Origin of the sequence: Pseudarthrobacter raffinosi (genome assembly GCF_023913835.1) — a bacterium.
GTDB classification, from domain to species: domain Bacteria; phylum Actinomycetota; class Actinomycetes; order Actinomycetales; family Micrococcaceae; genus Arthrobacter; species Arthrobacter raffinosi.
In genome coordinates this window covers 1-105,323 of the sequence record NZ_JAMXBG010000019.1, presented here as the reverse complement: position 1 = coordinate 105,323, position 105,323 = coordinate 1, and the positions used below count along the sequence as shown (strand labels likewise).

The 105,323-nt window shown below is 65.0% G+C and carries 103 protein-coding genes and 3 pseudogenes; 61 read left to right on the top strand and 45 right to left on the bottom strand.

Annotation, left to right across the window (positions count from 1 at the left end):
- Positions 1-106: 106 nt before the first annotated feature.
- Entirely contained in the window at positions 107-1,594 is a 1,488-nt protein-coding gene (locus NG697_RS17105; RefSeq protein ID WP_252602840.1) for a nucleobase:cation symporter-2 family protein, read from the bottom strand.
- A 165-nt stretch (positions 1,595-1,759) separates the two neighbouring features.
- On the bottom strand, positions 1,760-2,668 hold the full coding sequence (pucL, locus tag NG697_RS17100) for a factor-independent urate hydroxylase (RefSeq protein WP_252602841.1): 909 nt from the start codon (positions 2,666-2,668) through the stop codon (positions 1,760-1,762).
- Positions 2,669-3,031: 363 nt separating this feature from the next.
- Between pucL and NG697_RS17095 the strand changes: the two genes are divergently transcribed.
- Entirely contained in the window at positions 3,032-3,229 is a 198-nt protein-coding gene (locus NG697_RS17095) for a hypothetical protein (RefSeq protein WP_252602843.1), read from the top strand.
- Between the two features lie 104 nt (positions 3,230-3,333).
- Here NG697_RS17095 and ligD read toward each other — a convergent pair whose 3' ends face one another.
- Entirely contained in the window at positions 3,334-4,587 is a 1,254-nt protein-coding gene (ligD, locus tag NG697_RS17090; protein ID WP_252614755.1) for a non-homologous end-joining DNA ligase, read from the bottom strand.
- 130 nt (positions 4,588-4,717) lie between these two features.
- Positions 4,718-6,082 carry an 8-oxoguanine deaminase gene (locus NG697_RS17085; RefSeq protein ID WP_252614753.1) on the bottom strand — a complete coding sequence of 455 codons (1,365 nt, stop codon included), beginning with the start codon at positions 6,080-6,082 and terminating at the stop codon, positions 4,718-4,720.
- Positions 6,083-6,472: 390 nt separating this feature from the next.
- Here NG697_RS17085 and NG697_RS17080 point away from each other — a divergent pair, with 390 nt between their 5' ends.
- The 8 genes from NG697_RS17080 (at position 6,473) to NG697_RS17045 (ending at position 17,264) form a co-directional block, all read left to right on the top strand.
- Entirely contained in the window at positions 6,473-6,967 is a 495-nt protein-coding gene (locus NG697_RS17080; protein ID WP_252609626.1) for a nucleoside deaminase, read from the top strand.
- Between the two features lie 15 nt (positions 6,968-6,982).
- Positions 6,983-8,509 carry an NCS2 family permease gene (locus NG697_RS17075; protein ID WP_252609821.1) on the top strand — a complete coding sequence of 509 codons (1,527 nt, stop codon included), beginning with the start codon at positions 6,983-6,985 and terminating at the stop codon, positions 8,507-8,509.
- Between the two features lie 316 nt (positions 8,510-8,825).
- Entirely contained in the window at positions 8,826-10,112 is a 1,287-nt protein-coding gene (locus tag NG697_RS17070; RefSeq protein WP_252614751.1) for an XdhC family protein, read from the top strand.
- Positions 10,103-11,038: an FAD binding domain-containing protein gene (locus NG697_RS17065; RefSeq protein WP_252614749.1), complete on the top strand. Its 936-nt coding sequence runs from the start codon at positions 10,103-10,105 to the stop codon at positions 11,036-11,038. The genes NG697_RS17070 and NG697_RS17065 overlap by 10 nt, the downstream gene beginning before the upstream one ends.
- Before the next feature lie 2 nt (positions 11,039-11,040).
- Positions 11,041-13,851, top strand: coding sequence for a molybdopterin-dependent oxidoreductase (locus tag NG697_RS17060; protein ID WP_252614747.1), 2,811 nt, complete (start codon positions 11,041-11,043; stop codon positions 13,849-13,851).
- A 261-nt stretch (positions 13,852-14,112) separates the two neighbouring features.
- On the top strand, positions 14,113-15,681 hold the full coding sequence (locus tag NG697_RS17055; RefSeq protein WP_252602856.1) for an NCS1 family nucleobase:cation symporter-1: 1,569 nt from the start codon (positions 14,113-14,115) through the stop codon (positions 15,679-15,681).
- Positions 15,682-15,713: 32 nt separating this feature from the next.
- Positions 15,714-16,457 (top strand): aspartate/glutamate racemase family protein, encoded by a 744-nt coding sequence (locus tag NG697_RS17050; RefSeq protein WP_252614745.1) that lies wholly within the window; start codon positions 15,714-15,716, stop codon positions 16,455-16,457.
- Between the two features lie 27 nt (positions 16,458-16,484).
- The gene (locus NG697_RS17045; RefSeq protein WP_252614737.1) at positions 16,485-17,264 is read left to right on the top strand and encodes an SDR family oxidoreductase; all 780 of its coding nucleotides are present in this window, start codon (positions 16,485-16,487) and stop codon (positions 17,262-17,264) included.
- Positions 17,265-17,943: 679 nt separating this feature from the next.
- Here NG697_RS17045 and NG697_RS17040 read toward each other — a convergent pair.
- Together NG697_RS17040 and NG697_RS17035 are read right to left on the bottom strand one after the other, a co-directional pair.
- Positions 17,944-18,564 carry an RES family NAD+ phosphorylase gene (locus NG697_RS17040; protein WP_252609633.1) on the bottom strand — a complete coding sequence of 207 codons (621 nt, stop codon included), beginning with the start codon at positions 18,562-18,564 and terminating at the stop codon, positions 17,944-17,946.
- Entirely contained in the window at positions 18,561-19,193 is a 633-nt protein-coding gene (locus NG697_RS17035; RefSeq protein WP_252614735.1) for a hypothetical protein, read from the bottom strand. The genes NG697_RS17040 and NG697_RS17035 overlap by 4 nt, the downstream gene beginning before the upstream one ends.
- Before the next feature lie 371 nt (positions 19,194-19,564).
- Here NG697_RS17035 and NG697_RS17030 point away from each other — a divergent pair, with 371 nt between their 5' ends.
- Entirely contained in the window at positions 19,565-20,020 is a 456-nt protein-coding gene (locus NG697_RS17030) for a nucleoside deaminase (protein WP_252609636.1), read from the top strand.
- Between the two features lie 505 nt (positions 20,021-20,525).
- Here NG697_RS17030 and NG697_RS17025 read toward each other — a convergent pair.
- Entirely contained in the window at positions 20,526-21,065 is a 540-nt protein-coding gene (locus NG697_RS17025) for a recombinase family protein (protein ID WP_252614733.1), read from the bottom strand.
- Between the two features lie 448 nt (positions 21,066-21,513).
- Here NG697_RS17025 and NG697_RS21420 point away from each other — a divergent pair.
- Positions 21,514-21,975: pseudogene (locus NG697_RS21420) on the top strand (flavin-containing monooxygenase); the annotation flags it as partial.
- Positions 21,976-21,989: 14 nt separating this feature from the next.
- Here the strand turns inward: NG697_RS21420 and NG697_RS17015 are convergent.
- A pseudogene (locus NG697_RS17015) lies at positions 21,990-22,201 on the bottom strand (recombinase family protein); the annotation flags it as partial.
- Between the two features lie 119 nt (positions 22,202-22,320).
- On the opposite strand from NG697_RS17015, the gene NG697_RS17010 reads away from it, so the two are divergent.
- On the top strand, positions 22,321-23,013 hold the full coding sequence (locus tag NG697_RS17010; RefSeq protein ID WP_252614731.1) for a haloacid dehalogenase type II: 693 nt from the start codon (positions 22,321-22,323) through the stop codon (positions 23,011-23,013).
- A gap of 73 nt (positions 23,014-23,086) precedes the next feature.
- Here NG697_RS17010 and NG697_RS17005 read toward each other — a convergent pair whose 3' ends face one another.
- Complete coding sequence (locus NG697_RS17005) at positions 23,087-23,833, bottom strand: haloacid dehalogenase type II (protein WP_252614727.1); 747 nt, start codon at positions 23,831-23,833, stop codon at positions 23,087-23,089.
- A gap of 44 nt (positions 23,834-23,877) precedes the next feature.
- Here NG697_RS17005 and NG697_RS17000 point away from each other — a divergent pair, with 44 nt between their 5' ends.
- Positions 23,878-24,498, top strand: a complete 621-nt coding sequence (locus tag NG697_RS17000; protein WP_252602514.1) for a flavin reductase family protein — start codon at positions 23,878-23,880, stop codon at positions 24,496-24,498.
- Positions 24,499-24,562: 64 nt separating this feature from the next.
- Here the strand turns inward: NG697_RS17000 and NG697_RS16995 are convergent, their stop codons facing one another.
- Complete coding sequence (locus NG697_RS16995; RefSeq protein ID WP_252614726.1) at positions 24,563-25,951, bottom strand: SLC13 family permease; 1,389 nt, start codon at positions 25,949-25,951, stop codon at positions 24,563-24,565.
- Positions 25,952-25,963: 12 nt separating this feature from the next.
- Positions 25,964-26,782 carry a maleate cis-trans isomerase family protein gene (locus NG697_RS16990; RefSeq protein WP_305884355.1) on the bottom strand — a complete coding sequence of 273 codons (819 nt, stop codon included), beginning with the start codon at positions 26,780-26,782 and terminating at the stop codon, positions 25,964-25,966.
- A gap of 176 nt (positions 26,783-26,958) precedes the next feature.
- On the opposite strand from NG697_RS16990, the gene NG697_RS16985 reads away from it, so the two are divergent.
- From NG697_RS16985 to NG697_RS16910, 15 genes are all read left to right on the top strand, one after another.
- Positions 26,959-27,741 (top strand): IclR family transcriptional regulator, encoded by a 783-nt coding sequence (locus tag NG697_RS16985; RefSeq protein ID WP_252609640.1) that lies wholly within the window; start codon positions 26,959-26,961, stop codon positions 27,739-27,741.
- Positions 27,742-28,509: 768 nt separating this feature from the next.
- Positions 28,510-29,520: an ABC transporter substrate-binding protein gene (locus NG697_RS16975; RefSeq protein ID WP_252609641.1), complete on the top strand. Its 1,011-nt coding sequence runs from the start codon at positions 28,510-28,512 to the stop codon at positions 29,518-29,520.
- Positions 29,517-30,344, top strand: coding sequence for an ABC transporter ATP-binding protein (locus NG697_RS16970; RefSeq protein WP_252614724.1), 828 nt, complete (start codon positions 29,517-29,519; stop codon positions 30,342-30,344). The genes NG697_RS16975 and NG697_RS16970 overlap by 4 nt, the downstream gene beginning before the upstream one ends.
- Before the next feature lie 65 nt (positions 30,345-30,409).
- Positions 30,410-31,141, top strand: coding sequence for an ABC transporter permease (locus NG697_RS16965; protein WP_252614720.1), 732 nt, complete (start codon positions 30,410-30,412; stop codon positions 31,139-31,141).
- The gene (locus NG697_RS16960) at positions 31,138-31,938 is read left to right on the top strand and encodes an ABC transporter permease (protein WP_252614719.1); all 801 of its coding nucleotides are present in this window, start codon (positions 31,138-31,140) and stop codon (positions 31,936-31,938) included. Before NG697_RS16965 ends, NG697_RS16960 begins: the two co-directional genes overlap by 4 nt.
- A gap of 72 nt (positions 31,939-32,010) precedes the next feature.
- Positions 32,011-32,664 (top strand): N-carbamoylsarcosine amidohydrolase, encoded by a 654-nt coding sequence (locus tag NG697_RS16955; RefSeq protein WP_252609647.1) that lies wholly within the window; start codon positions 32,011-32,013, stop codon positions 32,662-32,664.
- Positions 32,665-32,756: 92 nt separating this feature from the next.
- Positions 32,757-33,986, top strand: a complete 1,230-nt coding sequence (locus NG697_RS16950) for an MFS transporter (RefSeq protein WP_252614718.1) — start codon at positions 32,757-32,759, stop codon at positions 33,984-33,986.
- Positions 33,983-34,843 (top strand): aldo/keto reductase, encoded by an 861-nt coding sequence (locus NG697_RS16945; RefSeq protein ID WP_252609650.1) that lies wholly within the window; start codon positions 33,983-33,985, stop codon positions 34,841-34,843. The genes NG697_RS16950 and NG697_RS16945 overlap by 4 nt, the downstream gene beginning before the upstream one ends.
- Before the next feature lie 159 nt (positions 34,844-35,002).
- Complete coding sequence (locus NG697_RS16940; protein ID WP_252609651.1) at positions 35,003-36,466, top strand: Rieske 2Fe-2S domain-containing protein; 1,464 nt, start codon at positions 35,003-35,005, stop codon at positions 36,464-36,466.
- A 2-nt stretch (positions 36,467-36,468) separates the two neighbouring features.
- The gene (locus NG697_RS16935) at positions 36,469-37,074 is read left to right on the top strand and encodes a 3-phenylpropionate/cinnamic acid dioxygenase subunit beta (RefSeq protein ID WP_252609652.1); all 606 of its coding nucleotides are present in this window, start codon (positions 36,469-36,471) and stop codon (positions 37,072-37,074) included.
- A complete protein-coding gene (locus NG697_RS16930) occupies positions 37,071-37,409 on the top strand; it encodes a hypothetical protein (protein WP_252609653.1) in 339 nt (112 codons plus the stop codon). Before NG697_RS16935 ends, NG697_RS16930 begins: the two co-directional genes overlap by 4 nt.
- Before the next feature lie 16 nt (positions 37,410-37,425).
- Positions 37,426-37,620, top strand: a complete 195-nt coding sequence (locus NG697_RS16925) for a ferredoxin (RefSeq protein WP_252609654.1) — start codon at positions 37,426-37,428, stop codon at positions 37,618-37,620.
- Positions 37,620-38,852 carry an NAD(P)/FAD-dependent oxidoreductase gene (locus tag NG697_RS16920; RefSeq protein ID WP_252609655.1) on the top strand — a complete coding sequence of 411 codons (1,233 nt, stop codon included), beginning with the start codon at positions 37,620-37,622 and terminating at the stop codon, positions 38,850-38,852. The genes NG697_RS16925 and NG697_RS16920 overlap by 1 nt, the downstream gene beginning before the upstream one ends.
- Positions 38,852-39,598 (top strand): 3,4-dihydroxyphthalate decarboxylase, encoded by a 747-nt coding sequence (gene phtC / locus NG697_RS16915; RefSeq protein ID WP_252609656.1) that lies wholly within the window; start codon positions 38,852-38,854, stop codon positions 39,596-39,598. Before NG697_RS16920 ends, phtC begins: the two co-directional genes overlap by 1 nt.
- Before the next feature lie 56 nt (positions 39,599-39,654).
- Positions 39,655-40,446 carry an IclR family transcriptional regulator gene (locus NG697_RS16910; protein WP_252609658.1) on the top strand — a complete coding sequence of 264 codons (792 nt, stop codon included), beginning with the start codon at positions 39,655-39,657 and terminating at the stop codon, positions 40,444-40,446.
- 381 nt (positions 40,447-40,827) lie between these two features.
- Here NG697_RS16910 and nboR read toward each other — a convergent pair whose 3' ends face one another.
- From nboR to NG697_RS16860, 10 genes are all read right to left on the bottom strand, one after another.
- A complete protein-coding gene (nboR, locus tag NG697_RS16905; RefSeq protein WP_252609660.1) occupies positions 40,828-41,436 on the bottom strand; it encodes a nicotine blue oxidoreductase in 609 nt (202 codons plus the stop codon).
- Between the two features lie 83 nt (positions 41,437-41,519).
- A complete protein-coding gene (gene aceE / locus NG697_RS16900) occupies positions 41,520-44,285 on the bottom strand; it encodes a pyruvate dehydrogenase (acetyl-transferring), homodimeric type (RefSeq protein WP_252614717.1) in 2,766 nt (921 codons plus the stop codon).
- Between the two features lie 209 nt (positions 44,286-44,494).
- Entirely contained in the window at positions 44,495-45,226 is a 732-nt protein-coding gene (locus NG697_RS16895; RefSeq protein ID WP_252614715.1) for a maleate cis-trans isomerase family protein, read from the bottom strand.
- 7 nt (positions 45,227-45,233) lie between these two features.
- A complete protein-coding gene (locus NG697_RS16890; protein ID WP_252609666.1) occupies positions 45,234-46,679 on the bottom strand; it encodes an amidohydrolase family protein in 1,446 nt (481 codons plus the stop codon).
- Between the two features lie 10 nt (positions 46,680-46,689).
- Entirely contained in the window at positions 46,690-47,496 is an 807-nt protein-coding gene (locus NG697_RS16885; RefSeq protein ID WP_252609667.1) for an aspartate/glutamate racemase family protein, read from the bottom strand.
- Positions 47,493-48,176 carry a GntR family transcriptional regulator gene (locus NG697_RS16880; protein ID WP_252609668.1) on the bottom strand — a complete coding sequence of 228 codons (684 nt, stop codon included), beginning with the start codon at positions 48,174-48,176 and terminating at the stop codon, positions 47,493-47,495. Before NG697_RS16880 ends, NG697_RS16885 begins: the two co-directional genes overlap by 4 nt.
- 102 nt (positions 48,177-48,278) lie before the next feature.
- A complete protein-coding gene (locus NG697_RS16875) occupies positions 48,279-49,628 on the bottom strand; it encodes an MFS transporter (RefSeq protein ID WP_252609669.1) in 1,350 nt (449 codons plus the stop codon).
- A 369-nt stretch (positions 49,629-49,997) separates the two neighbouring features.
- Positions 49,998-50,339: a hydroxyisourate hydrolase gene (uraH, locus tag NG697_RS16870; protein ID WP_252609670.1), complete on the bottom strand. Its 342-nt coding sequence runs from the start codon at positions 50,337-50,339 to the stop codon at positions 49,998-50,000.
- Entirely contained in the window at positions 50,336-50,833 is a 498-nt protein-coding gene (gene uraD / locus NG697_RS16865) for a 2-oxo-4-hydroxy-4-carboxy-5-ureidoimidazoline decarboxylase (protein ID WP_252609671.1), read from the bottom strand. The genes uraH and uraD overlap by 4 nt, the downstream gene beginning before the upstream one ends.
- Positions 50,834-51,113: 280 nt before the next feature.
- The gene (locus NG697_RS16860; protein ID WP_252602900.1) at positions 51,114-52,085 is read right to left on the bottom strand and encodes a matrixin family metalloprotease; all 972 of its coding nucleotides are present in this window, start codon (positions 52,083-52,085) and stop codon (positions 51,114-51,116) included.
- A gap of 208 nt (positions 52,086-52,293) precedes the next feature.
- On the opposite strand from NG697_RS16860, the gene NG697_RS16855 reads away from it, so the two are divergent.
- The 9 genes and pseudogenes from NG697_RS16855 to NG697_RS16815 all read left to right on the top strand — a co-directional run bounded on the left by NG697_RS16855 (position 52,294) and on the right by NG697_RS16815 (position 59,651).
- On the top strand, positions 52,294-53,067 hold the full coding sequence (locus tag NG697_RS16855; protein ID WP_252609672.1) for an oxygenase MpaB family protein: 774 nt from the start codon (positions 52,294-52,296) through the stop codon (positions 53,065-53,067).
- Positions 53,068-53,192: 125 nt separating this feature from the next.
- A complete protein-coding gene (locus tag NG697_RS16850; RefSeq protein WP_252609673.1) occupies positions 53,193-53,729 on the top strand; it encodes a PadR family transcriptional regulator in 537 nt (178 codons plus the stop codon).
- An 18-nt stretch (positions 53,730-53,747) separates the two neighbouring features.
- Positions 53,748-54,182, top strand: a pseudogene (locus NG697_RS21415) (ABC transporter ATP-binding protein); the annotation flags it as partial.
- 94 nt (positions 54,183-54,276) lie between these two features.
- Positions 54,277-55,296: an FtsX-like permease family protein gene (locus tag NG697_RS16840; protein WP_252609682.1), complete on the top strand. Its 1,020-nt coding sequence runs from the start codon at positions 54,277-54,279 to the stop codon at positions 55,294-55,296.
- An 18-nt stretch (positions 55,297-55,314) separates the two neighbouring features.
- Complete coding sequence (locus tag NG697_RS16835; RefSeq protein WP_252609683.1) at positions 55,315-56,613, top strand: ABC transporter permease; 1,299 nt, start codon at positions 55,315-55,317, stop codon at positions 56,611-56,613.
- A gap of 192 nt (positions 56,614-56,805) precedes the next feature.
- Positions 56,806-57,852: a metallophosphoesterase family protein gene (locus NG697_RS16830; RefSeq protein ID WP_252609684.1), complete on the top strand. Its 1,047-nt coding sequence runs from the start codon at positions 56,806-56,808 to the stop codon at positions 57,850-57,852.
- An 89-nt stretch (positions 57,853-57,941) separates the two neighbouring features.
- Positions 57,942-58,982, top strand: a complete 1,041-nt coding sequence (locus NG697_RS16825) for an LLM class flavin-dependent oxidoreductase (protein WP_252609685.1) — start codon at positions 57,942-57,944, stop codon at positions 58,980-58,982.
- 120 nt (positions 58,983-59,102) lie between these two features.
- Positions 59,103-59,282 carry a hypothetical protein gene (locus NG697_RS16820; protein ID WP_185261628.1) on the top strand — a complete coding sequence of 60 codons (180 nt, stop codon included), beginning with the start codon at positions 59,103-59,105 and terminating at the stop codon, positions 59,280-59,282.
- A 96-nt stretch (positions 59,283-59,378) separates the two neighbouring features.
- On the top strand, positions 59,379-59,651 hold the full coding sequence (locus NG697_RS16815; RefSeq protein WP_252609686.1) for a hypothetical protein: 273 nt from the start codon (positions 59,379-59,381) through the stop codon (positions 59,649-59,651).
- 69 nt (positions 59,652-59,720) lie between these two features.
- On the opposite strand, the gene NG697_RS16810 is transcribed toward NG697_RS16815, so the two are convergent.
- Together NG697_RS16810 and NG697_RS16805 are read right to left on the bottom strand one after the other, a co-directional pair.
- Positions 59,721-61,019 (bottom strand): Nramp family divalent metal transporter, encoded by a 1,299-nt coding sequence (locus tag NG697_RS16810; RefSeq protein WP_308293030.1) that lies wholly within the window; start codon positions 61,017-61,019, stop codon positions 59,721-59,723.
- Positions 61,020-61,134: 115 nt separating this feature from the next.
- Entirely contained in the window at positions 61,135-62,070 is a 936-nt protein-coding gene (locus tag NG697_RS16805; RefSeq protein WP_252609687.1) for a dihydrodipicolinate synthase family protein, read from the bottom strand.
- Between the two features lie 164 nt (positions 62,071-62,234).
- On the opposite strand from NG697_RS16805, the gene NG697_RS16800 reads away from it, so the two are divergent.
- Positions 62,235-63,275 (top strand): LacI family DNA-binding transcriptional regulator, encoded by a 1,041-nt coding sequence (locus tag NG697_RS16800; RefSeq protein WP_252609688.1) that lies wholly within the window; start codon positions 62,235-62,237, stop codon positions 63,273-63,275.
- A 114-nt stretch (positions 63,276-63,389) separates the two neighbouring features.
- Positions 63,390-64,073: a DNA alkylation repair protein gene (locus NG697_RS16795; RefSeq protein WP_252609689.1), complete on the top strand. Its 684-nt coding sequence runs from the start codon at positions 63,390-63,392 to the stop codon at positions 64,071-64,073.
- 84 nt (positions 64,074-64,157) lie between these two features.
- On the opposite strand, the gene NG697_RS16790 is transcribed toward NG697_RS16795, so the two are convergent.
- Both NG697_RS16790 and NG697_RS16785 read right to left on the bottom strand, forming a co-directional pair.
- Positions 64,158-64,355: a hypothetical protein gene (locus tag NG697_RS16790; protein WP_058931239.1), complete on the bottom strand. Its 198-nt coding sequence runs from the start codon at positions 64,353-64,355 to the stop codon at positions 64,158-64,160.
- Positions 64,356-64,540: 185 nt separating this feature from the next.
- Positions 64,541-65,083 carry a TspO/MBR family protein gene (locus NG697_RS16785; protein ID WP_252609690.1) on the bottom strand — a complete coding sequence of 181 codons (543 nt, stop codon included), beginning with the start codon at positions 65,081-65,083 and terminating at the stop codon, positions 64,541-64,543.
- A 183-nt stretch (positions 65,084-65,266) separates the two neighbouring features.
- Between NG697_RS16785 and NG697_RS16780 the strand changes: the two genes are divergently transcribed.
- Entirely contained in the window at positions 65,267-65,599 is a 333-nt protein-coding gene (locus NG697_RS16780; RefSeq protein WP_252609692.1) for an ArsR/SmtB family transcription factor, read from the top strand.
- Positions 65,600-65,611: 12 nt separating this feature from the next.
- Positions 65,612-66,109 carry an SRPBCC family protein gene (locus NG697_RS16775; protein ID WP_252614713.1) on the top strand — a complete coding sequence of 166 codons (498 nt, stop codon included), beginning with the start codon at positions 65,612-65,614 and terminating at the stop codon, positions 66,107-66,109.
- Between the two features lie 92 nt (positions 66,110-66,201).
- On the opposite strand, the gene NG697_RS16770 is transcribed toward NG697_RS16775, so the two are convergent.
- Positions 66,202-66,912: a molybdate ABC transporter substrate-binding protein gene (locus NG697_RS16770; RefSeq protein WP_252609696.1), complete on the bottom strand. Its 711-nt coding sequence runs from the start codon at positions 66,910-66,912 to the stop codon at positions 66,202-66,204.
- 150 nt (positions 66,913-67,062) lie between these two features.
- Here NG697_RS16770 and NG697_RS16765 point away from each other — a divergent pair, with 150 nt between their 5' ends.
- Both NG697_RS16765 and NG697_RS16760 read left to right on the top strand, forming a co-directional pair.
- Entirely contained in the window at positions 67,063-67,536 is a 474-nt protein-coding gene (locus NG697_RS16765) for a MarR family winged helix-turn-helix transcriptional regulator (protein WP_252600244.1), read from the top strand.
- Positions 67,537-67,618: 82 nt separating this feature from the next.
- The gene (locus tag NG697_RS16760; protein WP_252609698.1) at positions 67,619-69,094 is read left to right on the top strand and encodes an MFS transporter; all 1,476 of its coding nucleotides are present in this window, start codon (positions 67,619-67,621) and stop codon (positions 69,092-69,094) included.
- 129 nt (positions 69,095-69,223) lie between these two features.
- Here NG697_RS16760 and NG697_RS16755 read toward each other — a convergent pair whose 3' ends face one another.
- Together NG697_RS16755 and NG697_RS16750 are read right to left on the bottom strand one after the other, a co-directional pair.
- Positions 69,224-70,516, bottom strand: a complete 1,293-nt coding sequence (locus NG697_RS16755) for an MFS transporter (protein ID WP_252614712.1) — start codon at positions 70,514-70,516, stop codon at positions 69,224-69,226.
- 24 nt (positions 70,517-70,540) lie between these two features.
- Complete coding sequence (locus NG697_RS16750) at positions 70,541-71,761, bottom strand: M20 metallopeptidase family protein (RefSeq protein ID WP_252600246.1); 1,221 nt, start codon at positions 71,759-71,761, stop codon at positions 70,541-70,543.
- A gap of 144 nt (positions 71,762-71,905) precedes the next feature.
- Between NG697_RS16750 and NG697_RS16745 the strand changes: the two genes are divergently transcribed.
- Together NG697_RS16745 and NG697_RS16740 are read left to right on the top strand one after the other, a co-directional pair.
- Positions 71,906-72,943, top strand: coding sequence for an Lrp/AsnC family transcriptional regulator (locus NG697_RS16745; protein ID WP_252614710.1), 1,038 nt, complete (start codon positions 71,906-71,908; stop codon positions 72,941-72,943).
- Between the two features lie 97 nt (positions 72,944-73,040).
- Positions 73,041-73,634: a DnaJ family domain-containing protein gene (locus NG697_RS16740; protein WP_252614708.1), complete on the top strand. Its 594-nt coding sequence runs from the start codon at positions 73,041-73,043 to the stop codon at positions 73,632-73,634.
- A 72-nt stretch (positions 73,635-73,706) separates the two neighbouring features.
- Here NG697_RS16740 and NG697_RS16735 read toward each other — a convergent pair whose 3' ends face one another.
- On the bottom strand, positions 73,707-76,091 hold the full coding sequence (locus tag NG697_RS16735; protein WP_252614707.1) for a transglycosylase domain-containing protein: 2,385 nt from the start codon (positions 76,089-76,091) through the stop codon (positions 73,707-73,709).
- Positions 76,092-76,319: 228 nt separating this feature from the next.
- On the opposite strand from NG697_RS16735, the gene NG697_RS16730 reads away from it, so the two are divergent.
- Positions 76,320-76,961, top strand: coding sequence for a PadR family transcriptional regulator (locus NG697_RS16730; protein WP_252600250.1), 642 nt, complete (start codon positions 76,320-76,322; stop codon positions 76,959-76,961).
- A gap of 21 nt (positions 76,962-76,982) precedes the next feature.
- On the opposite strand, the gene NG697_RS16725 is transcribed toward NG697_RS16730, so the two are convergent.
- Entirely contained in the window at positions 76,983-78,284 is a 1,302-nt protein-coding gene (locus tag NG697_RS16725; protein ID WP_252600251.1) for an ammonium transporter, read from the bottom strand.
- A 370-nt stretch (positions 78,285-78,654) separates the two neighbouring features.
- Positions 78,655-79,449 carry a carbon-nitrogen hydrolase family protein gene (locus NG697_RS16720; RefSeq protein ID WP_252614706.1) on the bottom strand — a complete coding sequence of 265 codons (795 nt, stop codon included), beginning with the start codon at positions 79,447-79,449 and terminating at the stop codon, positions 78,655-78,657.
- A 32-nt stretch (positions 79,450-79,481) separates the two neighbouring features.
- On the opposite strand from NG697_RS16720, the gene NG697_RS16715 reads away from it, so the two are divergent.
- On the top strand, positions 79,482-80,138 hold the full coding sequence (locus tag NG697_RS16715) for a GntR family transcriptional regulator (RefSeq protein ID WP_252600253.1): 657 nt from the start codon (positions 79,482-79,484) through the stop codon (positions 80,136-80,138).
- A gap of 25 nt (positions 80,139-80,163) precedes the next feature.
- Here the strand turns inward: NG697_RS16715 and NG697_RS16710 are convergent, their stop codons facing one another.
- A complete protein-coding gene (locus NG697_RS16710) occupies positions 80,164-81,555 on the bottom strand; it encodes an MFS transporter (protein WP_252614704.1) in 1,392 nt (463 codons plus the stop codon).
- Between the two features lie 150 nt (positions 81,556-81,705).
- On the opposite strand from NG697_RS16710, the gene NG697_RS16705 reads away from it, so the two are divergent.
- Both NG697_RS16705 and NG697_RS16700 read left to right on the top strand, forming a co-directional pair.
- Complete coding sequence (locus tag NG697_RS16705; protein ID WP_252614703.1) at positions 81,706-82,392, top strand: DUF2848 domain-containing protein; 687 nt, start codon at positions 81,706-81,708, stop codon at positions 82,390-82,392.
- A gap of 54 nt (positions 82,393-82,446) precedes the next feature.
- Complete coding sequence (locus tag NG697_RS16700; protein WP_252614701.1) at positions 82,447-82,845, top strand: DUF3592 domain-containing protein; 399 nt, start codon at positions 82,447-82,449, stop codon at positions 82,843-82,845.
- A gap of 15 nt (positions 82,846-82,860) precedes the next feature.
- Here NG697_RS16700 and NG697_RS16695 read toward each other — a convergent pair whose 3' ends face one another.
- From NG697_RS16695 to NG697_RS16680, 4 genes are all read right to left on the bottom strand, one after another.
- Positions 82,861-83,202: a DUF202 domain-containing protein gene (locus NG697_RS16695; RefSeq protein WP_308293101.1), complete on the bottom strand. Its 342-nt coding sequence runs from the start codon at positions 83,200-83,202 to the stop codon at positions 82,861-82,863.
- Between the two features lie 4 nt (positions 83,203-83,206).
- Positions 83,207-83,578, bottom strand: coding sequence for a YidH family protein (locus NG697_RS16690; RefSeq protein WP_256473053.1), 372 nt, complete (start codon positions 83,576-83,578; stop codon positions 83,207-83,209).
- Positions 83,579-83,633: 55 nt separating this feature from the next.
- Positions 83,634-84,527: a hypothetical protein gene (locus tag NG697_RS16685; protein ID WP_252614700.1), complete on the bottom strand. Its 894-nt coding sequence runs from the start codon at positions 84,525-84,527 to the stop codon at positions 83,634-83,636.
- 103 nt (positions 84,528-84,630) lie between these two features.
- Positions 84,631-84,969 carry a YnfA family protein gene (locus NG697_RS16680; protein WP_252600348.1) on the bottom strand — a complete coding sequence of 113 codons (339 nt, stop codon included), beginning with the start codon at positions 84,967-84,969 and terminating at the stop codon, positions 84,631-84,633.
- Positions 84,970-85,044: 75 nt separating this feature from the next.
- On the opposite strand from NG697_RS16680, the gene NG697_RS16675 reads away from it, so the two are divergent.
- From NG697_RS16675 to NG697_RS16660, 4 genes are all read left to right on the top strand, one after another.
- The gene (locus NG697_RS16675; protein WP_252614699.1) at positions 85,045-86,061 is read left to right on the top strand and encodes an LLM class flavin-dependent oxidoreductase; all 1,017 of its coding nucleotides are present in this window, start codon (positions 85,045-85,047) and stop codon (positions 86,059-86,061) included.
- A gap of 120 nt (positions 86,062-86,181) precedes the next feature.
- Positions 86,182-86,385 carry a hypothetical protein gene (locus NG697_RS16670; RefSeq protein WP_252609718.1) on the top strand — a complete coding sequence of 68 codons (204 nt, stop codon included), beginning with the start codon at positions 86,182-86,184 and terminating at the stop codon, positions 86,383-86,385.
- A gap of 212 nt (positions 86,386-86,597) precedes the next feature.
- Positions 86,598-87,695: a ferredoxin reductase gene (locus tag NG697_RS16665; protein WP_252609720.1), complete on the top strand. Its 1,098-nt coding sequence runs from the start codon at positions 86,598-86,600 to the stop codon at positions 87,693-87,695.
- Between the two features lie 13 nt (positions 87,696-87,708).
- On the top strand, positions 87,709-88,896 hold the full coding sequence (locus tag NG697_RS16660; RefSeq protein ID WP_252609722.1) for a fatty acid desaturase family protein: 1,188 nt from the start codon (positions 87,709-87,711) through the stop codon (positions 88,894-88,896).
- 65 nt (positions 88,897-88,961) lie between these two features.
- Here the strand turns inward: NG697_RS16660 and NG697_RS16655 are convergent, their stop codons facing one another.
- From NG697_RS16655 to NG697_RS16635, 5 genes are all read right to left on the bottom strand, one after another.
- Positions 88,962-89,807 carry an alpha/beta fold hydrolase gene (locus tag NG697_RS16655; RefSeq protein ID WP_252614694.1) on the bottom strand — a complete coding sequence of 282 codons (846 nt, stop codon included), beginning with the start codon at positions 89,805-89,807 and terminating at the stop codon, positions 88,962-88,964.
- Positions 89,808-89,915: 108 nt separating this feature from the next.
- A complete protein-coding gene (locus tag NG697_RS16650; protein ID WP_058931260.1) occupies positions 89,916-90,113 on the bottom strand; it encodes a hypothetical protein in 198 nt (65 codons plus the stop codon).
- Positions 90,114-90,330: 217 nt separating this feature from the next.
- The gene (locus NG697_RS16645; RefSeq protein WP_252609726.1) at positions 90,331-91,917 is read right to left on the bottom strand and encodes a carbohydrate-binding domain-containing protein; all 1,587 of its coding nucleotides are present in this window, start codon (positions 91,915-91,917) and stop codon (positions 90,331-90,333) included.
- Between the two features lie 33 nt (positions 91,918-91,950).
- Complete coding sequence (locus NG697_RS16640; RefSeq protein ID WP_252609728.1) at positions 91,951-92,739, bottom strand: polyphosphate polymerase domain-containing protein; 789 nt, start codon at positions 92,737-92,739, stop codon at positions 91,951-91,953.
- Positions 92,736-93,461 carry a DUF4956 domain-containing protein gene (locus NG697_RS16635; RefSeq protein ID WP_252600267.1) on the bottom strand — a complete coding sequence of 242 codons (726 nt, stop codon included), beginning with the start codon at positions 93,459-93,461 and terminating at the stop codon, positions 92,736-92,738. Before NG697_RS16635 ends, NG697_RS16640 begins: the two co-directional genes overlap by 4 nt.
- Before the next feature lie 349 nt (positions 93,462-93,810).
- Between NG697_RS16635 and NG697_RS16630 the strand changes: the two genes are divergently transcribed.
- On the top strand, positions 93,811-94,392 hold the full coding sequence (locus tag NG697_RS16630; protein WP_308216184.1) for a lytic transglycosylase domain-containing protein: 582 nt from the start codon (positions 93,811-93,813) through the stop codon (positions 94,390-94,392).
- Between the two features lie 39 nt (positions 94,393-94,431).
- Here NG697_RS16630 and NG697_RS16625 read toward each other — a convergent pair whose 3' ends face one another.
- The 4 genes from NG697_RS16625 to NG697_RS16610 form a co-directional block, all read right to left on the bottom strand.
- Positions 94,432-95,532, bottom strand: a complete 1,101-nt coding sequence (locus NG697_RS16625) for a bifunctional glycosyltransferase family 2/GtrA family protein (protein ID WP_252600269.1) — start codon at positions 95,530-95,532, stop codon at positions 94,432-94,434.
- Positions 95,533-95,540: 8 nt separating this feature from the next.
- Positions 95,541-96,521, bottom strand: a complete 981-nt coding sequence (locus tag NG697_RS16620) for a phosphodiester glycosidase family protein (protein ID WP_252614692.1) — start codon at positions 96,519-96,521, stop codon at positions 95,541-95,543.
- Positions 96,518-97,015 (bottom strand): response regulator transcription factor, encoded by a 498-nt coding sequence (locus NG697_RS16615; protein WP_252600271.1) that lies wholly within the window; start codon positions 97,013-97,015, stop codon positions 96,518-96,520. Before NG697_RS16615 ends, NG697_RS16620 begins: the two co-directional genes overlap by 4 nt.
- A 133-nt stretch (positions 97,016-97,148) precedes the next feature.
- The gene (locus NG697_RS16610; RefSeq protein ID WP_252600349.1) at positions 97,149-97,892 is read right to left on the bottom strand and encodes an ANTAR domain-containing protein; all 744 of its coding nucleotides are present in this window, start codon (positions 97,890-97,892) and stop codon (positions 97,149-97,151) included.
- Positions 97,893-98,432: 540 nt separating this feature from the next.
- On the opposite strand from NG697_RS16610, the gene NG697_RS16605 reads away from it, so the two are divergent.
- The 7 genes from NG697_RS16605 (at position 98,433) to NG697_RS16575 (ending at position 105,281) form a co-directional block, all read left to right on the top strand.
- Complete coding sequence (locus NG697_RS16605) at positions 98,433-98,891, top strand: hypothetical protein (RefSeq protein WP_252609732.1); 459 nt, start codon at positions 98,433-98,435, stop codon at positions 98,889-98,891.
- Between the two features lie 93 nt (positions 98,892-98,984).
- The gene (locus NG697_RS16600; protein ID WP_252600273.1) at positions 98,985-99,827 is read left to right on the top strand and encodes a hypothetical protein; all 843 of its coding nucleotides are present in this window, start codon (positions 98,985-98,987) and stop codon (positions 99,825-99,827) included.
- 1 nt (position 99,828) lies between these two features.
- Positions 99,829-100,341: a hypothetical protein gene (locus NG697_RS16595; protein ID WP_252600274.1), complete on the top strand. Its 513-nt coding sequence runs from the start codon at positions 99,829-99,831 to the stop codon at positions 100,339-100,341.
- Complete coding sequence (locus NG697_RS16590; protein WP_252609734.1) at positions 100,338-101,645, top strand: Ig-like domain-containing protein; 1,308 nt, start codon at positions 100,338-100,340, stop codon at positions 101,643-101,645. Before NG697_RS16595 ends, NG697_RS16590 begins: the two co-directional genes overlap by 4 nt.
- A gap of 144 nt (positions 101,646-101,789) precedes the next feature.
- Complete coding sequence (locus NG697_RS16585) at positions 101,790-102,380, top strand: adenylate kinase (protein WP_252600276.1); 591 nt, start codon at positions 101,790-101,792, stop codon at positions 102,378-102,380.
- Positions 102,377-103,249: an NAD-dependent epimerase/dehydratase family protein gene (locus NG697_RS16580; RefSeq protein ID WP_252614691.1), complete on the top strand. Its 873-nt coding sequence runs from the start codon at positions 102,377-102,379 to the stop codon at positions 103,247-103,249. The genes NG697_RS16585 and NG697_RS16580 overlap by 4 nt, the downstream gene beginning before the upstream one ends.
- 190 nt (positions 103,250-103,439) lie before the next feature.
- Positions 103,440-105,281, top strand: a complete 1,842-nt coding sequence (locus tag NG697_RS16575) for a S8 family serine peptidase (protein WP_252614690.1) — start codon at positions 103,440-103,442, stop codon at positions 105,279-105,281.
- Positions 105,282-105,323: the final 42 nt, after the last annotated feature.

The following is a 105,323-nucleotide window of genomic DNA, read 5'->3' as shown; positions in this document are numbered from 1 at the left end:
AAATACCGGGCCAAAGGCCGTGCCATCGACCGCCGAACCTACCCCGCGACACTCACCACGAGAATCTTGACACCCGACCCAGACGACTAACCGAACGGCATTGGGGTTAGTGCTCCGCGGACGTCTTGAGCGGGACTTCCTTGCCCTCGGCGTCGATGAGCTTGCCGCCCTCGTAACGGTCGCCGTCGGCCAGGATCTTCAAGTCGGCTTCGGTGACCACCCGGGCGGTGCCGGCCACAAACACTGACTGGTTCTCCGAGTTGCCGGCCTTGAGGTGGTTGAAGAGCAGGTTCAGCAGGATGGCCATGACGGCGGCCGAGCTGATGCCCGAGTGGAAGATCGTGGAGAACCAGGACGGGAACTGGTCGTAGAACTTCGGGGCCGCAATCGGGATCATGCCAAAGCCGATGGAGGCGGCCACGATGACCAGGTTCATGTTGTTTTTGTACTCCACCTTTGCGAGCGTGCGGATGCCGCTGGCGGCCACCGTTCCAAAGAGTACGACGCCGGCGCCGCCCAGGACGGGGGTCGGAACCGCTGCGACCACACGGCCGAGGATGGGCAGCAGGCCCAGGATCACCAGGATGAGCCCGCCGGCGCTCACGACGAAGCGGCTCTTGATGCCCGTGATGGCCACGAGGCCAACGTTCTGGGCGAAGGCGCTCTGGGTGAAGGAGTTGAACAGGGGCGAGATGGCGCTTGAGAGCATGTCCGCCCGCAGGCCGTCGCCGATGCGGCGGGAGTCCACCTTGGTGTCCACGATCTCGCCGACGGCGATGATGTCCGCCGAGGTCTCGGTGAGCGTCACCAGGATGACAATCAGCATCGAAATGATCGCCGCAATCTCAAAGGTCGGCAGGCCAAAGGCGAACGGCGTAGGGAAGGCAACTACGTCGCCCTGGCCCACTTTGGAGAAATCCGCCATGCCCGTGAACAGCGCGATCACGGTGCCGATCACCATGGCCAGCAGGATGGACAGCCGGGAGATGGCGGCATTACCCACCTTGCTCAGCAGCAGGACGATGCCCATGGTGGCCGCGGCGAGGCCGATGTTGGCCACGCTCCCATAGTTCTCGGCCTTGGCGTTGCCGCCCATGGCCCAGTTGGCGGCGACCGGCATCAGCGTCAGGCCGATCGTGGTGATGACGGTGCCGGTGACCACGGGCGGGAAGAACTTGATGATTCTGGAGAAGAGCGGCGTGATGGCCAGGCCGATCAGGGACGCCACAATCACCGAGCCGAAGACGGCCTGGATGCCGCCGCCGCCCTGCACGATCGCCACCATGGTGGAGACGCCGGCGAACGAGACGCCCTGTACCAGGGGCAGTTGAGATCCAAAGAACGGGATGCCCACGGTCTGCAGGATGGTGGCGAGGCCGCCGACGAACAGGCAGGCCGCGATGAGCAGGCCGATGTCCGTGGCGGACATACCGGCCGCGGCTCCGATGATGAGCGGCGGGGCGATGATGCCGCCATACATGGTCAAAACGTGTTGGAAACCGTACGCGAACGTGCTTCCGATCGAGAGGCGCTTGTCCTCGGGGCGGGCCGCGGAACTAGTCGACGCGGGCCGGGACTTCTTCTTGCTGTTCATGGCAGACTTTCTTGGTTCATGGCAGACGCCTTCGTCTGGCTAACAATGTCTGGCTAACAATTTGGGGCTTTGGGGCCGGTTGATTTCGACAAGCTCAATCACCGTAGACGGGCCCAACCACCGGGTTTGGTCCGGTGGTCGAGCCCGTCGAGACCCGGTGGCAGATCAGCAGAAGCCGGCGATGCCGTTCCAGGCGGCGGGGGCCGTGCCTGAGTTTTCGCGCTGGACCGTGGCCTCGATCAGGCCGTAGGGGCGGTCCGCGGCGAAGAAGACCTCGTTGGGGTTGTCGAGCCCGAACGGGCTGAGGTCAACCAGGAAGTGGTGCTTGTTGGGCATCGAGAACTTGATCTCGTCCACTTCGCCGTGTGCTTCCAGGACCTTCTTGCCCATGTCGAACAGGGTCTGCTGCAGGGCGTGGGAGTAGTTCTCCGTGAAGCCCTCGAGCAGGAGGGCCTTGATGTCCTCGTAGCTCTTGTTGAAGTCCGTGGCCGTGTGGTCCAGGCCCGTGCTGTAGCGCCAGCGGGCGGAAACATCCGTGGCCAGGATGCGGTCCGTGGTCTCGGGCAGGGTGGTGTACTTATCTCGCGGGTAGCCGACAAAGCCGGACTGGGTGGTCTTCAGGACGGTCAGGTCCTTGAGCCCGGAGATCAGGTGCGTGGTGTTGCCGTCCCGGACCACAACGGCGGTACGGACTTCCTGCCCGTTCCGGACAAAGCTGTGGTCGTGTTCGGAGCCGTGCGACTGGATGCGGTCCCAGGTGTAGGACTCGGCTTCCCAGCGGCCGCCCGTAACCCAGTCGAAGCCTGACGTGAAGTGCTCGCTGAGGCGAAGAAGGAAGGCTTCGGGGGAGCCAACGCCCGCCCTGGCGAAGGCGTAGATGGTGTTCTTCTGGGTGTCCGTGGCGACGACGTGGGCGTTGTCGCCCTGGAGGTGCGCAGCCTCGAAATCGCCGCGCAGCTGCGAGGTGACGTTCAGGTCTTCGATCTGGTGGCGGTCGGTGTCGCGGGTGACTTTGACGACGCGGACTTCGGCCTTTCCGTACTGGTTGTGGCCGAGGATGATGTTGCTGCTCATGGTCAGATTCCCAACTTCAGGTATGTGGGACCAAGGTTCCACATAGAAATTAAGCGCGCATTTCCCGCGCGTTTCTAGTACCGTCGGCCCAACAAAAAATGAGCCGACATCAATTGATGTCAGCTCATTACGACCCTGCCTGCTGCTCCCAGGTTACGTGACTTGCGCCACGAGTTGGGTACCAGAATAGCCCAGCTTCGGGGTGGTGTACATCACAATCTGAAAAATCAGTTTGTGACCGAGGGTCGCCCGGACCATTGACGTACCGAGATCCGGCAGTTTAGGCTATTTCACATAGCAAAAGTTCTTTTCCACTTTGCGGAATCATCAAAGTATCATCAACCCACCTCGGAGGAGGATCAGATGTACCAGCAGGACACAACGCCGGTCGCACCGGAACACACGGCGGCACCCGCCGTCCAGGAGTTCTACCTTCCCCTCGGAGGCGGAACGGATCCGGACTTCTATCTGCCCGCGGACCGGGAGCATGTTCCGGGCCGCTTCTCGCGCTGGGTCCAGGGCCTGCCGGGCTTCGGCAGCCAGCGTTCCCGACGGGGCTGACGACACGCATCTTCGTTGAGGACACGCAAACGGCCTGGCGACACCCAAATTCGGGTGTCGCCAGGCCTTTTGCGCGTCGCGGGGCCGTTTGCGCGTCGCCAGGATCAGGACTCCGACGGCCCCGGGCGCCCGGGCCACTGCTTGCCGGCCCAGGGGTCGTAGTCGGCGATGAGTTCCTCCTGTGGCGGACGCTCCGGTTCGGGGACGTGCTGCAGGTTCACCCGCACCCGGTACCAGAGCGAGCTTGATCCGCGCATTCCGTCGACGAGCACATCGGCGGGGTGCAGGGCCGGGACGAGGTCCACGTGCCGGGACTTCCACTCATCGAGTGCCGCGAGGGCCTCGGGCTTGGTCCTGGTGCGGGCAACCTCGATGAGCGGCATCAGCGACTGCCGGCGGCCGGAGCCGTCTCCGCTGCGGGGCGCTTTCTCGGCGGGGCCGAGCTCGGCCGCCAGCGCGAGGAGCCCGTCGAGTGTGCCCACCGCGTCATCGATCCCGGCGTGCGGGTCGCCCACGCTGGCGAAGCGCCCGGGCACCGTCCGCACCGTGAACTGTTCCGGCCGGATGGAGCGGACCTCATCCCAGGTGAGCGGCGTCGAAACCCGGGCATCGGGCAACGGTCGGATCGAGTACGCCGATGCCACGGTGCGGTCCTTTGCGTTCTGGTTGAAGTCGACGAACACACTTTCGCCGCGCTCTTCCTTCCACCACCGCGCGGTAGCGAGGCCGGGAGCGCGGTTTTCGACCTCGCGGGCGAGGGTCTCGGCGGCGAGCCGCACCTCGCGGAACGACCACTGCGGCGCGATCCGCACCAGGATGTGGAGTCCACGCGACCCGCTCGTCTTCGGCCACCCCACCAGCCCCACGTCGTCGAGCACCTCCCGCGCGACATGCGCGACATCAACGATCTGGGACCAGCTGACCCCCGGCATCGGATCGAGGTCCACCCGGAGCTCGTCCGGGTGCTCAAGGTCCTCGGCGCGCACGGGATGCGGGTTAAGGTCCAGGCAGCCAAGATTCACCACCCACGCCAGGCCCGCAGCATCCCGGATGACGGCCTCCTCAGCCGACGTCCCCGACGCGTAGTGCAGCGTCGTTGTGTCGATGAAGTCGGGGTGGTTTTCGGGCACGCGCTTCTGGAAAAACGGCTCAGCGTCGATGCCCTTCGGGAAGCGCTTGAGCACCATGGGCCGGCCACCCGCACCGCGCAGCGCACCATCCGCGACGGCGAGGTAATAGCGGACCAGGTCGAGCTTAGTCAGCCCGGGCTCGGGGAAAACCACCTTGTCCGGACTCGAGATGCTCACCTCGGTGCCGCCAATGTCGAGGATCTCGGCCGGGGTCTTCGACGGGCTCATGCCGCCACGCTAGCAACGATCGGAGGTGGCAGCCAGAGCTCGTGCATAGGCCCGTTCTGACGGTTCCCTGAACGCCCGACGCCGCTGGACGTCGTGTGCGCAGGGAACCGTCGAAACGGCCAGCGAAGAGCTACCCCGCCACAAGCTTCCGCGCCGCGGCCGAGTGCTCCGCAATGAGCCCCGCGATGTCCAGCCCCGGGATCTGCCCGTCCACCACACGCCACTTCCCGCCCACCATGACGCGGTCCGCGCGGTCCGCGCCGCACAGCAACAGCGCCGCCACCGGGTCGTGGCTGCCGGAGAACCGCAGGTCGTCGAGGCGGAAGAGTGCCAGGTCGGCCTGCATCCCCGGCGCCAGTTGACCAATATCGGAACGCCCCAGCACGGCTGCCGAGCCCCGTGTCGCCCAGCCAAGAGCGCGCTCCACCGGCACATCCGCTCCGTAGCGCAGCCGCTGCAGGTACAGCGCTTGCCGAGCTTCCAGGATCATGTTGGAAGCATCGTTCGACGCCGATCCGTCCACTCCCAGCCCCACCGGGACCCCGGCTGCCTCGAGTTCCAGCACGCGTGCGGTGCCTGACGCGAGCCGCATGTTCGACGTCGGGCAGTGTGCAACGGCGGTGCCGGCGGCTCCCAGCCGGGCGATCTCGTCGTCGTTGAAGTGGATACCGTGGCCCAGCCAGGTGCGGTTGCCCAGCCAGCCGACGCTCTCAAGATAGTCCACGGTGCGCAGGCCGAACATCGAGAGGCAGAAGTCTTCCTCGTCGATGGTCTCAGCGAGGTGCGTGTGCAGCCGGACGTCAAACCGCTCGGCCATCAGGGCGCTCTCGGCCATAATTTCCTTGGTCACCGAGAACGGCGAGCACGGTGCCAGCGCAATCTGGATGACGGCGCCGTCGCCACGCTCGTGGTACTGGGAGATGAGGCGTTCGCTGTCCGCCAGAACGATCTCCGGCCGCTGCACCGTGGACTGCGGCGGCAGGCCGCCGTCGTCCGTTCCCAAGGTCATGGAGCCGCGCGTAAGGGTGGCCCGCATGCCGAGTTCGCGTACGACGCCGACCTCCACGTCGATCGCGTCCTCGAGTCCCGCGGGGAACAAGTAGTGGTGGTCGGCTGCCGTGGTGCAGCCGGAGAGCAGCAGCTCGGCCAGGGCCACTTTCACCGCGAGTTCCAGGCTGTCCGGAGTCAGGCGCGCCCAGACCGGGTAGAGGTTCTGCAGCCAGGGGAACAGCGGGGCGTTGGCCACCGGACCCCAGGCGCGCGTGAGGGTTTGGTAGAAGTGGTGGTGCGTGTTGATCAGGCCCGGCATCAGGACATGCGCGGAGGCGTCAAACGTCGAGTCGCAGGGTGCGGACGGCTGCCCGCCGGCCGGAACCAGCTCGGCGATGATGCCGCCGCTGACCATGATGCCGCCGCCGGCGTCGAGCCCGTTGGCGGTGAAAGCGGCGAGCGGGGTCCTGATCCAGAGCCTGGACGGGATATGCGGGTGGGCCATGGATGGCTCCTTGTCTGGTCGGCAACAAATGCGTTCCAGCTCAGTTAGGCCCTGTCTGCTGATCCAGGTGGCGCCAGCCTAGGGTGCTGCCGCGACGGAAGTCAATGCCACGTGGGGTCACATACGGCCCATTCCGCGCCTCTGGATAGGCCGTATGTGACCCCGCGTTGCTAGGTAATTTCACATCACGAAATTAAGTTTCCAGAAAACTATGGCGCTGCTCACACATCCGGTGCTAATCTCGATCTTGCCAAAGGCGGGCACCCGGACTCCGGGAAGCTATCTACCAGGCGAACCTTCAAAAGCACATGCTGAAGCCTGGTAGCCGTATCACTGGCGCGTCCCCGTCTCAGGGTTACTGGGCTTCCTTGCCACTAAGGAAGTCGCAAAATGAGCACAACCGTCACGGCCGAACATTTCCTGGCCGCATCCATAAATCTGGCAACAGCCAACGTCCTGGACAGCGGCGGCCCGTTCGGCGCTGTCGTTGTCACCGCGGATGGCCGCGCCTTCGAAGGCGTCAACCGGGTCACCGCCACAAACGACCCCACGGCCCACGCCGAGGTCACCGCCATCCGCAATGCCTGCCGCGAGCTCGGCACCTTCGATCTCAGCGGAGCCACCCTCTACACGAGCTGCGAGCCCTGCCCCATGTGCCTGGCCTCGGCCCTCTGGGCCCGGATCGGCAACGTGGTCTTCGCCGCCGACCGGCACGACGCAGCCTCCGTGGGCTTCGACGACGCGGTCTTCTACGAGTACTTCGAGAACGAGGACCGGGATGCACTGATGCCGGTCGCCAAGCTGGAACTGGGCGACCCCCAGGCTCCCGCCATCCTGGAACCGTTCAAGACCTGGAACACGCTCGATTCCAGGATTGACTACTAGGATCCGGTGGCTGACATGACAATCCTGGACCCCGCAGAAATGCGAACCGCAGCTGAAAAGCAGGCTGCGCCCGAAGGCGCAGAGCACACGGCGGCACCCCGGCCCCCGGCGTCGAAATCCTTCCTGGATAGTTTCTTCCAGATCACCAAGCGTGGCTCCACGCTGGCGCGCGAATTCCGCGGCGGCATTGTCACGTTCTTCACGATGGCCTACATCGTGATCCTCAACCCGCTGATCCTGGGCGGTTTCTCGGCCGAGAACGCCCCCACGGACGTCGCCGGCGGCTGGCTCTCGGCAGCGCAGGTGGGGGCCGTTACCGGGCTCACCGCCGGCGTTATGACCATCGTGTTCGGCCTCGTCGCCAACCTGCCGTTCGGGCTCGCAGCGGGCCTGGGCATCAACTCGTTCCTGGCAGTGGCCGTCATCCAGGACGTCACCTGGCCCGAAGCCATGGGCCTGGTGGTCATCAACGGTGTCCTGATCGTCCTCTTCGGCGCCACGGGTGCCCGGACGGCGATCTTCAAGGCAGTCCCCAAGGAACTCAAGGCTGCCATCACCGTCGGCATTGGCCTGTTTATCGCCTTCATCGGCTTTGTGGATTCCGGCTTCGTCCGCCCCACCAAAGGCGGCCCGCCGGTCCAGCTCGGCAACGACGGCTCCATCACCTCCATCCCCACCCTCGTCTTCATCGTCGGTCTGTTGGTCATGGGAATCCTCGTGGCCCGCAAGATCCAGGGCGGCCTCCTGATCGGAATCGTCGCCACCACAGCCCTCGCCGCCGTCGTCGAGGCCGCCATGCATATCGGTCCCGGCAGCGCCGACAACCCCGGCGGCTGGCACCTCAACGTGCCCGTGCTCGCCGGCCAGCTGGTCTCCGCCCCGGACTTCAGCCTGGTGGGCCAGTTCGATCTCTTCGGCTCGTTCTCAAGGATCGGCGGCCTCGCGGCAACCATGCTGGTGTTCACCCTGGTGTTCACCAACTTCTTCGACGCCATGGGCACCATGACCGGGCTCGCCAAGAGCGCCGGAGTGGCGCACAAGGACGGTACGTTCCCCAGGCTGAAGTCGGCCTTCATCGTCGAGGGCATGGGCGCAGTGGTGGGCGGCGGAACGTCCGGCTCGTCCAACACCGTCTACATCGATTCCGCGGCCGGCATCGGCGAAGGTGCCCGTACCGGCCTGGCCTCCGTGGTGACCGGAGTGCTGTTCCTGGGCTCGATGTTCTTTACGCCGCTGACCTCGGTGGTGCCGCTCGAAGTGGCGGCAGCCGCCCTGGTGGTGGTGGGCGCCATGATGATGGCACAGATCCGCGAGATCAAGTTCAGCAAGTTCTCGATCGCATTGCCGGCCTTCCTGACCATCATCACCATGCCGCTGACCTACTCGATCGCCAACGGCATCGGCGTCGGATTCATCTCTTTCGCGGTCATCAGTGCGGCGTCCGGCCGGGCCAGGAAGGTCCATCCGCTCATGTGGGTGGTCACCGCGGGCTTCATCATCTACTTCGCCCGCGGGCCGATCAACGCCCTGCTGGGCGCGTAGACCCCCGGCGTAACTGCCCATTCGGGCGCCTTAAACGTGTCATGTCGCCTTAAACGGCGGTCCATCCGCACCCACCGCATCGAGTAGGCGTCCGCCGCCGTGGTCCACAGCATCAGAACCTACGACGGCGGGCGGCGGTGGAGTGCGGCTGGGCCGTCACGGACCGGGGCTGGATTAGAGGCCCCGCCCCGGTCCCCTCAAACAACTCCCCGGACTTTCCCTCTACACCAGCAAGGAATGAGATTATGAGGCAAGACCGCGCTCTGTTCCGGACGGTCTTCCCGTCCGGGACCTCAGTGGTAAAGGACGTGTTGCCATGCTGGACCTAATACCTTCACTGGGAGGCTGGCGGCCCGCGGTCTCCGGCCAGCGCTGCGCCGTCGCCACCATCGTGGCCGCGGGCGGCTCCGTGCCCCGGCCGCTCGGCACGTCCATGCTTGTGTCGGAACACGGGGACGTCCTGGGCAGCCTCTCCGGTGGCTGCGTGGAGGGCGCCGTAGTGGACGCCGCCCTTGCGGTAATGCGCGACGGCGGCAGCCGCCTTGAGTCGTTCGGCTACAGTGCCGAGGACGCGTTCGCCGTCGGACTCTCCTGTGGAGGAGAGCTGGAGGTCCACATCCAGCCGCTCGGATCCTCGCTGGAGGCCATGGACTTCGCCATGCTGAACGGCCTGGTGGGCCGCCACTCCACCACTGCCGTGGCGCTGATCCGCCGGCTCGACGCGGGCGGGGGAGCCGTCGTCGTGCAGGATCCTGTGCGGTTCCGCGCCATGGAGTCCCCGGAACTTGCCCGGCTGGTGGGTGACCATCCCGCCACTGTTTACGCGGCAGCCGCCCAGCTCGAGCCGCTGCTCCAAGGCGGCCGCGCCGGTTTGGTCCGCGTGGCACCACCCGGCGGCTGCTCCGACAGCCGGGACCAGACCCACCCCGAACCCATCACCCTGTTTGTGGAAAGCCGGCTCCCCGCCGCGCGCATGCTGATCTTCGGCGCCAACGACTTCGGCGCCGCGCTGCTCCCGGCCGGGAAACTGCTGGGCTATGACGTCACCTTGTGTGATGCCCGGCCGGCTTTTTCGAACCAGGGCCGATTCCTCGCCGCCGACCAGGTGGTCACGGACTGGCCGAACCGCTATCTGGAGGCAGAAGCAGCCGCGGGCCGGGTGGACGGCCGCACCGTGGTGTGCGTGCTGACCCACGACCCCAAGTTCGACATCCCGCTGCTGGAAACCGCGCTCGGCCTGGGCCTCGCCTATGTGGGCGCCATGGGTTCGCGGCGCAGCCACCGCCAACGCATCGACGCGTTGCTCGCGGACGGCACGCCGGCGGAAGCGCTGGAGCGGCTCCATTCGCCCATCGGCCTGGATCTGGGCGCGGTCACCCCGGCAGAAGTGGCTGTTTCCATCACGGCCGAGATCCTCGCGTCCCGTGGCCGGGCCGGACGGGGCAGCACCACGCCGGCGCCGCTCAAGGCATCCTCGCTCAAGGACGGCAGCGGCCCCATCCACCCCACATCAGAACCCCGCACGCACGAACCCCGCACGCACGAACCCCGCACGCACGAACCCCGCACGCACGAACCCCGCCAGGAGAACCCATGGACATGAACACCATCGAGGCCGTCGTGCCCACGACGGACCCCGCCGAATGGCGCGACGGCGATGCCTGGCTGGCCGGCGGCACGGTCCTGTTCTCCTACGGGAGTACCGTCCTGAAGCGGCTGCTGGACCTTGGCGAAGCGGGTTGGCCGGCCGTGACCGTGAGCAACGCCGGGATTGAACTGGCCGCCACATGCACCGTCGCGGAGCTCTACGCCCTGCCGGGTTCGGACGAAGTTGCCGGCAGGGAGTGGCCGGGCCTGGACTTGTTCCGTCCATGCTGCGACTCCTTCGTGGCATCCTTCAAGGTCTGGAACATGTCCACCGTGGGCGGCAACCTGTGCACCTCGCTCCCGGCCGGGCCCATGATCTCGCTCTGCGCAGGGCTGGACGCCACCGCCACCATCCTCGGCCCCGGCGGCAGCAGCCGCACGGTCCCGGTGGCCACGTTCATCACCGGGGACGGGCAAAACAGCCTGGCACCCGGCGAGCTCCTGCGCAGCATCCACCTGCCGGCGTCGGCCTTGTCCGCGAAAGTGGCCTTCCGGCGGCTCTCGCTCAGCAACCTCGGCCGTTCCGGAGTCCTGCTGATAGGACGGCGCGACGCCGACGGCGGCCTGGTCATCACCGTAACCGCCGCCACCAAACGCCCCGTACAGCTGCGGTTCACCGCTGCCAAGATGGCCGGCCCCGCGGCCCTGGCGGCCGCCGTCGGGAAGGCCATTCCCGCGGAGCTGTACCACAACGACATCCACGGGCTGCCCGAATGGCGCCGGGACATGACCCTCCGGCTTGCCGAGGAGATCCGAGCGGAACTGCTGGAGGAACGGCTCACCGTGTCAGGCGATTTCTGGGCCGGCCGGCCGCACGCCTTGTCGCCGCAGCCAAGCGCGCAACCCGACACAGCACAGAACAAGCAGCAGAAGGAGGCCTGAGCATGGCAATCGAAATCAACGGCACCGCCACCCCGGCCACACCCCGCCCCGGCCAGTGCCTGCGCACGTTCCTGCGCGAACAGGGCAATTTCGGGGTCAAGAAAGGCTGCGACGGCGGCGACTGCGGTGCCTGCACCGTCCACGTGGACGGCACCCCCGTACACAGCTGCATCTACCCGGCCGTCCGCGCCGACGGCAAGGCCGTCATCACCGTCGAAGGCCTCGCCCAGGGCGGTGCGCTGCACCCCGTGCAGGAGCAGTTCCTGGCCGAACAGGGCTTCCAGTGCGGCTTCTGCACCGCCGGCATGATGATGACCGCAGCCACCTTCGACGACGAACAGAAAGCCAACCTGCCCCGCAGCCTCAAGGGTAACCTCTGCCGCTGCACCGGCTACCGTTCCATCGCGGACGCAGTATGCGGGACCCTTACGCACGACGGCGGCGCGGCAGCTGGCGCCGCCCGTCCGGCTTCCGCCGCCGGCACCACGGCAGCCCAGGCCGGGCAGCTCGGCGACAACGTGCCCGCCCCGGCGGGCCTCGCCGTCGTCACCGGAACCGCCCGCTACACCCTGGATGTCCCGGCTGACGAGCTAGACGGCCTGCTGCACCTGAAGCTGCTGCGCTCACCCCACGCGCACGCACGGATTGTTTCCATCGACAGGACGGCCGCGCTTCAGGTGCCGGGCGTCGTCGCGGTGTTTACACACGAGGACGCCCCGGCGCAGCACTTCTCCACCGCCCAGCACGAGCTCTACACGGACGATCCCGACGACACCCGCGTCCTCGATGACGTGGTGCGGTTCATCGGCCAGCGCGTGGCCGCCGTCGTGGCCGAATCCGTGAGTGCCGCCGAGGCCGGGGCCCGCGCCCTGCAGGTGGAATACGAGCTGCTGGACACCGTCTTCAGCCCGCAGGACGCCATGCTCCCCGGCGCCCCGGCACTGCACGGGGACAAGGACGCCGTTAAGGCCCGGATCTCGCGGCCGCGGCAGAACGTCGTGGCCGAGCTGCACTCGGAGCTGGGCAGTGTGTCGGACGGTTTCGCCGCTGCCGACTTCATCCATGAGCACACGTACAGGACGCAGCGCGTGCAGCACGTCGCCCTGGAAACGCACTCCTCCATCGCCTGGCTCGACGAGGAAGACCGCCTCGTGGTCCGCACCTCCAGCCAGGTCCCGTTCCTGGTCCGGCGCACGTTGGGCCGGGTGTTCGACCTTCCTGAGGACCGCATCCGCGTGGTGGCCGGACGCGTGGGCGGCGGCTTCGGCGGCAAGCAGGAAGTGCTCACCGAGGACCTCGTTGCCCTCGCCACGTTCACGCTGCGCCGGCCCGTGCAGGTGGAGTTCACCCGCACGGAGCAGTTCACCGCCACCACCACGCGGCACCCCTTCACCATCAAACTCAAGGCCGGCGCCAGCAAGGACGGTCTCCTCACCGCGCTGCAGCTGGGCGTGGTCACCAACACCGGCGCCTACGGCAACCACGCCCCCGGCGTGATGTTCCACGGCTGCGGGGAGTCGCTGGCCGTGTACAAGTGCGCCAACAAGAAAGTGGACGCGCATGCCGTCTACACCAACACCGTGCCGGCCGGAGCCTTCCGCGGCTACGGGCTGAGCCAGATGATCTTCGCGATCGAGTCGGCCATCGATGAGCTGGCTGTTGGCATCGGCGTGGACCCCCTGGAATTCCGGCGCCGGAACATGGTGCGCGAAGGCGATGACATGCTCTCCACCAACCCCGAGCCCGAGGAGGACGTCCGCTACGGCAGCTACGGCCTGGACCAGTGCATCTCCTTGGTGCGTGATGCCCTGGACCGTGGCAAGCAGCGCTACCGCGACGCCGGGCTCGACGACCTCGGTCCGGACTGGGTCACCGGGGAAGGTTCCGCGCTGTCCATGATCGACACCGTCCCGCCCCGCGGCCACTTCGCCCACACCCGCGTGAGCCTGCTCGCCGACGGCACGTTCGCGGCCGACGTCGGGACCGCCGAATTCGGCAACGGCACCACCACGGTGCACGCACAGCTGGCCGCGACGGCGCTCGCCACCACGGCGGGGAAGGTTGCCGTGCGGCAGTCCGATACCGACCTGGTGGAGCACGATACCGGCGCGTTCGGTTCAGCCGGCACCGTGGTGGCCGGGAAGGCCACGCTCCTGGCGGCCACCGGGCTGGCCTCCCGGATCGTCACCGTCGCCGCGGCGCTGACCGGTGTGCCGGAGACCGAGTGCGTGCTCGACGACGGCGGCGTGGACTGTGCCGGACGGCGGGTTCTGCTCGCGGACATCCACAACGCCGCGCGGGACCAGGGCGTGCAGCTCGCCGTCGAGGGCAACTGGGACGGGACGCCGCGATCGGTGGCGTTCAACGTGCACGGGTTCCGGGTGGCGGTCAACACCGGCACGGGGGAGCTGCGGATCCTGCAGAGTGTGCAGGCAGCCGACGCCGGCGTGGTGGTGAATCCGCGGCAGTGCCGCGGCCAGATCGAGGGCGGCATCGCGCAGGCGCTGGGCGCTGCACTGTATGAGGAGGTCCGGGTGGACGACGCCGGCCGGGTCACCACGGACATCCTGCGGCAGTACCACATCCCGTCCTTCGCGGACGTGCCGCGGAGCGAGGTCTACTTCGCTTCCACCAACGACCAGGTAGGCCCGCTCGGTGCGAAATCCATGAGCGAAAGCCCCTTCAATCCGGTGGCCCCGGCCTTGGCCAACGCCATCCGGAACGCCACGGGGGTCCGGTTCGCGGAGTTGCCGATCGGCCGGGACAAGATCTACTTAGGTTTGAAGGAGGCAGGGCTGGTCCCCTCCCGCTAAGACCAACGCGGGGTCAGATACGGCCCGTGGGGCGGGGTTTAATGGGCCGCATCTGACCCCGCGTTGCTGCGGTAGTAACCGTTTGTGACTGGCCGTCTTCCGGCGACCCCTTGACTGATGCGTGACCCAGGTCATACCGTTATTTCACTACTCGATACCCATTTTCCGCATTGTGGAAAAAGCAGCGACGCTCCTGCCGTTAGTTTCCGGCATAAATCCCACAGCGGAACATGGAAGACATCTTCAAGAAGTGAGATAACGATGCAAACAACACCGTTGACCGGCCTAGACCCGGCACCCGAGACCCCATCGGACATGGGCAAAGCGGCCCACCCCTCCATGGGTGTCGACGCACTTTGTGATTCGGCCACCGCCGTCTCAGGCCTGGCCATCAGCCCCACCCTGTACAACGTAGACCTTGCCCCCACCAAGCGTGAAGGCCGCCGGTGGACCGGCTATAGCATCTTCACGCTCTGGGCCAACGACGTCCACAGCCTCGGTAACTATGCGTTCGCCATCGGCCTTTTCGCCCTCGGGCTTGGAGGCTGGCAGATCCTCCTTGCCTTGGGCATCGGAGCTGTGCTGCTCTTTGCCCTGCTCAACTTCTCCGGCTTCATGGGGGTCAAGACCGGTGTACCGTTCCCGGTCATGAGCCGGATCAGCTTCGGTATCCGCGGTGCCCAGATCGCCAGCCTGCTCCGCGGCGCCGTCGCCATCGCCTGGTTTGGGATCCAGACGTACCTGGCCTCGGTGGTCCTCCGCGTAATGCTCGTGGCCATGGTCCCCTCCCTCAAGGAGCTGGATGGCAACTCCATCATGGGCCTGTCCACACTCGGCTGGATTGCCTTCGTTGCACTGTGGATCGTCCAGCTGGTCATCGTCAGTTTCGGCATGGAAATGATCCGCAAGTACGAGGCCTTCGCCGGGCCCATCATCCTGGTGACCATGGCTGCCATCGCCATCTGGATCTTCGCGGAAGCCGGCGGCTCCATCGCCTGGGCATCGGACAATGCGCTCGAAGGCGCCGACATGTGGCGCACCATCTTTGCCGGCGGCGCACTGTGGGTCTCCATCTACGGAACCTTCGTCCTGAACTTCTGCGACTTCACCCGCTCAGCTGTCTCCAAGAAGGCCGTGGTCCGCGGAAACTTCTGGGGCATCCCCATCAACATGCTCGTCTTCGGCGCCATCGTGGTCGTCATGGCAGGCGGCCAGTTCAAAATCAGCGGCAAAATCATCGAGAGCCCCTCGGACATTGTCCAGACCATCCCGAACACGCTCTTCCTTGTCCTGGCCTGCCTGGCCCTGCTGATCCTGACCATCGCCGTGAACCTGATGGCCAACTTCGTGGCCCCCGTCTATGCACTGACGAACTTGTTCCCCAAGCACCTGAACTTCCGCAAGGCGGCGTGGGTCAGCGGTACGATCGGCCTCATCATCCTTCCCTGGAACCTCTACAACAACCCCCTGGTCATTGTGTACTTCCTCGGCGGACTGGGCGCGCTGCTGGGGCCGCTGTTCGGCGTGGTCATGGCAGACTACTGGCTGCTTCGCCGCGGCAAGGTCAACGTTCCGGAGCTCTACATCGAGTCGCCCACGGGAGCCTACTTCTACAAAAAGGGCTTCAACCCCAAAGCGATCATGGCACTGATACCGTCTGCCACCGTCGCCCTCGTGATCGCTTTTGTTCCGGCCTTCGAGGGAGCCGCCCCGTTCTCCTGGTTCTTCGCAGCCGGCATCGCGGCAGTGGTGTACTACCTGATTGCGGACCGCAAGCAGCAGTTCGACGACGTCGACGGCGAGCCCATCGCCATCGTCAGCACCCACTAACTAACCAACCTGTCCCGAAAGGGGAAAGCGCCATGCGCATCCTTGTGGCCAACGTCAACACCACGCAGTCCATGACCGACTCCATCGCCGCCTCGGCCCGCAGCGTGGCGGCACCCGGAACGGAAATCATTGGAATCACGCCCCGCTTCGGCGCAGACTCCTGCGAGGGAAACTTTGAGAGTTACCTCGCGGCAATCGCCGTGATGGACGCCGTGGTCAACTATCCGGAACCGTTCGACGCCGTCATCCAGGCCGGCTACGGCGAGCACGGCCGCGAAGGGCTCCAGGAGCTCCTGGACGTTCCGGTGGTGGATATCACCGAGGCGGCCGCGAGCACCGCGATGTTCCTGGGCCACAAGTACTCCGTGATCACCACCCTGGACCGTGCCGTGCCGCTGATCGAGGACCGGCTGAAGCTGGCCGGCCTCGACGCCCGGTGTGCCTCGGTCCGGGCCAGCGGCATGGCCGTGCTTGAACTGGAGGAGGAGCCGGAGCGCGCGGTGGAAGCCATCATCGAACAGGCGCTGCTGGCCGTCCGCGAGGACAAGGCGGAAGTCATTGTCCTCGGGTGCGGCGGCATGGCCGGTCTGGACGAGGAGATCCGGAAGCGTGCCGGCGTCCCCGTGGTGGACGGTGTGGCCTCGGCGGTGACCATCGCCGAAGGGCTGGTCCGCATGCGGCTGAGCACCTCAAAGGTCCGGACCTACGCCACCCCGCGGCCCAAGACGGTCATAGGCTGGCCAATAACGGCAGCGGAAGTGCCCGCTGCACCTTAGCCTGGCCATCAACACAAGGAGCGACCCATGACTGCAACCCACCGGCCCGTACAACCGCACCGGCCGGCACCGGTCGCCGTCGTGACCGGTGCAGGTTCCGGAATTGGCAGGGCGGTGGCGCGGCTCATGCTGGCCGACGGATACCGCGTGGTGTTGGCCGGCCGCCGTGAGGCTCCGTTGCTGGAGTCCGCGGCCGGTCACCGCCAGGCACTGACGGTGCCTTGCGACGTGAGCGTGCCCGACGACGTCGAGCGCCTTTTCGCTGCGGCCCTCGGCAAGTGGGGGAGGGTTGACGTCCTGTTCAACAACGCCGGCGTGTTCGGCCCGGCCGCGTCGGTGGATGAAATCAGCGTGGCCGACTGGGACGCGGTGGTGGCGGTGAACCTTACCGGCTCCATGCTGTGCGCCGCCGCCGCCGTGCGGGCCATGAAATCCCAGGATCCGCAGGGTGGCCGCATCATCAACAACGGGTCAGTCTCAGCGCATTCGCCGCGGCCGCGGACGGTGGCCTATACGGTCACCAAGCACGCCATGACGGGTCTGACCAAGAGCATCGAGCTGGACGGCAGGGGCTTCGGCATCACATGCGGCCAGATCGACATCGGCAACACAGCCACGGACATCATGGCCACCATCGGCGTGGACGCCGGTGCCCTGCAGGCTGACGGCAGCCGCAGGGTGGAGCCCACGTTCCCGGTGCAGGACGCCGCGCGTGCCGTGCTCCTGATGGCAGGCATGCCGCCGTCGGCCAGCGTGGGCTCGGTGGTGATCACTGCTGCGGGAATGCCGTTCATCGGCAGGGGCTAGCCAGGGGACCGACACCTTTTGCGCTGCGGACGCGGACGCCGCACCTATGAGGCGCTGACGACAGCGAAGGGCAACAAGGAAGTGGGGCCTACCTTAATCTTCTGACCAAAATCACAACGAGACGATCGGCATTCCTATCTGCGGCACCAAGAACGACCGCAGCGTCCGCTACGCCGCCCACATCTAAGACAGACTCCCCCAGACGAAACAACAAGCGCTCTCCTATGAGGGACACATCGTCGCAGCGCCGGAATGGGCCGAGCCCGGCACGCAGAGACTCGCGCAGAGAACACCTGGCGCAGCTCCTTCTTCCAATCGAGGTCATCTCGTTCCTGGACCTGTTGTTCGATGGCTTTGTCCAGCAGCGAAAAATCCAGTGGTGACGATGAAAGGCCCAGAGCGCGATGGAGGGGCGTGAGTGACATAGGTGCATTCTCGCACCCGCTCAGGACATGAGTCTCCGCCCGCACGTCGCCTGGGGGCGTTCCGTCATCCAAGCCCTTGTTGACCTCACTGCAAGGACGTCAGGGATTCATGCTTAGTCCGCTGGGACCGCTCTCGGTGCGTTCGGCAGCAACACCGGCCCCACCACGGGTTTTCCGTGCCTTCGCTCGAATCGGGCGGGAAGCCCTTCGGCCGAATGTCCAGCGTCCACTTGGCCTGCCAGGGGTGCCTTGGCTCATGGGGTCAGGATGTCAAGATGCAGCTGTGCGAGATAATCGGCCAGCCAGTCGAAGTCCGGGCCGGCGGCAAAGATCCGTCCGTGCCCGGACAACGCCACCAGGTCCCCGGGGTTGACCCTGTCGCCGAAAAAGACGTAGGCCTGGTCGGTGTTGCGGCGGTTGCTCATCCAGACCAGGCCGTCGAATCCAGCCTTGTGCGCGGCCTCCGCCCAACGCACGGTGCGACCGTACTGCGAGGCCATCGTGCCGGTCACGTGTTTGGCTTCGGTTTGGAGCTTGCGCGGCCCGTCTCCCATAAGGGATACGAGCCGCAGGTCCCGTGTGGGGGCCAGAGGCGCGCAGATTTTGTCGGCAATGCTGTCGTACATGACCCGGCCGGGGCCCGGCGGGACGTCGTGCAGGAGGGACTCGCAGACTGCGGCCTCCTCAGTCTGTGCCAGGTAAAGGACAGGGATCGCGGGATCTCCGAAGAAAGCGAACCGGGTGGCGGAGCCGAAACCGGGGTTGAACTCCGTCACGCCACCTTTACGGCCATTGCTGAACACACGGTACAGCGGTGTGCCGGACTTCAGCACGTACTCTTCCGGCTCAAACGGCTTGCCCGGGACGAACCTCACCACTGGACGTTGAAGGACTGCCGGGCCGCTTCCACCACCTTGTCGGGCTGGGAAAGCTGATCGACCGGCCGGTCCCCGTCCAGGTAGCCGGTGCGCGAGGTCATCCACAAGGCCAGGCTTGCTTCGGAGCGCCCGGCGTCACCGGCGACACGGATCAGGTCGGCCATAACGGGCCGGATGGTGTGCTCGCTGCGGTCGATCTGGAAGCCTGGATAGCGGAGCCCGCCGGGGCGCTTCACCGCGATCAGCCTGCCCTTGGCATGCTGCTCAGAGGCATAGCTGCGGTTTGGCGACTTGGAGCCAACCAGCTCGGAGACTTGGAGGCTGGAGAGCAGGCCAAATTCGGCTTCCAGTTCCCGCCAGGCGCTCTCCGTCGCCGCCACACTGCGGGCCAGCTGAGGTGACACCGGCGTCTCAATATCGGCAAGGGCCGGACCCAGCGCCGCTATGCTCTGCTCCATGTTTTCGGCAATGGTGGTCAGTGAGCGGACGAAAGAAGGAGATGCCGCCAATGGCGCTATACGGTTTTGAAGGTCTGTGATGAGATCGCGCAGGTCCTCGGTCTCGGCGGCCGTTGACGGCGCGGCCATTGCTGTGATTGATCGATTCAGTACGAACAGTTCGTTCATGGCATTGAGCCCGGCTCTGGCCTCCTCTGTCAGACGGCGCAGTCGTTCCGGCGTTGTCGACTCAACGTGCACGTCAAAGTCGGGGCGATCTTGTGCTTCGACTGCGGTTTTCCGGGCCCGCGCCGGCCTCTTGGTTTGGGGCATCTCGGTCTCCTGACGGTAGCTACATTCAGCTTACTCGTCTGACGCGTCATGGAACAGAGCTTCCGGAGCAGGGCCCATTTCACCGGTTGCCCGCCGTTTGCCGGTGCGTGGGTTCACGGCCGTGGCGACGTCGGTGGAGGAACGACAAAAGGTCAGGGAATCTGGTCGATGTTAAGCCGTCAGCGGCCGCCGACAATTCTTCGACGCGCGCGATTTAGACTGCACCCATGTCCGAAACTGAACGAACCATCACAGACCCGGTCTTCGAGGCTGCCTACGAGGCCGCACAAAAGAGCCTCCGAGAGGGCGGCATCCCGATCGGTGCTGCCTTGGCCCGCGGCGGGGTCGTCATTGCCAGCGGCCACAACGAGCGTGTCCAGCATGGCGATCCAATCGCCCACGGCGAGATGTCTGCGCTGCGGGCTGCCGGACGCCAGAAGAGCTACCGGGACATAACCCTCTACACCACCCTGGCGCCGTGTGCGATGTGTACCGGGACCATCATCCAATTCAAGATTCCGCGCGTGGTGGTGGGCGAGTCCGAGACGTTCCCCGGCGAATTCGAACTTCTCCGCTCACGGGGCGTCGAAGTGGTGGTGTTGAATGATGCCCGATGCGTCGAGATGATGCGCACCTTCCAGGACGAACACCCTGAATTATGGGCGGAGGACATCGCCGAGTAGTCCACTCACAAAGGAGCACCGGTAAAAATAGATCAGACCCGGCCAAAGCTATCGCGTGCCGGGAAATCATACGCCTGTGGCCTGGCGGTCCTGCAAAGCAGGCGTTCTTCCCCTTTTGCCATCTGCCGATGGCGACAACCCTGCTCCCTGCCTTGACTGCGCCGGCGTCACTCAGAGCTACCACTACGGGCTCTGCGGCAGGACGACGGCTCGACTCAAGTCAAGGAAAGGGCCCCTCCCCTGACCCCACGAAGGAGCCGATAGCGGACCCTTCGTCACCCTGCCCAGACCCCTGAAGAGGGATCTCAGTCGGGTTGCCAAGGACAAGCCCTTTCTTCCTGACCGCGCTGCCGTGCCTAGGGTGACTTTGAGCGGTCCACGGCTGAGGTGAATTCGGGCTATCCACGGCTGGAAATTGGAGCCGTCAGGGTAGCTCCTCAACAGCAGTAGCGGTGGATAACCTATGAAAGTGTCCTCGGTTATGGGCGGCGGCACCGCACTCGTGTCACTGCTCGGCTTGGCGCAGGTATTGGTACACCGTTTCCCGGCTGATCCCATAGTCGCGGGCAAGAGTGGATTTTGGAATTCCGCCGGCTGCACGTTGTACCAGCTCGGCAGCCCGCTCTGGAGTGAGGGTCTTCTTGCGTCCGTGGTAGGCGCCTCGTTGCTTCGCCAGAGTAATGCCCTCACGCTGACGTTCCTTAATAGGGGCCCGTTCGAACTCTGCGAAGGCACCCATGACCGAGAGCATGAGATTGGCTATGGGGGAGTCCTCGCCGGTGAAGACCAGGTGTTCCTTGACGAACTCCACGCGTACGCCTCTGCGGGTCAGAGCCTGGACCAGTGCACGCAGGTCATCCAGGTTGCGGGCAAGCCGGTCCATGCTGTGGACCACGACGGTGTCTCCGTCACGGGCGAAGCGCAGTAGTTCAGCCAATTGGGGCCTGAGTGTGTCCCGGCCGGAGGCCTTGTCACTGAACATCCGATCCAGTGCTTGGCCGTCGAGCCGACGCGCTTCACTCTGGTCCAGCGTGCTGACCCTCATATACCCGATTCGTGGATAAAACCTATGACTCTCGATAGGGTATGTCTAGAAACGGAACTTCAGATCCTATTCTGACAGCCCTCCCGAGTGGTGCCTGACGTCAGGTTGGGGTGCGCCCTAACTCGACGAAACTCCTAGCCAGGCTCCAGGTTCTCAGGACTTTCGGGGTCCGGGCCCGGCTACACAAGAGGCCGTGTTCGCTAAAACGTTGAGCGGGCTGGTCCTACAGCGTTGTCGCGCAGGCACGAATAGTTCGAAATCGACTATGCACCTGTACCAGTAGAAGGATAATGCGGTCAACGGGCTAGTAGTGTTCTCCTGCCCGCCCAGGCAGGCCTGAGCTGCGTAGGTGGAAACTATCCTTACCGGTGAGCGAGAAATGGACTGTGGTCGGGGACATGACCTTCGCATAGTTGTTGCTATACGGCTCTTGTAGAAGGGAATCAGGATGCAGGAATCAAAGAGGATTCAGGGTAAGCAGTATTTTGACGCGATTGTGGTGGGTGCAGGATTCGCCGGCGTCTATTCCGTACATAAGCTACGCGAGCTAGGCCTTTCCGTCCGAGCTTTGGAAGCCGGCGATGGAATTGGAGGCACTTGGTACCACAACCGTTATCCAGGTGCACGCTGCGACATGGAGTCACTGGACTATTCATACGCATTTTCTGACGAGCTGCAGCAGGAGTGGCACTGGACGGAACGCTATGCGTCGCAGCCGGAGATCCTCGAGTACATCAACCATGTTGCTGACCGCTTTGATCTGCGAAAGGACATCCAGCTTAACACTCGTGTAAGTGGTGCCACGTTTAGCGAGGCAGAGGATCGATGGACCTTCACGACGGAGGCGGGGGAAGTATTTTCCGCTAAATATGCCGTCATGGCAGCGGGTGTTCTGTCCGTAGCACTGGGCTGCCGTCGGGGAGCCTCGCCGGTGAAGAGCAAGTTTTCCTTGACGAACTCCACGCGCACGCCTTTGCAGTCATTGCTTGGACCACTGAACGCAGGCCATCGAGGTTGCTGGCGAGCCGGTCCATGCTGTGGACCACGACAGTGCCTCAGTCACGGGCGAAGCGCATCAGTTCGGCCAGCTGGGGACGGGGTGTACGACCGGAGGCCTTGTTTCTGAAAATCCGATCCCGACCTGCGCGCCGAGCCCGTTTGGGACCGGCGCGCAGACTGGATGAAGCATCGATGGCCCGGGCGCGGCAATTGGTCGGATTGAAGAGCTACGTGACCGTGAAGACGAAGGGAACCCATGAACAGCGCACCGTCAGTCATTGTTTTCGATGTCAACGAAACACTTTCGGACATGTCGCCTATGGGGGTGCGGTTCGCCGAAGTCGGCGCTCCGGCCCAATTGGCGAAACTTTGGTTTGCCACGCTGCTGCGGGACGGCTTCGCGCTCACCGCTGCCGGCGGCAACGGCGCCTTCGCCGAGATCGGCGCAGAGGCCCTGCGCGGGCTGCTACCCACTTCGGACATAGGGATGGACCTGGACCAGGCGGTGGCGCATGTCATGGAGGGAATGACAGGACTCAGCCTGCATCCCGACGTCGCGCATGGCGTCCGGGCCTTGCGGGCAGCCGGATACCGGCTGGTCACGCTGACCAACGGCTCCGCCCAGGTCGCAGAAAAACTGTTCACGCCCGCCGGAATCCTGGCCCAGTTCGAGCTACTTCTTTCCGTGGAGGATGCCCCAGCGTGGAAGCCGGCAGCGACCGCTTACCACTACGCCTCCGGGGCCTGCGGCGTGGAACCTGGCGAAATGATGCTCGTTGCCGTGCACCCCTGGGACATCCACGGGGCAGCCCGGGCCGGGCTGGGAACAGCGTGGATCAACCGGAACGGGGCCAACTACCCGGACTATTTCGCCGCCCCCGACTACACCGTCGCGACCTTGACCGAACTCCCGGAAGCGCTGGGGCAGTGCGGGCGTAGCGTTCCTTAAGCGGTGGAGGTTAACCCACCGACGGCAGGGCTCCACTCCACCCGCGGCCGGACGGGCGGAGGAGTTACGCAGCTCAGGCACCGAGCTGGTGAGCCAGCCCGGTGATGCTCGACGCCGTGAGGTCCCAATCGCTCTCCGGCGTCAGGTCCGCATCCTGGCTCGGGCCGTATTCGGTGGGGCGCGCGATGAACGCCGTTGCCAGCCCGGCCTCCCGGGCAGCACGCAGGTCGTTGTTGTGTGCGGCCGCGAGCATCACCTCACCGGGCCTGAGGTCCAGGAACTCCGCAGTTCGAAGGTAGGCCGCCGGCAGCGGCTTGTACGTGCGCGTCATGTCCGAGCCGATGATCACGTCCCACGGAAGCCCTGCGTTTCTGGCCATGTCCACAAGCAGCAAGGTGTTGCCATTGGACAAGGGGCCCACGATGTAGCCCCGGCGGACGGCGGCCAGGCCCTCCACGCTGTCGGGCCATGGGGGCAGGCGGTGCCAGGATTTGTTCAACTCCTCCAAGGCCCGTGCGTCCAGCCGGTCCGGATCGAAGCCGTGGCTGCGGAGCACCTCGTCCAGGTTTTCGCGGTGGAGTGAGTCCAGGGTGGCGAATTCACGGGATCCGGAGCGGATGGCCTCCATGGCTGGCTGGTAGAGGGCGCGCCAGTCATCAGCGAACGCCTCGGCGTCGAGCTCCTGCCCGCGTGCCGCGGCGAAGGCGGCGGCCTGCCCGGCGACGCCGGTGCGCCAGTCCACCACCGTGCCGAAGGTGTCGAAGAGGACGGCGCGTACCCCGCACCCCGTTGATGGTGAATGGTATGGCTGGAACGTCATGTCCTGTGTCCTTTCCTTTGCTTACCTGCCCGTAGTCTGGCAGCATGCGAACTGATTTCAGCCCCACTGACACGTCCGCCCGCGATTTCTACCGGCTGCTCACCGCGGTGGTGGTGCCCCGGCCCATCGCATGGGTGTCGAGCGTATCGCCGGAGGGCGTTGACAATCTTGCCCCGCACTCGTTCTTCACCGTTGCGTCCACAAATCCGCCCATCGTGCAGTTCACCTCCGTGGGGGAGAAGGATTCGCTCCGCAACATCACCGAGTCCGGAGAGTTCGTGGTGAACCTTGCCCCGGCCGCGCTGCTGGAGGAGGTCAACGCCACCGGCACAAATTTCCCGCCGGATGTCAGCGAGTTCGACGCCGCCGGCCTCACCCGGGAGCCGAGCCTCACCGTGGGCGCGCCGCGGGTCAAGGAATCACCGGCGGTGCTCGAATGCCGCCTCCATACGCTCCTGCCGATGGGAGACTCCATCCTGGTCTTCGGCGAAGTGACGCACGCTGCCGTGAGCGACGCGGTGCTGGAAGACGGCCACCCGCGGATCGACCTGTTGGAGCCGCTGTCCCGGCTGGGCCTGGACGAGTGGGGCACCCTGGGCACGATCCATGACCTCAACCGGATCCGGCTCAAGGACTGGCCCGGGCACTTCCGCCCGAAGGCGTAAAAAGTTAGGGAAGCGAGAAAGGGGTGCCCGGCCAGGACACCCCTTCCCTTCAAATCCGCCGTGTTTAGCCGAGGCCAAGCTGGACGAACACGAACCACACCAGGAGCGGCACTATGCCAATCATCGCAATGGCCCAGAGCAGCAACGCCCGGAAGAACATCCGCTCGTCCTTGGGCTGCGCACTCGCCATCAGCAGGGCACCGCTGGTGGACATCGGGCTCACGTCAACCACCGAGGAACTGATGGCAATGGCCGTCACCACTCCGAGGGGGGTGAGGAGCGGGTCCATGGCAATGGGTGCCACCACCGGGCTGATCACGCCGAGGGTGCCCGTGGTGGAGGCGAAGGCCGAGACGATGGCAACCACATAGCTGGTGAGCAGAGCGGCAAGGGAGCTGTTGCCCAGGCCGGCGATGCCTTCCTGGAGTTCCTTCAACGCACCCATCTTTTCCAGCATGCCCACGTAGGTGACGATGCCAGTCACCAGGATGATCGCGGACCACGGCATGCTTTCCACTGCCGGCTTCTGCACGCTCGAGTCCAGGACGATCAGCACGGTGGCAATGACCAGCGAAGCGACTCCGACGTCCAGGCCCAGGACGGTGGTGAGCACCAGCAGGGCGCCGATGCCCACCAGGGTGAGGATCCGCATGGGCGTTGCAGCCACCTTCTCGGGACCGGTCCTGATGGTGCTTTCGGCAGCCACGGAAGTGTGCGCCGGGGCGGTAAGGACAGCCGTTCCGGTCCCGGACGGGCCTGTCGCGCTGCTTCCAGCGGGAGCGGCAGCGCCGCCGTCGTGCTCTACATGCCCAGCGTCACCGGTGTGGCGTGACTCCGTCTTGGCCATGCGGCGCTTCATGATGGCCTGGACCAGGACGTAGGCGATCGCGGCCAGGATGGCATTGAAGACGAAGCAGTAGGCGTAAAGCTTGAACGAACCGTCCGTTGCTCCGGCGCTGTCCAGCATCTTGTTGGCCAGCACGCCGAAGGGGTTGACCGGGGAGAAGGCACCGGCGTTGGCGCCCTGGACAATGACCAGGCCCATGGCCAGGGTGCTGATGCCGAACCGCATGCCCAGCGCCAGGCCTACCGGGGCGACGATGGCGATGGCGGCGGGGGTGAACGCGCCGGCCGAAGCCAAGGCGGCCGTCAGCAGGAACATCAGGATGGGGACCAGGATTTTCCGGTCGCCGGCGAGCCGTTCAGCCCAGTAGGCCAGCAGGTCGATGGTGCCGTTGATCCGCACGATGGCGAAGAGCAGGGTGGCACCCACCAGGATGAAGAACAACCCGGCGGGGAACTGGCCCATGACGTCCTTGATGGACATGCCGGCCAGGAGGGTTCCGACGCCGAACGCGGCCACGGTGGCCAGCAGGCCGGCGTTGATTTTGGTGAAGGAGCCGACGGCGAAGGCCGCCACCAGGACCAGGAACGCGATAAGTGACAGGGACATGGTGCCGGCCGCCTAGGAGTTCGCCGGGGTGAGGACGCCGGCGCCGGACAGCAGGCTGCCGGCTCCGGTGATGGCGGGCTGGTGGCCGAGAGCCTTAAGGATCTCGTACGCCGTGGCCGTGGCCGCCGTGATGACAGGCAGCCCGAGTTCGTCCTCCACCGCCTGGACCGCGGCCAGCGACGGCATCTGGACGCAGGCGGAAAGCACGACGGCGTCTGCACCTTCGCGCTGCAGGCTGCGGGCAAGCGCGGGCAGGTTCTGCGGGTCAAGGCAGCCGACGTCAAGGTTGTCCGCCACCTCGAGGCTGATCGCGTCCAGCACGGTGATGCCCGAGCCTTCGATGTAGTCCACAACCATCTGGGTGAGCGGCTTCATGTAGGGGGTGATCATGGCCACCTTGCGTGCGCCGATTTCCTGCAGGGTCCGGACCAGGGCGCCCGCGCTGCTGGTGACCGGGGCAGGGTGGCCGTTGCCGGCGGCGGCGTCCGCGATAACTTTCTCCGAGCCCACATGGGCCTCGGGGCCTTGCGCCATGACGGCGACCAGGCACGCGTAGGCGATGACGTCCACGTCGGCGTCGGAGACTGCCTCCGCGCAGTCAGCTGCCTTGCCCACCATGGCCAGCAGCTCTTCGCGGGTGACCTTCTTCATGCCCGCCCGGGCGGAGTGGAACGTGTATTTGTGGCCGGTCGCCTCGGCCTGGCGGCGGAACAGCTCCGGCAGTTCAGTCTCCATGGTGGTGTTGGAGCTGGGGACGATCAGTCCCACCCGGGAGGAGCCCGGGCGCTTGGGCTCGGGCGCGGTTTCGCAAGTGACTTCGGGGGTGCTCATGGTTTCTCCACGTCTTTGTGCTGGGGGCTTGAGGGATATGACCCACACTGTGGGTTCTCGTCCCATGATGTGGGTCACCCGGCTAGGATGTCAAATAGATCACGTTCCGAAGGTCCGCTTCCGGCTCACTAAGCTGGAGGCTCTCACGGAACAGTAGCTGAAGGGATGTACAAAAAGTGGCGACGGAACCGGGCGCTGGGGCCTCACCCCTGCTGGTCCTGCATAAGGTGGCGGAGATCCTGGACTGTTTTTCGGTCGACGCTCCGGAGCCGACGCTTCAGCAGATCATCCGGAAGACGGGCCTGCCTTCCAGCACCTGCCAGCGGCTGGTGCAGAACATGCTGCGGGAAGGCTTCCTGGACCGCGAGGGCGACCGGTACCGGATCGGCATCGGGCTGGTGCGCTGGGCTACTCCCGGGACGTTCGGGCTGGACGTGGTCCGCTTGGTGAAACCGGTCTTGCAGCAATTGCGCGACGACACAGGTGAGACCGCATGCCTATACGTCCGGGATGGGGCCTTCCGGACCATCGTTGCCGTTGCCGAGACGCGCCACGTCGTGATGCGGCCGTTCATGGTGGGCATGGTGATGCCGCTGCATGCTGGAGCCCCGGGCAAAATTTTTCTTGCATTCGACCCCGAGGCGTGGGATGCCCTGGACGAGCACGGACTCGACAGTTTTACCCCCGGCACGCCGGCGTCCTTGGAAAAGCTTCAGAAACAGGCGGCTATGGCCCGGGAACAGGGGTTTTATGCGGCTTTTGGGGAACGGAACGAGGACGTCGGTTCCATCAGTGCACCCGTATTCGACCACGCCGGGCGGCTCACTTGCGCTATCGGCCTGGGGTTTCCTAACCAGCGGATTGGGCCCGCCGACGTCGAACGGCTGGGGCCCGTGGTTGCCCGCGCTGGCCTGGAAGCCAGCCGTGCTCTGGGGTATGACTGCAGTGCGTCAACTTAGATGGACACGGACACGCAACGGGAGTTCTCGCATCCACTGCAACTCCCGCGCTTTGAAACGCCGACAATGAAGATATGTAAGGTTGAACAATGATTATTGTTCGCTGAATCCTTGGCAAACACCGGGGCGAACGAAACTCAGATACGCGGACGCCTCGCGGCCGAACGCAGCGAGGGCACACACCCCAGCGCCTCAGTGACCATGGGCAAAGGGGCTGCCAAGGCCAGGAAGACCCGCAGCGGGGAAGCAGTCGGCGCCGAGCGCACAAAGGGTGGGCCAGCGCGTAATTCGCTGTGCAATTTTCTAGATCAGATTGCAGCCGACGTGTCGGAGTTCCACACGCAGGCATGATTCAGGTCCCTTTGTCGTCGGCAATGTTAGTTTTCCATCCGACATTCCGGGGAGTTCGACCTCATGCGCTGGAGGATGGATGATCGGGCTATGCCTGGTCGCGACGTGGGCTGACGATCTCCGGCGTCAGGGCGGGGCCGAGGTCCGGACGAACAGCCGGTCATGGACGCCCTGGTTCCGCCGATTGCCACGGCGGCAACTCCAACCGGCATCCCACTTTGGCCAGAGCGGCAACACGCGCGGTTTCTGATGCGTAGGGCTTCCGCGTAGGCCCATTCATCGAGCATGGTGCGGTTGTAGCGCTCGACTTTGTACGAGAGCAAGACTCTGCTTAGCAGAAGAATAATCTGGACAGCAGTGAAGTGATGTGTTTCACTTACTGGATCATGCGCTACACACAATGACGAGGAGAAACGCATGCAATCGACCTTAGGCAATCCGGACCGCCGGGGATTCTTGAAACTATCGGCCGCAGCGGGGGGTGTCGTGTTTCTAGGGCTCACGACGGGTTGTGGGCAGGCTGGGGGCAGCGGCGGTGGCGCTTCCAAAGGGTATTCCGGTGATGTCGCGATTACGGGCTTGGCGAGTTTGATCCACTCGGCTCCGTTCTTCATCGCCCAGTCCGAGGGCTACTACGAGGAAGAGGGCCTCACGCTGGAGCACATCCAGTTCCCGGGAGGGCTGGATACGGTCAGAGGGATTGAGTCGGGTATTGGATTCGGCACCTCTTCAACCATCCCCGTCTTCATTGCCGCGGAAAAGGGGATGGATGTGAGGATCTTCGGCAACCTCTACACGGCTGCTTCCGTTGACTTCATCGCGCTGGCAGACTCCCCGATCAAGACCATCCAGGATCTCAAAGGCAAGAAAGTTGCAGTCAGTACACCCGGATCAAACTCCTCCTATTTTGCAGACCGTACCCTGCGGGAGGCCGGTCTTGTTCCCGGCAAGGATGTCGAACTGATCAGCGTCGGATCCGCGAGCGATTCCTGGACTGCGGTGTCAAAGAACGTCGTCGATGTTGCTTGGACGGCATCCCCTCTTTCCGAGAAAATCGCTTCCGAAAGTGGCGGGAAGGTTATCTGGCGGTCCCGCGACTATGTGACGGATTGGTCGGATACTTGCCTGGTTGCGACGGGGTCATTCATCGACAAGAACACCGAGGCAATGAAGGGATGGGGCCGGGCGCTCCAGAAGGCTATGGACCTCATCTCAAACGATCTGGAAAAAGCGGCCGATGCATACGGCAAGGCCATCAAGTACGAACCGAAAGTTGCGCTTGAAGCGCTAAAAAACTCCCAGAAATTCTACAGCCTCGACTTTACTGACGCCCAGTTGGCCGCCGTCGTCGCTGCCGGTAAGGCTCAGGGCCAACTGACCAAGGAACCGGACATGAATGCCATCGTCATGAAGAACTTTCTCTCATGAGTCAGTCACCCACCATGCGTTCGATAGGACACGAAAACGACGTCGTTTTCGACAACATAGGAATGACTTTCGATACAGGTGCCGGGGTTACCCGGGCCGTCGAGAACGTTTCCGGAGCGATACCGGAAGGCAAGTTCGTGTCCGTGATAGGCCCCAGCGGCTGCGGCAAGAGCACTCTGCTCGATATGGTCGGCGGCCTCCTCAAGCCCACACAGGGGTCCGTGAGCATCAACGGAGAGAAGGTGACCGGGCCCCGGCGCGATACTGCAATGGTGTTCCAAGAGGACTCCACTTTGCATTGGCGCACCGTGTTGGACAACGTGGCTTTCGGACTGGAAGTCAAGGGCATCTCCAAAGCTGAACGCTACGACAGCGCCCGTCGCATGATTGAGCTCGTGGGACTGAAAGGTTTCGAAGACCACCGCCCGGGCCAACTCTCGGGCGGAATGAAGCAGCGCGTGGCTATTGCCCGGGCGCTGGCCATGGAACCGCGCGTCCTGCTCATGGACGAACCGTTCGGCGCTCTGGATCAGCAGACCAGGCAGTTCATTGGCCGGGAGCTGTTGCGCATCTGGGAAAAAACGCGCAACCGCGTCCTGTTTATCACGCACGACATCCAGGAGGCCGTCTACCTCTCCGACGAAGTTTGGGTCATGTCAGCGAGGCCCTCAATTGTCAAAGAGGTGGTGACCATCGATTTGCCGCGCCCCCGGCCGGAGGGAACACACGCGCTGCCAAGGTTCCGGGAATTGGAAGACCACCTGTGGGCACTTGTGAAGGTGGAGGCGGAAAAGACGCTCGGCCCAGGGGCGCGGCTCGCGTGACTGTCCTGGAAAAGACCCTGCCAGTCCCGCCCAAGCAGAGGGATACTCTCGTACGCCGAGCAGCCATGGTCCGCTGGGCTATTTTGGCGGCGCTGATCGTCATTCTCGAGGTCACCACCAGAACGGGAATGATAAGCCCGGCGCTTATGGTGTCACCCTCGGAGATTCTCGCGCGGCTTGTCTCGATCGTTCCGACGGAACGATTTGGCCAAGACGCAGCCCGTACACTGACGACAATCCTGATTGCGTTCACCATCGGACTTGTTCTGGGAATCCCGTTGGGGGTGTTCTTGTGGCGGGTACCGGCGGCCGGCCGCATCCTTGAGCCGTTCATCGTCACGGGATATGCAATGCCCACCCTGTTGTTCTATCCGGTTCTGCTGGCCGTCATGGGACTGAATGCGGGGCCGATCATTCTCATAGCGGCCTCGATGTCCCTCATCCCGATTGCGTTGACGACGATGGTCGCGCTGAAATCAATCAAGCCCATTCTTCATAAGCTCGCCAACTCCGTGAGCGCTTCTCCCCGCCAGTATTACCTGAAGGTCCTGTTCCCTGCGGCGACACCTCTGATTTTCCCGGGAGTAAAGCTGGGCTTTATCTACGCGGTAATCGGCACTGTTGCCATGGAATTCATCCTGGCAGCACAAGGCATCGGTTTCCGCGCCGGCTTCTACTACCGCGAACTCAACACCGCCGACATGTGGGCCTATATCGCTGTGGTGATTGTTCTCAGCGTGCTGGTCAACGCGGTCCTCACCAGGCTAGAGAAACGTATCAGAAGGGACATGCTGTGAGTACCGACGTGACGATTCCTTCGTTTCCACAAATTACCGGTCATCGGGAAGCAAAGAAATCCAGGGTGATCAGGGACAACCTGTGGCGCGCCGCAGTGCTGGTAGCACTTGTCCTCCTCTGGGCCGTGTTGTCTTCCACGACCGACCTGGTGGCTTCCCCTGCGGCATCCCTTAACGCTCTGGCGGAGCGCTTCGCCGACGGCTCCATCTATCGGCATCTCGATGCAACGCTGCAAGCGGTAGCCATCGGGTTCTGCATTGCCGCCGCGATTGGATTTCCCCTGGGCTATGTCATCGGACGGAGCAAGTTTCTCGGGGCTGTATTCGATCCACTCGTGGCAGGCGCATTTGCCATCCCGCGTGTAATCTTCTTTCCGATTCTTCTCCAGATATTCGGAGTGGGTGTGGGCGCCCAGTCCGCAATGGCCGCCCTGGCCGCCGTATTTCCCATTATGGTCTCGACCACAGCAGGCGTCCGCGCCATCAACCCGCTTTTGCCCAAGCTCGCACGCTCCCTGAGCCTGTCCCCGCTGCAGACCGTGACCAAGATATACATACCGGCCATGGCCCCATCACTCATGGTCGGTATCCGTATCGGCTTCAGCATTGCGTTCATCAACGTGATCATTGCCGAGTTCTTCGCCGCGCGTGCCGGTTTGGGCCTCCTGGCCCTGCGCGCCTACGGAATGTTGGACCTGCCCACCATGTACGGGATCATCGTCCTTCTCGCAGCAATCGCACTGGCAGGAAACCTTGCCCTGTGGGCTGTCGAGCGGCGTCTGGGCGAGAAAGCCTAGGCCTTACACCCCGCGCCTTGCGCGTGGATGCTCGGGTCATTGGTCTCTGAACGACCTAAGGAAGAGGGAAGCATGACTACTGCTGCCAGCGACGAATACAAAAGGCTGCGGACCGAGTTTAAGGAAAAGGGCCTAGGCGGGAGGATCGGATTCGGCAATCGACCAGCGCTTCTGGTAGTTGACTTCATCCGCGGATTCACAGATACACGATCGCCTTTGGCCGGAGATCTGGACGAACAGGTGAAGGCGACACAGGAACTTTTGGCACGGGCACGGGCGGCGGCAGTTCCCGTCATCTTCTCGACAGTCGCCTACGACACGGATCTGCAGGAAGCCGGTAAATGGATCCGGAAAATCCCCTCCAACAGTTGGTTGGTTGAGGGAAGCGAATGGGTAGAACTCGACGACAGGCTCGCCCGCCAAAGCAGCGAAATGCTGCTGGTGAAAAAGTACGCATCCTGCTTTTTCGGGACCGACCTTGCAGCGCGCCTGGTGTCCAAGGGGATCGATACGCTGATCCTCGTCGGTTGCACCACCAGCGGATGTATCCGCGCCACGGCCGTTGACTCATGTTCCTACGGATTCCACACCATCGTTGTTGAGGAAGGTGTCGGCGACCGCGCCGAGCTTCCCCATCTTGCGAGCCTTTTCGACATCGACAACAAATACGGCGACGTCGTCGGCTTGGAGGAGGCAAACGCCTACCTCGAGCATGTCCGCGCGTAGAGCCACCACCTCGAGCCGGTGGCAGCGCCCGCCTTCGTCCGGTAAGCAGCAGCGACGCCGTCTTGCCAGGCCGCCCCATCAAAGAGAAAAGCATGCGATCGCCCGGCACTGACAGGGCCCTGAGCATTGGCGCGACGGTGCTGTTCTCGTTCGCCCTCGGGACCCTTGGGGTCGTAGTGCCGCTATTGGCAATCGGTGTCGGCTACAGCGCCCCCGAAGTCGGACTGATGGTCGCGCTGGCGGCCGTCTCGCAGCTGGTGACGCGTCTATTCATGGGTGCCCTTATGCGCCGGGTCCCGGACAAAGCCTTCCTCGTAGGCTCGGCTGTCATGATTGCCGTCTCCTGCGTCCTCCTTGCGCTCTCGGATGCGCTGGTGATTTTTGCAGTGTCGCAGCTCGTCCAGGGCTCGGCCCGCGCCTTGTTCTGGACCAGCAGCCAGACACACGCCGTTCGCATGTCGGCCACGTCCGTCGGAGGGCTGACTGCCGTGAATCTGGCCGCCGGCGTGGGGGCGCTGCTGGGGCCTGCCCTGGCAGGTTACCTGTGGGAAGCGTCGGCAGCGCTGCCGCTGGTTGTGGCGGCGGCGGCAGGTGCAGCGGCCGCCATCACTGCGGCCCTGCTGGTCAGACTTCCGCTGTTTGCTCCAGAAAAGTCCGCGGGAGGAATGAAAGCCGGCCGCCTGTGGCGGCGACCCGGGGTTGGTGCGGCCTGCTGGATGAACGCCGGGGCAGGGGCGTGGAAGAGCCTCCTGGACTCCTATGTTCCCGTTGCGCTTTCCCTTGCGGGGCAATCCGTAGCAGTCATCGGCATTCTGATATCCATAGCCAACACCGCCGTCCTTGCAGGAAGCGCGGCCGGCAGCTGGCTGCGCCGAAAGGGAGTGCGGGCCTCGCTCGTCACGGGCCTTCTCGCCACGGGAGCCGGGCTGGCGGCCGCGGGTCCCCTTGCTGGTGTGGCAGCTGCGGCTGCCGTGGCCCTCGTTATCTCTGGCATTGGTGCGGGCATCCTGCAAACCGTCGGTCCGGCGATTGCTGTAGACGAAGTGCACCCGGAAGAACGCGGGGATGTGCTGGCACTGACCGGCACTGTCCGTGCATCAGCGCTCTTCTTTACCCCGTTTGGGATGGCCCTGCTGGTAACCGTGGCTCCGGTTGCCGCGGCACTGCTCGCAGCCGGTGTAGTCATCACTCTTCCGGCGGCGTGCGGCGTGCGGCATACGGAGGGAAGAGCGGCATCGCCACGAGGAGCCGCCACCACAGGGCCCTTCCACCCCTTCGCAACACGAACACCTGAAAGCTCCCGAGAAGAAGGCATCCGATGACAACTGAATCGACTAAGGCCACTGGCCCGGTCCCGCGGCTGGGTCTGCTGCACGGACACACCATTCCACGGCTCGGCCTGGGCACGTGGCCAATGGTGGACGATGATTGCGAAACGGCCGTGCGTTATGCAGTTCAGTGCGGCTACCGGCTGATCGACACTGCGTTCCAGTACGGGAACGAGGAAGCCGTCGGCCGAGGCATCCGCACGGCAGGCGTTCCTAGGGACGAAATCTTCGTCTCCAGCAAGTTCAACAAAGAGTCGCACAGCGTGGATGGGGTGCGACGGGCCTACGACGAGAGTCTACGGAGGCTCGGCGTTGACTACCTGGACCTGTTTATGTGCCACTGGCCGGTACCTGCCCAGGACAGGTACGTGGACGCGTGGAAGGGCCTCGTGAAGCTGTTGGAAGAAGGCCGCGTCAAGGCCATCGGCGTTTCCAATTTCAAGCCTGCCCACCTGAGAAGAATCATCGACGAAACCGGAGTGGTCCCCGACGTCAATCAAATCCAGCTGAGTCCGGACCTGGCACGCCTGTACCCGCGCACCATCCACCGGCAGCTTGGCATTCTGACCGAGTCCTGGAGCCCGATAGGCCGTGAGTCGGGACTGCGCGGAAACCCCGGTGTTGTCGACATCGCTGACCGCCTCAGGAGATCGCCTGCGCAGGTCTTGCTGCGTTGGCACGTCCAGCAGGACCTGGTGCCCATTCCGCAGGCTTCAGACCCGCTCTGGCTCGAAGAGAACATTTCCGTTTTTGATTTTTCGCTCACTGCAGAGGACATGGAGGCGATGGCCCGCCTGGACAGCGGGGAAACCGCGGCGCGGGACTCTGACTTACCGGAAAACGGCCACTGATAGGGGCCCGGAAGGCGGGTCGCCCCCGTGATTCGGCACCGAAAGCCGAATCAGGGGTTGACGAACATCACATAATGCGTCATTCTCTTCATTACAGAATCATTCTCTGAACAGCAGAGACCACTAGGCATTTGCCGGCCCGGACAAGGAGATCCATTGATGACTGACCAAAGCGGCGTCCTTCAGGACGTGCGGCAGGGCATGATCCCTGCGCACATCTACAATGACAAGGAGATCTTCGAACTCGAAAAGGAGCGTCTTTTCGGACGCAGCTGGCTCTTTGTTGCCCACGAATCCGAAGTGCCTGAAGCAGGGGATTACGTGGTTCGCCGCGTACTGGAAGACTCGTTCATCATTTCCCGGGACGAAAAGGGCGAAATCCGGGCACTCTTCAACATGTGCCTTCACCGCGGCATGCAGGTCTGCCGGGCCGAAATGGGCAACGCCTCCCACTTCCGCTGCCCCTACCACGGCTGGTCCTACCGCAACGACGGACGCATCGTGGGCCTGCCGTTCCATCAGGAGGCCTACGGGGGGGAAGAAGGCTTCAAGAAAAAGGGGCAGACCCTGCTGCCCGCTCCCTCCCTGGGGGTATACAACGGGCTGATCTTCATCAGCCTGGATCCGGACGCGGAGCCGCTTGAGGACTTCCTCGGCGATTTCAAGTTCTACATGGACTACTACACGAAGCAGAGTGCCGACGGCATTGAGATGCGCGGCCCCCAGCGGTGGCGCGTGAAGGCGAACTGGAAGATCGGCGCCGAAAACTTCGCCGGCGACATGTACCACACACCCCAGACCCACACATCCGTTGTTGAAATCGGTCTGTTCCGCGAACCCAAGGCGGAAAAACGCAAGGACGGCACCACCTACTGGGCCGGGAACGGCGGCGGAACGACCTACAAGCTCCCCGAGGGAAGCCTGGAAGACCGGCTCCGCTATGTGGGCTACCCGGACGAGATGATCGCACGCATGAAGGAGCAGTGGAGCCAGGAGCAGCTCGACGTCGTGGGCAAGGACGGGTTCATGATATCGGCGGCCTCGGTGTTCCCGAATATGAGCTTCGTCCACAACTGGCCCCGGGTCGAAGAAGACTCCGACGAGGTGCTTCCCTTTATTTCCATCCGCCAGTGGCAGCCGATCAGTGAAGACGAGACCGAGATCGTGTCCTGGTTCGCCGTGGACAAGAATGCGCCCGAAGAGTTCAAGGCCCTTTCCTACAAGGCCTACCTGATGTGCTTTGGCAGCGGCGGCATGTTCGAACAGGACGACGTCGAAAACTGGGTTTCCCTGACCAGTACCGCCGGCGGTCCCATGGCGCGGCGCCTGCTGCTGAACAGCCGCATGGGCATGCTGGAAAACGGAGACAACGTTGTCGAACCACTGACAACCGAGCAGTACTCGGGTCCGGGTTCAACCCGCGTCGGCTACAGCGAATACAACCAGCGTGAACTGCTGCTGCGCTGGGCCGACCATCTGGAACGCCCGGTCGAAAAAGCCGCCCAGCTGCACGTCGGAACCAGCGCGGGCCAGACAGGCTCCCTCAACGGTCCGGGCTCTCTCGGCGCTGCCGCTGAACGCACTGGAAGCACCGCCGTCGAGACCGTCTCAAGGGAGGGCTAGCCATGAGTGTTGAGGCAGCAAAAGAACGCAACGGCAAGACCCTGTCGGAACAATCTGTTCTCGGCGGGCATGCTTCGCGAACACAGCGGACCGGAGAGTCCCTGCCGTTTAGTGACGGACTCCATCTGGAGGCGCACCGCTGGCTGGTCGATGAAGCCTATCTGCTGGACGCCCAGGATTATGACGCGTGGATGGCACGCATAGCTGAGGACGTGCACTACCTCATGCCGGTCCGCGTCACCACCGCCCTCGGTGCCGGCTACAGCACTTCTCCCGGTATGGCGCACCTGGATGAAAACAGGTACTCCCTAAGCCGCCGGGTTGCGCGTTTCGCGACCGAGCACGCCTGGACTGAAGATCCTCCCTCGCGGCTGCGCCACTACGTCACCAATGTCCGCACGTTCCGCACCCACCATCCCGACGAAATCATCGTCGATTCAGCCGTTCTGCTGTTCCGCAGCCGCGGTGACGTGCGTGAAGCCGCCACCGTGTCCGCCGGGCGGGAAGACCTTCTCCGCCGAACCGCCACAGGGTGGGAACTTGCCCGACGCACCATCATGGTCGACGAGTCGGTCATTCGGATGCAGAACCTGGCCATATTCCTATGAAAATCGGCTGGGAAGGCGAAGAAGAGGATCGCCTTGCCGCCATCCGGGCGGCACAGGAGATGGGTCGGCTTGAAGCGCACGTGACCGGCACTCCGATCGTGATCGCGAATGAGTTTTCCGAGGTCCAGGTGAGCCGGGTCGAGACACGCAACGGCTCGCGGCTGATGATCAAGTCCCCGCGCTCCGGCCAGTGGGTCTCCTTGTGCCCCCTGGAGCTGGAGTCGCTGACGTGGCAAGCGCCGGCAACGTTCTCTGCCATGATCGGGCACCCGTTCGGGCCGCTCATTACCGAGGATGAGCAACCGCCGCAGAACAAGAAGAACACCAACACCTAGGCCAAGGAGTTTGACCATGCCTGTCGTAAAAGCAGACCTGCAGGCCTGCCAAGGCTACGCTAACTGCGTTGTCGGAGCCACCGACTACTTCGATCTGGACGATGACGGAATCGTCGTTCTCCTCAAGACCGAGGTGCCCGAGGCCGACCGTTCCCGAGTCACCGAGGCCGCCCGCAGCTGTCCGGTGTCCGCACTTGTAGTGGAGAACTAATGAACACGACCACTGTCATCGTCGGCTCCTCCATCGGCGGGGTGCGTGCTGCACAGTCCCTGCGTCTGGAGGGCTACGAAGGGGAAATTATCCTCGTCGGTGAAGACCCGGAACTTCCCTATGACAAGCCACCGCTGTCTAAATCGGTCCTCGCAGGGAAGGCGGAGGAGTCATCCATCCGCCTTCTCACGCGCGAACAGGCGGAGGACGCCGGGATCCAGTTGCTCCTTGGGCACGCCGCCACCGGCATTGACGTCGCCGGAAACCTGCTGCAGCTCCAAGATCACGAACCCGTACGCTTCGATCATTTGGTGATCGCGACGGGCGCCTCGGCCCGCCCCTCGCCATGGGGCCAGCGGCCCGGTATCCATGTTTTACGGTCGCTCGATGATGCCCGGAAGCTGCGCACCAACCTCCTCAAGGGCGGGACGCTCGCCGTGATCGGCGCCGGGTTCATCGGTGCCGAGGCCGCTGCCACGGCACGCTCCCTCGGGCTGGAAGTCACCGTCATCGACCCGCTCCCCATCCCCATGAGCCGCATCTTCAACCCCGAAATCGGGCATTGGTTCGGAGACCTCCACCGCAACAACGGCGTCACAACAATCTTCGGCACCGGGGTCGAGTCCATCGACGGCGAACAGGGCTCCTTCACCCTCCGGCTGACTAACGGTGCGAACGTCGAGGCTGCCACCGTGCTGGTTGGGATCGGCGCGGTTCCCAACGATGCCTGGCTCGGCGCCTCGGGGCTCCTGGTGGACAACGGAGTGGTCCTCGACGAGTACTGCAGGGCCGTGGACGCCCCCCACATTTACGGCGTCGGCGACGTCGCGCGCTGGCGGCACGAAAAGCACGGCGAGGACATCCGGATCGAGCACTGGACGAACGCGGTGGAACAGGCCGCCTGCGTCGCCTACAACATCACCCACCCGCAGAGCCCCCGCGCCTACACCCCCGTCGAGTACGTCTGGAGCGACCAGCACGACTGGAAAATCCAGGTCGTCGGACGCGTGGGAGGAAACGCTGAGCACATCATCATCGGCCATCCCGAATTACACGGCCGCTTCGCCGCCCTGTATACCACCGACGGAGTGAACCTGCGCGGTGCCGCGATCGTGAACTGGCCCAAAGCGCTTCTGGCCTGCCGCCGCGGCATGGGAACAGGGGTCACCATCCAGGAACTGCGAGAGAAACTAGAACCGCTGCTGGACCCCCAACCCCTGGCGGCCTCCTGATGCGGGCGAGTCAGCCGCCCGTAACCCATGAGGAGCACAGGGAAGCCATCGCCTTGGCCTGCAGGGTGCTGGCCCACCGCGGTCTGGCCGACGGAATTTTGGGTCACATCAGTTTGCGAATGGCCGAGAATAAGCTGCTGGTCCGGTGCAGGGGCCCTCAGGAGCGAGGACTCGCATACACCGAAGCCCGTGACATCAGACTGGTGGACCTCGATGGCAATCCGGCCGCCGAAGGTGAACTCGACGGGGGATACACCGTCCCCAACGAACTTCCACTGCACACCGAGCTGCTTCGACGCCGCCCGGATATCAACGCCGTCGTGCACGCGCACCCCCCGCGGGTCGTTGCCGCCGACCTCGCCGGGCTCAGAGTCAGGCCCATCGTCGGCGCGTTCGATATTCCGGGCACCCGCCTCGCAGCAGGCGGGATACCCATATACCCCCGGGGCGTCTTGGTGAGGAACCACAGGCTTGCCGGTGAAATGATCGATGCCATGAGCGGACGTCCCGTGGTGCTGCTCCGTGGCCACGGGCTGACCAGCGCCGCCCCTACGGTGGAACAAGCGGTTCTCCAGGCCATCAGCGTCGACACCCTGGCAGGGCTGGCACTTCAAGTAACGGCAGCCGGGGGACAGCTTCAAGACCTCCCCGACACCGACATGGCAGAACTTCCGGATCTCGGCGGGTCCTTCAACACCGGAACAGCCTGGAGGCACGAACTCGCCAGACTGGGCATTGACCCGTGACGATGACCAACCCTGAAGCACGAACCGGGCCGCCGCCGCTAGGTACCATTAGTAGCATGCAAACGAGAGCGTCAGAGGACGTGTCGAAGTACGGTCCTCCTCCGCAATACCCCATCGAGTCTGTCGACAATGCCCTCCGTCTCCTCCTGCTGTTCGAAACCCAGCCCAGCATCAGGTTGACCGATGCCAGTAACTACTTGGCCGTCGCATCCTCGACCGCGCACCGGCTCATGGGCATGCTGCTTTACCGCGGCTTTGTGCGGCAAAACCCTGCCACCAAGGCCTATGAGCCGGGTCAAGCATTGGGCTCCATCGCGTTCGCCATCAGGCGCCAGATCGACGTCCGGACCTTAGCCCGCCCGGTCTTGGAACGGCTATTTAAGGAAACAGGGGAGACCGTCCACTTCGCCAGGCTCGAGGGAACAGACGCGCACTTCCTCGACGCCATCGAAAGCTCACGGGCGGTGCGCGTCGGGTCCCGTCAGGGCCGGACGCTTCCCGCCAACTGCACCGCCACGGGAAAAGCCATGTTGAGTCGGCTCAGCGATGAACAGCTGCGGATGCTGTACCCGCAGCTGGAACTCCCCGGCCTGACCAAAGCCTCGATCACGTCCCGGGCCGACCTGGAAGTGGCTCTGGAGAAGATCAGGCACACCGGTTACGCAAGCAGCCACGAAGAAAGTGAAGACGGCGTAAATTCGGTCGCCGTCGCAATAACCGGTCCGAGCGGCGTACTTTACGGAATTAACGTCTCCGTTCCGGCCCATCGCATGTCCGACCAGCTCCGCGTCGAACTCGGAGCCATGCTTCAGAGCATCGCTGAAGAGCTGCAGGGCCTGCTGATCTAGCCACGCACTTCTGCCTCGCCTCACTTACCTGACGAGCGCTACCTGCCACAGAGGGTCCAGGCTTGCCCGCATTGACCGCATTGACCGCAGAACGGCGCGAATCGCCGTTCGCAGCTGTTGAACGGCGCGGACATCATCTATATCACCTACAGCGCTCGGGTCCCGGGCCCGGGGATTGTCACACGCTTGGCGGTACCCAACAGTTGGCTGCCCGGGACATTCTTGAGAATAGTAGCTAAGAGGTTTAAGACCGGGCCCCGCAATATCACGGTTGGGAATCTTCTGCCAAGTCTCTGGCCGTACTACTGGCAGGTACGGGCCGCTGAGATACGGCTGACGCTTCTGCCGAAGCGGCAGGCGGGACGAAAGAGGCCCGGACCGCTAATCGAGGAGGTGCAGCTGTTCGGGGGTGTCGAGGTCTTCGCCCCCGGAGAGGTCGGTGCAGTCCACGAGGTCTAGCAGTTCCGGGTGGGCCTGGAGGAAACGGCGTGCCCCGGCGTCGCCCGTTGCCGTTTCCGCGGCCTCAGCGCGGAGGCTGGAATCCAGGAGCAACGGATGTCCCCGCCGGAGTTTTCCGTCGGTGCCGCGGTAGGCGGCCGCCGTCACCCGGCCAGGCCTATGGGATGCCAGCAACCGGGCGACGGTCTCGGTGGTCAGGCCGGGCTGGTCCACCAGCGCGATAAGCACATGGTCCTCCGGGGCTGCCGCGGCAACTCCCGCCCGGAACGAGCTTCCCATTCCGGTGGCCCAGTCCGGGTTGTCGATGACCCGGTGCCGGCTGAGATCGGTGGCTGTGCGGACCGATTCCGCGGCCGCGCCGAGCACCGTCACCACTTCCCGGCAGCCGCCCGCGAGCAGCACATCTGCCAGCACTTCAACGAGCGTGCGGCCCTGGAACCGGAGCAATGCCTTGGGCCCGAGCCCCAGCCGCGTCCCGGCGCCGGCGGCAAGCAGCACCGCCGTCGTGCGTTGTTCGTCCAGGTCAGCCATCGCCCCAGCCTATCCAGCCACATGACAGTTGACGGCAGTGTTCCACGGGAACACTGCCGTCAACTGTTGTCTGGATGAGGGGGTCAGGAGTCGCCTCCGGCGCCTCCGGTGGTCCCGGCGTTGACGTCCAGGAGCTTGTAGCGGTCCATCGCGTAGGCGGGCACGCCGCCGTCCACCTCTCCGCGCGAAGCGAGCAGCTGCAGGGTCTTCACCACAATCGAGTGGGTGTCGTTCTTGAAGAAGCGGCGGGCTGCCGCGCGGGTGTCGGAGAAGCCGAAGCCGTCGGCTCCGAGCGAGGCGAACTGGTGCGGGAGGAACTGGCGGATCTGGTCCGGGACGGCCTTCATGTAGTCGGTCACCGCCACCACGGGCCCCTGTGCATCGGCGAGCTGCTGCGTGACGAACGGTATGCGGGCGGGCTGGCCCGGGTTCAGGAAGGCGTCCTCCTCCGCGGCGAGCCCGTCCCGGCGCAGTTCGTTCCAGGACGTCACGGACCAGACGTCCGCGGAGACGCCCCAGTCCTCGGCGAGGATCCGCTGGGCATCCAGGGCCCACGGGACGGAGACGCCGGAGGCCAGGATCTGGCTCTTGGGCCCTTCGATACCCGACGCCGACACCCGGTAGATGCCTTTCAGCACACCGTTGACGTCGAGGTTCTCTGGTTCGGCCGGCTGGGAGATCGGCTCGTTATAGACCGTGATGTAGTACATGAGGTTCTTATCGGATGCCGGTCCGGTTCCATCGCCGCTTGCGGCCGGCCCGTACATACGCTCGATGCCGTCCCGGATGATGTGGCCCATCTCGTACCCGTACGCAGGGTCATAGGTGAGGACGGCCGGGTTGGTCGAGGCCAGGATCGGGGAGTGGCCGTCGGCGTGCTGGAGGCCTTCACCGGTCAGGGTGGTGCGGCCGGCGGTGGCGCCGATGATGAAACCGCGGGCCATCTGGTCCGCGGCGGCCCAGAAGGCGTCGCCGGTGCGCTGGAAGCCGAACATGGAGTAGAACACGTACACCGGGATCAGCGGCTCGCCGTGGGTGGCGTAGGCGGTGCCGGCGGCGGTGAACGCTGCGACGGCGCCTGCCTCGTTGATGCCGGGGTGGATCAGCTGGCCCTGGGCGGATTCCTTGTACGCGAGGACCAGGTCCCGGTCCACAGAGAGGTAACCCTGGCCGTCCGGGTTGTAGATCTTGGCCGTGGGGAAGAACGCGTCCATGCCGAAGGTTCGGGACTCATCCGGAACGATCGGGACAATGCGGTGTCCGAACTTCTTATCCCTGAGCAGGTCTTTGAGCAGGCGCACGAAGGTCATGGTGGTGGCGGCCTGCTGTTTCCCCGAACCGCGCTTGGCAATCTCATAGGTTTTGGGGTCTGGCAGCTCCACCGGCGCGTGGTCCGGCCGGCGTTCGGGGACGAAACCGCCGAGGGCGCGCCGGCGTTCCATGAGGTACTGGATTTCGGGGGAGTCCATTCCGGGGTGGTAGTACGGGGGCCGGTAGAGATCCGCGTCGAGTTGTTCGTCCGTGATGGGGATGCGGAGGTGGTCGCGGAACTTCTTCAGGTCATCGAGGGTGAGCTTTTTCATCTGGTGGGTCGCGTTGCGGCCCTCGAAGTGGGGTCCGAGTCCGTAGCCCTTGACCGTTTTGGCCAGGATCACGGTGGGCTTACCCTGGAATTCGGTGGCTGCCTTATACGCGGCGTAGACCTTGTGGTAGTCGTGGCCGCCGCGCTTGAGGTTCCAGATCTCGTCATCGGACAGGTCCGCGACCATGTCTTTGGTCTGCGGGGTCTTGCCGAAGAAGTGCTCGCGGACGAATCCGCCGGATTCTGCCTTGTAGGTCTGGTAGTCACCGTCCGGGGTCTCGTTCATGATCTTCACGAGCGAGCCGTCGGCGTCCTTGGTGAGCAGGTCATCCCACTCCCGGCCCCAGACGACCTTGATGACGTTCCAGCCCGCGCCGCGGAAGAACGCTTCGAGTTCCTGCATGATCTTGCCGTTGCCGCGGACGGGACCGTCCAGGCGCTGGAGGTTGCAGCTGATCACAAAGTTGAGGTTGTCGAGCTTGTCGTTCGCGGCGAGCTGGAGCAGGCCGCGGGACTCGGGCTCGTCCATTTCGCCGTCGCCCAGGAACGCCCAGACCTGCTGGTCACTGGTGTCTTTGAGGCCGCGGTTGTGCAGGTACCGGTTGGACTGGGCCTGGTAGATCGCGTTCATCGGGCCGATGCCCATGGACACCGTGGGGAATTCCCAGAAGTCCGGCATGAGCCGCGGGTGCGGGTAGGAGGAGAGCGCGTGGCCTTCCTTGGACTTTTCCTGCCGGAATCCGTCCAGGTCCTCCTCGGCGAGCCGGCCTTCCATGAACGCACGGGCGTACATGCCGGGGGAGGCGTGGCCCTGGAAGAAGACCTGGTCACCGCCGCCGGGGTGGTCCTTGCCGCGGAAGAAGTGGTTGAAGCCCACCTCGTACAGGGTGGCGGCCCCGGCGTACGTGGAGATGTGCCCGCCCACGCCGATATCGGCCCGCTGCGCCCGGTGCACCATGATGGCCGCGTTCCAGCGCAGCCAGGCCCGGTACTTCCGCTCGATCTCCTCGTCCCCCGGGAACGCCGTTTCCTGGTCCACCGGGATGGTGTTCACATAGTCCGTGGTGGTCACCATCGGCACACCGACGCTCTGCGCGCCGGCGCGCTGCAGCAGGCTCCGCATGATGTATTGGGCACGTTCCGTGCCCTGTTCCCTGATCAGTGCATCCAGGGACTCAGCCCATTCGGCGGTCTCTTCCGGATCACGATCAGGCAGCTGGTTTGTCAACCCGCTGAGGATATGGGAGGTATCTTCTCCTGCAGCCACGTCCAACCTCTTTTCATCGTTGAATAGTTGGCTCAAGTTTTCGTTCTGTGAGAAAACTTTATTGCATCTCGAGATTATCTAGGCGACGATCCGCGCGTCAAGGCGAGCGGACGGTCACATTTGGCTGCTAACGGAGCCACAAGCAACGCGGGGTCGGATATGGCCCACTAAGCCGCCCAGAATCGGCCGTATCTGACCCCGCGTTGCTTTCAGGCAGACGTGAGGAGCCTGCCCCAGCGCGGGTCCAGCAGCGGTGCGCCCGCCATCCTGAGGCAATGCCAAAGCGTTACGGCCACCGAGTCCAGCACGGGAACGCCGGTCTCGGCCTCAATTTCCGCGGTGATGTTGGCCCCGTAGAGGTTGGTGCAGAGGTAGATGATGGCGTCCGGCCTGGTCGCGGCAAGCTCCAACGATCCGGGCCGCATTTCGGCGTCGGAGACCCGGGCGAACGACTCGTTGTCGCTCAGGCCAAGGAACCGGTGGTCGAGAGTCTTGATGCCGTCCCGTTGGTAGGACGCCACGATCTGTTCGTTGACGTCCCCGGTGTACGGAGTGAAGAGCCCGATGCGTTCGGTGCCGTAGGTCCGGAACGCTTCCATGTACGCCAGGGTGGACGTGGTGGCCGGGATGTCCGTGGCGTCCGTGATTCCCTCCACGAGCCGGCGGTCATGGTCGGCACCGAGCCAGGAGCCGGAGGTGCCGTTCCAGGCGATGACGTCCACGTCGGCGGTGGCGAGGAGTTCGGCGGCCGAGCGCATGACCACGGCGTCGAACTGCTTGTCCGAGGATTTATCCAAGGCAATCCGGGTGACCGGGATCCGGGCGAAGTGGATGGTGACGTCGTCACGGTCGCCCAGGATCCGGTAGCTTTGCGGCTCCAGGCAGGTATTGGAGGACGGCACGATCATGCCGATGCGGGTCTTGCGTGCTTGGCTTGGCATGGGGTTCCTAACTGGCGGCGTAGACGGCGGGGCGGGATTCCTGGGGCCAGGACAGGGCGTCGCGGTGTTCGGTGAAACCCTTGCGGGCCACGAAGCGGCCCACGGGACCGGGGTCGTGGAACCCGTCGCTGTCCACCACCACACGTCCGGCGGAGACGACGACGGCGGGCCAGCCCGTGAGGGTCCGGCCGTCGAACGGGGAGAAATCAGTGCCCATGTGCAGGGCGTCGCCGTCGACGGTTCGTTCCTCGACCGGATCGAAGATGACCAGGTCGGCGTCGAACCCGGGGGCGATGGTTCCCTTGCGGGGAAGGGCGTTGATGCGGGCCGGGCCGGCGGCGAAGACCTCGACAAAGTCCTCCACCCGTGCTCCGCGGGCTCCTTCCATCAGGGCGGTGAAGGTGACGGGCATCCGGGTTTCGACGCCCGGGAGTCCGTGCGGCATTTCGCGGATGTCGTCCGGGCGCTCCCGCTTTTGTGTGAGGTCGTAGCAGGAGTGGTCGGAGGCGACGGTGTGGATGGCGCCGTCGGCAAGCCGGTCCTTCAGCGCGGCCACGGTTTCGGCGCTGCGCATCGGCGGGCAGCAGGCGTACCACTCCGGCATCACCGATCCGTAGACGCTGTCGTCCAGGGTCAGGTAGTGCGGGCACGTCTCGGAGTAGGCCTCCTGGCCGCGCTCGCGGGCCTCGGTGACCAGATCCACGGCTCCCGGCGTCGACTGGTGCACAAAGTAGACAGGGGCGCCGGTGTATTTGGCCATGGCCAGCGTTTCCTTGACCGAGACCTCTTCGGCCAGTTCGGGCCGGGTGCGGTGCAGGTGTTCGACGCCGATCCGTCCGTCGTCGGCGTGCTGCTGGGTGCAGTCCGCGATGATGGGGTCGTGTTCGGCGTGGATATAGGTGAGGCCGTCCAGGCGGACCATCTCGCGCATGACCTTCAGGATGGTGTCCCCGTCCGCCATGGTGGTGCCGCGGTTGGTGGTGTACATCTTGACGGACCGGACACCCTCGGCGGCGAGCTGTTCCAGCTGCCAGGGAACGGTTTCGTCCCAGCTGACCACGGAGCCGTGCAGTGCCACGTCGCAGCGCGATTCGGCGGCCAGGCGCTTCTTGTTCAGGACGGCGTCCAAGGGGGTTTCCTGGGCGTCGCGGGGGATGCCGAAATCGATGATGGTGGTGGTGCCGCCCCACAGCGCTGCCGTGGAGGTGGTGCGGTAGTCGTCCAGCGTGCGGAAGCGGCCGGTCACCTGGGCAACGTGGCAGTGTCCGTCGACGCCGCCGGGAATCACCAGCTGGCCGCTTGCGTCCACGGTGCGTGTTGCCGCGGGCACGGGCTCCGAGGCGTCGAGCAGCTGCACGACGCGGCCGTCGTGGACCACCACGTGCGCGGTCTGCCGGCCAAAGCTGTTGACCACGGTGCCGTGGGCGATGACGAGATCTGGGGTGTGGGACATCGTTGTCCTCCTACTTCTGGGTGGCGGGCTGGGCGGCCGAGGCAACGGCGGCGTTCGACTGGGCGGCGGCGTTCTGCGCGGCGGCCAGGGCGGCGTCGAGGTTTTCGGACAGTCCGCTGCGGCGCTTGACGGGCGGCGGAGCAAAGGCGCCCTGCCGGTGGAAGCCGGACTGCAGGGCAACCACGGCTTCGGTCATCCGGATGCCGGCGGAGATGCCGTCCACCACGGGAACGGGGATCTGTCCCTCAAGTTCGCGGGCGAGCCCGGCGAGCGGGGCACCTGCCAGGATCACGACGTCGGCCCCGTCCTCCGCGACAGCCTGCCGGCTGAGTGCCAGGAGCGTGTCCTTGAAGTCGGCCTGGACGGAGCCGATCGAGTTGAGGCTCTGGTTGATGGAACGGATCGAGGCCAGGCGGCCGCCGAGCCCGAAGTGCTCAACGCAGTCCCGGTACCATGCGGTGATGCGGTCCGAGATGGCGATGATGGAGAAGCGCTGGCCCTGGAGGGCGGCTGCGCAGAGGGCGGCCTCGGTGATGCCGATGACCGGCACACCCATCAGTTCCTTGAGGGCCGGCATGCCGGGATCGCCGAACGCCGCCACCACGACGCCATCCACCTGGCCGTGATACTCGGCGATGATTTCGGCGACGGCGCCGGCGGCGATGAGGGATTCGAAGCGGGTTTCGATGTACTCGACGCCGTGCCCGGCGGTCCGCACGAGCAGCTCGGTGTCCGGCCCGGCCGAACGCACGGCCTCGGCTTCGATCAGCGCCGTGACGTCGGCACTGGTGTTGGGGTTGATGACCAGGAGTTTCATGGTTTTTTCCGATGCAGCTTGGGCTCGGCGGCGGTGGAGTCTTCGGGGAACTGCTCGCGGTACTTGCCGATGTGCGACGCCGATTGGGCGGCGGCGCGTTCCGGGTCGCCGCTGGCGATGGCGGCGTACAGGTCACGGTGTTCCTGGATCAGTTCCGGGAGGTCGCTGACGTGGCGGAAGAGCCAGTGCATGCGGCCCTGAAGGGGTTCCAGCGCTGAGCGGAGAAAGTCGTTGTTGGCGATGCGGGTGATGGCGTCGTGGAATTCGCTGTTGGCGCGGTGGGCTTCCAGGATGGATCCCTTGGCGAGGCAGCGGTCGGCCTCGTCCAGCAGGCCCTGGAGATGTTCGAGGTCCTGGGCCGTGGCGCGGGCCGCGGCCAGCCGGCAGGCGAGGACCTCAAGGGACTGGCGGACGTCAAAGAGGTCTTCCACATCCTTGGCGCTCAGTCCGCTGACCTCCATGCCGCGGGAAGCGCGGTCCCGGATCAGGCCTTCCTGGCGGAGCATCCGGAGGGCCTCGCGGACGGGAAGGCGCGAGACGTTGAATTCGGCGGCGAGGTCCCGCTCCACCAGCCGGGTGCCGGGCGCATAGTGGCCTTCGAAAATCCTCGTACGGAGCGTGTCACGCACGGTCTCCCGGAGGGGGCGGTCCGTGTTGTTCGTGTCTTCTGCGATAAGCAATTCTGGCTCCATTCGTGGTTCTTCAGGCAGTGCGCCCGGCGTTCCCGGCCGGTGTCCGGCCTTTCGGCGGTACAGGCCGTCGGGCCGGCCCGGTCAGGCGAGTTAGACCGGGAGGCGCTTGTTGTAGTTCAGTGTCAGCACGGAGACGCCCATGATGACCGCGGATCCTACAAAGTACAGCAGTGCCCAGGTGTAGGAGCCCGTGGCCCCGACAATCAGGCCTACCACAATCGGGGTGACGAAGCCCGCGATGTTGCCGCTGAAGTTCATGGCGCCGCCCAGGACGCCGGCATTGGTCCGGCCGCCCAGGATGGAGGGGATGCTCCAGAAGAGGCCCACCCAGCGGAGGAAGAACATGACCACGGACAGCAGGACTACCGCCGTCGTCGGATCCGCCACGATGGTGACGCCTACCAGGCCGCCGATGACCACAACGCTGGAGATGCCCAGCAGGGTACGCATGACCAAGTTGGCCGAGGCGCCGGAGTTGCGCCACTTGTCGGCGATGTGGCCGCCCAGGATTTCACCGACGAAGCCGGCTCCGAAGATCACGAAGGTGGACCAGCCGATGGTCTTCAGGTCGAAGCCCTTGGCCTGGGCGAGGTAGAGCGGGCCCCAGGTGAGCAGGCCGTAGAACACACCGTTGAAGCCCAGCCAGCCGAAGCACATGGCCCAGAAGGAACGGAACTTCAGGTACGGGAGCAGGGCGCGCTTGCCCGAGGCGCCTTCCTTCGCGGCTTCGGCATCTTCCGCGGTGTGCGAGGCCTCAATGTATTCGGCCTCGGCGGCGTTGACGCCGCGGTGCTGGCGCGGGTTGTCCCGGACGTACCACCAGACGGCCAGACCCATGAGGACCGTTGCGGCGCCGGCGATGATGAACGCCGTGCGCCAGCTGCCGGTTGACGCGATGAGCCCGGCGATCAGGATGCCGCCCAGACCGGCCCCGAGGGGGGCGCCGGCGTCCAGGATGGTGGCGCCGCGGCCGCGTTCCGACTTGTGCATCCAGATGGCGTTGAGCTTGCCGCCGGCCGGCATCACGCCGGCTTCGGTGACGCCGATGCCGAGCCGGGCGATGAACATGCTCAGGAAGCCGCCGGCCAGGCCGGATGCGGCGGTTGCCGCACCCCAGCCCACGCAGGAAGCCGTCATGACCTTGCGCGGACCGAACTTGTCGATCAGCCAGCCGACCGGGATCTGCATGAGCGCGTAGGTCCAGAAGAAGGCTGAGAGTAGGAGGCCCACGAGCTCGGGGGCGAGATTGAATTCCTTCTGGATGATGGGGAGGGCCACCGAGATGGAGCCCCTGTCGATGTAGTTGACGGCGACGAGGACCAGCAGGAGCAGGAACATTTTCCAGCGGACGTTGGTGCGACGTTGCACGCCGTCCTTGCCGGTTTTGCCGGTTTTGTCGTCGGGGAGCGGTACGGCGGTTTCAGTATTTCGAAGAGACACAACTTCTCCTTTGCAGAGAGGGAGATTGCAGACGGGAAGAAAGGCTTGAGTGTTCGCGGGGCAGGAGGCCGCTGGTGGGGCGTCCTGGAGCCTAAATCCGGAGAAGCCGGGCTATGAACTGCGGCCTGGGATCCGGATCGCGATCTTTTGGGATCCCAATTTGGGATCCCAAAATTTAGAATAGAAGTGACCCGTGCCACTGTCAAGGAATTTGTTCCGTTATGGCCCACCCGGGCTAAATCACCGATTGTGACTGCGGCGGGTGTGTGGATCCTGCCGGCGGGGCGGGACGATCGGCGCGCGAAAGGGCCCGCGGCGACGCCGCGGACCCTTCCTGTCGTCTCAGTTTTCCGGCAGGGGCCGGTGAGCTCAGCTGCCCCGGTACGTGGAATACGCGAACGGGCTGAGCAGGAGCGGCACATGGTAGTGGGCTTCCGATTCCAACACGCCAAACGTGAGGGTCACCTCCGGGAAGAACGTTTCGGTGCCGGTGGTGGCGTAGTACTTGCCCGTGTCGAACGCCAGGCGGTAGGTCCCCGAAGGCAGCCGGTCCGGTCCCAGCTGTTTGATGCGCCCGTCCGCGTCGGTGGCACCCCCGGCGATCCGGACCCAGCTCTCGCCGTCGAGCACGTGGAGGGTTACCGGGACCTCGGCCGCCGGTTTTCCGGAGCCTGTATCGAGTACATGGGTGGTGACGTGGGAGGTGCTCATCTGCCCATCAGTCCTTCGAGTCGGAGCAGTGCGATTTCCCGCAACTGCTGGCCAATGATTGATTGTTCTGCTTCGGGGGTGTGGGCGAGCCTGGTGTTGAGGGCGGCCAGGATCTCCTCGCGGCTGCGGCCGGCGGCGCGGATCAGGAACACCTGTCCGAACTTCTCCTCGTAGGCCCGGTTGCCTTCCGCCAGGGCCTCGGCCACGGCAGCGTCGGCCACGCCCAGTCCGGCCTGTTCCGACTGGGACAGCTTCGCTTCCGCGCTGTCACCCGGCGCCCGCTCGCCGATCCGCGGATGGTGGGCGAGGGCCGCTTCGATCTCCGCCGGAGTGAAGGGGTTGGCTGCGCCGCCGCCCGCCGCCAGGAGCGCGTCGAGGCTGGAATAGGGTCGCGCGTCGGCGAGCTCGTCGATCCAGCGTTGGATGTCCAGGCAGGGGCGCAGGAAATCGGCAGCCTCCGGGCGGCCGGCCGTGTTGAACTGTTCAAGGTGCATAAAACAGATCCTCGTGTTTTGATGCTGGCATCCACGGTGTAGGGCTATGCGGATACTTAATTCCGCATCATGGAACTGTTATTTCAGCATATGCAAAAGTCAACCGCACGCACCGGCGGGTGTCAACTGCCGTGACGCTGCTTGGGTGATGCCCCAGCGGAAGGGGTAGCGCCCCCAACAGAAAGCGGACGACGGCGGGAGGTCCCGCCGTCGTCCGCTGACGGGCAAAGTCCGCTGACCCGCAATACGGTCAGCCGCCCCGCCGTGCTTACGCTCGGGGTTACAGCCGCGGGACGCACTCCCCGGTTCCCAGCAGCGCCAGCCCGGCGCGGTCGCCATCGCCGAAGTCGAACTGCCCGCTGTTTTCCTCATGCATCAGTTGCGTGGGATCGTCCACGTGGTCCAGCCCCAGGACGTGCCCCAGCTCGTGCATGATGATGGCGCGGATGTGGGCAGGACCCTCCGGCCAGGTCAGTGTTTCCGCGAGGCCCGGCGCATCGAGGGTCACTTGGCCGGCGACGTACACATAGGGCTCGCCGGGAATATGGGCGTAGGCGCTACCACCGGTCCCTGCAACCTTCCCTGCCAGCTTGGGTGTTTCCGCCGGGGACGACCACGCAATAAGAATCGGCGCCCACTGCTTGCCGTAGCGCGCCGGCTGGTACGCTTCGCGGGCTTCGGATGGCGCCTCGGACGTGGTTCCGTCATCCACGAACTGCAGCCCCGAGGCCGCGGAAACTGCGGACACGGCCTCCTCGATAAGTACGTCTGTTCCTGGCGGCGCATTGTCTGGCCGGACCACGTAGTGCAGCGGACGGCAGGGGTCATAGGCAACAAAGGCCTGGCCCGGGTCCGGGGACTTCTGCAGGACATAGGCGGTGGATCCGCTGGTGGCTGGCGGCAGTCCGAGCGGGGCTGATGCGGCCTCAAACCCTGGTGGCGGCACTTTGGCGCCCGGCAGGTGGGGCATGGCTGCCGGCAACACAAACCGGTCGAAGAGGGTCGGCGTGAAATAGAGACCCACCACCAGGGCGATGCCCAGGACAGTGGCGGTGCGCGATCTCCACTTGCTCCCGCGGACTTTCCGGCGGTGGACGGTCCTCTTGGCCGAGATTGGCGAGATGGGGGCACCGCGCCACGGCTCGGGCGCTGGCGGCTTGCCCAGTGCCTCATCGATTGCCCACTGCGGAATGCGCCCGCTGGGCGAACGGCGGATGCGGGGAAACTCCCTGTCGCCAGAACCTGATTCCAACAGTTCCCCCTTGCGCTGCCGTGCCGTCTCCTTTGGTGGTTTGCCCAGCATAGTGGCGGTCCAGTTGATCCGTAAGAAATTACCCGTGAAGTTCGGGGATACTCATCGATGGTCACGCAGACGGAATACATGTCTCCGTCCTTGAGGTAGCCCGCATTGACGGCGTCGCGGGGGAAGCAGCGGTTGCCTTCTCCGGTATCGTGGGTCCATGGTGCGGAACCTGGCCGACATCGGCGCTGAAGGTGTATTGCTCGCAGGGGCGGGCCGCGCCATCCTGCTGCAGATCGCGAACCCCGCGGTGGGCCATGGCGTCGCCGAGCACAGTGACTTTATTGCCCGTCCCCTGGACCGCTTCCGGGCTACCGTCACCTACGTCTACGCTGTGGTTTACGGAACCGAGGCCCAGGTTGCGGCCGTTCGCCGCAGCGTTAACCGGGCCCACTCCGCGGTCCGCCGCAAGCCCGACGCCGGCTCCCGCGGGTACAGCGCGTTCGATGCCCAGGCGCAATTATGGGTGGTGGCAACCTTGTACGACACCGCCATCACCATTTACGAGAAAATCTACGGCCCGCTCGACGACGAAGCGGCAGACTTCATGTACAGCGATTACGCAAGAATCGGCACCGTCCTGCAAGTGCCGGCGAACCTGTGGCCGGCCGACCGCGCAGCCTTCAGGACATACTGGGACACGTCCCTGCTGACACTGGAGCTGGACGCCGTCACCGCCGGCGTCGGCCGCGACCTCCTGTACCCGCCAGCCGGGCCACTCTGGCTGCGGATGAGTATGCCGCTGATCCGGTTCATCACCGCCGGGCAGCTGCCGGACCACCTGCGCGCCGGCTTCGGGCTGCCCTGGAGCGACCGCCACAGCCGCCTGTTCGACCGCACCACCCGGTGGTCCGCCCTGGTGTATCCACGGCTGCCGCGGCCGGTCCGGCACTGCGTCAAGAACTACTGCCTCGGCCGGCTCCGCACGGCTTAACGCAATCGGACGACGGCGTGAGGTCCTTGCCGTCGTCCGTCACGTAACCCCCTTGCATCATCAATACATATGGCCTATGCTTCTGTCCTATACATAGCAGGTTGCGCGGTAGGTTGGAGGTCACGGTGTCGCTTCGTCTGGGCATTCTGGGCCTCCTGACCAGCGGCCCCCTCCACGGCTACGAGGTCAAGCAACAGTTCGAGGACGTCCTGGCCGGCACGTGGGATCTGAACATCGGTTCCGTGTACCAGATGCTGCAGCGGCTTGAACGCGACGGGCTGGTCCAGCCGTCCGGAAGCCGGGGCGACCGCGGGCGGCAGGAATTTGTCGCCACGGAGGAGGGGCGCCGTCTTTTTGACGAATGGCTCGATAACCCTGACAAGCAGCCGGAGCTGCTCAGGGAAGAAATTTATGTGAAAGTGCTGCTCCTGGCCCTGCAAAGGGATCCGGACACGACGAGGATCCTCAAAGTCCTCGACAACCAGCGGCACGCCTACCTGCAGCGGCTGCGCGACCTGGCAGACCAGGAGCGCGCGCTGCAGGGCACGTCCAGCGGACAGGCAGGCTCGCCGCTGGCACTACTGTTTCAGGCTGGCCGGCTGCACACCGAGGCCAGCCTGAAATGGCTCGATGCCTGCGCGGAGCAGTTCAGCAGGAACTAGGTGAGTGCCATCGTCGTCATGCAGAACGTCAGCCGCCTCTTTGCCGAAAATTCGGGCGTGGCTGCGCTCGACGGCATTGACTTGGACATCGAACGGGGCGAGTTCACCGCCGTCGTCGGTCCATCTGGCAGTGGTAAATCGACCCTGCTCGACCTGATCGCCGGCCTGGACCGGCCCACCTCGGGCCGGGTGGAAGTGTGCGGGATTGACGTGGGTGAGGCCAGCGAGTCCGCCCTGGCGAGGCATCGGCGCAAGGGGGTCGGCTTTGTCTTTCAGTTCTTCAACCTGATCGAGAGCTTGACCGTCCTGGAGAATGTCATGGTTCCAACCGAACTTGCCGGCGTTCCCCGAAGGAAGGCCAAGGCCCGGGCGCAGGCCCAGTTGGAGGAACTCGGCGCGGCCGAGTTGGGGCGGCGGTACCCGGAGACGCTGAGCGGCGGCCAGCGGCAGAGGGTGGCCCTGGCGAGGGCACTCATCAATGCCCCGACGCTCATCCTCGCAGACGAGCCCACCGGCGCCCTCGACACCCGCTCGGGGCAAGAACGTCATGGAACTGCTGGCAGCCATGAACGAGTCAGGCCAGACCATCGTGCTCGTGACGCACGACATCAAGCTGGCCGCAAGCTACGGCCGGCGCATGCTGGCGCTCCGGGACGGTCAGCTGGCCGACGACACCACCCTGCTGCTGGACACCCGCCGGCCCTGGGAGCGTGCCTTCGAGGCCGCCGCCGGGCCCCATCTCGTCATGGAGTTCGATGCCGGCCTGGAGAGCAAGGGTGACATTGAAGCCACGGCCTCCCTTCCGGGCGTTGCCGTCCTTGGAAAGATCCAGGACAGCGTCGAGCTCCTCGGGCAGTCGGCAGGCGAGAAGGGCCCTATCCAGGTGGTCGGACGCACTGATCCCGGCGGCGACGTGGGCAAACTGTCCTTCGTGGAAGGCCGCTGGCCGCAACAAGCCGGTGAGATCGCCGTTACGCCACACGACGGCTGGAATCCTCCGGAGCTGCGCCTCGGACAGAATCTTTCACTCCCGACGGCGGCCGGTCCCGCCGAGTTCCGCATCGTGGGAGTGCTGATCGACCTAACTACGACGTCCGTCCGCGGCGAGATCCAGCGAGGATGGGTCCTGCCCACAGAGATGTCATCGCTGAGCAGTGCCGACGCCCCGCTACGGTACCTGGCAGGCTACAGGCTCGCCGGGGATGTCTCCGACAACGGGGTCGCGGCGGCTAAGGAAAGGATCGGGGCGGCCCTGGTTCCAGGGGCCCAGTCAGCTGAGCCCCTGAGCTGGCAGGACATGCGCAGCGGTTCCAACTGGTCTGTCGCGGCGTTCGGAGGTATCGTCTACGGCTTCGCGATCGTAATCCTGATCGCCGTCGCCCTGACCATTGCCAGCGTGATCGCGGGCACCGTACTCGCGGGCTACCGCGACTTCGGCGTCGCGAAGGCCCTGGGCTTCACCCCCTGGCAGGTCATGGGTCTCCTTGTGGCCCAGGTTGGCGTGCCGGCAGGAATCGGGCGGTATTCGGGCTGCCGTTGGGAATCCTGGGCGGTGCATATTTCCTGAGCGATATCGGCGATTCAGTTGGGCCTGCCGGCGCCTTCGGCGGTCAACCCGCCGCTGATCCTGCTCGTAGCTGCCGGATTCATGCTGCTGGTGGTGGCTGCCGCGGCCATGCCCGGCCTGCGGGCGGCTCGATTGAGTGCGGCGACCGCCATCAGCCGTGGCCGCTCGCCGGGCCTTGGGAAACTGTCCCGGCGGAGCTCAGCGATCGTCCGGATGGGCCTGCCCAGGCACTTCGGGCTCGGCGCCGCTGCCGTGGGTGACCGGCCGGTGCGGGCACTGCTCACGGTCGTTGGGGTCGCAGCGTGCATGGCTGCACTGACGTTCGCGGCCACGTTTGGCCCCACCATGGATGGATTCATCAAGGACCGGGGCACCTGGGGCGGGGCGCAGGACGTCACCGTGTTCAAAGCACCCGGCGGCTCACCTGATCAAGTGCAGACACTTCTTTCCCAAAGTCCGGAGATCGCCTTCTCCGTAAAGTCCTCCGGAGCCCGTTACGTCATGCCTGGCCAAGCCAAGGCACTCGCTGTCATGGGCGTGCATGGTGACGCCGAGGCCATGGGATTCCGTGCCGCCAAGGGCCGCTGGTTCGCCGCACCGGGGGAGGCCGTCATGAACGCCTTCACCGCCAAGGAGCTCGGTATAAAGCTGGGCGACACCGTGAGGGGAACTGTCAGCGGCACGGAGATGAGGCTTACGGTGGTGGGCCTGATGAACGATATCGAAGTCCGCGGGTTTCGCGTCGCCTGGAGCACCCTTGCCGCCGCGACACCCCACATGCAGCCTGATACGCATCTCCTCCGGCTGAAGGAAAGCGTGAGCCATCAGGAGTTCGTGGATTCACTCAACGCCCAGGCAGGCGATTTGATGCTGGCGACCTTCCTCGGCTACGAAGCAGACATGACACCGATCGACCGCACCATCGGCGGTTTTTCGGCGGTGATCGTTTTGTTGGCCGTGGTGGGAACGTTCAACACGACGCTGCTGGCCATGCGGGAACGGCTGCGCGACACCGCTATCCTCAAGACGCTTGGCATGACCGGGGCACAGATCACCGGCATGGTCTTCACCTTTGCAGGAATACTTACCGTGGCGGCCACCGCCGTGGGGATACCCCTGGGCCTGTGGATGCAGGAGAAAGTCATCAACGACGGCATCGGAGCAGTCTCCGGGTTCGTCGTGGACGTCGGGATTCTCGACGTCAGGAGTGTTGTCCTGATCGTGGCCGGAGCCCTCGCCGTAACGTTCCTGGGCGCGCTTGTCCCGGCCCGCCGTGCGCGCCGCTTGCCGGTGGCAGCGGTGCTGCGCTCCGAGTAGCGAGCAAGAACTGAAGCGGACGACGGCGGGACCTCCCGCCGTCGTCCGTTTTGCTCACTGGGCCACTCGCTGTTCATTGCGCCGAAACCGCAGGGCTGCTGCACGTTATTCCGCGTCGGGAAGTCTTTTCACGCCCCCGCTTGCACGCTTCGCGGGCGGAATCACCGCAGAAACCCGAGTTAGGAAATCCCCATGCGCCTGAACAGTTTCACCACCGCCGCCGCAGTGGCCCTCATCGCAGCCAGTGTTGGCACCGGGATCCAGCCCGCCGCTGCCGCCGACGATGCGGCCGACAGCCAGCAGGCGTTCAGCTTCGGCGTCATTGGCGACATCCCCTACGGCGCTGCCGAAATCGCGAAGTTTCCGGCGCGCATCCAGGACATCAATGCCGACAGCGCGCTGAAGTTTGTCACCCACGTCGGTGACATCAAGAACGGCTCTTCCGTCTGTTCGGATGAATACTTCCAGCACATCCGCGCCGAGTTCGACACCTTCGAGCACCCGCTGATTTTCACGCCCGGCGACAACGAATGGGTGGACTGCCACCGGACCAATAATGGCGCCTACAACCCGTTGGAACGCCTGGACAAGCTGCGCGAAGTCTTCTTCAACGAACCTGGCAAGACCCTGGGTGCCACGATGCCCGTCAAGACCCAGGAGAAGTTGGGCCTGCCCGAAGACGTCCGCTTCACGCAGAACCGCGTGGCCTTCTCCGTGGTCAACGTCCAGGGCAGCAACAACTCGCTCCAGCCGTGGACCGGCCTGGGCGAAATTGCCGCTACCCCCGAGCAGTTGGCTGAAGTGGAGCACCGGACCCAGGCCGTCCTGGCGCAGCTGCGCGAGACCTTCAGTGACGCCACGCGCCGCAACGATCGGGCAGTGGTCCTGATGACCCAGGCTGACATGTTCGATCCCGCCCTGCTCGACGCCGCCCTGGCCAACCCGGAAGCAGTCTCCGGCTTCCGCGAGATCGTCCGGACCATCGTCGAGGAAACCAACCGCTTTGACGGCCCGGTCTATCTCCTCAACGGTGACAGCCACGTCTACGCCGAGAACCAGCCCCTGGCCGAGGGCTCACCGTGGCTGACGGTTTACGGCCAGACCGCCGCCGACGACCTGCAGCGCATCACCGTCGACGGCTCCAACAACGCCACAAATTACGTCAGGTTCACCGTGGCCGGAAACGGCGCCAAGGGCGCTGACATCCTGTCCTGGGAAAAGGTCGCCTTCAGCGGCTAGTACCAAAGATGAGCGGACGACGGCGGCACCTCCCGCCGTCGTCCTCCCACCTCCGGAATGAATCCAGAAGATTGAATGTTCAACCAAACATGGACTTTGGCATCTTTACCTTCGGCGAGCTTTCCCGCAACATCAGCACCGGCAACGCGCTGTCACCCCAGCAGCGGCTGAAAGAGGTCATCGAGCTGGCCAAACTGGCGGACCAGGCGGGCCTAAAATTCCTGGGCCTGGGCGAGCACCACCGGCGCGACTTTGCCCTGTCCGCCCCCGAAATCGTGCTGGCGGCCATCGCCCGGGAAACCACCAACCTCCGGCTCAGCACCGCAGTCACGGTGCTGTCCACGCAGGACCCGGTGCGGCTGTTCGAGCAGTTCGCCACGCTTGACCTGATCAGTGACGGCCGCGCCGAAATCATCGCTGGCCGCGGGGCGTTCATTGAGTCCTACCCGCTGTTCGGCCACAACACCGAGGACTACGACGGCCTGTTCGACGAGAAGCTGCGCATGCTCCTAGAGCTGCGGGACAAGGCCACCCTGGACTGGACGGGAAACCTTACGCAGAGCATTCCGGGCATGGACATCGCGCCCCGCCCTGTGCAGGAAAGGCTTCCCGTCTGGGTGGGCGTGGGCGGGACGCCGGCCAGCTTCGCCCGGGCGGGAAGGCTTGGGCTGCCGCTGTTCATCGCGCTGCTGTCCGGGCCTGAGCGGTTCCGCCGGCTTGCGGAGCTCTACCGCCACAGTGCCGACGAGGCGGGCCACGATGGAGCAAGCCTGCCCATCGGCGTGGGTGGGCACTTCTACACGGCGCCCACATCACAGCATGCACGGGACACCTTCTATCCGCATTGCCGGGCCTATTTCGAACAGAACATGCCGCGCGCCGTAGACCATTTTCCGCGTTCCACTTTTGACGACTGGGCCGAGCCGGGCGGCGGACTGCTGGTGGGAAGCCCGCAGCAGGTCACCGAGAAACTCCTCGGGATCCACGAAACCCTGGGCAACAGCCGGTATATGGCACAGATCGGCCTCGGCGGCCTGCCGTTCGCTGAAACGGCCCGTTCCATCGAGCTGCTGGCCACCGAAATCATGCCGGCCGTGAACCGTGAGATCGGCACTGCGAACTTGGGCTGAGTGCGGATAGCGGACGACGGCGGGAAGTCCCGCCGTCGTTCTTCCTCACCTTCGGTGCCTGGCACATTGATGGTAGCCGTGACACGCCATCTTTCGGCGTCCCCGTAACGAACCCCTGTCATGAACTATTACAGCCAAGCGGCGCAGGAACGCGTTCGGGACGCCGCATACGACGCAGTGGAGAAAGTCCTCAACAGCATGTTCGAACCGTTGAACCGGCAGGCCCTCACTGCCCGCTGGAACCAGGCCTGCGAAGCCATGGCGAAGCACCTGGAAGCGCGGGACACCGGCGAAGAGTAGGGCGCCTACTTTCGGCGTCTGGCCGCCGTGGAACCGACGTTCTTGTTCAACGAGGTCTCGAATAGGATTGACGGAGGATCGATATCGAGGGTTTGGATGTCTTTGAAGGTCACAACCACAACGCTCCAGATGCTTCAGCCGCCTGCCTGGACGGCCCGCCCTTTGCCGGATGACGCACGTCTGGACCGGGCTGTTGGGGTCACGCCGGAGTATGCCCGGTTCCTCTATGGCCTGGTCGGCGGGCCATGGCACTGGACGGATCGGCTCGAGTGGACAAGGCAGCAATGGGCCGAGGAGCTCGCGGTGCCGGGGACAGAATTCGTCGACCTCCCGCAGGTGGCCTGTGTCCCGAAGGCAACCACTACCTAACTAACGAAAGCGGACGACGTCGGGAGGTCCCGGCGTCGTCCGCTTCTACGTTCCGACTCTTGGCAGGTTTCAGCCGATCAGTGTGGTGATCAGTCTGATGGAGGAGGCGATGATGGTTATGAGTCCGATGGCGCCGAGGAGGTTGTGCCACCACCTGTTGCGGAGGTCTCCCATAATGGAGGTTTTGTTGGCCATGATGACGATCAGTACCCCGAGCAGTGGGGCGATGAGCACGGTGAGGGATTGGGCGATGACGATCAGGCCTACGGGTGAGGCCTGAAACGAGAGGGTGATGACCAGGCCGAAGGCCAGGATGACTCCTGTGAAGATGCGGGCGGTGGCTGATCCTGCCTGGGCTCCGCGACCGAGGGCGTCGGAGAGCATGGTGCCGCCGGCGGTGGCGTTGGCAATCATGGATGAGAAGGCTGCTCCGGAGAGGCCGAGGGCGAACACCATCGCGCCGATGGGACCTGCCAGGGGCGTGAAGACGGAGGCGAGGGCGTTAATGGTCCCTGCTTCGGCGCCGGTTTTGCCGAGCACGGCCGCGGCGACCATGATGACGAGGGCGGTCATGATGCCGGGGGCGACGATGCCGGGGATGGTGTCCACGAGGGTGATGTCGCGGTAGTCGGCGCGGGAGCGGCGGTGTTCCTTGATGCCGTATGAGGTGTAGAAGGCGGCGTTGATGGAGAAGTTGGTGCCGACCAGGGCGACGACGAGGATTTCACTTCCTGGCGGCAGGCTTGGAATCAGGCCTTCCATGGACCGGTACCAGTCGGGCTGGGCTACCACGGTGCTGGCAATGAAAGCCAGGCCCATGAGGACGACGATGACCAGAAGGGCTTTTTCCACGATTCCGTATACGTTGCGGAAGGCCAGGACGAAGCCGACGGCGGCGGTGCAGACCACGGTCCACAGCACCGGGGAGCCGCCGAAAATCAGTGAGAGTCCCAGGCCGGAGCCGACAGCGTTGCCGACGGAGAACATGAGCGTGATTCCAAAGACGCCGAATCCTGCCAGCACTCCGACCCATTTGCCGAGGTGGTCTTTGATAGAGGTGATCAGGGAGGCGGGGGTCGCGATGCCGAGGCGGACGCTCATGTCGGTGAAGAAGATCATGAGGATGGTGGAGACAGCGATGACCCAGACTAGGGTGTAGTCGAACCGGCTGCCGGCCTGCACGGCGGTGGTGAGGTTGCCGGGTCCGAACTGCCACGCTCCGACGACGAAGGCCGGGCCCATGAGGGCGAGGTAGCCGAGGAATGTCCGGCGTTTGGCCGGTGCGGCCTGGGCCGGGCTGCTATCGGTGTTGACCATTTGTCCTCGGTGGGCGTGCGGGGAGGCGATGGTCTTGTTCGGCTCGCGCATTGCGAGTCCTCCTTCTACAGCGGCTTTGCTGTGGTCGTCGTTGACCTAATTGGAGAATAAAGCATTAGGGGGTCAGGGTGGCGGGCTGTGCCCGCCACCCTGAGGGATCCGGAGATCAGGCGGGAACGGTGACGCTGCCAAGGTCAGCGGACTTCAGGGCCAGTGCGATTTCGTCGCCGGCTCCTTCGGCCAGGGGAAGCAGCGGCGGGCGCACGGTGGCGTGTTCGAGGATGCCGCGGGCGACGAGGCCTTCCTTGAGGGCGACGGTGCCTTCCATGTGGGATCCGCGGTGGTAGACGTTCTTGGTCACCGGCAGCAGGCGGTCGTGGATGGCGCGGGCCGCGGCGTAGTCCTTGGCCTTGCCGGCGGCGATGAGTTCCACCAGCGGTTCGGGAGCGAGTCCGCCGTAGCCGACCAGGGCGCCGTCCACGTCGAACATGGTGTGCAGCAGGTACTCGTCGTGGCAGGTGAGGATCTGCAGGTCCGGGTAGGTTTCGCGCAGGACCGGGATTTCGGTGTCCCAGCGCTTCATGTTCCGGACACCGTTCTTGGTGGCGAACACGCCTTCCATGCCGGCGATCTCCAGCTGGGTCTCCAAGTCGTAGGTTGCTTTGGTGGCGTCCGGGTACTGGAAGAGAATCAGCGGCAGGCCCGAGGTTTCGTAGATTTCCTTGTAGCGGGTCTGCGGTGCGCCCTTCTGGTAGCCGAAGCGGAGCCAGCCGTGCGAAGGGTAAACGAGCCCTGCGGAGGCGCCGGCTTCGACGGCACGCTTGGCCTCGAGGGCAGCGACGGTGTTTCCCTCACCGGTGATGCCGGCGATGATCGGGATTTCGCCGTTGACGGCGTTCTTGAATTCCCGGATGACCAGCGCCTGCTCGTCCTGGGTCAGGAAGGTTCCTTCACCAGCATGGCCGAGAACGACGAGGCCCTTGACGCCTTCGACGCTGGCCAGCCAGCCACCGAGGCGGTGGATTGCGTCTACGTCGACACTGCCGTCACGGTTGAACGGGGTTATAGGTGCGGGAACGAGCCCGCGGAGATCGATGGTCATGAGAGCTTCCTCTGTCGGTTGGATCGGTAGTCCCGCTAGAATGTGAGAACGTTTGCGGGAACGTTTTCATTCTGCGGTGTGGTTCACCTCACTGTCAAGGGGAAAGTTCAGACCCGGAAGGAAATAGAGTGTCTAGTAACACCATCCCGAACAGGAGAATTCGCATGGAACCGGCTGTCCCAGGCACGAATGTCACGCTCAGGGACGTTGCTGCGGCCAGCGGGGTGAGTCTCTCCACCGCCAGCCGGGCGCTGGATGAGCGGGGAACTGCATCAAAGTCGGCTGCGGCTGCCCACGTCCGGAAGGTCGCCCAGGAGTTGGGCTACCGCCGGAACTCCTTCGCCTCCAACCTGCGCCGGGGTGAAACCCGCACCCTCGGCGTACTTGTTCCCCGGCTGAGCGACACCGTCATGGCGCTGATGTTCGAAGAGTTGGAGCGCGCCGCAGCGGACCGCGGCTACTTCGCCATGGTCGCCACCAGCGGGGACGATCCGGACGACGAACGCCGAGCCGCGGAAACGCTTCTGGACCGGAACGTCGACGGCCTCATCCTGGCCACTGCGCGGCTCGATGATGAGCTTCCCCGCCTGCTGCGCAAACGCGGCGTTGCGCATGCCCTGATCTTGCGCACCGACGGCGAAAGCCCTTCCGCACTCGGGGACGATGAAGTGGGCGGCTATCTGGCGGTACGGCACCTCATTGATCTGGGCCACCGCGACATAGCCGTCGTCACCGGCCCCTCCTTCACCTCCACAGGCATCGCCCGCCTGGCCGGTGCCAGGAGAGCGATGCAGGAAGCGCGCATCGAGGAGCGGGACGAATGGCTGGTTGCCGCCGGCTACGGCATCGAAAATGGATACTCGGCAGGTGAATCGCTGCTGTCAGTAAAGGGCAGGAAGCGGCCAACTGCAGTGTTCGCTGCAAACGACAACATCGCCATGGGTATCATGGCGGCCGCCCACCGGTTCCGCATCACCGTCGGAGAAGACCTTGCGCTGGTCGGCTACAACGACATTCCGCTCTCAGCGATGCTCCCCACGCCCCTGTCGTCTGTCCGCGTCCCCCTCGACCAGATTGCGGGGACCGCCATAGACCTGATCGTCAACCCAAGCAAGGAACCCCGCATACGCCGGGCTATGCCAACACTCATCCCACGCGAATCCAGCGGTTCCTCAAAGCATTTTGCGGGAACCGTCCGAGCGTAGGCTTCTCGGCGAGGCCGACGCACCGGACCGCTCATGACCTCCGCGATGGACGGGACTCTTGCCCGCCGGCAGCCGTAGGCTGGAACCGACAAAAGGGTGACCGAAAGGGTGACAATGTCGGAGACGATAACGGCCGGGCTGCTGGGCGAAGTGATGGCCGAGCTGGCCGTGCTTGAGGACCCGAAGATGCGCGAGGCGAACGAGAAGCGCGGCGACGACCACGGCGTGAACCTGTCCAAGCTGCGCGCGGTCGCGAAGCGGCTGAAGACCCAGCAGGAACTCGCGCGCGAGCTCTGGTCCACGAACGACACTCCGGCCAGGTTGGTGGCCCTGCTGATCTGCCGGCCAAAGGCCTTCGAACGCGACGAACTGGACACCATGCTCCGCGAGGCGCGCGCCCCCAAAGTGCACGACTGGCTCGTGAATTACGTCGTGAAGAAGAGCCCGCACGCGGAGGACCTGCGCGTGGCCTGGATGGCTGATCCGGATCCGGTGGTCGCCAGCGCCGGCTGGGCCCTGACCAGCGAACGGGTGGCGAATACGCCCGCAGGGCTCGACCTCCCTGGGATGCTGGACATCATCGAGGCCCAGATGAAGGACGCCCCGGACCGGCTGCACTGGGCCATGAACCACACGCTGGCCTTCATTGGGATCGAGCATCCCGAGCACCGGGCCCGGGCGCTCGATATCGGCGAACGGCTTGAGGTCCTCAAGGACTACCCGACGCCCCCGAACTGCACGTCACCGTTCGCGCCGATCTGGATCAACGAGATGGTGAGCCGCCAGGCCACCGCGTAAGGCTGTCAGCCCGGAAGCAAAACGAAAGCGGACGACGCCGGGAACCTCCCGCCGTCGTCCGCTTCAGTTTTAGCCGTGAACCGATCAGACGGTGGCGAGCTGGCGTTCCTGGCCACGGACGCTGACCGTGAAAGTGTTGGGGCCGCTGCACTGGACCGCAATGCGGCATTTGGTGGTGTTCGCCTTGACCGAGAGGTCGTGCACAATGCTCTCCAGGGTGTGCTCAATCGCAGACCGGTCCCAGATTTTCAGCGTGATGGAGTCAGTGTTTTCAAACGTCATTGTCAGTACTTTCGCTCATGCAGTTAACGGCTCCGCGTCGTCCTTGAGGGGGCCGCATCCTCGTCGGTGAGGATTGCTGATCTTGGTAGTGCGGGAACGGGGTCCCGATCTCATGGTTCATGCTTGCCGCCGACATTTGCAACAGAAATGGCGAAAGTGTGAGCGATTACACGCTCGCGCCGGCTTTAGTTACTGACGGCGGCGTAAAGGTTCAGGGACGCCGAAAATACCAGCCACGAGACGTTCGGCAGCATCAGCAGTCCGGCCGTTGGGCTGATGGGTCCGAAGCGCAGAACTGTCAGGGCTGCTGTGAGGATGAGGGCGGCGAGGACGGCCAGGGCCAGCCAGAGCGCCGCGGTCCCCAGCAGGGGATACAGGCCGAAGAAGGTCAAGGGCCAGAGCAGGTTCAGGGCCAACTGGAGTCCGTAGAGCCTGAGCGCGCGGCGGCGCGGGAGGCGCCGCTGCCGCCACACCAGCCAGGCCGCCACGGCCATTGCCGCGTACAGGACCAGCCAGACCGACGTGAACATCAGCCCGGGAGGCGTCCAGGGGGCCTTGTCCGCCAGGGCGTACCAGCCGCCGGCAGCCGTTCGGATCGGGAGGGACCCCAAGAACGACACGGCCCAGGAAAGCGCGAGGAAGCCGACCATGGCGGCAACCTGCCGGCGTCGGGACGGCCCGTCCGGGACTGCCGGACCTTGCGCTTCGTTGGGGACAGTGTCAGGCACTGACCCACTGTGGACAATGGCGGGTACCCGCGTCAAACCCGGAGGCATCGGAGGTCTCCGTCAGGGTCCCTTCGAGATGGCATTTCGCGGCAATAGTGACCGGCGGAACTGCCGTTAAATGCCACCTCGCGGAACGCATTCAAGCCTTGACACCCTGCCGCCCCGGGAGTATCGTACAACCAAATGGTTGTAGATCAGCTCAGAGACGCGGACGTGGACCGCCTGTTCCAGGCGCTCGCGGACGCCACGCGGCGGGACATTGTCCGGCGGGTGACGGTGGGGGAGTATTCCGTCTCCGGCCTCGCCGCCCTCTACGACATGAGTTTCGCCGCCGTCCAGAAGCATGTGGCGGTGCTGGAGCGGGCTTCCCTGGTAACAAAGGAGAAGCGCGGAAGGGAGCAGATTGTGCGGGGTAACCACGAAGGACTGCAGAAGGCCCGCCGGCTGCTCGACGAGTATGAGGCGATCTGGCGGCAGCGTGCCGGGCGAATCGCGGACATTCTGGCTGAAGGATAGGAAGGTTTTGTAATGCCTGTTATCAGTTCCACCAAGAATCTCGAAGCGCTCAGCTTCACCCTCGTGGCCGAGTTCGACGCCGGCGTCGAGCAGGTCTGGCAGATCTGGGAAGACCCGCGCCAGTTGGAGCGCTGGTGGGGTCCGCCCACCTGGCCGGCGACGTTTGAGGCGTTCGACTTCCAGCCCGGCGGGAAGGCCGGCTATTACATGACCGGCCCCGAGGGGGAGAAGGCCGGCGGCTGGTGGCGCTTCACCGCCATCGAGGCGCCGCGCAAGCTCGAGTTCGACGACGGCTTCGCCGATGACGACGGCGCCCCTAACGAGGCCATGGGAGTCACCCATGCCGCCGTTGACCTCGAAGACCTCGGCGGCCGCACCCGGATGACCGTCCTGTCCACCTTCGAGTCCGAAGAGCAGATGGAACAGATGGTCCAGATGGGCATGGAAGAGGGCATGCGGGAGGCTGCTGGCCAGATCGACGCCCTGCTCGCGGAGCACGCCCGCGCCTGAGTAACGCTGACGGTTTTCACGCAAGAGGAAAGAGCATGACGGCGGGACGTCCCGCCGGCAGACTCTCCCCTTTGCGTCGGGGTACTGATGCTCTAGGCGGGTTCCAGCACGTTGGTCGAATAGGCCGCGAGGGCCCCGGGGCTGTGCAGGAAGTCGCGGAGCGCCGTGGCGCCTGCCACGCGGAACGCTTCGCTGCCCAGCGCCGTGGAGAAATCCGTGTACTCCTGGACCGCCGCGGGCAGGGGGCCAACGATTGCCGCCTCCGGAACGAGGACCAGTTCGCTCAGTTGATGGATCGCAATGTCGGCCCGGCCGTCCAGCAGCGCCACGGCCGTGGGCCCAGCATCAATGACGGTGGCCCGGGCCTTGACCTGCTCCGCAATCCCCAGCCGTTCCAGCAAGCCGGCGAAATAGATGCCGCTGGGGCCGCTCCGGGAATAGGCCACGGAGCGGGCCGATGTCACGGCGGCGATGAAGGCCTCCACGGTGCTGATGTCTGGAATCTGCGCGTCCGGCGGAACTGCCACACCGATACCGGTCCGGGCGACAGGCCTGGGGTCCGTCAGGATGTTGGCTTTGACGAGGTCCGCGAGTGATCCGGTGATGCCTGCCATGACGTCGGGCCGGGCCCCGGATTCGATCCGCGTCAGCAAGCGGAAGGTGGGCTCGAAGACCGCCTCTACAGGCGTCCCGCCGGCCTGAATGTATGCCGGAAGGATGACGTCCTGGACTGCCTGCTTGAGCGCAAAGGCGCAGAAAAGGGTGAGGGGCCTGGCGTCCTCGCTGGCAGCGTGAGAGTCCATGGGAGTCCTTAGGGTAGTGGGTAGTGCGCGCTCCCACCAGACTTACCTTGTGGGAGCGCGCATTGTTATTTGTTAAGCCCCGGACATGGCTGCTTCCTGCCCGCGGAGTAGCCCTGAAGGGCAGTCCCGCATCGCCCCTATGCTTGGAGGATGGCAAGCCTCAGCAGCACTGAACAGCAACCGGATGCCGACAAGACCCGGGATCTGGCGGTGGCCATCCTCGACATCTCGTTCGAAGTGCACCGGAAATCCCACGACGGCACCGGCGTCCTCCCTCTCTCCAGCGGACTGCTGGACATCATCCGGGTCATCGAACGCCACCCCGGCATTACGGTGGCCGAAGTGGCCGCCCGTCTCGGCAGGCAGCTCAGCAATGTGAGCGCGCAACTGCGGGAGCTCGTTGCCCTGGGCCTGGTGACGCGCACGCGGGACGTGGCCGACAAGAGGTATGTGGTGCTTCATCCCACGCCCGAGGCGCAGCGCATCAGGGCCGTCCTGGAGTCGGCGTGGGCAGAGGCGCTGGAATCCGCCGGGTCGCGGCTGCTGCCGGCGGAGCGGGAGCAGCTTGCCGCAAGCCTGCCGGCACTGGAGCGTCTTGCCGGCTTCCTCGCCGAGCCCGAGTAGCGGACATCACCTCAAGCGGGTCTTTTCTGCGCCCTGAAAGTACTTATACTTATATAAGTATTAGGACTTTGAAGGGTGAAAAATGGGCGCGGCAACACAGACGGCGGAACCAGACGCAAAACAGGAGGGCAGGCCAAGAGGCCAGTGGGGGGCTCTGGTCTTCCTGGCCCTGGCACAGTTCATGGTGGTGCTTGACGGCACCATCGTGAACCTGGCGCTGCCGCGCCTGCAGATCGAAATGGGCGTCAGCGACACCACGCGGTCGTGGGTGGTCACGGCCTACGCCCTCGTGTTCGGCGCCTTCCTGCTGCTCGGCGGACGTGTCGCGGACTTCTGGGGGCGCAAGCGGACCTTCATCGTCGCGGCCGCAGGCTTTGCCATTGCGTCGCTGGCCGGCGGCATCGCGCAGGAAGCCTGGGAACTGATCGGCGCACGTGCGCTGCAGGGTCTCTTCGCTGCCCTGTTGGCTCCGGCGGCACTGGCGCTGCTGACTGTTTCCTTCCCCGGCGGCAAGGACCGCGGTACGGCCTTCGCCATCTTCGGATCCATCAGCGGCGTTGGTGCGGCGGTGGGCGTCCTGTTGGGCGGGTTCCTCACGGACTACATGTCATGGCGCTGGACGTTCTTTGTGAACGTGCCCATCGCCATCATTGCCCTGGTCGGCGTGATATACATGGTCCGCGAGAGCAAAGCGGCAGGCCCTGCCAAGTACGACTGGCCCGGTGTCGTCCTGGCAGCCCTTGGCCTGGGATCTCTGGTGTACGGCTTCACCAATGCCGAGCATGGCTGGGGCGCGCCGGAGGCACGGGGCTTCATCTTTGCCGGTGTGGTGCTGCTGGTGCTGTTTGTCGCCGTCGAAAAGAAGGTCAAGCACCCGCTCCTTCCCCTGCGTGTGGCGACGGAACGCAACCGGGCGGCGGCCTTCCTGGCGGCGTTCCTCTCCGGTGCGGTTCTCATCGGCGGCATCCTGTTCATCAACTTCTACATCCAGATCGTGCTGGGCTTCGCGCCGTTCATCGCCGGGATCGCATCCCTGCCCATGACGGTGGTCCTCATCGTCACCGCGGCCCTGGTGGCCAAAAACCTGCCTAAGCTGGGTGCGAAAATCCCCACCGCCGTCGGGCCTGCCTTTATGGCGGCGGCCATGCTCTGGCTGACCCAGGTCACTGCCGAGGGGACCTATGCGGTCAACATGCTGCCGGCGCTCATCCTGATGGGCATCGGCCTGGGCATGGTGTTTGTGCCCATGCAGAATCTGGCCCTGTTCAGTGTGGACAAGGATGACGCCGGCGTGGCCAGTGCGTTGGTCAACGCCTCGCAGCAGATCGGCGGCTCACTCGGCATCGCCCTCTTCAGCACCATCGCCGCCGCAGCAACCGCGGCCGCCGGCGCTGCCGGTGGCAGCCAGATGGTTGCGCTTTCCGCCGGCTACTCGTCGGTCTTCCTCTGGGCCGCCGGCGTGGCCATCCTGATCGCGCCGCTCGCACTCCTGCTGATCACCATCACCAGGGAAACGTTCAGCGGCAGCGACGAGGACCAGCCCATCCACCTGGGCTGAGTCTCCTCGCCGGGGCACGCGCCCCACACAAAAGACGCCGACGGCGGGACCTCCCGCCGTCGGCGTCTCTTGTGTCGTTGTGGCCGCCCTGACAGTGGCAACCATGGAGCTTTGCCGGGCTGGAACAGATCAGTGCGTCAGGTCCTTGCCCTTCGTTTCCGGGATGGTGAACACAACCGCGATGCTGACGGCCAGCAGAAGTACCGCATAGACGTTGAAGAGGTTGGCTTGCCCAATCGAGCCGAGCCAGGCCTGCAGGTACGGTGCCGTTCCACCGAAGGCTGCAACCGCGATGGAATAGGGGACGCCCACACCAACGGTGCGGATTTTGGTGGGGAACAGCTCGGCGTACACGGCCGGTACGATCGCGGCCGCTCCTGCGATGAAGAACAGCATGACGGACATGGTGACCGTGAGCTGCCACGGGGAGTCCTTCAGCAGCCAGGTCATGGGGAAATGGAACAGCGCGGCGCCGGCGGCGCTCATGATCATGACGGGCTTGCGTCCAATGCGGTCCGACAGCTTGCCCCAGAACGGAAGTGCGGCGATGAACAGTACATTGGCTATAACGCTGGCCCAAAGGGTCTCTCCGCGGTCCATCTTCAGCACAGACGCGGCGTAGCTGGGCGTCACGATACCCCAGATGTAGTAAGCCACGGTCAGGCCGACGGTCAGTCCGATAACCTGCAGGGCCTGCTTGCGGTGCCGGTAGATCTGCGGCCACATCGGCTCGTGCTTTTCCTTGGGCGATTCTGCCTCGAAGACCGCGGTTTCCTTCAGTCGCGCCCTCATGATCAGGGCGTACAGGCCCATGATGCCGCCGATGATGAACGGGATCCGCCAGCCCCAGGCGCCCATGTCAGCCTTGCTCAGGACGTTGGACAAGGTGGCGCCAAGGATGGTTCCGGCCAGGATACCGACGGTGCCGGAGGTGTAGATGAGCGTTGCCCAGAAGCCGCGCTTTTCCCTTGGTGCCATTTCGGAGAGGTATGTCTGCGACGACGGCAGCTCGCCGCCGTGGGCAAGGCCTTGGATCAGGCGGGCCACCAGCAGCATGACTGAGGCAAAGGCCCCGACGGCTTCGAAGGTCGGTGCGATACCGATCAGCAGGCTGCCCAGAGCAGCGAGCCCGACGGCGAACGTCATGGACGTCTTGCGGCCGATCCGGTCACCGATCCAGCCGAACACGAAGCCGCCGAATGGGCGGGCGACAAAGCCGACGGCGAAGATCGCCAGCGTGGCGAGGAAGGCCGACGTCGGATCCTCCTTGCTGAACAGGGCGCTCGCGATAAAAGGCGCGAAGGTTGCGTAGATGGCCCAGTCATACCACTCGACGGCGTTGCCGATGCCGGTGCCGACGAGGGTGCGCAGGTGGGACTTGTGAACCTGGACGTCTGCTGGGACGCCTGCAGTTGTGGTCATTGTGTACTCCAGGATTTGAGGGTTTTAGTGGGCCGAAGCCAAGGCTGCGATGCGGGAGACGGCCAACTCGGTGTAAAGAGCAGTTCCGTCGGACAGGACGCCGTCGTCAAAGGCGGCGTATGGGGAGTGGTTGAAAGCGGTGGTGGTGTGGTCGGCGCCGGGGGCGACGGCGCTGAGCCCGATAAACGTCCCGGGTACTTCCGCCAGCACCCTCGAAAAATCCTCGGATCCACTGAGCGGGGTGGCCCAGCGGGTGAGGCGCGAGTGTCCAAAGAGGTTTTCGATGGTCTTCTCCGCGGTGCGCGTTTCGTCGTCGTCGTTGACGGTGAGGGGGTACTCGTGACGGTAGTCGACGTCCACCTCAAGGCCGTGGGCAGCGGCGATGCCCTTCAGCAGCGTGGGAGCGGCGGTCATCATCCGCTCCCGGGAGGCATCCGAGAAGGTTCGGATGGTGGCTTCGATGCGCGCCGATTCCGGAATGATGTTGCGCTTCGTGCCTGCCTGGAGGACGCCCACCGTCAGGACCACGGGATCGAACATGTTGAACTGGCGGGTGATCATGACCTGCAGGGCTGTCACCATTTCTGCGGCCGCCGTGACGGGGTCCTTGGCCGCGTGCGGGGCCGAGCCGTGGCCGCCGGCGCCCAGAACCGTGACGGTGAGGGCGTCCGAGGCGCTCAGCATCACGCCCGGTTTGGTGCAGAACCGGCCATGCGGCTCCAAGGCGGAAAACACGTGCATCCCATAGGCGGCGTCAACCCGGCGCCCGGCCGCGTCCAGCACGCCTTCGCGGATCATGTGGCCCGCCCCGTCAAAGCCTTCCTCGCCCGGCTGGAACATCAGCACGACGTCGCCGGCCAGCTGGTCCCGGCGCTCGGCCAGAAGCGTGGCTGCTCCGGCGAGCATGGCGGTGTGGAGGTCGTGGCCGCACGCGTGCATGGCGCCGTCGATCTTGGACGCGAACTGGACGCCGGTGCGTTCCTGGACGGGGAGGCCGTCCATGTCGGCCCGCAGGAGGACCGCTGGTTTCGTTGCCGATGCGTGCGGCGCGGTGCCGCGCAAGACGGCCGTGACCGACGTCGTGCTCTTGCCCAGGGTGATTTCGAACGGCAGGCCGTCGAGCGCCTTGAGGACTTTTTCCTGGGTCCGGGGGAGGTCCAGGCCGATCTCCGGTTCCTGATGCAGCTCGTGACGCAGCCGGCCAAGGTCGGCCTGCAGATCCTTCGCATCGGTGGTGATTGACATCTACTCTCCTAATTTCTGAACGTTTGGTCAGCGACCTGATCCCATTGTGTGGTGATGTGGTTCACAGGCTGGGAAATAGCTGAAAAAAATCAAAAGTACGATGGATACGGCAGGATTCATTCACCAGAGATAGAAGCGTGCGAAGTGGTACTCAGCGAGGAAGACCTTGCCCTGATCAACGTGCTGCAGGTCGCGCCGCGGATCAGCTGGTCGGATGCAGCCAATGTGCTGGGAGTGCACGCCACAACGCTGGCTGCGCGCTGGGACAGGCTGAGATTGTCGGGGGCGGCCTGGACGACGGCCCACCTGATCGGCGATCCCAAAAAGATGTGCCTGGCACTGGTGAGCGTGGATTGCGAAATGCGGTTGCGCGCGGCGGTGACCGCGGCGCTCGCCGCCATCCCTGAGGTGGTCACAGTGGAAGAGGCGGCAAGCAACAGGGACCTCATGCTGACGGTCATAGCGCCCACCTTGGCCCGGTTCACGGATCATGTCCTTCCGCGGTTCAAGGAGATCCGCGGGTTGGTGAAGTACCGGACCTCGCTGGGTACCCGTCTGCACTCCGCTGGCCATGCGTGGCGGCTCAATACCTTGGACAAGGCGAAGCAGAATGCGCTTTCGGCCGTTGCCAGTCCTGAAGTCACCGGTTCGGCAGCCTCGAGACCCGGGGCGCCACTGCCGCCCAGCCACCTGGATCTGATCCCGTTCCTGGCGCGGGACGCGCGAGCGAGCGCAGCGGACATCGCGCGCAGCCTGGGCCGGAGCCCGGCGACGGTCCAGCGGCAGCTCAACAGGGTGGTATCCAGCGGGCTGCTGTCCTTCCGTTGTGAAATTGCCCAGAATCTCTCCGGCTACCCGGTGAGCTGCCAGTGGTTCGCCAACGTGCCGCCGGGCCAGCACGAGGCCGCGGCCGCTGAACTCCGCAGCCTCCGCACTGTCCGGTTCAGCGCGTCCACCACCGGAGGCACAAATTTTGTGATCCTCATGTGGCTGAATTCGCTGGCCGATGTGATGAACGCCGAATTGGCCCTCCAGCAACGCATCCCGCAGATCGAGCTCGTGGAGAGCGTCGTGATCCTGAGCAGCGCCAAGCGGATGGGCTGGATGCTGAACTCGGATTCGACGGCGAGCGGCGCCGTTGTGGTCTCAACCGCGGAGCTGCCGTCCGTAGGGTTCCCCTGAGCTTCCAAGCGGCTGCCATTGGCACCGTTGAAATCAGATGCGGACGCTTGAATACTGGAAAAAAGACCCGATTCAGGCACGGAGGCGGTGGCATTCTATGAGCGGCGGGGCGGGGTATTTCAAGCGCCGGCTGGAACGGGCCGCAGAAGTGCGCTCCTACCGCGGTGCGGGGATCAGCGCTGAAGAAGAGGCCGAACTCGAGGCTGCGGAGGCGAAGGGCCGGGGCAAGCGCAAGAAGGTGGACGATGCCCAGCGGGCGGAGTATCTGATCCGGGACGCCATGGCACAGGGCAAATTCGACAACCTCAAATACGCCGGCAAGCCCATCCCCGGGCTGGGGGAGGCCTACGATCCTGACTGGTGGGTGAAGGGCCTGATCCAGCGCGAGAACATCAGCGGGCTGGGCCCCAAAGCCATCCTGCTCCGCACCGAAGACGCCGAACTGGACGGCCGCCTTGATGCCCAGTTCACCGAAAAGCAGGTCCGGGACATCCTCGCTGACTTCAACGCCCGGGTGATCGACGCCCGCCGCCAGCTCCAGGGCGGCCCGCCCGTCGTCACCAAAACGCGGGACGTCGACGCCGAGGTGGCGCGCTGGCACGAACGCCGTGCCGCCCGCGCACAGGACGCCCTGCCTGAACCGGAGCCGCAGCGCTCCTGGTGGCAGCGGCTCTGGCGCGGCACCACATAGCTGAGCGGGCGAGAGTAGCTGAGCGGACGGGGGGCAACGGACGACGGCGGCGCCTCCCGCCGTCGTCGGATCTCAGCGCCTGCCTCCCGGGAAGCCGTTCGCAGGCGGAGGGTCCGGAAGCTGGGGCGGTGCTGGCGGTGCTGGCGGTGCTGGCGGAGCAGGCGGGGCGGGTGCGGGTTCAGGGGCAGGAGGTGGCTCGGGTGCGGGAGCTGGCGGGGGAGCCGGCGCTGGAGCGGGTGCTGGGGCTGGGGCTGGCGCAGGGGCGGGAGCAGGCCTCGGCGCGGCCGGGGCAGGGGTCGGCTTCGGCGGAGCCACCATGGATGCCGGCGGCGCCGGGAACGGGTTCGCCGGGTAGAGAGGGGCGGCCTGGAGCATGTAGTTGACCCACTGCGGCCCGGCGATCATGTAGCCGTCAAGGCGCGGGTAGAACTGGCCGTTGACGGTGACGTTCTGGCCGGGGCGGTTTTGGCCTTCCAATGCATCGCCGAAGAAGGACGCTGTGGCCAGCCCCGAGGTGTAGCCCACCACCCAGGTGGAGCCGTTGTTGTTCGAGGTGCCGGTCTTGGCGGCAATGGGCATCAGCGTATGGATTTTGGGGTTAATCCACACACCGGAGCCGACCTTCAATACGTCCTGGAGGACTGCGTTGACGCCCCGGGCAACCTCCGGTTTGACGGCGTCGCGGCACTCGCTGGTCTGGCCCGGGAGTTTCCCGCCCGACACATCCGTCACCTCAAGCACGGCGATGGGGGAGCAGTACCGGCCGTCGTTGGCGAAGGTGGCGAAACCATTGGCCAGATGGACCGGCGCCACGCCGATTGCCCCGAGGAGATTGCCAAGCTGATGCATGTTGATCTGGGCGCCATCGAGTCCGCTGTGCAGCCCCACGGTGTCCACCATCTTTTGGATGCCGCAGAAATCGAGCTGGGTGGCCGAGGCGAAGGTGGCCGTGTTGATTGAGTTGTACAGCCCGTAGTTCACGGGCATGGCGCGGTAGTAGCCCTCGTCGGCGTTCTGCAGGTCATCGGCGGCGCCCAGCTCAGGGTTGTTCTGCGCCGTGCTGTAGGCGCCGAGTACCTTTCCGCAGCTGGAGCGCCACGGGAAGCCGAGCGGATACACCCGGCGGGAGGCGTCCACCATGCCCGTCAGCGGCTTGCCCTCGTTCAGCCACTCGGCGAATGTGAAGGGCTTCATGGTGGAGCCTGGCTGGAAACCGCCCGCCCCGTTGAGGTCATTGCCTTGCGGATCGCGGGAGTCCACGTTGAAGTTCAGTTGCGTATCGAACCTGCCCTCGGCCGGCAGGAACACCGTGTTCTGCGCCATGGCCAGGATTTTCCCGGTGCCCGGCTGGATCGACACCAGCGACGCGCCCCAGCGGTCGGGATTCGCCCCGGCGGTGGCGTCCACCTGCGCCTGGGCCGCCGCCTGGAGCCGGCTGTCCAGCGTAGTGACGATGGTGAGCCCGCCCCTGTACAGCTTCCGCTCGCGCTCGATCAGGGTAATGCCGTAGGCCGGGTTGTTCAGGATCAGGCGCGAAATGTAGTCGCAGAAGTAGGGTGCCATCTGGGCGTGGGCGCAGCCCTGCTTCCCCGGGCTGAGCTTGAGCTCGATGGGCGTGGCCGCGGCGGCGTCGTGGTCCGCCTGGGTGATCTTGCCTGTGGCCAGCATCTCGGCAAGAACCTGGTTCCGGCGGCTTGTGGCCTGCTCCGGATTGACCGCGGGGTTGTAGTAACTGGGGCTGTTGACCAGCCCGGCCAGCAGGGCGGCTTGCGGCAGTGTGAGATCCATGGCCGTGGTGCTGAAGAAATACCGTGCCGCCGCCTCGATTCCGTATGCCTCGCGGTTGAAGAACACGATGTTCAGGTAGCCCTCGAGGATCTGGTCCTTGCTGAACTTCTTCTCCAGCGCGATGGCCAGCTTCATCTCCCGGAGCTTGTCCCCAATGCTCTTCTGGCCGCTGAGGATCACCTCGTCGGTCTTGTCCTGGGACACGAAGGACTCGTTGATCACGTTGGTGACGTACTGCTGGGTAATAGTGGAGGCGCCCTGCCTGCCCGCATTCGTCAGGTTGAAGATCGCGGCACGGAGGATCCCTTGCGTGTCGATGCCGGGGTGCTCATAAAAGCGGCTGTCCTCGATGGCCACGATGGCATCCCGGACATAGGGGGATATCCGGTCCAGGGGGATCTTGATCCGGTTCTCGGCATAGAACGTGGCGATCGGCTGGCCGTCGGAGGTGAGGACTTTGGTGGATTGCGACGGCGGCGCGACGATCAGTTCCGTGGGGAGATTTTCAAAGTAGCTGATGGAGGTGCTGACTCCGTAACCGACAGTCGCAACAGCGGGGACCACCAGGCTTGCGGCCAGGACGCCGCACATGGCGCTCGCCGCAAAGAATCCGATGACCCTCCCCAGGGTGGAGGCCAACCGGTGCCTGCGTTTCTTTTGCTGCGCCATTGTTCAGCCCTCAAGCTCGCGACGTGTGAACAGGATACGCCGCTGCACCTGTTGCATCCACATCCTGGACCAACTGATGCCAAGCCGGTATTTTCCGTCCCTATAGTCGTGTTCTGGTCTTGTCACGCGATACATACCGATATATCGTTAAGTGTCGGTGAGTAGTTGACCGATAACCATCAACAAAGGCCAGAGCATTCAAGAAGACAGCGAAGGGACGATGCCACCATGAAAGGCATTCACGACGACAAGTTTTTGGAACCGCCGTTCGGGCGGGAACAGTTCGAGCGCGGACGGTTTGAGCGCGGCAGGGGCCGCCGCGGACCGCACGGGCACCGCGGGGGAGGGTTTGGCCCGGGCTTTGGCCCAAGGGGCGGATTTGGTCCCGGTTTTGGACCTGGCGGAGGGTTCGGTCCCGGCTTTGGGCCCGGTCCCCGGCGGGCAAGCAGGGGGGACGTCCGGTGGGCCATCCTGTCACTGCTGGCCGAGGCCCCGTCCAACGGTTATGGGCTGATCAAGACCATCGCGGAGAAAACATCCGGCGCATGGCGGCCCAGCCCCGGGTCGATCTACCCCACACTCCAGCAGTTGGTGGACGAGGACCTCATTGCGCCCCTCAGCGAGGGCCGGCGGACCGACTTCACCCTCACCGACGCCGGCAAGGCCTACGTGGCCGAGCATGCGGAGGAACTGGAGAACGCGTGGAACAGCGATGCGGAAGGATCCGGACCCGCCTTCCACCAGAGTGTGGGCAAGCTGATGGGGGTCATTCATCAGTTCCGCACGGCCGCTACGGAAGAACAGCGCAATGCTGCGGTGGAAAAGCTCGACGAAACCCGCCGCGCGCTCTACCGGATCCTGGCCGACTGAGCGCTTTTGAACCCTGTGGCCTCAGGCGAAGGTGTCTTCCTTGGCGGGAGCGGCAGCAGGTGCCGTGACGCCGCGGCCCAGCGGGTTGAAGTGGCTACCCAGCCCGCCGAAGGCGTAGGCGGTCTCGGCATGCTCGGAGAGATCCACCCCTGCCATCTCGGACTCGTGGCTCACCCGGAACCCGATGGTCCTGTTGATGGCCCGGCCGATCACCAGGGTCACACCGCCGGAGAGCACTACGGTGACCACCACCGCCACGGTCTGTGCCGTCAGTTGCTGGAGACCGCCGCCGTAGAAGAGGCCGCCGCCCTGGCCGTCCACGGGGAGTGCGACGAAGCCCAGGGCGAGTGTGCCGATGAGCCCGGCGCCGAGGTGGACTCCAACCACGTCCAGGGAGTCGTCCAGCCCGAACCGGTACTTCAGGTCAACAAACACGCAGCAGGCCGCACCGGCCACCAGGCCCAGGCCGATGGCGGCCACTGGGCTGATGTTGGCGCAGGACGGTGTGATGGCCACCAGGCCGGCAACAACACCGGAGGCTGCGCCCAGGGACGTGGGATGGCCGTGGCGGATCTTCTCCGCCAGCAGCCAGCTGAGCATGGCCGCGGCCGGGGTGACCAGGGTGTTGATCCAGATCAGGCCGGCCTGCTCCGCGGTGGTGGCGGCACCGCCATTGAACCCGAACCAGCCGAACCACAGGATGGCCGCACCCAGCATGATGAAGGGGACATTGTGCGGGCGGTGGCTGGGATCCTTGGCGAAGCCGTGGCGCTGGCCAACCACCAACGCCAGGACCAGGGCGGCCGTCCCGGAGCTGATTTCCACCACTGCACCGCCGGCGAAGTCGATGACCTGGCCGAACGCCTCGGTGATGGCTCCGCCGGTGCTCATAAGCCCGCCGCCCCAGATCATGTAGGCCAAGGGGCAATAAACCAGCGTGACCCACAGCGGCACGAACACTGCCCAGGCGCTGAACTTGGCGCGGTCGGCGATGGCCCCGCTGATGAGGGCCACCGTGATGATGGCGAAGGTAGCGCTGAAGCCTGCTTTGATGAGGTCAGGGGAGCCCATGAGGTTCTGCAGCCCGAAGTTGGCGAAGGGGTTGCCAAAGATGCCCAGGATTCCCTCGCCGGTGGTCATCGAGTATCCCCATAGGACCCACACAACTCCCACGATGCCGGCGGAGATGAAGCTCATCATGATCATGTTCAGCGCTGCCTTGGCGCGCGTCATGCCGCCATAGAAGAGACCGAGCCCAGGTGTCATAAGCAGCACCATTGCCGCCGCGATCATCATCCAGACGTGTTGCGCAGTGATCTCCACCGGTGGGTCCCTTCCATTGATCCTGAGTACGGGGACTTTCCTACCTGGCCCGCGTAATCCCCCCGATCAATATTTGTCGCCGCGTGTTTCCGTTTGCGCTTCGCTAAGTTGCGGATATGTTACGGCCCGGCAGCTTACGTGAAGATCGCATGACGGTGATGTTTCCGGCGTGTAAACGGGACCTGTTGAACGGCGCCGGGACGGGAAGCTCTGAGACTCCGATGCCAGCGACGGCGGGCGCCGGTCCGCGGACGTGGTGAGAAGCCGCCGTCGGACGCTGAAAGGGCAACGTTTCCTGAAAGTGAACGGCGGCTCACCGCCGTGGCGGCCAGCCCCCGCGGGGAGAATCCGCGGGGCTGGCCCCGCCGGGTCAGAAGGTCCGGGCGTTGACCAGGACGGGCAGTTGGCCGCGGACCTCGGCAATGACGGCCGGGTCAATGTCGACGACGGCGAGTTCCGGTTCTCCGCCGAGGGCCACCAGGGCAGCACCCAGGGGAGAGATGACGGCGCTGTGGCCGACGCCGGTGGGAGCCTTGCCGGCGGAGGCGATGCCGACGCTTGCCGGGTCGCCCTGTCCGCAGGCCACCACGAAGGTGGTGCTGTCCAGCGCGCGGGCACGGACCAGGAGGTCCCACTGTTCAGCCTTGCCCTCGCCGGCACCCCACGAGGCGCAGACGATGTTGACCTGGGCGCCGGCTTTGGCATTGGCCGTAAACAGTGCCGGGAACCGCACGTCGTAGCAGGTGGCCAGGCCGAACGTGGTGCCGTCCACTTCGAAGGTCACGGGGGCTGTTCCGGCGTCCACGGTATCGGACTCGGCGAATCCGAATGCATCAAAGAGGTGGATTTTGTCGTAGGAGGTCTCGACGCCGGGGCCGGTGACCAGCAGGGTGTTCCGCACGCGGCCGCCGTCGCCCGGCGTGAACATACCAGCCACCACCGTGATGTCCAGCTCTTGGGCAATGCTGCGGACGGCGGCGGCCCACGGCCCGTCCAGCGGCTCGGCAATGTCCTTCAGGCTGTTGCCGAAGGCGCGCATGGCGGCTTCCGGGAACACCACGAGCTCCGATCCGGCGGCTTTGGCCCGCGTGGCGTAGTCTCGGATGAGCTCCAGGTTGGCGGACAGATCGGCTCCGGTGATGATTTGGGCCACTGCTAAACGCATGAAATTACTCCAATTTGTTGTATACATAATGTATGCGAAAAAGTTCGGGGACGGCGGCGTCCGGCCGCGAGAAGGCGTACGCGTACCTGCGCGAAAACATCCTGGTTGACCCGGAGGTGCAGGGGAAGTTCCTGAACGAGCAGGAGCTGGCCGCCGAGATCGGCGTCTCGCGAACTCCGGTCCGGGAGGCGCTCCTGCTGCTCGTCTCCGACGGCCTGGTGGAACTGATTCCGCAGCGCGGAGCCTATGTTCCGCCGGTGACGGGCCGCGAAATGTCGGAACTGATGGAACTCCGGGGTGTGCTGGAAAGCCATGCCGCCCGCCTGGTAATCGAACAGAACCGCGTTCCTGCGAAAACGATGCAGGACACCCTGGACCTGCAGGCCCAGCTTCCCGAGCAGCTGAATGCGGAGGCTGCGCAGGAGTTCATCCGGCTGGACACCCTCTTCCATCAGCTTCTGATCGACGCCGCCGGCAATGAGCTCATCTCCCGAACGTACAGCAAGCTCCATGTCCGGCAAATCCTGGTGGGCGTTTCGGCCTTGTTCCGCACCGGAGACCGGCGCGGACAGGTGTGCGCCGAACACCAGGACATCCTCGATGCCCTGGTGTCCGGCGACGCCGTGAAGGCGCAGGAGGCCATTGACCATCACCTTGCTGTCACCCGGGATATCCTGCTCCGCACCTAAGCGCCGCCCTTGTTGGCTGGGATTGTCAGTTGCCTTGGCCGGTGGTGGAATGCTGCCGCGCTGCCGCGGAACCTTCCAGCAGCAGGCGGTAGTCCTCGTCCTCCACGGTGTTGGAATCGCGGCCGAGTGCCAGTCCCACGGCGGTGACGCCTGCAGCGACTGCCACGTAGATGGCCACCGGAATCCAGGTGCCGAACTGCGCCAGCAGCAATGTGAACATCAGCGGGGCGATGGCGCCGCCGATCACACCGGCGAAGGTGTAGGCCAGGGAGCTGCCCGTGGACCGGAGCCTCGGTGAGAACTGCTCCACGATGAAGGCAGCCTGCGGGCCGTACATAAACGAGTGCGCCATGAGGCCCAGCACAATGCCGGCAATGAGCATCGGCTCGTTGTCGGCGCCCAGGACGCCGAAGAAGACGAACGTCCACACGGCGCCCACCACAGCCGCGGTGCCGTAGACCATGCGTCGGTTGAAGCGGTCGGACACAGCGCCGGCCAGCGGGATCATAAAGAGCTGGAACGCGGAGCCGATCAGGACTGCCGTGAGCACCTGGCTGCGTTCGTAGCCGAGTGTCTGGATGCCGTAGGTGAGGGTGAAAACGGTGAACAGGGCGTAGAGCACGTCCGGGCCCACCCGGCACAGCGTGGCGGCAATGAGGGGCCGGAGTTCCGTGCTGAAGACCTCGCGGACAGGGGCGTTGGGCTGTTCGCCGTGGGCCTCGATGGCCTTGAAGATGGGGGTGTCTTCCAGTTTCAGGCGGATCCAGAGGCCGAAGCCGACCAGCACGGCCGAGACCAGGAACGCGATGCGCCAGCCGAAACCGATGAACTGTTCCTCGGTCAGGGCGAGGGTCAGGACAGCCAGGGCGCCGTTGGCCATAAGGTTGCCGGCGGGCGGGCCCACCTGGGCTGCAGACGCCCAGAAGCCGCGCCGGTGGGGGTCGCCGTATTCGCTGGAGAGCAGCACGGCGCCGCCCCATTCGCCGCCGACTCCCACGCCCTGGGCGAACCGCAGCAGCACCAGGATGATCGGCGCGCTGAGGCCGATGCTGTCGTAACCGGGAAGCACACCGATCAGCACCGTGGCCACGCCGATGATCATCAGGGTGGTCACCAGCACCTTCTTGCGTCCGATCCGGTCACCCAGGCGGCCGAAGATGATGCCACCAACAGGCCGGGACACGTAGCCCACGGCATAGGTGGAGAAGGCCAGGATGGTGCCCGTCAGGGGATCGGATGAAGGGAAGAACACGAGGGGAAATACGACGGCGGCCGCCGCCGAGTAGACGGCGAAGTCATACCACTCGAGGGCGGTGCCGGTGAGGCTGGCAGCGAAGGCCTTGTACAGGCCCTTGGGGTGAATCGGCTTGTCCGGACGCGGCGCTGCGCCGGAAGCCGGAACTGGGACGTTAGCCATGGGTGTTGTCCTCCACGAGATGTTTACGGGTGACGCCTGTCACGCTGGCGTTAAATGTATACATTACGCATACTGGATGTACATTGGCCACCGTTTCCGGTTTCCAGTTTGTAAATTTCTCCAGCAGGACACGCAAAGGATGGACAGAACATGACGACTCTGAGCTTCGAACTTCCCGACGGCAGCACCCGGACAGTCCAGGTCAAGCACCTCCTGAACGCCGGTTATGCAGGGCGGGAGCTGGAGGAAGTGCAGGCCCACATTGCCGAACTGGCCGAGCTTGGCGTTCCGGGCCCCGCCACCACGCCGGCGCTCTACCCGATCTCGCCGTACCTGGCGCAGCAGGTTTCCGAAGTCCGCGTGCAGCATGCCCGGACCTCCGGGGAAGCCGAATGGGCGCTGGTCATCACGGACGACGGCGTGCTGCTGACGGTCGCGTGCGACCACACGGACCGCGAGCTTGAGGTCCATGGGGTGGCCTGGAGCAAGAATGCCAGCCCGGACGTCCTGGGCCGCAAGGCGTGGCGGCTGGAGGACGTGCGCGACCACCTGGACCAGATCACGCTGAAGGGCTGGGTGGGGCAGGGTGATACCGCGGACACGCTGATCCAAGACAGCTCGCTGGAAGCCCTGCTGCCCCCGGACTACTGGCTGGAGGTGTTGACCGCGCGCGGCCTGAATGAGCCGGGGACGGTCCTCATTTCCGGCACGGTGGCCATGACCAGCGGGGTGAACCAGTTTGCCCGCAGCTGGAAAGTGGAGATGACAGACCCCACGACAGGATCCACCGTGGATGCCCAGTACGTGGTGGAGCCGATGGCCGAGCCCATCGGCTGATTCCGCCGGGCAGGGGCACGCTGGGGGGCGCAAACTCCCGGTAGCATCATTGCTATGCCCACTGCGCTTGAAATGGCAGGTCCCATCCTGGAAATGATGACCTGGCTGTGCCTTCCGCCGGGGCTTGCCCTGCTTTTCTACTCGGGCATCCTTCGGCGGTTTGTGCACCCTTGGACCGTTTCGGAAGCGGTGGTCTACGCGGACGCTACCGGAACGGGCTTCCGCTGGTTTGACCGCAAGTACCAGGTCCACCACGCCCCGATGTCACCCCACGACATCAAGGACCTGGCCGTGGGCGACACCCTGCCGATCTACTACCACCCCAAGCGCCCCACGCAGTGGCAGACCGCAGCGCCTGAAGCGGTGGGGCGGACCGCCGTCGTGCTTGGCCGTGTGCTCACCGGAATCGGTGCGGTGGCGCTGATCGCGGGCTTCCTGCTGCCGATGTTCTGACGTAGCGCGGCTGAATCAGCCCGCCAGCACCACACCGATCCCCAGTGCTCCCAGCGCAACACCCGCAAAGGCGGTCCAGAGCACCGCGGACGTATCGGCGTCGACCCTTTCGCGCGAAATTCCCCGCGCGCTGGCGCCGTACCGCCGGCGCTGAGTCAGGTAGATGGCCGCCGCTGCGGCCGCGGATACGGCGAAAAGCAGCAGGATGGGGAAGCCGTGGTGGGGCAGCCAGCGCAGGAAGATGGCGCTGACCGTCACCAGCGCCATCATGGTCCGGCCCCACGCCAGCGTGGTCCGCTCGGGCTGGAGCCCGGGATCCCCGTGCGGCCCGGGGTCCGGAAGCCTGGTGTGGACCACCTGGCTAACGCCAGAGGATAAAGACGAGGACGACGGCGGCAGCCAGCGCCCCTGCGCCGGCCAGCAGCGGCACAATGAGCGGCAGCGGGAGTGGAGTTTTGTTGCGCATGCTCCGTTCGACGCGGATCCAGCGCCCTGCGGCGCCGGCGCTCAGCAGCATGCCCAGGAGCAGGAGCAGTACCGCCAGGCTCTTGCGGACCGGTTCCAGGAACAGGTCCGAGGTGAAGGCCTCGATGGCGATGCCGCCGGCCAGAAGCGCCAGCGCCGTGCGGATCCAAGCGAGGAAGGTTCGTTCATTGGCCAGCGTAAAGCGCGGGTCCGGCTCGGTGCCGCCGGGCAGCAGCCGTTCGGCCATCTTTCCGCGCGACGGCGGCATCGGGTCGTTGGGCGGCGTCTGGTTGCTGGGCACGGGGCCAGTTTAGCCGTTGGCGTCAGCCGGTCCTGGACGAGATGGAAACCACGGCGCTGATGAAAACAGGAAGCGCGGCGGCACTGATCAGCACTATCGCCCCGGCACCCACCCAAGCCGGCACTGTCCGGCGGGGCCGCGCGGATCTCAGCCAGGAAACCGGAACGACGCTCAGCCAGAGGAACAAGAGGAGGGTCCCAATGACGACGAGGACTGCGAACGGTGGAAACAAGATGGCACCAGCGAGCAACGGAACATAGAATTTAGCCGCTTCGGGGCCCCACAGCGGAAGGCGCTCACTCCACCAACCCGCCGCCGCAGCGACGACGGCGCCGTGAAGGAGGGCAAGTCCGGCATACAGTGCCACCGACAGCCAGCCGGGTCCAACGATGTTGAAATCGATGTTGTCCGCGCGCAGGGGATCCATCAAGGACCCTACCCACACGAGGAGGAGCAAACCGAACAGCGGTCCGGCGAGACGTCCGCGTGGAAGCCAGCGGCGCACCTGGGGGAACAGGATCGCGGCAAGGAAGCCGGCCGGCAGGCCACCGAAGAACAGCAGGGCCATGGTCCCCCCAACGCTGGGAATTCCCACGAATGCCTGGGCCTCCGTTAGCCGGCCCTGTGCGGAAGCGGGGGATGTGTCCGCCAAAATGCGCATGACCAGCCGCCCGCCGGGCCAGGCGGCAAGCAACGCCGAGACCAGTGCGGAAAAGGACACGACGTTGGCCCACCAGAAGAACCGGCGCAGCGCGCTCAGTTTCACGTCAGTCCGGAACTCTTGCCCGCCGGTGCCCGTGGAGGGGTGGCGTCGTGAGGCGGATGGCTCACGGATGCTGCGGCCTCCCCACAGCACCACCACCAGCAGGCCAAGGAGCAGAAAAAGGGCGGACCCCACCACAATTATTGTGGCCATCGCTGATCACCATCCACATCCAAAGGATGGATCAATTGTGCTCCCAACCGCGGGTACGGGCTACCTCCGCTGGGCGTTTCCGAACAAGGTCACGTCCCCAGGGTCAGCCCGCGTTTCGCGGGGCAAACATGATGACAGCCACGCCGACCAGGCAGATGACGGAGCCTGCGATGTCCCACCGGTCCGGCCGGAAACCGTCGAAGATCATTCCCCACGCCAGCGACCCGGCCACAAACACTCCGCCGTAAGCGGCAAGGATCCGGCCGAAATGGGCATCCGGCTGCAGGGTGGCCACAAAACCGTAGAGGCCCAGGGCAATCACACCCAGCCCTGCCCACCACCAGTCCTTGCCCTCGCGGACTGACTGCCACACGAGCCACGCGCCGCCGATCTCGGCAACGGCGGCCAGGACGAACAGCACAGTGGTTTTGGCGATCGCCACGGTTTCAGCAGGAATACTCACAGGCTCATCATGCCAGCCGGGAATGCGGCCGGCCGCGGGGAGGTTGGGCCATACATGCAACGCCTCGGATTCCTCTCTTTCGGCCACTGGGGCCCCGGCCAGGGCTCCCGCACCAGAACCGCCGGCGAGGCCCTGCGCCAGGGCATTGAGCTGGCCGTGGCGGCCGAGGAACTCGGAATCGACGGCGCATTCTTCCGCGTGCACCACTTCGCCCGTCAGCAGGCCTCCCCCTTCCCTCTGCTGGCAGCCATCGCCGCCCGGACCAGCCGGATAGAGATCGGCACCGGCGTGATCGACATGCGGTACGAAAATCCGCTGTACCTGGCCGAGGAAGCCGCGGCCACGGATCTGATCAGCGGCGGCAGGCTGCAACTGGGTATCAGCCGTGGTTCACCCGAGCCCGCCCGGAACGGGGCCGCCGCCTTCGGCCACCAACCGGCCGAAGGGGAGACCGCCGCAGACATGGCCCGCCGGCACACAGCCCAGTTCCGGCACGCCATCAGCGGCGCCGGCGTGGCCGAGGCGGACCCGCGCTACGCCGGCGGAGCCATTGGCCTGTTGCCGGTCCAGCCGCAGTCGCCGGGCCTCACAGAGCGGATCTGGTGGGGCGCCGGAAGCCGCAACACCGCCGTGTGGGCCGCCGGCCTGGGCATGAACCTGATGAGCTCCACCCTGCTCACCGAGGACACCGGCGTCCCCTTCGACCAGCTGCAGGCGGAGCAAATCCAACTCTTCCGGGAGGCCTGGGCCGCGGCAGGACACAGCCACCAGCCACGGGTCTCTGTCAGCCGGAGCATCCTGCCAATCGTGGACGACGAGGACAGCAGATATTTTGCGGGCAGCGCGCTGCGGGACAGCCGGGATCAGGTGGGCGTCATTGACGGCTTTATGGCACGCTTTGGCAAGACCTATGCGGGCGCTCCGGATGTCCTGGCCGAACAGTTGGCGGCGGACGCCGCGGTCCAGGCCGCGGACACGCTGCTGGTGACAGTGCCCAACCAGCTGGGCGTTGACTTCAATGCCAAAATGCTGGGAAACATCGCCCGGTACATTGCGCCCGCCGTCGGCTGAATCCCGGCCCGTTCCTGATCCGGAGCCGATTCCGCTGGGTGATTCGCCCGGAAGGGAATATCCTGAGAAGGTGCGGGCCATTGAGGCCCGGTTATTCCTCACGGCCTAGAGAGGCTCACCATGTCCGAAAAACTACACCTGACACCGGAAGACGAGTTCCCGGATGATCTTTCCAGCATCCCGGACCGGGAGCTGCAGGTTCTGGACAGCCAGGTGCAGCGGCAACTGGACTATGAGTACGTGGCCGAGGGCGAACCGAACCCGGAGACGGAGTTCAGGCACCTGGACCTGGACGAGGAATTCGAAGACCGGGACAGCCGCTGACAACCGTCCCCCCGCCATCGGTCCGGCCCATTCCCGTGACCTGCAGTGGAAATTAGTCAGCATCCTTACTAATATTGCTCAAGGAACCATCCATTAGCCACAGCCGTTAGGCTTGTAGCGGGCTTTGGGGGCTAAGCTCCCCATTATGACTGCGTGACTGCGGAACGGTCAGGAGAGAGAAATATGGCTCGCGCCGCTTTAGGTTTTACTGCATGATCCGGCTACGTCAGCTGGCACAGGCGGCTTCCGTACTGACCACACCATTGGCGCCGGAAGACATTCTGGCGCTCTTCAACCCTGTCTTCTCCGCGCGCCAGCTGCGAGGAGTGGTGACCCGTGTGGTCCAGGAAACGGCGCAGTCGGCCACCATCTTCTTCCGTCCCGGCCGCGGCTGGCATTCGCACCTGGCCGGCCAGTGGGCGCGCATCGGCGTTGAGCTGGACGGCGTCCGCCACTGGCGCTCCTACTCCCTGAGCGCCCCCGCAGGCAAGGACCCCGCCATCACCGTCACCGACGTCGGCGCTGTTTCCGGAACCCTGGTCCGGACCACTAAACCGGGCGACGTCCTTTTCCTGGCACCCCCGCAGGGCGACTTCGTCCTGCCCGAGCATCCCAGGCCGCTCCTGATGGTCACCGCCGGCAGCGGCATCACTCCGGTGATGTCCATGATCCGCACCCTTGTTCCCCGCCGCCCGGATGCCGACGTCGTCCTGGTGCACTCCGCCCGCACGCCCGGCGACAGCCTCTTCCGCGAGGAACTCGCCGAGCTGGCTGACCAGTTCCCCAACTTCCGGCTGGCCCACTGGTACACCGGCGAACAGGGCCGGATGGACCTGACCAACACGGCCGAGCTCGATGAGATCTGCCCGGACTGGAAGGAAAGGGCCGCCTACGCCTGCGGTCCGGACAGTTTCCTCGACGACGCCGAGGCCCTCTGGAAGCAGGCGTCCCTCACCGCTGGCGCCCCCGGCACCGATGTTGCGCTCGCCGGCGATCCCGGCAACCTCATGATTGAGCGGTTCAACACCACCTTCGCCGGGGGTGTAGGGCACGACGGCGGCCTGGTCACCTTTGAGGCGTCGGACCGGGAAGTTGACGCCGACGGCGACACCCCGCTGCTCGACGTCGGCGAGGACGCCGGGGTGTTGATGCCCAGCGGCTGCCGGATGGGAATCTGCCACAGTTGCCTGACTCCGCTCCTGGCCGGACAGGTCCGTGACCTTCGCACCAACGAGATCCACGGCGAACCCGGCCAACTAATCCAAACGTGTGTCTCGGCAGCCGCCGGACCCGTCAACCTCGAACTCTGAGGAGCAATACCGCATGTCAGTAGTTTCAGAAAGCAAGAAAGATTCCGCAAGCAGCACCGCCCCCACCGGGGCGGCAAAGACGCGCCCCGGAGCGCTGGCCGAGTCCGGCAGCCCCCTGGTGCGTCCACCTGCCGCAGCGCATCTTACCGACGAACAGGTAGCTGAGCTGGGCCGCGAACTCGACGCGATCCGCGACGAAATCCTGGCCAAGCGCGGCGCCTCCGACGCCGCCTACATCCGCCGCATGATCAAGATCCAGCGCGGGCTGGAGATCTCCGGCCGCGCGGCACTGCTGGTCAGCAAGAACAAGGCAGCCTGGGTCACCGGCACCACGCTGCTGAGCTTCGCCAAGATCCTGGAAAACATGGAACTCGGCCACAACATCCTGCACGGGCAGTGGGACTGGATGCGGGATCCTGACATCCACTCCACCACCTGGGAGTGGGACTTCGTCACCCCGTCGCGCGCCTGGCAGCACACGCACAACGACCTCCACCACCGCTGGACCAACGTCGTCGGCAAGGACAACGACGTCGGGTACAACCTCCTGCGCATGGACGAGAGCCAGCCGTGGCAGCCCCACAACCTGGGCAACCCGCTATACAACGCCATCCTTTCCCCGCTCTTCGAATGGGGCATCGCCATCTACGACCTTGAGCTTGCTGAGTACCAGGCAGGCAAGAAGTCCAAGGAAGCGCTCGTCAAGGACCTCAAGGCCCTGGGCCGCAAGGTAGTCACCCAGTTCACCAAGGACTACGCCGCCACTCCGGCGGTCGCCATGCTGACCGGTTCCGGCAAGCAGGCGCTCTACGGCACCCTGACCGCCAACGCCGTCCGCAACGTGTGGGCACACGCCGTGATCTTCTGCGGCCACTTCCCGGAAGGCACTGACACCTTCACCGAGGAAATGGTGGAAGGCGAAACCCGCGGTGACTGGTACGTCCGCCAGATGATCGGCTCCGCCAACATCTCCGGTTCCAAGTTCATGCACCTGATGACCGGGAACCTGTCGCACCAGATCGAGCACCACCTCTTCCCGGACCTGCCGTCCAACCGGTACGCCGAGGTTGCTCCGCGGGTCCGCGAGATCTGCCAGCGTTACGGCCTGAAGTACACCACAGGTCCGCTGCTGAAGCAGGTGGGATCGTCCTGGGCGAAGGTCTTCAAGCTGGCGCTGCCGGGCAAGGCCGCCAGGGCTTGAGCTGACTAAGCCTTTTGAGAGTGGAAGGGCCAGGCGAAATCGCCTGGCCCTTCCATTCTTTTTTGTTATCCGGTCTGCTTCTTCAGGAAGGCGAGCAGGGCTTCGTTGACTTCCGCGGCATGCGTCCACAGCAGCCCGTGCGGGGCGCCGTCGATCTCCACATACTCCGCCGACGGCAGGGCCTTGGCGAACCGGCGGCCGGTGACGTCGATGGGGAGGATGTTGTCCTCGGTGCCGTGGACAATCAGCGCGGGGACATCGATCCGGGGGATGTCGCCGCGGAAGTCGGTCAGCCAGGTGGGCTGCGCGGCGACTGATGCGGTGGCGCTGGCTCCTGCGGCGATTTTCCAGCTGGCGTCCAGGACTTCCTGGCTGAGCCGCGGCGTGCCCAGGAACGTGTCCGAGTTGTAGAAGTTCTTGAAGAATTCCGTGAAGAACGCGTACCGGTCCGCGGTGACGGCTTCGGTGAGCCCGTCAAAAACGTCCTGCGGTACGCCTTCCGGGTTGTCTTCGGTTTTCAGGACGAACGGTTCCAGCGATCCGAGGAACACTGCGCGGGCCACCCGGACCGAGCCATACGTGCTCAAGTAACGGGCAACCTCGCCGGTACCCATGGAGAAGCCCACCAGCACGGCCTTGTTGACGTCCAGCGATTCCAGGAGGGCTTTGAGGTCGGCGGCGAACGTGTCGTAGTCGTAGCCGCTGGTGGTCTTGCTGGACTTGCCGAAGCCGCGGCGGTCGTAGGTGATCACGCGGTAGCCGGCCTCCAGGAGGGCGGTGGTCTGCTTTTCCCAGGAGGATCCGTCCAGCGGGTAGCCGTGGATCAGGACAACGGGCTGGCCGCTCCCGTGGTCTTCGTAGTAGAGCTCGATATCGGTGCTGTTCTCGGTTCCAACGGTGACGAATGCCATCTCGGAGGTCCTTTCGAAGCTTCGGGATCAGTTTCGGGCGCAAGCAAAAGCCAGCGCCCGGCATCCCCTACTCTAGGGACCGCCCGCCGGGGCACCAAGGATGTGGCGCTACTGGGTGGGTTGGGGCAGCTCGCAGTTGATCTGCGGGTTGACCCCCAGGTAGTTCAAGGGCCCGGCGACGATGGTCACGGCCACCGTTCCCGCCGCGGCGCAGGACCCTGGAGCCCCGCCGAAATAGCCGCGCTGCCAGGCGGCGATTCCTCCGATGATCAGCCAGATGACAATCAGTGCTCCGAGAAACTTCATGGTGTCCTCCCACGGCGTGGCCTGTGCGTTCAAGTATGCGCCGATAACCGGAAAGCTCACAGGACCCAAAAAACGCGGCCCCCTCCCCACCCCCGGACGCTCTCTCACCTAACGCCACTTAATTCGCAACGCTCGCTCACTTTCTTGAAAAAAGTGAGAGAGCGTTGGTCAAAAACCTGCGTTAAGTGAGAGAGCGTCTGAACGGGGTGGGGGGCGGTTAGTGGCGGGCGCCGAAGCCGCCTCCGCCGCCCAGGCCCTCGGATGCGGTGTACCCGCCGGCCGTCACGGTGCCCACCTGATCGGCGCCGTCCAGGGAACCTTCGCCCACCCCGGCGCTGACCGTGGCCGTGCCGCCTGTGTAGACGGTGTACGTCTCGCCCTCAGTGATCGCGGCGGAGGAGAACACCAAGGACGCAGTGGTTTTGGTGGTCACGAACGCACTGACCACGTTGCCCGCGGAATCGGCGATCTGCACTACGGTGCCCGCCGGAACGGTCGAGCCGAGCGTGACCTGCACGCCGGACTGCGTCGAGGAAGTGCCCGGGGTGACCACCATGCCCACGCTGCCGGCCGCCGCCACGGTGCCGCCGGTGACGGTCAGCTCGCCGTTGACGTCCAGCGCCCCGTTGCCGGAGTTGGTGGGGCCGTTGACCACCACGGTGCCGCCGGAGATGCTGGCGTTGCCGTTGGAGTCCAGGCCGTCGCCCTGCGCGTTGATGGTCAGCGAGCCGCCGGTGATGTCCACCGTGTAGTCGCCTACGGCCATCTCGCCGCCGCCCCCGCCCATCCCGCCTCCGGAGGCGGCAGAGGTGGAGGCCCCACCCGAGGCGTTCACGCCGTCGTCGTTCGCGGTGACGTTCGCAGTGCCGCCGGAGATCACGATGTGCTGGGCCTCCAGGCCTTCCTCGGACTCCTCAACCGTGGTGACGCCGGCGGCGATGGTGAGCGTGTTGAAGGCCTTGATGCCGTCGTCTACCGCGCTGACGTTCAGGGTGCCGCCGTTGATGAGGACCCAGCCGCGGCCTTCGTCCTCCTCGTTGTCCGACTTGAAACCGTCGTCGCCTGCGGTGACCTGGTAGGCGCCGTCGAGCAGGACTGCGTAGTCCTTGCCCACGATGCCGTCGTCGGTGGCGTTCACGGTGACGTTGCCGGAGGCCAGCACAAGCCCGTCCTTGGAGGAGATGCCGTCGTTGAAGTTGCCGTCCACGCTCAGCGAGCCGGTGCCGGCGATGGTCAGATCCGCCTGCGAGTCGAGCGCAGCGTTCGGGGCGTCCTCGGCGGTGTCCGCATACGTGGAGGCGTCGCTCAGGGAGTTGGCTGTGCCGTCCTCCAGGAACACGATGGCCTCGTTGGCGCTTTGCACCACAAACGGCGAGCCGGTGGAGCTGGAGATGTCGGCGCCGTCGAGGATGATGCGCACCACGTCTTCCTCGCCGGCGGCCACCACCACCTGGCCGTCGGACAGCGACCCGCTCAGGCGGTACGTGCCGGCCGCGCTGATGGTGACGGTGTCGCCGTCGACCATTACAGCGTCCGACGACGTTCCGGAGGCGACGCTGCTGGCGCCGTCCGCCAGGGTCACGGCTACTTCGGCGGCCGCATCCCAGGTGAGGTCGTCGGCGTCGTAGTGGGTGTCGGCGGCGAGGGTGTCCAGGGAAACCGCGGCCTGTGCGGTGCCGGACGTCGTGGACGATTTGGAGGTGCTGGTGCCGGTGCCGGCAGCGGTGCCGGCGGCGGAGCAGCCGGCCAGCCCAATGGCGAGGGCGAGGGCGGTGACGGACAATGCGGTGCGGAAGCGGTTCATGGTGTGTTCCTTCGAAAAAATGGGGGAGGCGGGTCAGGCGGCGGGGCGGAGGCTCATGGTGCGGCGGAGCGTTCGGTTCCAGCGGTTGGCCGGGAGGTCCGGGCAGAGCGCCGCCATCCCGGTGGCGAACTTGGAGATCCTGGAGGGCCGGACCCCGTGGGCCCAGAGATGCCGGTCCAGCGGGCTGGGCGCCGAGCCGGACTTGGTCTCCAGGATCACGGCGCCGTCCAGCACCCAGGCCTGCTCGCCGGGGCGCTGCCAGGTGACGTCCGTATCGATGGTGGCCCGGCTGCCGGATTCCGGCAGGTAGAGCGTGGTGCGGTGGTAGCGGGTTTCGAGGACCGGTCCGAGGGGTCCGGCGGGCGCTCCGCCCACCGCGGCGGCGAGGGTTTCGTGGACGTAGTCCAGGCCTTCCGCCGTCAGCCGGGCGCGGTCCGTGAGCTCGTAGGGGATGCGTTCCTTGACGGTGGCTTCGCGGGCGCCTTCGGTTTTGACCTCCAGGAAGCTGATGGCGCTGTCCACATACGTCCTGGTGCGGACCTTGTACCGGCGCCGCCGGCCGTGGGCGGCAAGGAGGTAGCTGTCCAGCTGCGCGGTATCGAAGTACACGGAGTCATAGGCGAAGCAGCGGGAGCCGTCCATCTCCAGGACCCGGACCTCGGCGTCGAACGTGGCCAGGAGCTGCTGCGCCAGCGCCTCGGGGACCACGTACTTGCGGTCCACCCGGGTCTGCAGCGCGGCTTCGGCGTTCAGTTCGTCCAGCCCCACGGCCGGCAGTCCGCTGAGGCTGCTGACGACGCCGGCGCCTGCGGGGGCGCTCATGCCGCACCTGCCGAGGCGTGGACGGGGTCGGCAGCATGGACGGGAGCGTGGACGGGAGTGGACGACGTCGGCGCTGTTTCCTCTGTCGGGAGCATCACCGGAGGTGCCGGTACTGCGTGCCGGGGTGCCGCCGTCGTGATGGCTGAGATGGTGGCGTGAATTGCCGGCTGGACGATGCGGGGGTTGTAGGCGTAGCGGACGTCCACGATGGTCTTGTCGTTGACCAGGTCAAGTTCCTGGACAGTGGCGGAGTGGACCTTGCCCTGCAGGACTTCCTCGAGCCGTGCGTACAGTTCGCCGTCCTCCGCCAGTGCCCGGTCCAGGATGACTGTCTGGTGCCGGTGGGCGGGCAGGACTCGGGGGTGGTCGCCGACGAACATCACCAGCAGGATCAGGCCCATCAGCGAGGCGGTGAGCCAGATGGGCTCGATGCCGAGGCCCGCGATCAGGCCGAGCGCCAGGGCCGAGAAGTAGTAGGCCACTTCGTGCTGGGCCAGCTCGGTGGAGCGGAGCCGGATGATGGACAGGACGCCGAAGAGGCCAAGTCCCAGGCCAAGCCCGGCCGCGGAGCCGGACAGTGCAGTGGCCACGGCCAGGACGCCCACGTTCATGCCCAGGTACGAGACCACCAGGTCGCGGCGGCGGTGGCGGCGGAGGTAGAGGACGAACGTGAGGATGCTGATGGCCGCGAGATCTGCGGCGATGAAAATGAGGGAAGTCATCGGGATTCTCCGGAATCTGTTGGTGGGCTGTTCTCTACGATCCCGGGCGATACTGTGCGGGTGCTGTGACGGAACCTAGGTCCGAATATGAGTGCCGGCTGGGCGCTCCACTGCTGTTTTCCAAGCGTCATGCAGCCGCCGTTCCTCCTGGCGGATTTCGATCGATAGGATCAAACCCGTGCTCCAACTCAAACGCCTTGCGGTTTTCTGTGTGTTCGCGATTTGCGTAATCACCGCGGTGTCGTTCTGGGCGCTCGGGCAGTCCGGCGCGCCCGCCCGCGGGGCTCTTCCTCCTCCGCCACGGTCGGAGGCGAAATTCGACACGTCCTCCACCGGCCTTACAACTGCCGTGAATATCACTCGGAACGCGGACGCTGAGTGGCTCATCCTGGCTGCCGCACAAACCGGCATACCCGCCCGCGCGCTTCGGGCCTACGTGGGTGCGGCCAGCGCGGCCAATCATTCCGCTCCGACGTGTGGGATCGGCTGGAATACGGTGGCGGCGATCGGCTTCATCGAATCCGCCCACGGAGCTTACGGCGGCGGAAGACTGACTCCCGCGGGGCAGGCGAGTGGACCAATTGTCGGCCCGAGCCTGGACGGCAACGGATTTGCAGCCATCGCTGATACAGACGACGGCGTCCTAGATGGCGACGCTCGCTGGGACCGCGCCGTTGGACCCATGCAGTTCATCCCCTCCACCTGGGAGCTTGCGGGACTTGACGGGAACGGCGATGGAAATGCGGATCCCTTCAACATCGACGACGCCGCCCTCAGCGCGGCCGGTTACTTATGCGCCCATGGCCGCGACCTCACCGCCGCGAACGGCTGGACTAAGGCCATCTACTCCTACAACCAGTCCGATTCCTACGTGGACCAGGTGCGCCACCAGGCCACTTCCTATGCCGAGAAGACGGGCACCACCGGCTAAGGCAACGCGGCTGCTGCCCTCTCGCGCGCAGTACCTCGACTACCGGCGCAACGTCCCGGGGTGGTGGCCGCGGCTCAGGTCCAGAGCCTGATCCTCAGCCTCCCGTGCGGTGCCCCTGGCCGTGCGCCGGGAAAAGAGAAAGCGCTGCTGCACCACGTAACTGACGGCCAGGAGTGCGATTTCAGCCAGGATCTTCGCCGGAAGTGCCGCCACGGAGAGCGAGTCCTGGGCAGAGATGAGGCCGTAGTTGGCGGCCAGGAGAACAAGAACCAGGCTGAAATAGCGCAGGCCGGCAGCGGCCGCGGGCCTGTCCCGGCCGTGCTGGAACACCACCCCGCGGTTGACCAGGAAGTTCACCGTCGAGCTCACGGCCCGGGCCCCCACCACGGCCAGCAGTAGGGAGTCGGTCACCAGAGTCAGGAGCAGGAACATCACGGTGTCCACGAGAAACGCGGTGAAGGAGGACGCCAGGAACTTCAGCAGCGGCGCATAGATGCGGACCGAGTCCGCCACCGGCCGGAAATGGGACCCCGAATTATGGTCCAGATAGACCGTGGCGATGTCCACGGTGGTGATCACATAGCCGGACTGTTTGGCTTCCAGCAGGAGGTTCAGTTCGTATTCATAGCGCTCACCACGGACGGACCGCAGCCACGGGAGCATGGCAGCCGGGTAGCCGCGGAGGCCTGTCTGGGTGTCGGGAATGCACTCGCCGGTGGCCAGCCTGAACAGCAGCCGGGTGGCGCTGTTGCCGAATTTGCTGCGGGCCGGGACGTTGCCGGTGAAGTTCAGGGTCCCCAGCACCATGGCGGGAGAGCCGGGCTGCACCGCTGCCGCAACCCGAAAAATGTCCACGATGGTGTGCTGGCCGTCGCTGTCAGCACACACCACGTTCCGGTCCGGGAGGTGGTCGGCGATGAACCCGAACCCGGTCTTCAGCGCGAAGCCCTTTCCCCGGTTGCGGGAATACCCGATGACGTGGCACCCGAGTGCCTTGACGCCGTCGAACACGGCCTTGTACTCCGGCCCGCTGCCGTCATCAACCACCACCACGGTGGCCCACGGCTCGGCGTCGCGGATGGAACGGATCAGGGCCGGTAGCTGCTGGTCCGGCTCGTAGGCCGGGATCAGGATGATCATGGCGGGCCCTACCGCGCGATGTAGAGGATGTCGGAGGTGCCGCGTTCCTTGTTTTCGCCCAGCGGGTTGTTGACCAGTTCGCCGTTGAAGTACATGGTGGACGAGCCGCCGCCGTCGAGGTTGTACGCGGTGGTGGCGCCAAGGCCCTGCATGATTTCCGCCAGCCCGGTCATGGTGACGCCGGAGCTGTAACCGGGGCTGCGGCCGTCCACCACCACAAACACCAGGTGGTTCTCGTCGGTGATGCCGACGGCGGTGCGTGGCTGTTCGCCCTGGATGGAGTGGTTGCCGAAGTTGGTGTCCACCTCCACGTCCTCGACGCCCCCGGCCACTTCGCCGTTGTCCAGCAGGGACGGTCCGAAGGAGAGGGTGTTCCAGACGCCGTCGGCCAGCAGCTGCTCGGCGGTGGTGGCCGTTTCGTCGTAGACCCTGACGGTGCCGTCGCGGTAGAAGGCCAGGCCCTGGCGGGCGCCGTCGTCGCGGAACACCACGCCGTTGCGGATCACGATGCCGGTGTCGCGGAAGCCGTAGTAGTCGCCGTTGATGGCGAAGACCGCGTTGTTGGCCTCGGCGATGGTGGACGTGGTTTCGGTGATGTTCTCGCCGAAGCTGTTGTTGGCGAAGGCTGACTGGAGGGTGGTGGCATCGTCAAGCACGACGTTGGCAACGTAGTAGGTGACGGTGCTGTCGCCGCTGCCGGTGGTCACCGTGGAGATGCTGATGTTCGAGCTGTCCGACGCGTAGGACGTGTCCGTGGTGACGGCGGTGGCGCTGGAATCAGTGGTGGTGGCCGCCGTCGTGCTTTGGCTGGTTCCCGCTTGGCTGGCCTGGTACGCGGAGACGTCCGAGATTTCCACGTGCTGGACCACAAAACGGTCCAGCGCCCAGGTCGTGGCACCGCCTGCCGAAAGCGTCAGGGCCACGGCCCCGGCGACGACGGCGCGCCGGACGCGGCTGCCCTTGCGTGGTTTGTTCTTGAGAGGAGTCATGCCTCATTTGTAGGCAGCCAAGCTAACGCTTCGATTTGCCGGTGCTGGGCTGGGAGTAGCGGAGGCGGGCGGCTTACGGCTGCCGTTGTGGCGTCGGCTTCTGGCGTCGGCTTCTGGCGGGCGGGGGCATCCGCCGGGCAGAGCTGCAGTGCGAGCTCCTGCAGTTCCTTGGGGTGGAACGGCTTGGTCAGGTAGGCGGCAGCGCCGGAGGCCATTCCGGCCAGGATGTCGTCCTCCTCGGACCTGGCCGTGAGGAACAGCAGGGGAGCGGTGCTTAACGCACGGATTGCCCGGGCTACGACGTGCCCGTCCATGTCCGGCAGGCCTAAGTCCAGGGTGATCAGAGAAACCGAGGGTTCCGCGGCCGCGGCAATTCCTTCGGCGCCGTTGGCCACCGAACGCACGGAAAAGCCTGCGCGGGTCAGGACCACCGTGATGAGACCGCGGATGTCGTCGTTGTCCTCGATGACAAGACAGATGCGTTTTGTTTCCATGAAAGCCCCTCAGCCAGCTTTGCCACCAGTGTACGGGGCCGGTGGGGTGGAAACGTCACAATGACATATTCCGCAAACCGCCCGCCGGTCGTCTTAGCCGTCACATCGCTGGCCGCCGGCGGTGGGGCCGGGTTCAGCCGTCGTAGTGGGTCCGGGCCGGCCCCTGGCCCAGCGCACTCACCACGGCCGCGGCGACGATATGCAGCTTGGAATTACGGGTGCTGGACGCCGCTTTGAGGAGCTCGAACGCGTCCTGCTGGCTGCACCGGTTCTGGGCCATGATAATGCCCACCGCCATGTCGATCACCGTGCGTGATTCGAGGGTGGCACGCAGATGCGCCGCAGTCTCGCTGTAATGCGCGAAACGCACCGCAAGCCGCAGGGCCAGGGAGGTCTGGCGGACGAAATCCTCCGCAGCTTTCAGGACGCGGCGTTCGAAGCGGGAGGTCCGGTGGGAGTAGAGGAGCAGGGTGGCTTTGGTTTCCCCCTCCAGCCGAAACGGGATGGCCAGGACTGACCGGATGCCTTGGTCCAGGACGGCTTCGCAGTATTCGGGCCAGCGCGCTTCGTCTTTCACGTCAGGAACATGGACCGTCACCTGTTCCAGCGAGGCAGCCATGCCCGGGCTTTGCTCGGACTGACATTCAATCTGGCTGACAGCGCGGGCAGCGGCGCCGCTGCTGGCAATGGTGGCCGCCTTGCGCTGACGCAGGAGAGTGATGCCGCACAGCACTTCGTCGCCGGGTTCGGAAAGGGTGCGGGCCGACACCCGGGCAAGCTCATCCAGGAACTCCTCCACGTCGGAGCTGTTGAGGAGTTCTTCGTGGAGGTGGTCGGTGATTGATGTAGCTGTTTTTGCTGTTGACTCGCTGGCCACGGTTCTTAGTGCCATTCGCTCAGGTCAAACGAACCGGTAACCCTCCGCATAACCCTGCCGTAGTGGCAAAAGGGTGGCGACGGTCGCTGGATCGACGAACTGTCCAACGGCCTGCTGCTAAACCGATATCCAGAAGTATATACAGGCCAGAGCTTGGGAAGCTCCACAAGGCGGCCAGGCCGGGGAGGACTCAAGTACTACTTGCTTACCGTGCTGGTGGCACCGCCGGAGGATCCGGCAGTGAGGCCTCTGGGCTTGAAACTACATGGAATGCGGCGGGTTCCCGAGCGCCCGCACGAAGAGTCCTTGCGCATCGGACACCTCACGCCTCGTCGACCAAAACTGAGTACCCTGCCCCTCATCCAAGAGATCGTGGCCGAGGAGGTCTGCAAAAGTCCAGTACTGCTACGCGTTGTTGGGACCAATGAGGCCGGGAAGTATGGGCGTCATCGATCAGCCGGAAGCAAGGTCCCTTAGTGGTTCCCGATGGCTGTGCGTCTCAGCATCTGTCTTTACCCCCAGCCCAAAGGAGTCTCTCTCATGCGCAAAATGACCAAGAAGAACAAGATCCTGGCAGCAGCCGGTGCCCTGGCACTGGTAGCCGGCGGCGGCGGGGCCGCCTACGCCTACTGGACCACCACCGGCGACGGCTCAGGATACGCTGCCAACTCGGCAGGCGGCGGCACGGTGACCCTGCACGCTGCGTTCGACCGCGGACTGACGCCCGGAGACTTCCGCACGGTGACGTACACGGCGGACAACGCCGACCCGAACACCAGCACCAGGGTGGGGGAGTTGACCGCTACCGTGACCACGGACAAAGAAGGCTGCCTTGCCGTCTGGTTCCCCGTCACCGCCGTAACTGACGACGCGCTCGTGGCAGCCCACTCGTCGGGGACCACAGTGGGCACCGGACGGCTGGACTTCACTGATCTTCCCGATACCGACCAGGAGGCCTGCAAGGGCGCCATCGTCACCATCACCGTTGGCAGCCTCTAACAATAGTCTTCGCCGGCGGGGAGGAGCAGAACCTCTCCGCCGGCGAATTCCACCTCCTCCCACTCAATTAAGAACAGGCCAGAAGGGCTGAACGTGCAGAATGATTCTGGGTACTTCCGCACAGTCATGCGAAGAACCACCACCGTAGCGAAGGTGCTGCTGGTGGGTCTTGTAGTGATGCTCGTTTCTGCGGGCACTATCTTCGCGGCCAGCCAGGGCGGGAGCCAGGGCAACAACACAAAGGGCGTCACCATCCAGGTGAATCCCTCCAGCCGGACGGTTGACCGGGGCGACCCGGTCAACTATTCGGTGTCCCTGACCTCCACCAACGGATTCAGCGGCAGCGTCACCCCCACTGTTTCGGGCCTGCCGGCCAGTACGACGGCGGCCTTCGCACCGGCGTCGGTGACGCTCGCGTCGGGCAAAACGGCTACCGTGACGCTGACGGTGGCGACGTCGGCCACCACTCCGGACGGCAAAGCGGACCTGACCATCGCCACCGCGGCCGGCGCCAGCCAAGCCGCCGGCGTCGTGGTCCAGCTGTACGTCCAGTCGTCCAAAAAAACCTTCAGTATTTCCGGAAACCTCGGTGAGCCGCTCACGCCGGGCGCCAAGATTGCGCTGAATCTTTCCTTCTCCAACCCCAACAACAAGAGCCTGGCACTGTCCAGCCTGTCGGTGACCATTGCCGGGATCACCCGGACCCGGGCTGCCGTTGCGGCGGGGCTCCCCTGTACAACGGCGGACTACGCGGTGACCAACTACAGCGGGGCCTATCCGCTCACGGTTCCTGTGGGGTCCAAATCGCTCCAGGAGCTCAACCAGGATTCGGCACAGTGGCCCCAAATCGCCATGCTGGACACGGCGCTGAACCAGGACGGCTGCAAGGGCGCAACCCTCCAGCTCTCCTACTCCGGAGCAGGAGAGGGGAACTGACATGACACGCACAACGAAAACCACCTCCCGACGGCTGGCTGCCAAGACTGCAGCAGCAACCGTCACCCTCTGCCTCGCCACGGGCGTGGGCGGAGCGTACGCCTACTGGGCCACGGTGGGTGCCGGATCCGGCGCCGCCACCAACGGCACCATGGCAACCGTCACCGTAGAGGCCCTCGTGGCGGGCGACAGCCCGCAGAACACCCTTGCCCCGGGCGGCACCGCCGATGTTGCCGTCCGGGCGCACAACCCCAACGGTTATGCCGTGCGGGTCTACGCCATCCGCGGCGATGGGGCCGCGACGGCGGTCGGCGACCCCACCGGCTGCCCCGCCACTGGCACCGGAGTGACGTTCGTTGATCCTGCGGCCCCGCTGGCCCCCACAGTGAGTATTCCGGCGAACTCGTCCGTGCTCATCACCCTGCAGGGCGCCGCCGCCATGTCCACGGCGTCGTTGTCAGGCTGCCAGGGCGCCACGTTCAGTCTGCCCGTCACTTTGGAGGCACGGAAATGAGCCGACTCATCCCTCCCAGGCGGCCGGTGGTTGAGCCTGTCGAAACCAGGCCACGACTGCTCCGCCCGAATCGCCAGGCCCGCATTGCCGGCGTTACGGCTGTAGCCCTCGTCATTTCCTGGGGCGCCCCGGCGGCCAACGCCTATTGGCAGACGCTGAGCAGCACCTCTGTCGGAGCTAAGGCTGACTCTCTCCAGGAATTGGCTGCGCCCACAGCATCCGCCTCGGCGGGTGCCGCGTCCGTTGGTTGGTTGACTCGCTCGACGACGGCGGGCCGGGCTGTCTCCGGTTACACCGTTGCGCGCTACTCGGCGGCGACCGGCGCCAAGGTTGCCGCCGGCGGAACCTGCGCGGGAACAGTTACCACGCCCATCACCACGCTGAGCTGCAGCGAAGCTGCCTTGCCTGCCGGAACCTGGTATTACACGGTTACACCTGTGCTCGGCTCATGGGCGGGGCCGGAGTCTGCCCGCAGTGTGGGAGTCTTCGTTGCTGATACGACGAAGCCGGACGCACCCTTGATCAGCGCTCCGGCAATAGTAAATAATGCCAACGTGACTGAGGTTCCGGTCAGCGTTACGGCTGAGCCGGGTTCATCGGTAACGGTCACTATTACTGATGCTCTGCCTGTTGCTACACGGCAGACGGTCTCGTACGTGCTGACGGCGGATGGCTCCAGTCAGACGACGAGCGTCAATCTCTCGACGCTGACGGACGGAATCGTTACTTACACGGCAGTTGCCACTGATGCCGCAGGCAACGTCAGTGACCCAAGAACGGCAACGTCTACCAAGGACTTGATTCCGACAGCGAAGGTCAGTCTGAGCAACGGCCCGGATGCGAACAAGAACAAGGTTGGCATCGCCGATCCAGGAGACAAACTAGTCCTCACCTACTCTGAGACGATGAACGCGTCGTCGATCTGTAGTGCATGGCAAAACAATTCGGCGAGCTACACGATCAACGGCAACGATGTAGTCAGCATTCAAATCAGCGCTGCGAAGGTTCTTACAGTGACTGCGGCCGGATGTTCACCTCTGCGCATTGGGAGCGTGTCCTTGGACGGCGTGTACACCGCCACTGCACCTCTTGTTTTCGGCGGTAGCGGCAGCAATGTTTCATCGATTGCATGGAACGGAACAGAGAAAACGCTGACTCTGACGTTGGGGAAGCTGACAAGCGGAAGTCAGGCGACGCTCGCGGCCGCAGAGGGCCAGCCAATGGTGGCACCACCAACCGGCGTTACCGACCTGACCGGAAACCAAGCTGTAGGCGCTGTGCCGCTGGCCAAATCCCGCTTCTAGACCCCCCAATCCAGCGCCAGCCTCCGGCTCCCTTCCCGGAGGCTGGTGTTGTGCTGCGACTTGTGGGCAGAATGAAGCACAAGTTGGCGCTGCCGACAGTGGACCCGAGACCAGCCGGCAAGGATGCCGTGGAGGGACAGGAACATGACCAGACTGCTCATCATCGGGCCGCCGGGCTCAGGGAAAGGAACCCAAGCGGTGCATATCGCCAAGCACTTCAGCATTCCGAACGTATCCACGGGCGAAATCTTCCGGATCAACGTCAGCCACGAGACGCCGCTGGGCGTAGAGGCCGCCAAGTATCTCGACGACGGCGCTTTTGTCCCGGACCATCTCACCAACGCCCTGGTCAAGGACCGGCTCCTCGACGCCGATCTGCAGCCCGGTTTCCTGCTGGACGGATACCCCAGGACAGCTCCCCAGATCATGGAACTGGACAACATACTGGCGTCCCAGGGCCACCGCCTCGACGCCGTGGTGGAACTCCGCGCACCGGATTCCGAACTGGAGCAACGGATGCTGCGGCGGGCCAAGGAACAAGGCCGGAAGGACGACACCATCGAAGTGTTCCGGCACCGGCTTGACCTCTACCACCGCGAAACCCACGAGGTCGTGGCGGTCTACGCCGGCCGGGGCATGGTTGTTTCGGTGGATGGCAGCGGGGACCCAAGTGCCATCACTACAAGTGCCATTGCCGCCGTCGAAAAGTTCCTGGCCGCCCGGGTGTCCCCATGAGAATTGCAGTGACCGGCGGCAGCGGAAAACTGGGACGGCATGTGGTCCGCAGGCTGACCGACGACGGCCACCAGGTGCTGAACCTGGACCGGGCGGGGGAGCGGCACCGCGGGTTGGCAATCGTGGACCTGCGCAACTATGGCCAGGTCCTTGACGTGTTCCTGGGTCTCGACGACCGGCATGACGGCTTCGACGCAATCGTCCATCTGGGAGCCATTCCGGCGCCTGGCATCATCCCGGATGCCGCCACCTTCGAGAACAACATGCTCTCGACCTACAACGTCTTCCAGGCGGCGCGCCGGGCCGGCATCAAGAAGGTGGTTTACGCCTCCAGTGAGACGGTGCTGGGACTGCCGTTCGACGTCGACCCTCCCTACATCCCGGTGGATGAGGAATACCCGGCCCGGCCGGAGAGCACGTACTCACTCGTGAAGCACCTCGAGGAGCAGATGGCGATCCAGCTGACGCGCTGGGATCCGGAGCTGAGCATTGCGGGCCTGCGGTTCTCCAACGTCATGGATCCTGAGGACTACGAACGGTTCCCGTCGTTCGATTCGGACGCCTGTGCGCGGAAGTGGAACCTCTGGGGCTACATCGACGGGCGCGACGGCGCGCAGGCTGTGGCGCGTGCGCTGGAAAACGGCCAGCCCGGGTTCCAGGCATTCATCATCGCGAACGCGGACACTGTCATGACGCGTTCCAGCGCCAGCCTCGCCGCGGAGGTGTTCCCCAACGTCACCGTCACCAAGGAACTGGGCGAACACGAGACCATGCTGTCGATCGACAAGGCCCGGCGCCTGTTGGGCTACGAGCCTGAACACACGTGGCGGACCTACCACTCCAACAGGACCACGCCCACGGAAGACTGAATCGCGGAAGACTGAACCCGAAAACAGGCCGCTTTGGAGGGTGGTCCCTCAAGAATTCCGCAGGCACCGAAGGGTTGGCGCAGGATCGGCTCAATTCGCCGCATCGGTGCGTGGCGGGCTCCTAATCTGGTGATAGGCGGGGATTTGTTGCCGCCAGCATCAGTCCAGACCGCCACGCTAGGACCCCACCATGCGCACCTTCCGTTTTGTGCTGCCCGCTGCCGCCATGCTGATTTCTGCCGTGGCACTGACCGCCTCGGGCCTGCCCGCCGGGGCCGTTGAGCCGGCCCTTGCCCCCGCCGGCACCGACGCAAACGTCCGCTACCTGGTCCGCTACGCCGCCGAAACCGACGTCCCGGCCGAGGCGGCGCGCCTGAAAACGCAGGGCATCGGCGTCGGGCGTTCCTTTACGCACGCCCTGCGAGGCGCTGTGGTTACGGCGACGCCGGCGCAAGCCGCGGCATTGTCCCGCTCGGCAGGCGTCGCCTCGGTGGAGGTGGACGCCCCCATCACACTCTCCGCAACGCAGCAGCCCGCGCCATGGGGGTTGGACCGCGTGGACCAGCGGCCCCTGCCCCTCTCGGGTTCCTACACGTGGACCGCCGCCGGCGCCGGAGTCAGCGCTTACGTGGTGGATACCGGCGTGCTCGCCTCGCACACAGAGTTTGCCGGCCGCGTGGCAGCAGGCTGGACAGCAGTGGCCGATGGCCGCGGAGCCGGCGACTGCAACGGCCACGGCACCCATGTGGCCGGAACGGTGGCCGGAACCACCTACGGCGTGGCAAAGGCGGCGACGATCGTCCCCGTCAGGGTCCTGGACTGCTCCGGCTCCGGTTTCAACTCCGACGTTGTGGCCGGCCTGGACTGGATCGCCGGCAACCACGCCGCCGGAACGCTCGCCGTGGTGAACATGAGCCTGGGCGGGGCGGCCAGCGCGGCTGTGGATTCCGCGCTCCAGGGTGTCATCAACGACGGCGTCACGGCAGTGGTTGCCGCCGGCAACTCCGCCGCGGACGCCTGCGGGAGCTCGCCGGCGCGGCTCCCCGCAGCGGTCACCGTGGCGGCCAGCGATTCCGCCGACCGCCAGGCTTCCTTCTCCAACTTCGGTTCCTGCGTGGATCTGTATGCACCTGGCGTCGGCATTGTCTCCGCGTCGTACACCTCAACAACCGCAACCGCGTCCATGTCCGGCACATCCATGGCAGCGCCCCACACGGCAGGCGCCGCGGCGGTGCTGCTGTCCCAGAACCCGGCACTCACACCGGCCCAGATTGCTTCGGCGCTGACCTCGAACGCCACCGCCGGAGTCATCACGGGCACCGGGACCGGCACGCCGAACCGCCTGCTGTACGCGGCGGCAACCGCACCGGCACCGGAACCCGTGGCGCCCGCCCCCACTGTTACGGCCAAATCACCCGCAGCACAGTCGACGGCGGTACCCGTGGCCAGCAACGTGACGGCCACGTTCAGCAAGGCCGTCCAGGGTGTTGGTGCCGGAACATTTGTGCTCCGGAACGCCGCCGGCACCGCCATCCCGGCAACGGTCAGCTACGACGCGACAACGAAAACGGCCACCCTCGATCCCTCCGCCAACCTGGCCGCGGACGTCACCTTCACGGCGACGCTGGTGGGCGGCGCCACCGCCATCCGCGACACCGCGGGCACGCCCTTGGCCAGCACGAGCTGGACGTTCACCACCGGCCCGGCGCCCACGGTCACAGGGTTCACGCCGGGCAGCAACTCCCTCCTGGTCCGGCGGAACAACAACCTGTCGGTGACCTTCAGTGAGCCGGTCCAGGGTGTCAGCACCGCCACGTTCACGGTGAAGAACGCGGCCACCGGGGCTCTGGTCCCGGCTGCCGTCTTCCGCAACGGCACCACCAATCAGTGGATCCTGGACCCGCAGAACACTCTGGCAGCGAAGACGAAATACATGGTGACCGTAAGCGGCGGCGGGACGTCCATCCGGGACCTAGTGTTCCGTGTTAATGGTTTGTTTGCGTTTCATCTTGCCCAGGAGATAGTCCGCTGATTTGGTCCAGGTGAATGGTTTGGCGTCCTGGTTGTAGTTCTC

Coding starts and splice junctions, on each gene's coding strand:
- NG697_RS17105 (WP_252602840.1), bottom strand. CDS start 1,594: ATGAACAGCAAGAAGAAGTCCCGGCCCGCGTCGACTAGTTCCGCGGCC.
- pucL (WP_252602841.1), bottom strand. CDS start 2,668: ATGAGCAGCAACATCATCCTCGGCCACAACCAGTACGGAAAGGCCGAA.
- NG697_RS17095 (WP_252602843.1), top strand. CDS start 3,032: ATGTACCAGCAGGACACAACGCCGGTCGCACCGGAACACACGGCGGCA.
- ligD (WP_252614755.1), bottom strand. CDS start 4,587: ATGAGCCCGTCGAAGACCCCGGCCGAGATCCTCGACATTGGCGGCACC.
- NG697_RS17085 (WP_252614753.1), bottom strand. CDS start 6,082: ATGGCCCACCCGCATATCCCGTCCAGGCTCTGGATCAGGACCCCGCTC.
- NG697_RS17080 (WP_252609626.1), top strand. CDS start 6,473: ATGAGCACAACCGTCACGGCCGAACATTTCCTGGCCGCATCCATAAAT.
- NG697_RS17075 (WP_252609821.1), top strand. CDS start 6,983: ATGACAATCCTGGACCCCGCAGAAATGCGAACCGCAGCTGAAAAGCAG.
- NG697_RS17070 (WP_252614751.1), top strand. CDS start 8,826: ATGCTGGACCTAATACCTTCACTGGGAGGCTGGCGGCCCGCGGTCTCC.
- NG697_RS17065 (WP_252614749.1), top strand. CDS start 10,103: ATGGACATGAACACCATCGAGGCCGTCGTGCCCACGACGGACCCCGCC.
- NG697_RS17060 (WP_252614747.1), top strand. CDS start 11,041: ATGGCAATCGAAATCAACGGCACCGCCACCCCGGCCACACCCCGCCCC.
- NG697_RS17055 (WP_252602856.1), top strand. CDS start 14,113: ATGCAAACAACACCGTTGACCGGCCTAGACCCGGCACCCGAGACCCCA.
- NG697_RS17050 (WP_252614745.1), top strand. CDS start 15,714: ATGCGCATCCTTGTGGCCAACGTCAACACCACGCAGTCCATGACCGAC.
- NG697_RS17045 (WP_252614737.1), top strand. CDS start 16,485: ATGACTGCAACCCACCGGCCCGTACAACCGCACCGGCCGGCACCGGTC.
- NG697_RS17035 (WP_252614735.1), bottom strand. CDS start 19,193: ATGAACGAACTGTTCGTACTGAATCGATCAATCACAGCAATGGCCGCG.
- NG697_RS17030 (WP_252609636.1), top strand. CDS start 19,565: ATGTCCGAAACTGAACGAACCATCACAGACCCGGTCTTCGAGGCTGCC.
- NG697_RS17025 (WP_252614733.1), bottom strand. CDS start 21,065: ATGAGGGTCAGCACGCTGGACCAGAGTGAAGCGCGTCGGCTCGACGGC.
- NG697_RS17010 (WP_252614731.1), top strand. CDS start 22,321: ATGAACAGCGCACCGTCAGTCATTGTTTTCGATGTCAACGAAACACTT.
- NG697_RS17005 (WP_252614727.1), bottom strand. CDS start 23,833: ATGACGTTCCAGCCATACCATTCACCATCAACGGGGTGCGGGGTACGC.
- NG697_RS17000 (WP_252602514.1), top strand. CDS start 23,878: ATGCGAACTGATTTCAGCCCCACTGACACGTCCGCCCGCGATTTCTAC.
- NG697_RS16995 (WP_252614726.1), bottom strand. CDS start 25,951: ATGTCCCTGTCACTTATCGCGTTCCTGGTCCTGGTGGCGGCCTTCGCC.
- NG697_RS16990 (WP_305884355.1), bottom strand. CDS start 26,782: ATGAGCACCCCCGAAGTCACTTGCGAAACCGCGCCCGAGCCCAAGCGC.
- NG697_RS16975 (WP_252609641.1), top strand. CDS start 28,510: ATGCAATCGACCTTAGGCAATCCGGACCGCCGGGGATTCTTGAAACTA.
- NG697_RS16970 (WP_252614724.1), top strand. CDS start 29,517: ATGAGTCAGTCACCCACCATGCGTTCGATAGGACACGAAAACGACGTC.
- NG697_RS16965 (WP_252614720.1), top strand. CDS start 30,410: ATGGTCCGCTGGGCTATTTTGGCGGCGCTGATCGTCATTCTCGAGGTC.
- NG697_RS16955 (WP_252609647.1), top strand. CDS start 32,011: ATGACTACTGCTGCCAGCGACGAATACAAAAGGCTGCGGACCGAGTTT.
- NG697_RS16950 (WP_252614718.1), top strand. CDS start 32,757: ATGCGATCGCCCGGCACTGACAGGGCCCTGAGCATTGGCGCGACGGTG.
- NG697_RS16945 (WP_252609650.1), top strand. CDS start 33,983: ATGACAACTGAATCGACTAAGGCCACTGGCCCGGTCCCGCGGCTGGGT.
- NG697_RS16940 (WP_252609651.1), top strand. CDS start 35,003: ATGACTGACCAAAGCGGCGTCCTTCAGGACGTGCGGCAGGGCATGATC.
- NG697_RS16935 (WP_252609652.1), top strand. CDS start 36,469: ATGAGTGTTGAGGCAGCAAAAGAACGCAACGGCAAGACCCTGTCGGAA.
- NG697_RS16930 (WP_252609653.1), top strand. CDS start 37,071: ATGAAAATCGGCTGGGAAGGCGAAGAAGAGGATCGCCTTGCCGCCATC.
- NG697_RS16925 (WP_252609654.1), top strand. CDS start 37,426: ATGCCTGTCGTAAAAGCAGACCTGCAGGCCTGCCAAGGCTACGCTAAC.
- NG697_RS16920 (WP_252609655.1), top strand. CDS start 37,620: ATGAACACGACCACTGTCATCGTCGGCTCCTCCATCGGCGGGGTGCGT.
- phtC (WP_252609656.1), top strand. CDS start 38,852: ATGCGGGCGAGTCAGCCGCCCGTAACCCATGAGGAGCACAGGGAAGCC.
- NG697_RS16910 (WP_252609658.1), top strand. CDS start 39,655: ATGCAAACGAGAGCGTCAGAGGACGTGTCGAAGTACGGTCCTCCTCCG.
- nboR (WP_252609660.1), bottom strand. CDS start 41,436: ATGGCTGACCTGGACGAACAACGCACGACGGCGGTGCTGCTTGCCGCC.
- NG697_RS16895 (WP_252614715.1), bottom strand. CDS start 45,226: ATGCCAAGCCAAGCACGCAAGACCCGCATCGGCATGATCGTGCCGTCC.
- NG697_RS16890 (WP_252609666.1), bottom strand. CDS start 46,679: ATGTCCCACACCCCAGATCTCGTCATCGCCCACGGCACCGTGGTCAAC.
- NG697_RS16885 (WP_252609667.1), bottom strand. CDS start 47,496: ATGAAACTCCTGGTCATCAACCCCAACACCAGTGCCGACGTCACGGCG.
- uraH (WP_252609670.1), bottom strand. CDS start 50,339: ATGAGCACCTCCCACGTCACCACCCATGTACTCGATACAGGCTCCGGA.
- uraD (WP_252609671.1), bottom strand. CDS start 50,833: ATGCACCTTGAACAGTTCAACACGGCCGGCCGCCCGGAGGCTGCCGAT.
- NG697_RS16855 (WP_252609672.1), top strand. CDS start 52,294: ATGGTGCGGAACCTGGCCGACATCGGCGCTGAAGGTGTATTGCTCGCA.
- NG697_RS16840 (WP_252609682.1), top strand. CDS start 54,277: ATGGAACTGCTGGCAGCCATGAACGAGTCAGGCCAGACCATCGTGCTC.
- NG697_RS16830 (WP_252609684.1), top strand. CDS start 56,806: ATGCGCCTGAACAGTTTCACCACCGCCGCCGCAGTGGCCCTCATCGCA.
- NG697_RS16825 (WP_252609685.1), top strand. CDS start 57,942: ATGGACTTTGGCATCTTTACCTTCGGCGAGCTTTCCCGCAACATCAGC.
- NG697_RS16820 (WP_185261628.1), top strand. CDS start 59,103: ATGAACTATTACAGCCAAGCGGCGCAGGAACGCGTTCGGGACGCCGCA.
- NG697_RS16815 (WP_252609686.1), top strand. CDS start 59,379: ATGTCTTTGAAGGTCACAACCACAACGCTCCAGATGCTTCAGCCGCCT.
- NG697_RS16810 (WP_308293030.1), bottom strand. CDS start 61,019: ATGCGCGAGCCGAACAAGACCATCGCCTCCCCGCACGCCCACCGAGGA.
- NG697_RS16805 (WP_252609687.1), bottom strand. CDS start 62,070: ATGACCATCGATCTCCGCGGGCTCGTTCCCGCACCTATAACCCCGTTC.
- NG697_RS16800 (WP_252609688.1), top strand. CDS start 62,235: ATGGAACCGGCTGTCCCAGGCACGAATGTCACGCTCAGGGACGTTGCT.
- NG697_RS16795 (WP_252609689.1), top strand. CDS start 63,390: ATGTCGGAGACGATAACGGCCGGGCTGCTGGGCGAAGTGATGGCCGAG.
- NG697_RS16790 (WP_058931239.1), bottom strand. CDS start 64,355: ATGACGTTTGAAAACACTGACTCCATCACGCTGAAAATCTGGGACCGG.
- NG697_RS16780 (WP_252609692.1), top strand. CDS start 65,267: ATGGTTGTAGATCAGCTCAGAGACGCGGACGTGGACCGCCTGTTCCAG.
- NG697_RS16775 (WP_252614713.1), top strand. CDS start 65,612: ATGCCTGTTATCAGTTCCACCAAGAATCTCGAAGCGCTCAGCTTCACC.
- NG697_RS16770 (WP_252609696.1), bottom strand. CDS start 66,912: ATGGACTCTCACGCTGCCAGCGAGGACGCCAGGCCCCTCACCCTTTTC.
- NG697_RS16765 (WP_252600244.1), top strand. CDS start 67,063: ATGGCAAGCCTCAGCAGCACTGAACAGCAACCGGATGCCGACAAGACC.
- NG697_RS16760 (WP_252609698.1), top strand. CDS start 67,619: ATGGGCGCGGCAACACAGACGGCGGAACCAGACGCAAAACAGGAGGGC.
- NG697_RS16755 (WP_252614712.1), bottom strand. CDS start 70,516: ATGACCACAACTGCAGGCGTCCCAGCAGACGTCCAGGTTCACAAGTCC.
- NG697_RS16750 (WP_252600246.1), bottom strand. CDS start 71,761: ATGTCAATCACCACCGATGCGAAGGATCTGCAGGCCGACCTTGGCCGG.
- NG697_RS16740 (WP_252614708.1), top strand. CDS start 73,041: ATGAGCGGCGGGGCGGGGTATTTCAAGCGCCGGCTGGAACGGGCCGCA.
- NG697_RS16735 (WP_252614707.1), bottom strand. CDS start 76,091: ATGGCGCAGCAAAAGAAACGCAGGCACCGGTTGGCCTCCACCCTGGGG.
- NG697_RS16730 (WP_252600250.1), top strand. CDS start 76,320: ATGAAAGGCATTCACGACGACAAGTTTTTGGAACCGCCGTTCGGGCGG.
- NG697_RS16720 (WP_252614706.1), bottom strand. CDS start 79,449: ATGCGTTTAGCAGTGGCCCAAATCATCACCGGAGCCGATCTGTCCGCC.
- NG697_RS16715 (WP_252600253.1), top strand. CDS start 79,482: ATGCGAAAAAGTTCGGGGACGGCGGCGTCCGGCCGCGAGAAGGCGTAC.
- NG697_RS16710 (WP_252614704.1), bottom strand. CDS start 81,555: ATGGCTAACGTCCCAGTTCCGGCTTCCGGCGCAGCGCCGCGTCCGGAC.
- NG697_RS16705 (WP_252614703.1), top strand. CDS start 81,706: ATGACGACTCTGAGCTTCGAACTTCCCGACGGCAGCACCCGGACAGTC.
- NG697_RS16700 (WP_252614701.1), top strand. CDS start 82,447: ATGCCCACTGCGCTTGAAATGGCAGGTCCCATCCTGGAAATGATGACC.
- NG697_RS16690 (WP_256473053.1), bottom strand. CDS start 83,578: ATGCCGCCGTCGCGCGGAAAGATGGCCGAACGGCTGCTGCCCGGCGGC.
- NG697_RS16685 (WP_252614700.1), bottom strand. CDS start 84,527: ATGGCCACAATAATTGTGGTGGGGTCCGCCCTTTTTCTGCTCCTTGGC.
- NG697_RS16675 (WP_252614699.1), top strand. CDS start 85,045: ATGCAACGCCTCGGATTCCTCTCTTTCGGCCACTGGGGCCCCGGCCAG.
- NG697_RS16670 (WP_252609718.1), top strand. CDS start 86,182: ATGTCCGAAAAACTACACCTGACACCGGAAGACGAGTTCCCGGATGAT.
- NG697_RS16665 (WP_252609720.1), top strand. CDS start 86,598: ATGATCCGGCTACGTCAGCTGGCACAGGCGGCTTCCGTACTGACCACA.
- NG697_RS16660 (WP_252609722.1), top strand. CDS start 87,709: ATGTCAGTAGTTTCAGAAAGCAAGAAAGATTCCGCAAGCAGCACCGCC.
- NG697_RS16655 (WP_252614694.1), bottom strand. CDS start 89,807: ATGGCATTCGTCACCGTTGGAACCGAGAACAGCACCGATATCGAGCTC.
- NG697_RS16650 (WP_058931260.1), bottom strand. CDS start 90,113: ATGAAGTTTCTCGGAGCACTGATTGTCATCTGGCTGATCATCGGAGGA.
- NG697_RS16645 (WP_252609726.1), bottom strand. CDS start 91,917: ATGAACCGCTTCCGCACCGCATTGTCCGTCACCGCCCTCGCCCTCGCC.
- NG697_RS16640 (WP_252609728.1), bottom strand. CDS start 92,739: ATGAGCGCCCCCGCAGGCGCCGGCGTCGTCAGCAGCCTCAGCGGACTG.
- NG697_RS16635 (WP_252600267.1), bottom strand. CDS start 93,461: ATGACTTCCCTCATTTTCATCGCCGCAGATCTCGCGGCCATCAGCATC.
- NG697_RS16625 (WP_252600269.1), bottom strand. CDS start 95,532: ATGATCATCCTGATCCCGGCCTACGAGCCGGACCAGCAGCTACCGGCC.
- NG697_RS16620 (WP_252614692.1), bottom strand. CDS start 96,521: ATGACTCCTCTCAAGAACAAACCACGCAAGGGCAGCCGCGTCCGGCGC.
- NG697_RS16615 (WP_252600271.1), bottom strand. CDS start 97,015: ATGGAAACAAAACGCATCTGTCTTGTCATCGAGGACAACGACGACATC.
- NG697_RS16605 (WP_252609732.1), top strand. CDS start 98,433: ATGCGCAAAATGACCAAGAAGAACAAGATCCTGGCAGCAGCCGGTGCC.
- NG697_RS16595 (WP_252600274.1), top strand. CDS start 99,829: ATGACACGCACAACGAAAACCACCTCCCGACGGCTGGCTGCCAAGACT.
- NG697_RS16590 (WP_252609734.1), top strand. CDS start 100,338: ATGAGCCGACTCATCCCTCCCAGGCGGCCGGTGGTTGAGCCTGTCGAA.
- NG697_RS16585 (WP_252600276.1), top strand. CDS start 101,790: ATGACCAGACTGCTCATCATCGGGCCGCCGGGCTCAGGGAAAGGAACC.
- NG697_RS16580 (WP_252614691.1), top strand. CDS start 102,377: ATGAGAATTGCAGTGACCGGCGGCAGCGGAAAACTGGGACGGCATGTG.
- NG697_RS16575 (WP_252614690.1), top strand. CDS start 103,440: ATGCGCACCTTCCGTTTTGTGCTGCCCGCTGCCGCCATGCTGATTTCT.